The following is a 115,343-nucleotide window of genomic DNA, read 5'->3' on the forward strand; positions in this document are numbered from 1 at the left end:
TTTTCTCATGGCTGATAAAACTTTCGGGAATCGGAAGTCGTTTTCTATCGATTTTACCACTTGGCATCCTTGGCATTTCTTTCATCAGAACAATAGAAATAGGAACCATATAAGGAGCCAGGAATTTTGCCAGTTCCTTCCGCATTTCATTTTCATCAAAAGAAGATTCACTGTTCATTACAACATATCCTACAAGTTGTCCCTGTTCGTTGGAATCTTCCTTCACAGCCACAGCAGCTGAAGATACATCATGAAGCTGATTGAGCCTCGATTCTATTTCACCAAGCTCAATTCTGTAGCCGCGCAGCTTGATCTGATCATCTATTCTTCCTTGGAACTCAATGAATCCGTTTTCCCTGATGATGACCGCATCTCCGGTTTTGTAAATTTTGTCTCCGGGAAGATCTTCCGGAAAAGGATTAGGTAAAAATTTCTGTTCAGTAAGCTCGGGAAGATTGAAATACCCATTGCTTACTCCCGGGCCGGAAATAATCATTTCGCCACGCTCTCCCCGTGGAACAATATTCATGCTTTCATCCACTACGGCAACATGATAATTGGGAAGAGGAGGGCCAATGGTCAGTTCCTGTTGATTATTCAGTTGAGCCATATTGGATGAAACCGTAGTTTCTGTAGGGCCATAGCTGTTGATGAAAATTCTATACGGTTTTGCCCATTTTTCCTGTACCTGTTTTGTACATGCTTCACCTCCTGTATTGATCAGCCGGATGGCAGGAACTTCATCAATAATAGCCAATATACTTGGGACTGCGTGAAGTACTGTAATGTTATTTTTTGTTAAAACATCACTCAGTTCATCGATCGCTTTTACAGTCGTGGCATCAGCTATCCATATGGTGGCTCCCGAAAAGAGACTGATCCATACTTCTTCGCACCACATATCAAAAGATACAGAAAACCCCTGATAAACAATGTCTGTATCTTTTATACCAATAAAATCTTCTTCGGAACGGATCAGATGGCAGATATTCCGGTGGGAAATAGGAATCCCTTTTGGATTTCCTGTACTGCCGGAGGTAAATAATACATATGCCCAATTGTCAGGTGTAAAATCTACGGCAGGTAAAGAAACAGAATTCTTAGGCTGTTGAGCGATTTTTAGCGGTTGGCAGTGAATATGAGCATCCGTATCTGAAAAATACGTCTTGACATTGATATCTGTAAAAACCTTTTTAATCCTGTCTTCAGGCATTTCGCGGTCTAATGGAATGTACGCTGCACCGGCTTTCAAAATTCCGAGTATGGCTACGGGAAGTTCCAGACTTCTGGGATACCATATCCCTACACGGTCACCAGGCTGTACACCTTGATCCTGCAGTTGAAGGGCTATTGCATTGCTCCAGCTGTCCAGCTCAGCATAGGATATTTTTTTATCTTTAAATATAAAGGCTGTTTTATCTTTATATTTTTCAAAGGTGGGAACCAGTAATTCAGGCAGAGTTTCTTCTTTGATAAACTCCGGACTGATCTTTCCTAAAATCAGGCTTTTCATCATTAAAAAATTACAGTATAATATGTTGGGAATATTTTTATAAATATACTTTATTTCTCCGCAAGCCCGATCTTTCAATTCGTTTTTTAGTTGTAATTTTGCAGGAATTAATATCAATTAACTGAAATTAAAAAAAAATAAAATTTTCATGCTTACTATTTTATCGCAAAACTTTTCTCTTGTTAATGAATGGATCAACGAACTAAGAAACGTTGACATCCAGCATGACCGAATGAGATTCAGAAGAAATATGGAAAGAATCGGAGAGATTGCCGCTTTTGAAATCAGTAAAGGACTGGAGTACAGAGAAGTTGAAATTCAAACTCCTTTAGATACAATAAAAAGCAGAGAAATTGCTGTACAGCCTGTTATTACTACTATTCTGAGAGCAGGAGTTCCATTGTTTGAAGGAATTTTAAATTACCTTGACAGAGCAGACTGTGGTTTTGTGGCAGCTTACAGAAAACACGATGCCAACGATTATTTCTCAATTAAACAGGATTACCTGACTTGCCCAAGCATCGAAGGCAGACCACTGATTGTAGCAGATCCCATGCTGGCAACAGGTGCTTCCCTTATTGAAGCGATCAAAGATTTGTTAACCAACGGAAATCCAACCCAGCTCCATATTGTAGCAGCCATTGCATCAAAACAAGGCGTGGAAACCATTCAGAATGCTTATCCTGAAGCTCATATCTGGGTAGGAGCAATTGATGAACATTTAACTTCAAAAGGGTATATCACTCCCGGATTAGGAGATGCCGGAGATCTTAGCTACGGAGAAAAACTTCAGAGATAAATTAAGAAAGATTCCAGAAATCTTTTATTAAGTTCAATAATAAATCAGGTCGTACTTTGTCCATAGGGTGTTTTGTATCCGGAAGTACGGCCAATTTTGCATTTGGGAGACTTCTGTAAACCCTTATACTCTCTTCGATGGTAACCATATTATCTTTATCACCCACCATAATTTGAGTAGGAATATTGATCGAAGTGAAATTATTTTCCAGAGGAGGATTTTTGCCTAAATCAACCATTAAATCAGCAATAGCAGGAAGAAGCTGTTTCCATTTTGCTCCGTGCTGCGATTCTAAAACTTGGGCATACTGCGGAATTTTCTCAAGAATCACATCGGGATTAAGCATTTTACTTTCTTTCAAAGCCTGTTCCTCAGTCCAGTCGAACTTTGTTCCCAATGTTATAATAGAATTTACATTTTCAGGACTTTTCATGGCATAACAAAGTGCAGCATAGCCTCCCATGCTGTGTCCGAAAATGGATACATCCGTTAAGTTGTTCACTTTACAATATTCGGATAATTCCTGAGTATACTTTTCAATAGTGATGCCGTCTGCCGGAAGCTCCTGATTTCCATGTCCTGAAAACAAAGGAGTATGTACCGTAAAAGATTGGGACAGAGAGTTCAGATAGGGCTTGAATATGTCGCTGTGACCTAAAGCTCCGTGCAGTAAAAGTAAATTGGGCATAGTTGTTTAGTTTCCGGAAAATTAGGAAAAAGAATTGAATAGCGAAAATGGATTGGATAAGTATCTGTGAATGTTTGAGAGTTTTAGGGTCTGAGAGTTTGAGAATATTTTTGAATATGACACACGCACCATACAACCAAACTCACGCTTCACATCAAACATCCTCCGCCATTACCAAAACACTCACTTTATTATTCCCTGCATTTAAAATCTCCCATGCAACCGATGAAACTGTATTTCCTGTTGTGAAAACATCATCAATCAGAAGAATATGCTTTCCTGTTACAGGTTTGGTGACGGAAAAAGTGTTGATAGATTCCAGCCTGTGTTTTTTATCCTTTAGAGCCTGTGCTTTGGAATAATGATTTCTTTTGATTAACTGATGATCGAAAGGTATGTCATAAAATAAAGATAGAGTTTCTGTAAATAAATGAAGCTGATTGTATCCGCGTTCCTTCAGTTTTTTTGAGTGAAGAGGTACACTTACCAGTAAATCGGGTTTTTCGTTCTTGAAATCCAGCCGCTCTGCTGTCCAGCCCGCAATAATCTTTCCCACTTTTTCACGGCTTTTGTACTTCAGTTCATGAACAATCTTCCGGCTTAAACTTTCTTCTTCGAACTGTATTAAAGCAAAGGCATTTTCAACCGGAAAGAATAAACTGCATTTTTCCTTAATCGGATTATTTTCAAAATAATTGTAATGGGTAAAATGAATCTGGCTAAAGCAAAGATCACAAACCAAAAATTCAGGATCAGTGATTCTGTTGCAGTGAGTGCAGCGGTTCGGAAACAATAAATCTAATATCATAAGTGTGTTTTTACTAAGATATAAAAATAATTGTCAATTTTTGCTTTGCAGAATCAACAGGTAAGTCATAGATTAAAAAATAACTAATGGATTATTCACAACCCCGAATCACGCATCCCGAAACATGCACAAAATTCACAAGTGAAGCGTATTGACAATTCATCATTCACGTTTAAATACCTTCAAAACTCTTCCTGATCTTTTCCACGGAGTTCTTCATGCTCAGATTAAAATGTTCCTTCTCCAGCCTTACCGGTGGTGCCTGTCTCACTTCACAATCTGCAATACTGCAGGATTCACAGGTTACTCCCACATTAATCGTTTTTAAAGAAGGAGATTTGATAAAACTTATTTTTTTGATCGTTTGTGAATTCAGCAGAATACCGAGACAGTAACTTCTGTTGCTCCCATCGGAAAAAGGATTTTTCTGTGAGGTAGAAATTACCAGATAACTTATTCCCTGATCTTTATAATGGGAAATCTGAGCATCCGTCAGGGTTTCATTTTCTTTTAAATGGTCAAGATTTTTTACGGCAATCCATCTTCTGCAGTAGTGTTCGTTGGTTGCGTTGGCATGAGGTGCCTGCTGATGGTTCAGATGAAGCTCTTTTAAAATCTGAATTTTATCTGAATTTTTCTTTTTTACAAGGCACAGATAAAACAGGTCTTTGATTCCCATCTCAGCTGAAAGAATATTGGTAAGACGGTAATAAAACGTTTCAGGCGATCGGGTAAAGCTGTCGATGAGGTTCTCGAAACTTTTCGGTTCCCATTTATTTTGCTGGAAAAATTCTGAAGCCTTTTCAATGACTGATTTTTTTGAAATTAACAAAGCTCCTGCAAAATAAGATGCATAAAAGTTGTTCAGGATTTCCTCAAAACTTCCAAAGTCAAGCCATGAATAGGTATTGGGACGATTTTTTAACTCCAGAACGTTGAATCCTATTTCTTTTGCAAGAATGAAAGTTTTCTGGTCTTTTTCCAGTTTTTGGTTCAGCAGTAATAATTTTTTCTCAGGAATAAAAAGGGAACGAAGGTTATCCAGAGTCCCATATTTCTCAAAATTTTCAGATTGAATGGTATAACTGAATTTTTCCGCAAGAATTTTCTCCAGGATATCAGACTTCAAGTTTTTTCCTATTTGTAACTGATTTTCCTGAGTAAACAAATCTACTTTTTCCTCAATTTTCGGAAAATAATTATCATACAATTCCTGAAATGATCTCAATACCGCAAAATAAAATCTTTCCTTTCCAAGATTATAATTCTGAGAAATTTCGATTAAGGCATTGATGAAAGCAGTTACTTTTTTCGGAGCATCGCTGATAATACTGATGAGATTATTTTTATTGATCCCAAATAGTTCCAGCGGAACTTCTTTGAAGAAATCAGACTGAAGAATTTCGTTGAAAGGTGCCAGACTTTTATCCAGCTTGGTAGAAACCAGATCATCAAAAGTACAGTTCAGCGCTTCAGAAAGCTGGATGATTTTATCGTGCTTGGGATATTTTTTTCCGTTTTCAATTTCGTTGAGATAAGATTTTGATAATCCTGTCTTTACAGCAAGATCCTGCAGAGACCAGTTTTTCTTTTGCCTCTGCTGTTTCAGTTTTAGTCCGAAAACTGTTTTGATAAAGTCGCTTTCTGAATTCATTACTCAAATATAAATAATTAAATGCGATTATTCGCATAATAATTTTTAAATAAATTTAGCGAACGTTCGCTATTTGTGAAAATTTTTATTTATGTTTGTAACATCAAATCACAAAATCAATATGTTATGGAAACCAAGACTCAATTAGAAATAAAGTCACAGAAGCAGTTTGAGGAAATATTTACTCCTGATTTGGCCGATTTTCTGATTTCGCTTCATCAGAACTTCAATCATAAAAGACTTGATCTTTTAAAAGAAAGAAAAGAAACACAAAAGAATTTTGATAAAGGAAATCTTCCGGAATTTTTAAAAGAAACAGCTGGTATCCGGAATGGAAACTGGGTATGTGCTCCGCTTCCTGACGATTTGCTGGACAGAAGGGTAGAAATTACCGGGCCTGTTGACCGCAAGATGATTATCAATGCTCTGAATTCCGGTGCGTCTACTTTTATGGCTGATTTTGAAGACAGCAGCTCGCCGGTGTGGGAAAACTGTATTCAGGGACAGATTAATCTTTCTGATGCGATTAACCGGACTATTGATTTTGTCAACGAAAAAGGAAAAGCTTATACCCTTAATGAAAAAACGGCTGTTTTACAGGTGCGTCCACGCGGTCTTCATCTTCCTGAGAAGCATATTGAAATCAATGGAGAGAAAGCTTCCGGTTCGCTGACTGATTTTGGAATTTATTTTTTCAGAAATGCAAAACAACTTTTGGAAAAGGGGAGTGGTCCTTATTTTTATCTTCCAAAACTGGAACATTATAAAGAAGCCCGCTGGTGGAATGAAGTTTTTGTTTTTGCACAACACTATCTTGGGATTCCGGAAGGAACCATTAAAGCTACTGTTTTAATAGAAACTATTACTGCATCATTTCAGATTGATGAGATTTTATTTGAATTAAAAGAACACAGCGCAGGTCTGAACTGCGGAAGATGGGATTATATTTTCTCTTACATTAAAAAATTCAGAAACCTTCCTGAGTTTATTGTTCCGGACCGAGATCAGGTAACCATGACTTCTCCTTTTATGAGTGCGTATTCGAAAAGAGTGATCGAAATCTGTCATAAAAGAAATGTACATGCTATCGGTGGAATGGCAGCTCAGATTCCTGTAAAGGATGATGATGAAGCCAATACTACTGCTTTTGAAAAAGTGAGAAATGATAAAGAAAGGGAAGTGAAAAATGGTCATGACGGAACATGGGTAGCTCATCCTGCATTGGTAACAGTGGCAAAAGAAATTTTTGACCAACATATGCCTTCCAAAAATCAGATCGATAAAAAATTTGAATATCATATAACAGAAAATCAGCTGCTTGAAATCCCAAAAGGAGATATTACCGAAAAAGGGGTCCGAAAAAATATCAATGTAGGTATTCTTTACCTTGAAAGCTGGCTGATGGGAACCGGTGCTGCTGCCATTTATAACCTGATGGAAGATGCGGCTACTGCAGAAATTTCAAGAACACAGATCTGGCAATGGCTGAAAAATGAAGCTGTATTGAGTGACGACAGAACATTAACCCGAACTATGGTGCTGCAGTGGGAAAAAGAAGAAATGGATCGTATTGAAAAGTATGTAGGGGAAACCCGCTTCAAAAACGGAAAATTCAACCTTGCAAAAGAACTTTTCAATGAGTTGATTTTTTGTGAAAACTTTGAAGAATTTCTGACCCTTAAAGCATATCCTTTTATTTAGTGAAAATATTGGTTGCTGGTTGAAAACCAAATCATCAAATAACAAGCATCTAGCAACAAAATTATCTAATCAAACAAAATCCAAATATTATGAAAACAAGACAAGAACAAATCCAGGCTATAGAGCAGGACTGGCTGACAAATCCACGCTGGAAAGGTGTGAAGAGACCGTATACAGCGGAAGAAGTTTTAAAACTTCGCGGATCTTATACCATAGATTATACCATTGCTTCAGAAATGTCTAAAAAATTCTGGGATAAGCTGAATACTCAGGATTATGTGGCAGGACTTGGTGCACTGACTGGTAATCAGGCAGTGCAGGAAGTAGATGCCGGGCTGGAGGCTATTTACCTTTCAGGATGGCAGGTAGCAGCAGATGCTAACTTATCAGGAGAAATGTATCCGGACCAGTCATTGTACCCTGCCAATTCCGTGCCTTCTGTAGTGAAAAAAATAAATAATGCCTTATTGAGAGCAGATCAGGTACAGTCTGTGAGCGGAACTGGAAATAAAGAATATCTGGTACCTATCATTGCAGATGCAGAAGCTGGTTTCGGAGGAAATCTGAATGCTTTTGAACTGATGAAGCAGATGATCGAGGCGGGAGCAGCTGCCGTACATTTTGAGGATCAGCTTTCTTCTGCAAAAAAATGCGGACACTTAGGTGGAAAAGTATTAGTGCCTACTCAGGAAGCTGTGAATAAACTGATTGCTGCCCGTCTGGCTGCCGATGTACTGGGAGTTCCGAGTCTTATTATTGCAAGAACGGATGCGGATGCAGCAGATTTACTGACTTCTGATATTGATGACCGGGATAAAAAATTTGTGACGGGAGAAAGAACTTCTGAAGGATTTTATGTGGTAAGAAACGGAGTAGAACAGGGGATCGACAGGGGTTTATCTTATGCACCATATGCAGATCTGATCTGGATGGAAACCTCAAATCCTGATCTGGAGCAGGCGAGAAGATTTGCAGAAGGAATTCATGCGAAATTCCCTGGGAAAATGCTGGCTTATAACTGTTCTCCATCATTCAACTGGGCGGCAAGGCTGAGTGTAGAGGAAATGTCTACTTTCAGAGAAGAGCTGGCTAAAATGGGATATAAATTCCAGTTTATTACTTTGGCTGGTTTCCATGCTTTGAATACCGCTATGTTTGAACTGGCTTTAGCTTATAAAGAAAGAGGAATGGCTGGATATTCTGAACTGCAAGAGCGCGAATTTGCATTGCAGCAGAAAGGATTCCGGGCAGTGAAACATCAGTCTTTTGTAGGAACAGGGTATTTTGATGAAGTACAGAATGTTGTTACCAACGGCTCTTCAGCTACCGTAGCGATGAAGGATTCTACAGAAACTGCACAATTCCATTAGTCATTTTTTCCATATTTTTTTGATGTTAAACCTTCTCTTTTATGAGGAGGTTTTTCTTTGTTTAAAGCTGTTTTTAATTCATTTAAACTTCAAAATAATAAAGAATAAATATCACATCATAAGTAATTGAAATTTGAATTATATTTGGGGATTGAAAAAATATTATTAAAAATGAATTTAATTAAAGTACTTTTTATTACATTAGGATTAACACTTACTGCAAATATCGCAAATGCTCAACAGAAAGTTGGAAGTGTAAACACAGAGGAGGTTTTTGCAAGTTTATCTGAAGTAAAAACTATAGGAGCTACTATTGATAATCTGACTAAGAGCAAGCAGACTGAAATAGAGAAGCTGATTAATGATTATCAGACCAAGTTAAAAACTGCTCAGGATAAAGAAAAAACTTTAAGCGAAGCTAACAAAGAAGCTGTAACTAAAGAACTGATTGCAGCACAAACAGAATTACAGACATTAGGTAAGAAAATAGAGGAAACAAGAGCACAGGCTGCTAAAGATATCTCTGCTAAACAAAATGAATTGCTTAGCCCACTACAGAAGAAAGTAAGAGATGCTATTTATGCTGTGGCGAAAGAAAGAAGTCTGAACTTCGTATTTGATACAGCAACACAGGAATCTAATAACCTGCTTTATACTGATGGAAGTGAAGATATCACTGCTATTGTGAAAAGCAAATTAGGAGCTACAGCTACAACCGCTAAACCAGCTGGAAAATCTAAATAAGAATTTCAATATACCCAATATTATAGACGGAATCAGAGAACATCTGATTCCGTTTTTTTTATATCTGAACCAGATAAATTGTTTCCGCAGGACTAAGGTAGTTCTGTTTTAAAATGATAAATTTGAGTAAACTTTCAGGAGAATGAATTTAATGTACGAAAAACAGATCCAGGTAACGGAAGAACATATTGATCAGAACAATCATGTGAATAATGTACAATATGTACACTGGGTGGAAGAAGTGGCTGCAGAACACTGGGATCTTTTAAAGCATCAGACCGAATATGTAAATGATGCCTGGATGCTTCTGGATCACCACATTCGATATAAAAAACAGGTTTATCTGAATGATACCATCACAGTAAGAACCTATCCCATGACTCCTGAAGGAGCTAAACAACCTAGAAAAGTGGAATTTTACTGCAATGATGAGCTTGTAGTAGATTCAAGTACACTTTGGATCCTGTTTGATCCGGAAACCAAGAAGATCAAACGTCTTGAGAGTGACTGGTTGGAGAATTTTTTTTAAACAGGTAAATAATTAAAATCAGAGTATGGAATAGAGCTTTGGTTTTTATTTTAACTATACAATATTCAATTAAAAACTAAATAACATGAAACTCTTTTGTTCACTGGCTTTGCTGTTTATCAGTATGGCAGGCTATAGTCAGGAAAACCCTTATTGGTTTTCTGATGATATTAAAAAGAAGATGGAGGATCCTGCCCAAAGTCAATCTTGGAAAAGCCAGATGAGTGCTACCTACTATTCAATAAATGGACAATATAAATCGGCACTGGAAAGCTGGGATCTGACTTTCGGAAAAGTAAAAAAACTAAGTGAGGCAGATAGTTTGAAATTGACAAAATTAATCCCTGTCAATGCAAAAGATTATATTTTGGAAAAAGCCGGTAATGAGCAGGTTATCATTATTAATGAAGCCCATCACAACGCTAGTCACAGAGCCTTTGCCTCTTCATTGCTACAGGGATTATATGATAAAGGGTACAGATATCTTGGACTTGAAACATTAGCAAGTGATTCTTTAAATACAACAAAATTTGCTTCCCTCAACAGTGGATATTATTCTCAGGAACCGGAATTCGGTAACTTTATTTATAATGCGCTGAAAATAGGATTTAAACTTTTTCCATACGAAGCAGAAGGAAACAATAAAGAAAGAGAAATTGGCGAAGCAAAAAATATCTCCGATTATATGGAGAAAAATAAAGAAGGAAAATATATTATCTATTGCGGCTATCAACATGCTTACGAAGGAATTCATAAATCATGGGAAAAAACAATGGCTGGAAGACTTTCAGATTTAACAGGCATCAATCCATTTACTATTGATCAGACTCAGTTTTCAGAGAAAAGTAATCCTAAATATAATGAACCGCTTCTCAGAATCGTAAACAATACTTTTCCGGTTATTTTAAAAGATGAAAATCAGATGATCTATAATGGTGAAGATAAAATTCTGTATACAGATATTAAAATTGTTCATCCTGTTACAAAGTATCTCAAAGGAAGACCAGATTGGATGTTGACGAAAAGTAGAAAATTATATAAGATTCCGTCTTCTGAAATTCCTGTATATCCGGTTTTGGTGTTGGCTTATAGAAATGGAGAATTTGAGCAGAAAGGAATTCCTGCTGATATCATCGAATTGAATACTTCCAAAGACGACCGTTTCCTAATCCTGGATAAAGGAGAGTATGAGATTGTTATTAAAAATAAGGAGTATAAAGTCATTAGTAGATTTGAAAAAAAGATAAGATAGCAACTGATTGATAATGTAATGAAAAACAAATTAAGAAAGATAGTCATCGATAATAATGAATATCTGTATTCGGTTACGGATCAATTTCATTCTGAAACAGAAACCAATACTTTAACATTGAAAATTTTTCTAAGTGGCCAGAAATTGACTCCTTTGATTATTGAGTTTGTAACGGTTGAACATTATATTGTTGGACAGCCTTTAAAATCAGGAATTAAATTGATAAATAAAATAACAAATTCTGAAGATGAGGTTAATATGAATGAGCCGAAGTACATCAGACAATTTATTTTACTTGGATTAAAAAATGGATGGTCAGGAGTTAATCCAATAGCAGTTCAAGATGGACTGGACTATTTGAATCAATTAGGTTTTGAAACAGATCAATTAATTTTCAGGAAGTAATAGATATCACTTTTGAAAACCTGTGAAAAAAATATTTTAATATCGTTGTAATAGAAACAGTCTTTTCTCTATTAAGCGGTTTTGTCATATCTTTGTACTATGATACGTATTACAAAAATAAAATTTATATGATATTCTTTTTATAATGAAATATAGAATTAATGTTTGATTACTATCATTTTATAAAGATTTTTTCTAATTTCTAAATTGCATTTTATTTTATTAGATTTTATTTAAGTGTAAAAATATTGACACATATTTTGACACAATATATCAAATGAATATATTTGTTATTAAAAATAGCAAATATGGCTACTGTTAAATATTATCTTCGTTCCAAAACAAAAGACAGTATTATCCAAATACAACTTTCTGTGTCCAAAAGTCTAAAAATGCGAAATTCTACAGGGCTTATCATAAATTTTTCTGATTGGAGCGAAAAGACTTCTTTACCTAAACAAAATAATCCAGACAATAAAAATTTAGCGTCACAACTGAACGACTTAAAGAATTTTATTTTAAAACAATTTAATAATGACTTATCAACAGGAGTGATATTTGATTCATTCTGGCTGAAAAATAAAGTAAATATCTTCTTTGATAGAGTAGATATACAGGCAAATGATAATATTGTTATTAATTATATGACCCAATATAATGAGTTTAGAAAATTTGCTAAAACAAAAGTGGGTACAGATTATCAGTATATAGATTTAAAAAAAAAGTTTTCAGATTTTCAAAAGTCTCAAAAAAAGACATATACATTCTTGGAAGTAGACAAAAGGATAATGTTTGAGTTTAATAAGTGGCTCATTGAAAAAGGTAAACTTATGGAATCTACGGCACAAAGAACTTTAAGAAACCTTAAAACTATACTTTTGGATGCAAGGGATAATGGAAAGGTCATTCATCATCAGATAAATAGTTTTAGTATAGATAATATTCCAGCTATAAAGATCTTTTTAACTTTTCAGGAAATTGAACAAGTGAAAAATTTATTGATTATAGGAAAAGATTTGAGTTATGCAAGAGACTGGCTTATTATAGGATGTTATACAGGACAACGTGTTGTAGATCTGCTGGATATGAATAAATCAAAAATTTTTATCAAAACTGATTTAGACGGTAATAGTTTTAGATTTATAGAGTTAATTCAAATCAAAACTGAAAAACATGTAACCATTCCTATTCATGATGAGGTTGAGGAGATATTAAAGAAATATAATGATGATTTTCCTCCAATTTTTAGTAATAAAAATGCTAAGTCAAATACAGCTCTTTTTAACTACTACATGAAAAAGGTATGTAAATTAGCAAAAATTAATAATTTGGTTAAAGGGAAAGTATTTAATGAAGAATTAAAACGAAATGAAATTAAGGAAACTGAGAAATACAATCTGGTAAGTAGTCACATTTGCAGAAGAAGTTTTGCTACTAACTTTTATGGTGATAAAAGGTTTACTACTCCACAGATTATGGCAATTACGGGACATAGTACAGAAACAATGTTTTTATCTTATATAGGTAAGAATTCATCAGATCATGCGATGAATACGGCAAAAACCTTCAAGGAAATTAAAGATCTGGAGCAAAAAATATTGTAACTTTAATCTAAGTTCTGGCACATGATTTTGACATTGAGTAAAATAATTGACACAAGAAAGGAGTAATAAAAAATTACTCCTTTCTTCTTTAGCTGAGTCAAGGTGATAACCATTAACTATAAAGCAAATATATAAAAACACATTGTCTTATTGTAATTTTATTTATTGACAAAAAAAATCGACTTTCTAACCTTCCTTTTATGGCCTCCGAAAACTAAAATTTTATTATTCAATCTGAATAAAAATAATGCGACATACTTTGTCGCATTTGCTTTTTACATTAGCCTTCCAAAATCACAGGTTATGAAAACAATCATTTATGAAAATATAGAAGACTTCAAGGAAAATTACTTTATCGACTTTTCTATTCAGAGTGAATGTAATATGCTTCAATACCTTTCCATGCTTAAAAAAAGGTATAATAACCACATTGATGAGTGCAGAGCTTTACATGACAAAGACGATACGACAATTTTTAAAATTCTTACTCTAATTGATGATCTGGACGATTTATTACCTTATCAAAGCTATCATATTTTGAAAAATGATCTGCTGAACGACTTCAACCCTATGCAGTACAGTGATGATGATTTTATTCAGTTCCCTGAGATTTTAAATGAATGCATTGATCTGGGAAAACATTCATCGAAAGAAACCAAAATTTTATATGAAAAAATAAAAAGCCTATTCACCTTAAAAAAAGAATGGTCGGTTAAAGATGGGGCGTTTTACCAAAAGGCAGATAAATACTATGAAATTGTGAACTATCTGACCGAACAGATTGAAATTGAAAAAAATATTTTATTACGCTCACAGAATGATAATTTTTCAAAGCAAACTCAGCAACACAAAAGCATTGATATAGATATTCAGGATATTTTTAATTCAATCAGGTATTATGATGTGGGGTATTTTGAAAGAACCAAAATATTAAAAGATATTACGGATAACTATCATTCCGATTTATTACATTCTTTGCTTAAAGATTTGGAATTCTATATTTTTATCGAAAGAGAAGCCAAAGAAGCTGAATTTACCACCGATGAAGTTATACAGGCAATTCAAGAACGGCAAAATAAAAACCTCCCTATTCCCCGTATAGATATTGATCCGAAATTTCTCTTATTAACACAATCACCAAAAGAAGAAACTAAAACAATTAAAACTCATACAGAAGCTATTGAGCAGGCTGATGATGAGGTTAACACAAAGGCTGAATCTAAAAACAATAAAAAAGACATTATTTGTCCGGATCTTGAAAAACTCTTATTTCCTTATGAGTTCTTTCCACTCTATGAATTTCAGCGCATGATCGTTCAAAAGATCAAAGAAGTATCTCCGGATAAAATCTTTGAAAATGAAATTGATATTTCAGAGTTTAAAACAAGCAAAACAAAAAATATTGCTCTGCTTCATCATACGGGAATACTACAGTTTTTAAGAGATAAATTCCCACGGGTTACCGATAACCAGCTGGCAAGTTTTTTTGAACTTATCACCAAAGAACCCATTACTGCAAGAAATCAAAGCAATCAATTTACCAGTGATACAAAAGCACTGAAATTTCCTATCAAAAACAAGCAGGATAAGGAGGAACTGGATTTATTGCTCATTCGTTTCGGAATGAAAGAAGTTATTCTCAAAGTGAGTTCGGAAAAATAAATTTTTTCCGAATTTTTTCTGAACTCACTTTCGTTGCATAAAATTTTAACACCTATTTTATGACAACAATTCAATTCATCGGAACCACACCTTCCGAACTTATCCAAGACATTAAAAAGGAAATTATTCCTGAACTTAAGGCTGAACTTTGTAAAGAATTTCAGCCTAAAGAGCCTACAATCTACCTTACCCGCAATGAAGTATGTAAACTGCTTCATATTGACCTCAGCACCCTGCACCGTTGGAGAAAGGAAGGAATTTTAATTGCCTACGGATTGGGAAACCGTATCTATTTCAAAAGAAACGAAATCGAAGAATTTATTACCCAGAACAAACTTTAGCCCTAACCTCTTAAACAACAATTTCAGTAGTATTATTTGAATTATTAAAGATTATCATTATGGAAATCATCAAAATTTTAACCACAGAAAATGGTCTACAGACTGTTTCTGCAACAGACCTATATAAATTCTTGGAACCTAAAAGTCAGTTTAACCACTGGATCAAAAGGATGCTTAACTACGGATTTATCGAAGGGTTGGATTTTTGGTCATTTTTGACCGAAAACAAATTAACGTCAAAGATCACAGAAACTGACTGCAGTTCAAATTTGAATATCAAAAGAGAAAGGGGCAGGCTAAGCAAAGAATATGTTTTATCATTAGATTGTGCCAAATCTATTGCAATGGTTCAGCGATCTGAAAAAGGCAGGCAAATCAGAACCTATTTTATCGAAGCTGAAAAAGAATTTAGAGCTATTGCTACACCTCAGCAGATACAGGAGCTTTACAAACGACTGAGCATTTTAGAAAGTAAACAGATCAATTACATTGACGATTGGGCAATAGACCGATATTTAAGGGTTAATAATCTATTTTCAGAACTTTCAAAAACAGATCGTCAGCAACTCGGAAAACTCTGTACCAAAACTCACAAAGAGAAGTACAGTATGCCACCTAAAAAAGTACCTCATCCGTCTTATACCGATGGTCAGAATGTTTATCCCTACGAACTTATTAATGCTGTTTTTAAAGATTGGAAAGCAAAACAGTAAGCTTACCGCACTATCATATTTAATCAATACCTGTACTTCTAATTTAGCCTTATGCTTTTTCTCTGCAATGGTCGATTTCTTAAAATTCCGGACATTTAACCAGTTTATCTTAAACCGCCTTTTCATGAGGGCGGATTTTAAGCAGGTGCACAGAAAAGCACATTATATTTATTTTTTTGAACACCAATTATTTAGTAAACTCAAATTGGAATTCCGAAAATCGTCCAAAAATCTTGCAGAAAACGAGTTCACCTATCTAGATATATTTGTTTCCCCTCATTATCATTTCAACGATTACAAGCATAATGGAAATGATTTTTCACCTCAGCACTCAAAACAAGCCCTACAAGAAATCTTTTCTATTTTAGAGATTCAGGAAACAGAGTATCAGGAATTACAGTTAATTAATCTTGAATTCGGAGTGAACATAATTTCTCCAATAGATATAAAAAACCTCATCACAGGAATTTTATTCTATAACAGGAAAACTCAGTTTATCACATCTAAGGATTTTTCATACTATAAAATCACCGATGCCACCACTCATAAGCAGATAAAAGCTTATGCAAAGGGCTTACAATTTATAAATAATCCTGAATATAAGATCAGCCAAAATACATTCCGTTTTGAAGTCCGAAGCAAGGAAGCAAAGAATATCAGGAAATATGGTATTTACTCTGCAAAAGACTTATTTAGTGATGAGGTCTACGGAGTATTAGGGCAAAATCTATTGAAAGAATGGGAGCAATTGCTTATCGTTAACATAGAGCCTGATTTGGAGGGTTTAACTCTTGAAGAAAAGAAATACCTGCTTGAAGCAAAAGAAATTGAATTTTGGATAAGAAAAACGCAAAATGATTATCGAAATGCATATTCAAGAGAAGTGAAAAAATACTACAATAAATCACAAAACAGAAACAACCTGCACCATCAATTAAAAGTGCAGATTTTAGACAAAATTTTTAAACTTTTGAATGGTGCAGTTTCCACGAACAAAACTATGATGAATAGGGCGTTTTTAAAAACCGAGAAAATACCTCTACCCCGTTAAGTGTGGAAAGTGCACCTTTTTTTCTAATTAATTCTATAAATAATGATTGAAAAAGAAAGGATAACTCTAAAAGGATAAAGAAGAAAAAGATGTTGAAAATTGCAAAAAATCGGATTGCGATATTATTAATTAAAATATAGTTTTGTTTAAAGAATATTTAAATTCATTGGAGACTCATTTAAAGACTGTTTAAAATATATTTAAAGCCCATTTAAAAGGTCGTTTTGTAATTGCTTATTTGCTTTATTAAAAATTGATAACGCAATAGATGAGGTAAAAAAAAGGTTAATCGGTCAGAACTTATGTAGCTTCACTGCCTGAAAAGGGTTCCTTCCCAAATTTGAACACTAAAAATATATGTTAGTAATCGTTAGTGTCAGAACCTGTCAAAACCTGACATTGAAAAGGTTAAAAAACACTGAATATCAAAAATGACGGGCGAAAATATCTCTTATAGAATAACTGTTAAACAAGGTTTTTTAACAGTCTCTATGTGTATGAAAATAAAAGATATGTCTTTTATGGCGTATAGAGAAATTACTCACTCCAAGACCTGTTTTTTCCACTCAAACATGTTAAGTTTTGTTAAGTTTTAAATGCTGAAAATAAGAACCCAAAAACCTAAGAAAAAACCAGATTATCCCAGTACTTTTTCTATTTTCTTTTGCATGAAATCGGACGAATCGGACACGGTATAAGGAACCATTTTCCAGAACAAAACCGAACGAACCGAACACGCTAAAGGGAGCAGTTTTTTTTCAAAATACAACGTATGCAAAAAGAATCAAATTTGCATTGAGAAAGGTTGAAAAAGTTGACAGAATATCTATCTAAGCACACCTGTGTTTTTAGAGTCCATACTCACGCAGGAAAATAACAAAATGTGGCTCACTGTGAACCGCAAACTGAACCACAAAAAAAACTTCACAAGTGAAACTTTGATAAAGCTTCTGGAACTTTACTTGAAATTCGGTAAAGTTCAGTAAAATTAAAAACAGCCAAGTTTTCTTACTCAGAAAAAGTTATTTTTTCAAGATTGTTTTTCTTACACACAAAAAAACAGTCCTAATCACTGAGAATTTAAAATCATGTAGAGAAAACATTAAGAAAACAGTCGTTGTAAATCAATGGGAAAACTACGGGACACGACTTTATAAATGATCCATACCGATGAAAGAACCGCACAAGATTATCTTAGAACCTAAGAAAAAGCTTAAAATATCTCTAAATTTTGCGAATGGGGCGTTATTTTTGATTTAAAATATAAAAATCACCCAAACCCTTGTTTATAAAAAGAAAGTGGCTAGAATCGCGTTTAAAATAACTACTAGAAAACTACCATTTATTACAGTTTAACTACCGTTTTATGGCTGAAAAACTACTGGAATAAATATTTTAATTACCATACAATGATGATTTACCTTGCAAAAACTAAAGTTCTGTTTATCTTTGAAATGGATTTATTTCCAACTAACTTTAGTATGAATAATTACTGAGGACTCTATGGTCTTCGGTAATTTTTTTGTTCCAAAGTTCCTTAATAATTTAGGTTCACTATAAATCATAAAATAACCTAAAAATAATACCTCAACCGAATTTATCCCTATCTCTTCACGCATGTAGAAAATAAAAAATTAAGATCTTTTTATTCGTGTATTTTCACCTATGCCATATAATAAACTAAACAACCAAGATATATTGAAGTTTTAAACATTCTAAAAATTGTGTTATTTATAGAGCATAATTTTTTCTTTTTCACTATTTTTATTTTCCATCAATAAATGGTAATGTGTACTGATAAGAAATTTTCGATATATGAAACTGCCTCCAGAATTAGAAGACCTATATGTAAAAGAAGTTCTCTATAATTATTCCTTAGAAAACCTTCCTGAAGAACAATGGAAGCCGATTGAAGGTTTTGAGAATTATGAAATATCCAATTACGGAAGGGTAAAGAGTTTAAGTCGCCTTTCTCATATATCATTAGGAATAGAACATTGGGTTTCCGAAAGAATCCGTAAGTTGCTTTTTACCAGACAGTATAATAAATATCTTAAAGAGTATGTTTATAATGTTCACTGTGGGTTATCTTTGGAAGGAGTTAAATATACAAGATCTGTTGCTCGTTTGGTATATTATCATTTTGTTGAAAAGTTTGATACCGAGGATCGATCATTTATGATTTGTTATAAAGATAATAACGTATTTAATAAGCATAGCAGTAATTTAGAGAAAGTTTCAGTCACAGAGAAACGTCTTGCTACCTTTCGCAAAGATCGATCAAGAAACGTGCATGTTGATTACATGAAGCCTGTTAGTCAATATACTGTAGACGGGGAATTTATTGCTAGTTTTGAAAGTATGTATGCAGTGGAAAAAAAATTGGGTATTGCTTGCGAAAGTATTATGGACGTTATAAATAAAAACAACTTAACGTCAGGAACATTTCGATGGTTTTTGCGTGATAATCCGCCAAAAAAAGAGGATTTTTATATGGTCAAAACTTCAGATATCTCAAATGGTTTACTTAATAGATATCTTTGGGAGAAGCTTGGTAAGCCCAAAATTGATAAAAAGAATCCACCTCCTTGTTTTAATTTGTCAGTTAAAGATATTCTTGAGGAGTACTGGGTTCCAGTTCCAATTTCTGGTTTTGAATCTCGATTTGTCATATCTAATAAAGGTAGGGTAAAACGGTTAAGTGGTTGGATTTCAAAGGGACGAATTATGTTTTTACAGGAAAAAATATTATCCCAAAGACTTATTATTAACAGTGAAAAAACGTATTCTCTATCATGTACATTAAGTAATGAAGGAAAATATGTTCGGGTTGTAATGAGTAAACTGCTCTATTGTTGTTTTGTGGAAAAATTTGATTTATCAGACAGAAATTTGATGGTGGTCAATGAAAGTGATCCTTTATGGGATATTGATATTTCAAAATTATCATTGCATCCGGCTAATTATGTACTGAAGGAAAAATATAAAATTGAGGATTAAAATCTTCATTAATAATAATCTCAAAAAACTATATATGGAACTATGACAAACTCTGATAAACAACGAGAAGAAGAAGAATATATTTTTAAAAAATTTGCCGAGTCTTATAAGGATTTACCAGCAGGTAATGCTGACTTCAAGGACAAACCAGATGTAATTTATACTACAGAAAATGGAGAAATTATCGGTATAGAAATAACAGAAAGTATTTACAGTAGTAAACTTAAATCCCACTCAGTTTCCTTTGTGAATTTTAATAATGATGTTTTAAGAAGTATTGAAAATGAATTTAAATTTACTTTTATTTTAGATATTGAAATAGATAATAATTATCCAATAAAATTAAAATTTCGTCAATCTATTATCAATGAAATAAAACGAATATGTGTTGAAGAATTTTCTGATTTATTACCACTACAAGAGAAAAAAATTGAAAATTTTGGAAATGAAATAAGTAATTATGACAATGAAACACAAGAGTTAATAATTAAAATCGGGTTTCGAAATTTACCCAATAGTATTTCAAGTATTACAATGAAAAGAGTTGATAATATGAATAAATCGTATTGCTTTGAAATTAATATTGGGGAAGTGCCTGAATTTACTGATAAAATGTTAACAGACATTCTAGAGAAAAAACATAAAAGTCTTTTAGATTTTAAACAGTGTGATAAAAATTGGTTACTTATTTCTGAAGCAATGGATTTTTTTAGTTATTTCAGTGAGATAAATATTACTAATAATATTGAAACAAATTTTGATAAAATATTTATTTATAGAGGATTTAGTTCAGAAATAATTGTAATCAAATAGTTAATTATAAATTAAACCATTAAAAATCAATTAAATATAGGGCTTTGTGGGCATTTTGCCTCATTTTTGGTTTGAAGCCATTTTCTTTAAACGGTAGAAAATTCAGCAGATCCGTTGCTTAATGACAGAAGCCTTGTTATTAAATAATCTAAATGAGACTAAATGGAATATAGACATTTCAAAACTCTCATTTAATCCTATCTATCATTGGCTCATCTAAACAAAAAAGATTATTAAAGGGTATATAACCCGTTAAACATAGTTATATTTCAAAAAATAATTATTTATCTTTAAATGCATTTATAATCTCAACTAATCATTCATTTTCAATATTACCGTAATTCATTTTACGGTAATATTTTGTTTTTAAGTTGTTTAAAATTTTAGGTTTTCGAAAATTATTTAAAATGATCTAAAATTGATACCTCAACCAAGTTTATCCCTAACGCTTCGCACGTATAGGAAATAAAAATCATAATTGAATATTCCCCCATCTAATGCACACGCAAGAAATAGTAATAAACATTTATCATCCGAATTTTTATATTTCCTCAATTCTGAGCATTTTATATTTTCTGATATTTCCCCATTACAAATGTTTTTACGGGGTTTCTTCATGTCTCTACGTGCATGAGACATTTTATTGATCACAATACCATTTTACGGTTTCCCTCACTGATGGTTGAAAAAATATTTATATCTTAGTGGCAGATTTTAACGAAAAAAAATATAAAGCATTAGCTTTCTTGTCTTGGTAAAACTGGTAATTTTAAGAGAAACAAGAATAGGCAATGCTCACGTATGGCGTGGGTTTGTTTATTTGTTTCTCAGGTATACCAGTACCTCCAAGGCAATAGACATGGCTTCACGCCTTTTTCTATTGTATCAAGTTCTCTAATTCTCATATTTTTCTCTGTCCTTTATCAAATTTTAATAATATGTAATATAATACGACACGTTCTGTCGCTATGAAGTGGTAGCTTTGTTATTAGAAAGAAACCATTACAAAACCACCAATTTAAAATGAAAAAATATGAAACTACTTTTAGCATCGAGATGTAAAATACCGTGATTTTACGGATTGTTTAAAAAACAGACAGTAACTAAGTTCGCTGCCAGAAAAACAATAACAAATGAGAGAAAAGAAACTATGTCTTCCAACTTAATTTCTTGTATGCACTGTATAAGGAATTTTCCTTATTTCTTTTGTGTAGGGCTTTAAAGCCTAAGGTCTTTGTGACTAATTAAATCCTGATTTTTTTAATCAGGCTATATCACTATTTTTAAAAATAAGCCAATATGAAAGTATTCTATTTATCAGGATAACTCTGTTCTGTCGTACAAAATCGTATTAATAAATCCGGTATAGCCTTTACTGAGATTAAATTTATTTTAAACAAAAAACAAAATTTCAAAACAATGAAAAAAAATTACTTAAGTGCAATATTTTTATGCACTACGTTGAGTACACTCAGTGCTCAACAAACAGAAGTCTACTTCAAGTATGATGAAGCAGGCAGTCAACGCTATAGAGGTCCTGAAGATGATCCCAAGGAAAAAACAGAAGCCCTATCAAAAACTATTTCAAAAAAATCATCAATAGCACAGACTCCGGTCATGGATGAAGAAACATTCTGGAAACAGATTCGTGTGTATCCGGTTCCGGTTAATGATTACCTTACTATAGACTGGAGTGAGGAAACAGACAAGCTTATAGAGTCTGTTTCTCTGTATCAACACAGTACTGTACATTGGAAATTCCAGCAGCAAAACTTACCAGACCTCAACAGGCAACTAAAGATCAATATGACAGGTTATGACTGGGGTGTATACGTGCTGCGTTTTACTCTTAAAGACGGACGAGTTTTCAGTAAAAACATCACTAAAAGGTAATCGTTATGAAAAATTACAATCACAAAAAAATGCAATTATTTTCATCGCTCGTATTATCCTTTATCTCAATCTTGGGTTTCTCTCAAACAGTAACTCCACAGAAATTTCATGATACCAAAGGAAATATAGATGTTACAGGGGCAGGGCAGCTTCAATATACACTCACTATAGATCTTCCTCCGGGAATTAGAAATACAGCTCCTGCAATCAATCTTGTTTACGTAAGTGGTGCAGGGAACGGACTTGCCGGGTATGGCTGGAATATTTCAGGGATAAGCTCCATTTCAAGAGTAGGTAAAAATCTTGAAAAAGACGGTATTACCAAAGGCGTGCAGCTGGATTATTCAGATTTTTACAGTTTTAACGGGCAAAGGTTAATTTTAAAATCTGGGGAATATGGCAAGGATGGAGCAGAATATGTAACGGAGAAGTACTCCAACATAAGAATTAAATCAATAGGAAGCATTGTTGGGCAAAGCTGGCAGGGTCCGGAATATTGGGAAGTGACATCACCTGACGGTTCTCAGATATGGTATGGAGCCGCATTGTCTGGAAACAGCTCTGCAAGGACTCCCATTGACTATAATATTGTTAAGTCAAAAGATACTGACGGAAATTATATTACCTACAATTATATTTCAGAAGGTAATGTTTCTGTCATCAGTAGTATCCAGTGGGGAGGAAATGAAAGCAAAGGAACGCAGCATATGAATAAAATTGATTTTAATTTTATCACAAGACCTATGGTTGAGACGGCTTATATTAAGGGAACTCTGTTTTCTCAATCTAAGCTCCTTGAATCGGTTGTTATTTCTACTAATGGTAAGCAGTATAAAAAGTATACTATTTCCTATAAAAAAGACACTCAGGGAACTTTATACCGCTATCTGGATAAAATTACCACTGTAAATAGTAATAATGAGGAAGCCAACCCGGTTATTTTTACCTATGAAAAGTCGGGAGAAGCGAATTCTATACCCTCAACTGTAAGTACTGCATTAAAACCGAATAGTAATAATGATGTTGTAGGAGATTTTGATGGTGATGGTAACCTTGATTTATTAAGGTATCATTCTCAGGTTTCTTCCAGAATACCGCAACCGGGAGTATACCTTTACAAGAATTTTTATTCGATTACTTACAATACTGAGAATCCTGTTTTTATAAACAGTACTTTGCAAGGCTTGAAAGATTTTATACCTGTAAATTTTAAAAAGGTTAATCTAATCCACAATAAGCAAGGTATTGTCGGGTTTAAAAAAATCACAATTGCCGGTACCACAAAAAAAGACTTACAACTTTCATTTTACAGTTTTTCAGGTGATAATCTGGTTTTAGATTTTACAAAAACAATTCCGGGGGTAGATTATGATAACACAACAGGAAATTTCAATAATGGAATAGTGACTACTGTTATGGGAATTAATAGTGTTGATTTCAATGGAGATGGGCTCAATGAGCTTGTATTATTGCTCAGTGACAAGGAGTGTTATCCGGAAGTCACGACTCCCGAGTCAAGACCACCCCTTACTTGTACCACCTCTATGCGGTATTATGTTATTGACCCTGATGAGTCTATTCAGGGAAATGGATGGTATTATCCCTTGGAACTTTATCCTAATTATGATCAGATCGATAAAAATGTCTTTACGCTGTACAAAGGAGGTGATTTTGACGGAGATGGAGTGTTTGATTTTCTGAAATTAAGTCAGGATCAAAAACCTGTACTGATCACTTTTAAGAAAAATACACAGGGACAATACGAGTCTTTCATAGCTCCGTTTAATCCAGCTAATACTGAAATCTTACCGGGCATTTGGGAAAAAGCTGTTGTAGGTGACCTTAACGGGGACGGGCTGAGTGATATGATGATGCCCGAAACTACCACCTCGGAATATTGGAACAGGTATATTTCAAAAGGGAACGGCTTCATTAAGGAAAGAGTACTTTTTAAAAAGCCTACAGAAAGAGAGCTTGAGCAGCATGGTGCATATTTTAGAATTCATAATCCCCATACTTTTTTTGCTTATGATATTAACAATGATGGAAAAGCCGAAGTTTTGGCTCTTCAATCGATTAGGAATTATAGCTTATCCGATGTACAGGATAACAATAATGCAGCAAAGTATGTCACCTCTATTGAGATACAAACAGCCATTTATTCTACTAGTAGTGGTTACGGTACCATGGAAAGTCAACTTTCTCAGGGGGTTTATCTTTCTAATATCAATACATATACACTCTATCTTGATAGTAACGGTATTAATGCAGAAGTAGGCATTAATTCCAGAGACCTTATGGGTTTACCAGTTGATCAGTGGACTGGAGCGATGCTAAAGAAGGCTGCTATGGGTTCAGCTGTGGGCTATGGTAGTGACATTGGAGACTTGCAACACCTTGTATCCCATGAATATTATGATATCGCAAAAGCAGGCAGAATTAAAAGCATATCACAGGGAGGAATTATTACAGACATTACTTATAAGCAGCTGGACAAAGTTAAAAATCCGGGTTTATATGACGGCGTTTCAACGTTAAGCTATCCTTACGTTGAAATTAATCAGTCGACAGGAATGTATGTTGTTGCTCAATTGTCTCAAAGTACAAATTCGGATAAAAAGTTAAAACAGGATTTCAGATACAGAGGGCTAACATCTAATATCCTTGGAAAAGGACTTGTAGGATTCAGAAAAACAGCCCGCAGTTCATGGTATGCTGAAGGATTTGAAAACACAAAGATTTGGACAGGAGTAGAGACCGATCCTCTAAACGATGGAATTCCGGTTAAGGAATGGTCATTAAGAACTAATGTTGAAGATCAGATATTCCCCGCAGATGTTTCTGAAAATAACAATCAGTTATTAAGCTACAAGGCAACGACCTATCAGATAGACAAGCTGTTAAACGCTCAAGTAGTAACAAGTGTTGCCGATGCAGATAAAGCCAAAATGGTAACAGCTATTGTTCCTAGAACAAGCAAAGGAAAAGATTTTTTAACTGGTGTTACTGCTGAAAGTACTATTACTTATGGACAATATTATCTTCCGGCACAAAGTGTATCAAAGATCAATAATACCTTTGCCGAATCTACTAAAAAAATAACCTATACTCATAATCCTTCCGGACAGGGAAAAGATTATTTTATAGGACGTATTGCGGCTAATGTAGATGAGAAAAAAGCCTATTCGGATACCCAGAAAATGGCTGAATACTATACCTATGAAAATAACAGGCTAAAAACAACTACCACAATTCCGGGGATTGATATTGACAGGGCTATCGTAGATGAGTTCACCTATGATGGATTTGGAAATATTACTCAAAAACTTACCCGGTCAGCTTACGACATGACTAATCGTACTGATAAAAGCGAGTATGATACAACTGGGAGGTTTATGATTAAGAAAACAGACAACCTGGGGTTAGTAACTGGAATTATCTATAATGATTGGGGAGGGGTACTTTCCCAAACTGATCCGCTGGGAAATATCCTTACCTATACCTATGATACTTGGGGCAAGCTTCAGTCCTCAATATCCAATATAGGAGGTGAAACTACCTATAACTATGAAAAGGATAGTAATGGAAATGTAACGGTTACCAAAAATGATTCTGACGGAAATATATTAAAGTCTTTCACTAATAAGTTAGGACAAGAATATAAAACTACTACAAAGGCTTTTACGCAGGGACAGTATATCTCCAAAGAAACCCAGTATGATATTCTGGGAAGAAAGATTAAAGAGTCTGAACCTTACTTTGATGGGCAGGGAGCTAGTAAATGGAATACCATTATATATGATGATAATGTATTTCCTACTAAAGTAACCGCTACTTCATTTACAGGCAAACAGACTGAAACTTCTATTTCAGGGTTTACAACAACTGTAAAAGAAAGTAATACTGCGGATTACGGAAGAACAACCACCAAAACAACAGATGCTTTAGGGAATATTATTTCTTCCACTGATAAAGGGGGGACAATTCAATTTACCTATAATGCAACAGGAGAGCAAGTTCAGGCTAAATATGCTGAAAATATAGTGACTACAAAATATGATGTATGGGGAAGGAAATCTGAATTTAATGATCCTTCTAATGGAGTGTATAAATATGAATATGATGGATTAGGACTTTCTAAAAAAGTGACAAGCCCAAAAGGAACTAAAGAATACACTTATAATAATCTTGGACAGCTAGTTTCTCAAAAAGAGCTTTCCACAAATGACGGAGGAGCAGCCACCAATAAAGATATTTCTTTCAGTTATGATGGTAACGGGCTTATTATTAAAAAATCCGGTACTGTTAATGGTGGAGCTTTCAGTACTGAATATGTTTATGATCCTCAGGGAAGAATTACCTCATCTATAGAAAACAGTAATGGGAAGACTTTCGCACAGAAAGGGATCACGTATGATGAAAAAGGAAGATTGAGTTCTTATGTAAAACAATTATCCTCTTCAGGGCTTATCACTCAAGCACAGATAAAGAATGTATACAGTGATTGGAGCGGAGACCTTTATCAGATAAAAGATCAAAACTCAGACAAGGTTCTCTGGGATCTTTTGGAAACTAATGCAAGAGGACAAGTGCTTGAATCCAGATTAGGTTCTGCCAGTATTATTAATACTTATAATGATGCCACAGGTATGCTGTCAGAAATTAAGCATAGCTCCTCACAGCAGTCATCTATTCTGAATATTCAGTATGGCTTCAATGCTATCCGAAATGAATTGAAATCCCGAAAAACATTCGGAGATTTTAATATCATTGAATCCTTTAATTATGACGATAATAACAGGCTTTTGAACTGGGCAAATCCTGTAACGGGTCAGCTCTCTAAAAATGAGTATGATGAAAAAGGTAGAATCAAACAAAATGATGAGGTTGGAGAGATAAAATTTGATAATTCAGCAAAAGTTTATCAACCTACGGGAATGAGCCTTAATAATAACGGAGTACAGAATTATACAGGTGATCTTATCCAGACTGTTGTTTATAATGAGAATAATGATCCGGTAAAGATTCAAGGAGAAAAGGCTCATATTAATTTTGGGTATGGACTAGGCAGTATGAGACAAAGGGTTGATATTGCAGAACAGATCGGAAGTGGAGAAGAGCCTCAATGGCAGAATCGTTTCAGTAAGTTCTATAATGAAGATGGTAGCTTTGAAGTGGTAAAAGATCAAATGACCAATCAGGAAAAGCATATTCTGTACATCGAAGGTACTCCGTATGAGAGTAATATTGTATATTTGAAAAACTTTGATGAGAAAGACGGTGCTTATAGGTTTTTACACAAAGACTATTTAGGAAGTATTCTGGCAATTACGGATCAAGATGGTAAAAGACTGGAACAACGACACTATGATGCGTGGGGAAATCTTACTTATCTTAAGATAGGTGATGAGGCTATTCTAACTGATAAATCACTTATTTCAAGTGCTTCACTGCTTATTGACCGTGGTTATACAGGACATGAGCATTTTATGAAAGTGGGTGTTATCCACATGAACGGCAGATTATACGATCCGCTTTTAAGAAGGTTCTTAAATGCTGATGAAAATATACAAGATCCTACCAATACCCAAAATTATAACAAGTATGGGTATGTGATGAATAATCCACTGATGTATAATGACCCTGATGGTGAATTCTGGATGTGGTTTGCAGGGGCTTTAGTTGGAGGGTATTTAAATGGTGTAGCTGCCAATAATGGCAACTGGAATCCTGTAAAATGGGACTGGCAGAAATCTTGGAGTGCCGTATTAGGCGGAGCCATAGGCGGAGCGGCTATCTCAGGAACACTTGGGAATATTGCAAGTAACCCCGGAGCCATTAAGTTTGTACTGCCGGGTATTGTATCAGGAGGACTAAACTCTGCTTTTACAGGGGTTAATTTCTTGGGCGGTGCTGTTGCTGGGCTATCTTATACAGCTAACATAATGGGTAATAGTATAACGTCTACAGACGGAATTAGTAGTGGATACAGATATATTATTTCCCCAGAGGAAGTTTATAATAGTTGGGAGGAAGATGGACCTGGTGATCGAATTACGAAAATAAGAGGTAGAAGATATTATGCTGATAGAAGAAATATTCCCGCAGAGATTGGTAATAAGATTAATGCTTTACTGGGAGGAGATTCAGATTATTTTGTAGAACATCAAGCTTACAATCCTACTGAAGAACGTATGATGAACGAATATGTGAATACAGCAGCTGGTACATTAGCAGGTGGAGCTGTAGGAAAAGTTGTAAGTAGGGGAATAGGAACTTTAAGTGCTAGAGGGCAATATATTAATTTAGCAAGTTCAGGAAGAACTGCACATATTATAGCCGGAGATGCAACTGGTGGAGGACATGCTTGGTTTGGGAGCTTAAAAAGTTTTACTAATGGGATAACTCGTGCTAAAAGTATGTTCCCTGTTACATGGAGTAATTCTAAAATTATGCATGCAGTATCTAATGTTGCAATAAACAACCAATGGGTACAACAAACAGGTAGGGCTGGAGCTGCGCTTACAAGAAGTGGCCATCCAGTAAGGTTTGTTGTTGAAGGGATTTATGAAGGTACAAAAATTAGAGTAATAACGACACATACAGAAATTATAACAGCTTTTACAATAAGATAATAATATGAATAAACTTAATGACACTTTAAATAGGTTAATTGAAATTTCTAAAGTTTTAGGGTTAAATGATATAGATTTAAATAGTGCTAGAGAATATGTAGTGCATAATGAATATGGTTTAAGTTTTGATACTTTAATAACACAGTTGTATGAATATGACATTGAAATCAATATTGAATTTTATGAATTATTAGTGCAAATTGGGAAAATGTTAAACTTAGATGAGAATTCCTATTCTTTTATGAAAGAATTAATAAGAGATGAGAAAACTATTCCTAAGACTGTAAAAGATGAATTATCAATAATTATGGCAAGCTTAAAAAAATAGAATTATTCAGAATGATAATTTTGAAACAAGATTTGAAAATACCGAAATATTTATACTAGCTATTAGTAATTAATAATATACGTATGATGTTTACTTAAATAATCAAAGCAAAAGTAGGGAATTCCCTACTTTTGCTCTTTTAAAGAATGATACTCTTGGGAAGTAGGACTGGTAGAAGTCATGAAAATTTTACGGATTAAATACAACTTTTTACTCACTCCTTTTTAGTAGATAGTTTCTTTGAATAATGAAAGAATTTCATTTCTTCCTCTTTTTATCTTAAATTTGGCAATTGATTAGATACTTTTTTATTTTGTTGACACATATTTTGACACTTTTAAAATAGATTAAAATACAACTAAATGAAAATCAGTAATTTAAAATTAAATCATTTAATATGATACGTATTACAAAAATTTTTACATTCGAAACCGCTCACGTGCTTTACAACTACGATGGGAAATGTAAAAATATGCATGGACATTCCTATAAACTGTTTGTAACAGTGAAAGGAAAACCGATCAATGATATTGAAAATCCTAAAAATGGAATGGTGGTAGATTTCGGAGATATTAAAAGTATCGTAAAATCTGAAATTGTAGATGTATGGGACCATGCGGTTCTTGTAAATGCCTTGTCTCCGCACAAAGAATTGGGAGATGATCTTGAACAGAAAGGGCATAAAGTAATCTATTGCAGCTTCCAGCCTACCTGTGAAAACATGTTGTATGCCATTGCTGCTAAAGTAAAATCAAGACTTCCGGAAGGCATTTCTTTGGCTTATCTTAAACTTCATGAGACAGAAAACTCTTATGGAGAATGGTTTGCAGAAGATAATCAATAATTTTACCCCACAAAACTCAGAAGGTGTTAAAAACAACAATTAATTTAGAACCTGGGAAAAAAGTATATTTCGCTTCAGATCAGCATTTTGGCGCCCCTACACCCGGTGAAAGCAAAGTGCGCGAAGAGAAATTTATACGCTGGATGAATGAGATCAAAGAAGATGCCCAGGTTTTGTTTTTAATGGGAGATCTTTTTGACTTCTGGCATGAATGGAAGCATGTGGTTCCCAAAGGATACGTTCGGGTACTCGGAAAAATAGCAGAGCTTAAAGACAGGGGAATTCATATCTATTTCTTTGTAGGGAATCATGATCTTTGGATGAAAGATTATCTGGAAGAAGAGATAGGATGTACTGTTTTTTATCAGAAACAATATTTCGAAATGGGAGGGAAGCAGTTTTTGCTAGCCCATGGAGATGGTTTGGGGCCTGGTGATAAGGGATATAAAAGAATGAAAAAATTATTCACAAATCCTATTGCCCAATGGTTTTTCAAATGGCTTCACCCGGATATTGCAATGAAAGTTGCATTGTACCTTTCCCAAAAAAATAAAATGATCTCCGGAGAAGAAGACAAAGCTTTTCTGGGAGAAGATAAAGAATTCCTGATTATTTATTCCAAAGAAAAACTGAAGACTCAGAAGATAGACTATTTTATCTATGGGCACAGGCATCTGCCAATGGTGCTGGATCTGGAACAGAATGCAAAATATATCAACCTGGGAGACTGGATTTCCTATTTCACTTACGGGGTCTTTGAGAAGGATTTTGAACTGAAGACTTTTGAAAAATAAAGCAAAAAAAATTACCCCTAAAAAGAGGTAACCTTCGAACAGGCCGAAACCCACTCTTGTTTTTAATCCATATTCCATTTAGGTAATTGCAAGAAGTCTACCAAAATAGAATTTTCGGATTAAAAAATTATTAAATAATACTATTTTATCTCTATAATTGCCTTGTAGCGGGGAATTAAGAAATTCAAAAATTATGGAATTGAAAAATATATTCAACATACAGACTGAGCAGGATTTCCTGAATGCATCATTGAAAACATTTCGTTATCAATATGAGAATGTTGATATATACAGGAAATTTGTTGACTTTCTGAAAGTGAATCCTGATGAGGTAGACAGCTTGATGAAAATTCCCTTTCTGCCTATTGAAATGTTTAAAAATCATCAGATTCTGGATAAAAATGTGGCAGCAGATCTGTTTTTTCAAAGCTCAGGCACAACTCAGATGAATCTTTCAAAGCATTTCATTGCAGATCCAAAGCTGTACGAAGAAAGTATTTATAAAAGCTTTGAGCAGTTTATCGGAAAGCCGGAAGATTTTATTTTTCTGGGTTTGCTTCCAAGCTATCTGGAAAAGCAGAATTCATCACTGATCTACATGGTAGATTATCTGATGAAAAAATCTGCCAAGCCTGAAAACGGATATTTCCTTTACAACCATTCTGAACTTTTTGAATTATTGAATAAACTTCAGGGTAAAAAAGTGATTCTTTTCGGAGTTTCCTTTGCCTTATTAGATTTTCTGGATTACTGTCATGCTGAGCAAACCAAAGAATCCCTCAATTTTCCTGAAAATTTAATAGTAATCGAAACAGGAGGAATGAAAGGAAGAAAAGAAGAAATGACCAAAGATGAATTGCTTAAAATCTTACAGGAAGGTCTGAAAACAGAGAAAATCTATTCGGAATACTCTATGACAGAGCTTCTTTCACAGGCTTATTCTCTTGGAAATAATGAATACGAATGTCCCAACTGGATGAGAATCATGGTTCGTAATGCAGAAGATCCTTTAGCTTATGAAAAAGAAGGAAGAACAGGTGCTATTAATATCATTGACCTTGCCAATACCCACTCATGTTCATTTATTGCAACCCAGGATTTGGGGAAAATAGTTGGCGATAAATTTCAGGTGCTGGGTAGAATAGACCATTCCGATATTAGAGGATGCAGCCTGCTGGTAAGTTAGAGAGCTTAATTTGAAGGGTGAATTGTAAATAGGCAATTCGCTTCGCTTATTAATTTTGTATTCCGACGTTATCATAAATACATTTTACATTGTAGAATTATATTCATGCTCAAAATAGAAGAACTTATACATGCCTACATTCATTCACACTGCGATTTTGAAAAAGAAATCGTACTGACGAATTATTTTCAGGCAGATTGGGAGGCAGATATTCTGATCATTAATTCAGAAGGTGAAAGCCATGAAATTGAGATCAAATTTTCAAAAAGTGATTTTAAAAATGATTTCAAAAAATCTTACCTCAATAAAGATACAGGAGAGAAATTTCTGAAACACGATAAAATTTCCTGTGGAGATTACATTTGCAATTCTTTTAGTTTTTTGTTGCCAATGGGAATGGTAGATGCGGCACTTATTCCAGAACATTGTGGAATCATCGAATTTTATCATAATGCAGACACTTGGGAAACAGAATTTTATCTGATCCGTCCACCCCAAAAACTTCATGAAGATTCTTACTGGAAACTGAATGATAAAGATCTTTTTATCAGAAAAATGGCCCTCAACCTTCTTCAGCGCAAAATGGAAATCAAAGGAAAACATGAAGAACTCATCTTTAAAAATCCTTTTGAAATCAAAAAGATAAAGTAAAGAAGTTCTTTTTAACGCAAAGTTTAATTTCTTGTTTTATCGACTTTAAGGATGCAATGATAGAATCAATGAAATTGATTTTCACTAAACTAACGTATTATTAGCTTCATCCACGACGTAGTTGTAACCACTTTGCTCCCTTCAATAAAAACTCACCTTTATAAAAATTTTGCGTCTACGAAGAATTCCAAACAATTTATTCAAAAATCGAAAAATAAAAAATCCTGCCGCCTGACAGGATTTTATATTTGTATGCTATTCTAAAATTAATCTGCGATTTCTGCAGTATCTCTCTGAAGTAAGAACTTGTAGATTAATCCTCCTACAACTCCTCCTAAAATTGGAGCTACCCAGAACAGCCAAAGCTGTGACATTGCTGTTCCACCCACGAAAACCGCCTGAGAAAGTGATCTTGCAGGGTTTACAGAAGTGTTTGTGATAGGAATAGAGATCAGGTGGATTAACGTAAGAGCAAGACCAATAGCAAGACCTGCAAATTTACCGTTCGCCCATTTATCCGTTGCTCCCATGATTACGATAAGGAAGAAAGCTGTTAATAAAAACTCAGCAAGGAACGCTGCCCCCATACTGAATGCTTTTCCGTTATAGACGGCTTCTCCGTAAAAGTTCGTGGCAAAATCTCCGGGTTTTGAGAATTCTACCGCTCCCGCTCCGTTAAGGATCGTATACAGACATCCTGCTGCTACAATTGCTCCCAGACACTGAGCTACAATGTAAGGAATAAGGTCTTTTGCAGGAAATCTTCCCCCTGCTAAAAGTCCGAAAGAAACAGCGGGGTTAAAGTGACCTCCGGAAATGTGTCCTACAGCATAAGCCATAGTAAGAACAGTAAGACCGAAGGCTAAGGCAACTCCTAAAAGTCCGATGCCGATATCTGGAACACCAGCTGCGAAAACAGCGCTTCCACACCCTCCGAAAACAAGCCAAAATGTGCCGAAAAATTCAGCGAAAAGTTTTTTTATCATGTTGTTTATTATTTAAATGTATCTCAAATGTAAAATTTAAATCTTAAAGTAAAAAGTAAAAACTGAAAAAATATTTCGAAAAAGTGTGAACAATAATTGTAAAATCTATAATTTGGTGTAAAGTTTGTTTGGGATTTATTTATAGAGTATTATAGTCGGTTTTGAAAGATCTAACATAAATGTTTTATCTTTCATTTGTAATTTAAAAGGATGGTGAATGAGAAAGTATTTTTGTGTGGTCTTTGTACCTTTTATTTATAGTTTACATTATTCGCAGGCGGCAAAAAAATCTTTTCCCTGTTATGATCTTTCTACTGTATTGAAGGTTGAGGCTACACCGCTTTACAAACCTCACCTTGATGCTTCCAAAAGTTTCGGGATACAGCTGCTGAAAGATTCCAAAACCGTACAGAAGTATATCAGCAACGGGAAACTCCACAAAATTAAAAAATCAGGAAAAGGATATCAGGTTCAGAGGCTTGATTACAGCAGGGCCTATATGGTATCCAAGGCAAAAACAACCCTTGAGAAAATAGCTTCCAAATTCAGTAAAGATACAAAAGGGGGTACATTCACCGTTTCATCCATTACCCGTACCCTTGAAGACCAATGCAGGCTTAGGAGAGTAAATTCTAATGCATCATTAGGGATTAGCTCTCACAACTATGGTAATTCTTTTGATATTTCTTATGTAAGATTCAACAACGTCCTGAAGTATAATCCGAAGATGGAAATGGCGCTGGAGAAAGTTTTAAAGCATTATCAGAATGCTGGTAGAATATATTACATTAAAGAAAGACAACAGAGCTGTTATCATATTACAGTGAAAAATTATTAATTAAAAATCTTTCTTGCATAGCATGTTTAGTTTATATATTTTTATACAACTAAAAACTATGCTTATGTCAACATTAAACATTGTAGACTATATGCTGCCTGTAGAAGAATGCAGGACGGCATCAAGTGAATGGAAAGCTTACTGTTCCGACTTTTCAAAACTGCAAAAGCTGATTCCAACGAACTATGTTTTTAATATTTCCAGCGAACACCTTGAATGGATGAGAGGGTTTAAGGAATATAGAGACTTCTGTTCAGCGGTAGGAGTTTATAGAGATCGACTGATCCTTATTCTTTATCCTATGAATAATGAAGGAGTGAAGATAGATGTCAAAGAATATCCGTACAGCTTCCTTACTGAACTTGACAAAGATCTGAAACTTCAGGAAATCCAGGAGTATACGGTCGTTAAAAATGCAGTTCTTTCCAAAGATTTAGAAAAAACGGAGAAAGATTCCAATATGGCTTTCCCGGTTTCCAACACCCCAATTCTTGAGCAGGATGTAGCCGTAACAGCTATTGAACGTTGGAGAAATGAAGGTATGGACTGGTTTTACAAAGAGTGCGGAGAAGATAAAGGAGCCGGAATTTTCAGAAAATTCTATGTTCCTACAGCTGATCTTTGCCTAGATGATGCGGGTTTAACAGGTATTACCTGTTCTTTTGGACTTAAATACAATGATATTTACGGGAAAATGCTTGTAACCCTTATTTTTATCTCTTTCCGTGCTAACGCTAAGAATGCAGAAGTAGGCGCTGAGACCATTTCAAATACATACGACTGGGCAAAACCATGTCCTCCTATCTGCCGTATACCGGATGTAGACGTAGGATGTGAATTTTAAAAAAATATAAACTGAGGAATGGCTGGACTTTATAAGGCAATTTTATTCCTGAATTATGCACTGCTTCTATCTGTTATACTGCTGGGAGCAGCAAAATATCGCATATTAAACCATAAAGAAAGGCAGTATTTTCATTGTATTGCTTTTCTTTTTTTTATTGAACTGCTGAATCTGGCACTGCCGTACATCTTCAGGCTTAATGATACATCATTTCTCTATCCTTTGTATATCGCAGGAGAGTTTTTTTTGCTGACAGGTTTATTTATCAGAAAACTGGATTGGCCGAAATATGCTCTTGGTATTGTAGGTCTGCTGGCGGGAATTTTTATGATTTCAAAATATGGGTTTGATTATCCATCCAATGCTGATATTGCGAAAGTGGTTTCCAATATCATCATCATCTGTCTTTCCGGATTTACCCTCATCCGCGAGATTAAGAATACCTCTGCACAGAACCGTTTTCTTCTGGTAGATGCAAGTATCTTTTTCTATTATTCGGTTTCGGTATTTATTTTTATTATTCAGCATCAGATCGCAAATCTGTCGGAAAACGATTATTATATTATTCTCAGTGCCAATAATATTCTTTCAAGTATTTTGTACTGTTCATTTTTATACACATTTATCAGATTAAAGAAGTAACTTTAAATATCAATTTGCTGATCCTAATAATTGTTACCATAACAATTATAGTATCCTTTATCCTGTTGGCCTACAGGGCTTTTATCACCAGGATTATAAAGGAAAAGAATGTACAGCATGAGGCGGAAGTACTTCATCAGAAAAAATTAGTGCTGGAAAACATCAAAGCCCAGGAAGAAGAAAGGAAAAGAATTGCGGTAATGATTCATGACGACATAGGAAACCGTCTTAATATCCTTTCCTTATGGTTAAATAACCTGGATACCCAGGGTGATGATCTGATCAAAAAAAATATCTATGGCCAGATGTCTTCCCTGATTGATGCTGCCAGAAGTATTTCTCATTCATTGTACCCTGTAAACCTGGAATCGGTGGGATTGGTTTTATACGTTGAAGAATTAATAGCCAACCTTTCCCATAAAATTAATATCTCCTTGCAGGTAATGCCGGGATATGAAAAGAAAGATCTTTTTGTAGAAGTACAGTTGTACAGGATTATTCAGGAATTTACTACCAATGTGATTAAACATTCGGATGCAACGGATCTCTGGATTTATATAAAAGATTATCCTGATAATATGGCAGTGGTGATTTCGGATAACGGACAAGGTTTTGAATATGAAGAAGTAAAAAAAGGAATGGGAATCAAAAATATAGAATCCCGTATCAAATCTATGAACGCAACACACAAATGGAAAAAAACTTTTTCGAATAAAGGAAGTCGTTTAATTATAAAAATTCCAAAATATCATGAGTTCCCAAATCAAACTAGCACTGATTGATGATGAACAGCTGATCCTCGAAGGGGTAAAAATGTTGCTGTCTAATGAAAAAAATATATCGGTTTGTCTTACCGCTGATAACGGCCCCGATTTTATAGAAGACCTCGGAAAAATTTCAAAAGATGAATTTCCTGATATTGCCCTTGTAGATGTTCAGATGAAACCTATGAACGGTTTTGAACTGGTAGAAATCCTGAAGGAAAAATTTCCCGATCTTAAAATCATTATCCTGTCCTCCCATTATAAAACCTCAATCCTTGGATATATGGTCAAGCTGGGAGTGTCGGCATTTCTTCCTAAAAACTCGAACAAGAAAACATTCATTGATGCCATCACAATGGTTGATAAAAATGGAGTCTTTTTCACCGCTGAAGATCATCAGATGCTGTTTACCTACATGAACAGTACTGCCAAGAAAAATTCTCTTTTTGAAACCGAAGATGAATTGTCCGAAAGAGAAAAAGACGTAGTAAAACTGATCTGTCAGGAATTTACCAACAATGAAATAGGAGAAAAACTCTTTATCAGTCCAAGGACAGTGGAAAGCCACCGGCAGCGAATTCTTGAGAAAATTGGGGCCAAAAATACTGTGGGAATAGTCATTTATGCCATTGTGAACAATATTTACTCCCTTGAAAAAATATAATCTGATTCCGTAGAAATACGGAATTTTTTATTTGGTACTTTCCACTCTAGCGATCCTTGTTTTTCTTCTGTTATTTTGAAATGTCTCTTTTAGGGATGTTAGTTGAAAAAACACAAACAAGATCTGTAATAAAAAATTAAAGTAAAAACATGAATGGCAGCAGCGTGATTTCCGTCGGGATTTTCTTTGACGGTACAGGAAACAATGGGGTAAATATTCTTTCACCGGATAAACCGCTGAACAATAATGAAAGCTACTATGGTACTTTCACCAATATCTATAAATTATACAGTTTATTCATTGGAGATGAGAAAATATATATCGAAGGAATAGGAACCGTAACAGGCAGTGAAGATAGTAATTTTGCGATGGCAACATGTGCCAATCCACCCTATGGAAACGGATATTCTTCTGATGATAAACTTCAGAAAGTTTGGGATTTTATTCAGGACATTGCTCATGACGAAACCAAAGAATACAACTTCTATATCTATGGATTCGGGAGAGGAGGTATGCTGGCGAGAACTTTATGCAATCAGCTTTTGAACCATTTTTCTCCGGAAAACTGCAGAATAAAATTTTTGGGAGCTTTTGATACTGTAGAGTCTAAACCTTTTAATACCTATAATTTAAACATTCCTGTCCAGGTAGAGAATGCTTTTCATATCTGTGCAGTCAATGAAAGTAGATTCTTCTTCCCGCTTACCGGATTTTTTGAAAATTCAAAAGCTATGCAGGATCAGAAATCGGAAAATCAGTCATCTGTTTGGAAGGAAGTTTTCGTACCGGGCGATCATGCGGATATAGGAGGAGGATACCTGGAAGGGCCGCAATCTGTTTATATTTCTACAGATTTCATGAATATTGATGATCTGCATAACTATGTCTCAGATATAAGAAATGCAAAAACAAATGCCGAAGGAAATAAAATATGGGATGCCTTGCTGTCAGGATATGAAGTGGAGACAGCCAATGGGCTTTCACAGGCATATGTGCGCAGAGATAAAGTATACAATGATCTTTCAAAAGTATATGGAAAACTGATGATGGAAGAAACCAATGAAATATTATCCGTTTTTAGTACAGAAAACTATGCCTACTTTGGAACGGATTATAATAAACATGCTTTTCTCAATCGGTTTTATATCAAAATGAAAGAATATATAAAAGATCTTTCCGTAAGCAAAAAACCTATATACGATTTTGCGAAATTGGCAGACTATACCCATATTTCAGCCAACTTCGGATTGTATAGTCATAGTTTCAGGAATAGATCGCAGCAGGAAATTAATATTGAAATGATTAACAACGGGCTCAATGTTTCCAGCAGTACATCTGTTGATCAAACCAGCCAGACAAGACTTTCTGTGGAACTTCATCTGCCGGAAGACAGCTTTGTTGCAGATTTTCTTTATGGAACCAGTGTTCCTAATAATGATATCTGGGTCCGTTCAATTATAAAAACTCCAGCAGTTATTACTTCACATTAAATGAAATGAAGAACCAGTGCAACACTTCTCAGTTTTAAATTTAGGTTAGGGGACATCATTCAGGTGTCTCCTTTTCTTTATAAACACTTTATAGAGCAATGAGTACAATTACGGAATACTAAATTTGGTATTTTATACGGTATTTTTTAGATTTTAATTCTCGTTACTTTGAGTTGTTCATTTCGCGAAGCTTCAAAATAAAAACTGAACAAAGGTGTATTCTGAAAAGCCTAATCTCAAAAAGAGTAAGAACATTAAAGATTAAAACAATGGAAAAGACACTGATTCAAAGACCCGGAACTATGATATACTCAATTAATTTTGATTTTACATCCGCTGATCAAAGACGCATTTTACAATACCTGCAGGCAAACGGATACCAGCTTTTAGGGTATAAAGGAGCAACAGGTCCTAACCAAATCACTTCAGGAGTGCCAACTTGGTTTGCGATGAACTTTACAGAGATGTTCGGTATGGCGGAAATAGATTGTGAACCTCAATATAAAGTATATGTTTTCAATAAAGAAGTTATTCAGCCTAATACAACCATTCAGATGCAGGCATTATCACAGGAAATTTCTTTAGGTACATCCTTAATTTTCCATCCGGATGGCTCATTTACTACTAATGGAAACGCTCCTGAAGGAATAATTAATGTAAGAAATGAAAGACCCGCAGGCACCCCTGGTCTCACTATTGGCCTTGCAGGAAAAGTAAATGGAAGGTTTCAGCCTTTTTGTGCATTTACATGTAATGCAAAAGGAGAGGTGAATATGCAGCCTAATGAAAATATAGTTTTATTGGCGGCTCAGTCCAATACCTATTCAGGATCTGTTGCTGGTAATACTACAACATCAGGATGCCAATTTATGTTCAGTGCGAGAAATATAGAATATGATCTGGAAATTGTTGCGGGAACATATAGTATAACAAGCAGTCCAGGAGCAAGTCCTGTAGATCCTGTACCTGCAGGGCAATCTTTGATACAGCTTCTCAATAAATAGAAACATTTTACATCCAAATCACTAAAACAAAAAAAATTATGAAAGTTTCAGATTGGCTTAAAAAAGCAAACAAACTTTTAGACACTTGTGAATACCAAATCAGTATTAAAAATGGAAGTAAACCCATCACAATGTCTGAAGCGAAGACCTTAAACGAATTGCAGGTTGCAATAGGATCCAACCACGGGATCAAACAGGTGAAATATAAAGAAGCCGAAGCAACCCTTGTAGAAATGATTGCAATGGTACAGGCGGGACAGAAAACACCACCGCTTACACCGGGATAAACGCTCCAGAATCAGTTTATATGCAAAAGAAAAAGCTGTCCGTTCGGGCAGTTTTTTTTATTTCTGGGCTATTCATTTCTTTTTGCGTATTTTTGCACCCGAAAATTCATTATTCATTACTAATTATCAATTAAAATGCTTTCGGTTCAAAGTTTAGGATTACATCATTCAGGAAATTATTTATTTCAAAATGTCAGTTTTACCATCAAAAAAGATGATAAAGTTGGCCTCGTAGGAAAAAATGGAGCGGGTAAATCCACTTTATTAAAAATGCTGTCCGGAGAAATTAATTTCTACGAAGGAGAGGTGGTGACTGAAGGCAGTGTTACCATAGGTTTCCTAAAGCAGGATCTTGATTTCGTAAAAGGAAGAACCGTTTGGGCTGAAACTATGCAGGCTTTCGAGCAGATCAATGCCTGGAAGAATGAGCTTGAAGAGGTGAATCATCAGATGACTGTCCGAACAGACTACGAGAGTGATTCCTATACGGATTTGATTAATAAAATGACCGAGCTGAATGACCTTTTGATGAACCATGATGCCTACAATCTTGAAGGTGACATGGAGAAAGTTCTGTTTGGTTTAGGATTTAAAGCTGATGATTTCCAAAAAATCACCGATGAATTTTCCGGAGGATGGAGAATGAGAATCGAATTGGCAAAATTACTTCTTCAGAAGAATGATATTATGCTTCTCGATGAGCCTACCAACCACCTGGATATGGAATCCATTATCTGGCTGGAGAACTTCCTGAAAGACTATCCGGGAGCAATTGTTCTTGTAAGCCACGATAAACAGTTCATGACAGCGGTGTGTAACCGTACTTTTGATATCAACAATAGAAAAGTAGACGACTATAAAGCTAATTATTCTAAGTATTTGGTAATGAGAGAGGATCGCCGTGAAAAACTGATTCAGGCTAAAAAGAATCAGGATGCGGAGATCAAACAGATGGAAGACAATATTAATAAGTTTCGTGCAAGTGCTACAAAAGCATCTTTCGCACAGTCACTTATTAAGAAATTAGATAAAATACAACGTATCGAAGTTGATAATGAAGACGTTTCAAAATTCAACATCCGTTTCGTACAGTCTATGGTTCCTGGAAAGATCATCTTTGAAGCAGCTCATTTAGGAAAAGCTTACGGACAGAAACAGATTTTTGATGATGTAGACTTTATCGTTCAGAGAGGAGACAGAATTGCTCTTTTGGGACAGAACGGACAGGGTAAGACAACATTGGCTAAAATTTTAGCAGGAGATATTAAAGATTTTTCCGGTACTTGGAATCTTGGCCACAACGTCAACATCGGATACTTTGCTCAGAATCAGGAAGAGGTTTTAACACCTAATAAAACGGTTTTGGAAGAAGCAGAAGACGCTGCAACGGAAGAGACAAGACCAAGAGTAAGAGACTTATTAGGATCTTTCCTTTTCCAGGGAGACGCTGTTACCAAGAAAACAAAAGTACTTTCCGGAGGAGAAAGAAACCGTCTGGCTCTTTGTAAACTGTTGCTTCGTCCTTTCAATACACTAATCATGGACGAACCTACCAACCACCTTGATATCCAGTCTAAGGAAATTATCAAGCTGGCGCTGCAGAATTTTGAAGGAACTTTAATTGTAATCTCGCACGACAGGGAATTTCTTCAGGGACTTTGTGATAAAATCTACGAATTCCGTGATGGGAAAATGAAAGAATTCCTTGGAGATATCAACGAATATCTTGAATACAGACAGAAAGAAACCATCAGAGAGATTTCTGCAGAAAAAGCTAAACTTCACAGCGAAGTAAAGGTAGAACCTAAGAAAGTAGAAGAAAAGCTTGTTGTAAGCAGCAGCCCATCATCAAATATTGTAAGTAAGGAACAAAAAAATATTCAGAATAAAATCAAGAAAGTAGAAGAAAAAATTTCCGAGCTTGAAACAAAAGTGGAAGAAATGGAAGCCTCTTTTGCTAAAGAAAATCCTTCAGATGAAACCTTAGAGAAATACAATAAGGCTAAAGAAGAGCTGGATACAGCTTTGCAGGAATGGGAATATCTTGGAACCCAACTGGATTAAACTAACATATCAATGCTTCATAACTAAAAATTATGAAGCATTTTTTTGTAACAATATCTTTCTTATTTCTACATATTATCAATAATCATAGAGTAATTTAATGAAACTTTAAGGAAACAATTAAATTATTTTCATAATTTTGAACCATGATTTTTAAAGAAAGCAGAAACCTAAAGAGTTTTATCTCCAAGCTATTGTTTGGAGTATATTTTCTCGCGCTGCTTTCTCAGAGCTTTCACCACCATGATTCGGTAGATTATTTTAAGGCTTTCAATCTTAAAAAAGTCGAGAATACGGTGACGAAAGCAGTTACTAAAGAGAAAGCTGGCGACTGTCTGGCCTGCCACTTTTTGGTTACCGGACATACCTTAGCTCCTGAAGAATTCAGTTTTACTTTTGAGCATTACAGCCATGAAGTAAAACAAATCATCGCCATTCAGGAGAAAATTTGGTCACAGACCAAATTCACTTTTCAGCTTCGGGGGCCGCCCGCACTTTCTTAATTCACAGATTCTATAGGGTTTAAAGTTTTTTACTTTAAAGTTCAATGTTGAATGCTTCAAATTATTTGATGTTTAAAGGTTTAAAGTTGTTAGGAAAACAACTGATCGGTTGTAATTGATATTTAAATAATGTCCAATTGCTAGTTTCTAACCTCTAGCTTTTAGTTTCTCATCATTGATACATTGTACAATTAAACTAACCCTCCCACAAATTTTAACGAAAAATGTACCTTATTGAAAAGGGTACGCAATCAATCTATTTACAATGAAATTGATATATTGCCTGCTGCTGATCTTTTGTGGATCAGTATTTACAAGTGCACAAAAAACTTACACTGTAGAGGGAACCGTTCATGATTTTCATGATAAAACACTGCTGGAAAATGCAGTCATTAAAATCGGGAACTTTACAGCCAAAACAAACAAGAAAGGTCAATTTTCTTTTGACAAAATTCCTGCAGGAAAGTATACACTCATTGCTCAGCACCCTGATTGTGATGATTATACTGAAAATATAGGAGTTGATCAGGATGTTCATTTGGTGATCACGCTGGAACATCACGTCAAAGATATCGAAACAGTGACCGTTCACGGAAGCCATAAGAACAATGGAAGTATGGTGGTGAAAACCATTGATAAAGCAATGATTTCAAGAAATGTCACCGAAAACTTAGGAAATTTACTGACGAATATTTCCGGTGTTAACGTTCTTAAGACAGGAAATAATATTGCCAAACCTATTATCCACGGGCTTTATGGAAGCAGAGTTTCCATTCTTAATGATGGAGTGAAACTTGCCGAACAGGAATGGGGAGTAGAACATGCGCCCAATGTGGATGTTAATAATTTTGAACATATTGATGTCATCAAAGGAGCATCTGCTTTGAAATATGGAGCGGGAGCCGTGGGTGGAGTAGTTGTTTTGCAGCCTCAGGTTTTACCTAAGAAAGATACCATTATGGGGAATGTTTCTCTATCCGGAATTTCTAATGGAAGAGGAGCTGATCTTAATGTAAAGCTTGCAAAAACATGGGAGAATGGCTGGGCCATAAAAACCAATGGAAGCTATAAAAAACTGGGAGATCTTCAAGCTCCGGATTATGGCTTGATGAATACCGGGCTTGAGAGTTCAGGATTTAATTTCGGTGTACAGAAAATGACATTTGAAAAAGGTTTTTCATTTGATTATTATCTGACCAAAAGCACAGTTGGAATTCTCAGAAGCTCTCACGTAGGAAACTCCGAAGATCTGCGTACTGCTCTTACCTCACCAGAACCAATCTATCAGAGAGATTTTAGTTATGATATTGATAATCCTAAACAGGAAATTGAACATCATATTGCTAAAGTTTCGGCTTACAAAAGGTTTGAAAATTTTGGAAAAATCACGGCTACTTACAGTTTTCAGTACAATCATAGGAAAGAATATGATATCAGACGTACAGAAGCACTGAGCAAAAAACCGGCATTGGATCTTGAACTGATCACCAATGATCTGAATGTAAACCACCTGATAGAAAGAGGAAACTGGAATCTTGAAACAGGGATTAATGCAGGGTATCAAAACAATTATTCCAATACGCAGACCGAGGCGAGACGTCTTGTTCCGAACTACGACAGGTATTATGCAGGAATTTATTCTGTATTAAAATATAAAATTGCTCCCCAATTGGATCTTGAACTGGGAGGCAGATATGATTACGATCATTATGACGTAACAAAATGGTATGATCTGAGCGATTGGAATAAGACCTATGCCGCAGATTATTCAAATTTTGTAGTAAGAATAAACCAAAACAGAATTCTTACCAATCCATCATTAACATACAATAATATTTCAGTAAACGGAGGACTGGTTTACCATCCATCCGAATATTTTAACCTGAAATTTAATTATGCCAGAGTGTCAAGATCTCCAAATATTGCAGAGCTTTTTGCTGATGGACTTCACCATTCTGCAGCCATCATCGAAAGAGGAGATATGAGAATGAAAAGTGAAACAGGAAATCAGTTTAATCTGGTTGCAGATGTAAAAGCAAATGTTTTAAAAGGATTGAATATTTCAGTTAACCCATACTTTTTTTACACTCAGAATTTTATCAATCAGATTCCTACAGGATATCAGAATACCCAGTGGGGAGGGGCTTTTGTAGTATACAGTTATCAGCAGATCAATGCGAAAATGTATGGATTAGATATTGATGCACAGCTTAAGATCACAGATAATCTGACTTACAAAGGAAGCGGTTCCTATGTTTATGGGCAGGATACGACTAATAATGTACCTCTTATCCTAATGATGCCTCCAAATTTTAACAATTCATTGGAATTCAATAAAAAAGAATGGAAAAATTTCTATTTCAGCGTAAGTAACAATACGTATCTGAAACAGACAAGATTTCCTGTTTATAATGTTCCGATCAGATTATTCGATTCTGATGGAAATGCGTACAATGAAGATGTAGATATCTCTACACCTCCAAGCGGATATTCGCTTTGGAACCTTCAGACAGGGGTGAATCTGTCTAAAAATTTCGGAATTGATTTCTCAGTTCGAAATGTATTCAATAAATCTTACAGAGATTATCTGAACAGACTTCGCTTCTTTTCCAACGAAATGGGAAGAAACTTTATTTTAACTCTTAAATATCAATTTTAATTATTTAAAATCAAAAACATGAAAAATATTTTTAAAAATACTACTCTTATCTTAGGACTTTTCTTTGCTGTTTCTTTAAGCTTAACATCATGTAACAGAAGCGATGATGAAGCAGACGATCTTCCTCAGGAAGAACTTTCAGACGTTCTCTTAAGAGTAACAGACGTGGCTACAGGAACTCCTGTGGTATATGACTATCAGGTGAACAGCACAACGAATCCGAATGTTAAATTGATCAACGGGCATACTTATAACGTAGAAGTTATTTTCAAAAATGGAAATGAAGATGCAACTCAGGAAATTAAAGATGCAAAAGATGAACATTTCTTAGTTTACAATTTTCCTAACTCTGATATCACTTTAACCCGTACTGATGATGCCAGCTCTACAAGAGGAGACGGGAACAGAGTAGGATTGAAAACAAAATGGGTGGTAAACACTGCTGTGAAAAATGCTTCAGCACCTAGTCAGCTGGTTCTTACATTATTCCATCAGCCGGTAACGGTTTCTGAGACTTCTGCAGTAAGTGGAAACGGAGTGATCTACGGAACTCATACAGGAGGAGAAACAGATGCACAAGCCAACTACGATATTATTAATTAATATATCCTTTAATCTTGTTTGAACCACCGGAATTCTCCGGTGGTTTTTTATTTAACAGTATTTGGCGTTATAAGTTGATTTTAAATGGGTGATTTTCATAAAAAATTCATATTTTTGCAACCTAAAATTTTAATCAATAATGAAGGTTACCGCACAAAACCATGATGACGTAAGTGCATTGCTTACAGTAACATTGGAAAAATCTGACTACAAAGAAAAAGTAGAGAAGCAGTTGATTAATTATGCTAAAAATGCGCAAGTTCCTGGATTCAGAAAAGGGAAAGTGCCTTTGAGTATGGTTAAAAAACAATATGAAGCAGGTATTGCATTCGAAGAAATCAACAGACAAGTTTCTGATGCTTTAAACAACTATGTTAATGAAAACAAATTAAGATTAGTTGGTCAGCCTGTTCCTCAGCCAGTAAACGAATTAGATTACAATGCTGATCAATTAGAAGTTGCTTTCGAAGTAGGATATGAGCCTGAATTCACTATAGATTTAGCTAAATATGAAGCTCCTCACTATAAAGTAGAAGCTTCTGAAAAAGAAATCAGCAAGAGTATTGAAAACATGCAGAAGCGTTTCGCTGAGCAGGTTCCTCAAGATAAAATCACTAAAGATTCTTACATTGCTTTAGAAGTTTCTCAGGTTGTGGAAGAAGATGCTGAAGGAGAGCACCACCACCACCCAAAAAACCTTACCATTACAGCTGAAAACAAAGAAGCTTTCAAATTGGTAAAAGGTTTGAAAATGGAAGGTTCTGTAAAAGTAACGAAAGAAACTCTTGCGGGTGACGAAGAATTAGCTAAAGAATTAGGATTCAGCAAAGAAGAAGTTGAGCACCTACACCACAATGAATTAGAAGTAAAAGTAAAAGACTTCTATACATTAAATTTAGCTGAGCTTAACCAGGATCTTTTCGACAAAGTATACGGAGAAGGAAACATTAAGTCTGAGGATGAGCTTAAAGATAAAGTGAAGACTGAACTAGACGAGTATTTCCAGCAAAATGCTGATGTTCACTTTGTGAATAAAGTATTAGAACAGGTAACTGATAAAGAAGAAGTAAAACTTCCTGAAACGTTCCTTGTGAAGTGGTTATTATTCTCTAACCAGAATATCCAGTCTGAAGCACAGGCTCAGGAAATTCTTGAAGCTGAGAAAAACCAATTGAGATACCAGATCATCGAAGGTAAATTGATGACTGATAACGAAATCAACCTTGACTATGCTGATGTATTGGCTCAGGCTGAGCAGTTGGTGAAAAACCAATTGGCAATCTACGGAATCCACCACTTAGGTGATGAAGAAATCCAGAAATATGCTGTTGAAATGTTGAAAGACCAGGAGCAGGTAAGACAAATTTCTTCTGAAGTAGCTATGGCTAAATTGAAAGATGTAATTCTTGAAAAAGCCAGCAAAAAAGAAACTAAAATTTCTCACGACGAATTTTTAGAAGAGCTTAAGAAATAATTATATTCAGATATAAATATTTGAAAACCGTCAATTTTTTGGCGGTTTTTTTATGATGTATCATATCTAAAGTTTAATCAATCATCATCACCAATCATCTATCAATTATCATTCATCATTTATTAAATATTTTCCGCCTATCCTATATGTCCGCCAATATTCCTATATTTACCCAATAAACTTTATTATAAATATGAAAAAGATCATCATACCGTTTTTCTGTGCTGTACTATTCTCAGTACCGGCAGCAGCCCAGAAAAAAGGGACTGCAGCTGCTGCTAAAACAGAAGCTGTAAAATCAAAACTGACACCTAAAGAAGTTCTGGATAATTATTTCAAAGCATTAGGAGGAAAAGATAAACTGGATGCTGTAAAATCTACCATTACTGATAACACGGTTGCTGTGCAGGGAATGGAAATCAAAATGACAACTAAAAAATTAGGAAATAAATTCAAATCCGTACAATCCTTTATGGGGAAAGAAATGGTTCAGCTGTTTGACGGTGAGAAAGGATATTTTGATCAGATGGGAACGAAAACAGATATTCCTGCTGATAAAATTGGAGATCTGAAAAAAGGAAGACCTATCGATGCTTTAGCTTTTGATGCTTCTAATTTCCAGGCGGTATCTACGGAGAAATTGGATGGAAAAGACTATAATGTACTGTCTTCAGATAAAGGAAAATTCTATTTTGATGCAGGAACCGGACTTTTGTATAAAACAAATGCATCAGAAGGAAATGCAACAATTAAAAGTTATATGACTGTAGATGGATTACAGTTCCCTGCTGAAGTAGAAGCTGAGGGAGCAGGTCAGAAAATGACTGTTAAAACTACCAAAGTAGTAATCAATTCTGGAGTTACAGATGCTGATTTTAAATAAAAAATACTATTTTAAGAGATAAAAACCGGGAATTTCCCGGTTTTTTTGTTGATTAATAACTTTAACTCAAATTTAACTATAAAATAGATTTTATGATTTCTTCACCTTGTGAATAATTGGTAGTTTTAGGCTGTAAATAAAATCAAATACCATGAAAAAAGTATTCGCTTCATTTGCGGTCATCTTCCTGATGTCTGCAAATGCCTTTGGACAGAATATCCCTGTGGATCAGTCCGTAAGAATCGGTACCCTTTCCAACGGAATGAAGTACTACATCAAAAAAAACACCTTACCTGAGAAAAAAGTAGACTTCCGTCTGGCGATCAATGCCGGATCTATTCTTGAAGACGAAAATCAAAGAGGACTGGCTCACTTTATGGAGCATATGAACTTCAACGGAACCAAAAACTTTCCGGATAATAAATTAGTAGACTTTTTACAATCCATCGGAGTAAAGTTTGGGCAGCATCTTAATGCTTACACCAGCTTTGACGAAACCGTTTATATGCTTCCTGTTCCATTGGATAAACCAGGAAATCTGGATGCCGGATTGAAGGTAATGGAAGACTGGGCGTTTAATGCAACACTTTCCGATGAGCAGATCAATAAAGAAAGAGGAGTAGTACTGGAAGAGCTGAGACTTGGCCTTGGAGCAGATAAAAGGATGATGGATAAATACCTTCCGAAGTTTTTATACAAATCTCAATATGCAGAAAGACTTCCGATCGGTAAAAAAGAAGTATTGGAAAACTTCAAGCCTGATGTGATCAGAAAATTCCACCAGGATTGGTACAGACCGGATCTGATGGCGATTATCGTGGTTGGAGACATCAACGTAGATGAAATTGAGAAAAAGATCAAGGATAACTTCAGTAAATATAAAAATCCTTCAAAACCCAGAGAAAGAAAATCTTTTGATCTTCCGAATCATAAAGAAACACTTGTAGCCATTGAAACAGATCCTGATGCTACGAATTCTATGGTACAGTTTATCATGAAAGATACAGAGGCTTATACTCCTGATGTAACTATTCAGCAATACAATCAGAGTCTTATAGAAAATCTTTCAACCACGATGTTGAATAACAGATTGAGAGAATTGATCAACTCTACAAATCCGCCTTTTACTTTCGGATCTGTATACCACGGAGGAACTTATGCAAGAAGCAAAGAAGCTTTCCAAGGATTTGCCATGGTAAAAGAAGGAAATCAATTGAATGCACTGAAGGTTCTTTTGGAAGAAGTAGAAAGAGCCAAAAGATTCGGGTTTACGCAGTCTGAGCTGGACAGAGCGAAATCTCAGATCCTTTCAAACCTCGAAAGATCTTATAATAACAGAGATAAAACAGAAAGTGACATGCTGGTAGGTGAGTATGTAAGAAACTTCCTGGAGCAGGAACCCATCCCCGGAATTGCATGGGAATATGAAGATACCAAATCTTTCTTACCATCGGTTACTCTTGCACAAACCAATGACATCATCAAGAAAATGGTGAAAGATGACAGCAGAGTGATTGTAATTACAGGTCCTAAAAAAGATAATGTAACCATGCCTACAGAAGCAATGGTACTGAATACATTTGATGCAGTGAAGATGGCAGATCTTAAACCTTATGAAGAAAAGGCTACGATCAAAAACTTAATAAAACCTTTCAAATCTGAAGGAAAAATCGCTAAAACAGAAACAGATGCCAAGTTGGGAACAACAACCTGGACATTAAGCAACGGAGCGAAAGTAACTTTCAAGAAAACAGATTTCAAAGATGACGAAATTGTATTTACAGCAAGAAGTCTGGGTGGAAGCTCCCTTATTCCGGATGCTGATTACAACAAAACACAGTTTGCTTTCTCTGCACTCACAGAAGCTGGAGTAGGTGGATTCTCTAAAGCAGATCTTACCAACTATCTTGCCGGTAAACAAGTGGGAGTAAATCCTATGGTGACCAATCTTTTTGAAGGAATTTCCGGAAGAACTACTCAAAAAGATCTGGGAACAGCTATGGAATTGATATATGCTTATTTTACAAGCTTAAATTATAACCCGGCTTCCTTTAATGCGTACAAAGAAAAACAGTCAGCAATGCTGAATAACCTGTTGTCGAATCCTCAGGCTTATTTTTCTAATGAGCATGCAAAATTCATGAATCAGAAGAATCCTAGATTTATCGGGGTTTTCCCAATGGAAAAAGACTGGGCAAATACAGACTATAAAAAAGCATACGATATCTACAAAGAGAAATTTGCCAATGCCGGAAACTTCCAGTTTTATTTCGTAGGAAATATTGATGAGGCAAAGTTTAAAGATGAAGTACTGCAGTATATTGCAAGTCTGCCGTCATCAGGAAAAACCACCATGTTTAAAGATACAGGATACAGAACGATGACCGGAGAGTATACAAAAGTGTACAAAAAAGGAAAAGATCCAAAGAGTATGGTATCTATCTCATACAGTGGAGAAGCTCCTTACAATGAGAAAGAAGCTTTAGCATTATCTGCTCTTGGAGAAGTGGCTACCATCAAGGTGATCGAAAAACTGAGAGAAGATGAAAGCGGTATCTATGGTGGAGGTGCCAGAGGTAGCATGAACAGAATTCCTTATGGTACTTACAGTTTCGGGATCAACTTCCCTTGTGGGCCGGAAAATGCAGATAAACTGACGAAAAGTGCTATTACAGAGCTTCAGAAGCTTATTGATAATGGTCCTGAGCAAAAAGATCTGGATAAGTACAAAGAAGGAGAGTACAATGACAACAAAACAGAACTTAAAGATAATATGTTCTGGATGAATGCTATTGCTAAAAACCAGTTAGACGGAAGTGATAAATATGATATCCTTAATTATCAGGATAAAGTAAAAGCGCTTACTGTAAAAGACCTTCAGGATGTTGCCAAAAAATACCTTACAAAAGGAAGAATCGTGGCAACCTTAATGCCGGAAGATGGTTGGGAAAAGTCCAAAAAAGAAGAACCTAAAAAAGCAGAAGTCACAGCTGTAAAAGCAGGCGCTGCTAATTAATTTTTTTCTTAAAATAAAAAAAACCGTTGTATTTTACAGCGGTTTTTTTTGTTGAGTAAGAATAATATAATGATGATTAATGGCAATTTTTAGCTTAATGATGAAAATGAACTTATTTTTAATTAGTCTATTTAATATTATTTGTGGATATTTTAAACTAAAAATCGTTTTTATCAATATAAAAGCAATAATTTATTTTCATTTTGTAATATTTAAATTTTTTAACTTGAATTTAACCCTGTTGTAAAAGGCTAATTGTAGGGAGAAATGATATTTTTGAGTGTCAAAAAATAATGCAGATGAAAAAAATATTATCTTCGTTTTCAGTCATCTTTCTGATGTCAGTAAATGTCTATGGACAGAACATCCCTGTGGATCCTTCTGTAAAAATCGGTACTCTTTCCAATGGAATGAAGTACTACATCAAAAAAAATGCTCTGCCTGAGAAAAAAGTAGAATTCCGTCTGGCGATCAATGCCGGATCTATTCTTGAAGAAGAAAATCAAAGAGGACTGGCTCACTTTATGGAGCACATGAATTTCAACGGAACCAAGAACTTTCCGGATAATAAATTAGTAGACTTTTTACAGTCTATTGGGGTAAAGTTCGGACAGCATCTTAATGCCTCTACAGGTTTCGACGAAACAGTTTACATGCTTCCTGTTCCATTGGATAAACCCGGTAATCTCGATGCCGGCCTGAAAGTGATGGAAGACTGGGCATTTAATGCAACACTTTCTGACGAACAGATCAATAAAGAAAGAGGCGTAGTACTGGAAGAACTAAGATTAGGTCTTGGGCCGGATAAAAGGATGATGGATAAATACCTTCCGAAACTTTTATACAAATCTCAATATGCAGAAAGACTTCCGATTGGGAAAAAAGAAGTAATTGAAAACTTCAAACCTGATGTTATCAGAAAATTCCACCAGGACTGGTACAGACCGGATCTGATGGCAATTGTAGTGGTAGGAGATATCAATGTAGATGAAATCGAGAAAAAAATTAAGGATAATTTCAGCAAATATAAAAATCCTTCCCAACCTAAAGAAAGAAAATCTTTTGACCTTCCAAACCATAAAGAAGCACTCGTAGCTATTGAGACAGATCCTGATGCTACAGGTTCCGGAGTACAGTTTATCATCAAAGATTCTAAAGCTTATCAACCCGATGTAACTGTTCAGCAGTATGATCAAAGCCTTATAGAAGGTCTTGTGAATATTATGTTGAACAGCAGATTAGCCGAACTGGTTAATTCCACAAATCCTCCCTTTACTTATGGTGCTGTATACCACGGAGGAACTTATGCAAGAAGCAAAGAAGCATTTCAGGGATCGGCTGCCACAAAAGACGGTGATCAGCTGAATGCATTGAAAGTTCTTTTGGAAGAAGTGGAAAGGGCAAAAAGATTCGGATTTACCCAATCTGAATTAGACAGAGCAAAAGAACAGATGCTTTCTTCTTATGAATGGGCTTACAATAACAAGGACAAAAACCAAAGTGGTGATCTGATTGATGGATATGTAAGCAATTTCCTAAGACAGGAACCCATTCCTGGAATTACCTGGGGATATGACCATATTAAAAAAGTCCTTCCAACCGTAGCACTGGAACAAACCAATGGAATTATTGAAAAGCTGGTAAAGGATGACAGCAGAGTGATCGTGATTACAGGACCGGAAAAAGATAATATTAAAATGCCAACAGAGGCTATGGTTCTGAATACTTTTGACGCGGTGAAAATGGCCGATCTTAAACCTTATGAAGGAAAAGCTAAAGCTGAAAGCTTAATAAAACCTTTCAAATCTGAGGGGAAAATTATTAAAACAGAAGCAGATGCAAAATTAGGAACAACCACCTGGACATTAAATAACGGAGCTAAAGTTACTTTCAAAAAAACAGATTTTAAAGATGATGAAATTGTTTTTACAGCGATAAGTTTAGGTGGAGCATCAGTCATTCCGGACGCCGGTTATATTAAAACACAGTTCGCTTTCGATGCTTTACTGGAAGCCGGATTAGCAGGGCTTTCCAAAACAGATCTTACGAATTATCTTGCGGGAAAACAGGTTAGTGTAAGCTCTTATGTCGGTGGATCTGCAGAAGGTGTTTCCGGAACGAGCTCGAAAAAAGATTTAAAAACAGCTATGGAGCTAATCTATGCTTGTTTTACAGATTTAAATTACAACCCTGATGCATTCAACGCCTATAAAGCAAAGAAATCTGCAATGCTGGCCAATGTGGATTCAGATCCAGGATATTATTTTTCTAATGAATATTCAAAATTTATCAATCAGAAAAATCCAAGATTTACCGGGCTGGAACCAACAGAAAAAGATTGGGCGAATACAGATTATAAAATGGCGTATGATATCTATAAACAGAAATTTGCCAATGCGGGCAATTTTCACTTCTATTTTGTAGGAAACATAGATGAAGCACAGCTTAAAAATGAAGTAGTGCAGTATATTGCATCACTTCCTGCAACAGGAAAATCATCTACATTTAAAGATACGGGGTACAGACCTGTGAAAGGAGGATATACAAAAGTTTATAAAAAAGGAAAAGAGCCGAAGAGCCTTGTTACAATTTCCTATAGTGGAGAAGCTCCTTATAATGAGAAGGAAGCATTTGCCCTTTCAGCTCTTGGTGAAGTAGCTACCATTAAAATTCTTGAAAAACTCAGAGAAGACGAAAGTGGCATTTATGGAGGCGGAGCAAATGGAAGTTTCATGAAAATTCCATACAGTGCCTACGATTTTAGTGTTAATTTCCCTTGTGGCCCTGAAAATGCAGATAAGCTTACAAAAAGTGCAATTGCTGAACTGCAGAAATTGATAGACAAAGGCCCTGAGCAAAAAGACCTTGATAAATACAAAGAAGGAGAATACAACGAATATAATACAAGCCTTAAAAACAACGGATTCTGGTTACAGGGAATTTCTCAAAATCAGGTAGACGGCAGTGATAAATATGCTATTCTGAATTATCCGGATAAAGTAAAAGCACTTACTGTAAAAGATCTTCAGGCTGTTGCTAAAAAATACCTTACAAAAGAAAAAAATATAGCAACGCTAATGCCGGAAGATGGGTGGGAAAAAACTAAAAAAGAAGAAACAAAAAAAGCAGGAACATCTAATTAATCCGTTTTTTAAAACTTTAAGAAATAAGAAAACCGCAGATTTGTCTGCGGTTTTTGTTATTTAATTCAAATCCTGACCGGTTAAGAACCATATTCTTTTTTCCATTCTTCAGCAGCTTCGCTCAGAACAGTATAAAATTCTTCACCGTATTTTCTCGTCAGTGGAGTCTTTAAAAACTTATAGACAGGAACCTGAAGCTCTTTTCCAAGGGTACAGGCATCACTGCATACATTCCACTCATGATAATTCAATGCGGTAAATGCAGAATATTCTGTAACACGGATCGGATAAAGATGGCAGGAAATAGGTTTCTGCCAGTCTACAGCACCATCTTCATATGCTTTTTCAATACCACACTTGGTAATTCCTTTTTCATCAAACGTTACATAAGCACATTCGCGGTTCTCCACCATAGGAGTAACATACATTCCGTCGTGCGGATCAGTAGTCCATGTTCCCTGTTCTTCAAGGGCTTTGATTCCTTCCTGAGTAAGGTAAGGCTTTATCTTATCGAAAATACTGTCCAATATCTCAAGCTCGTTTTTGTCCAACGGAGCTCCTACATCTCCTTCCACACAACATGCACCCTTGCATTTCGTAAGGTTGCAAACAAATTCTTCGGAAAAAATTTCCTCAGAAATCAATTTATCGTCTATCTGAATCATAATTTTTTAAAATAAATCAAAAACTGTACCTGCTTTAAAGGTCAGTAAACTAATAATAATAAGCCATACACCGGCTTCACGCATCCAGTATTTGGGTAAAAATCTCATCATTCTGCTTAGAATAATACTTGAAGGAAATGCCAGAAGAAGCAGATATTCATAGCTCTTATTCATATACAGGATGATGGAAATAAGCTGTGCTACAGAAAAGACCAGCAGAAAGGTATACTTGTATCTGCTTATCGGACTTTTCTTATTATAGTTTTTAAAATGGTCATATACTGCATAAATAAGCATCAGAACCACAGGTATCAATGGCAGAAGTTCCGTATAATCTGTTACAGGTTTCATTTTTCCAAAAGGAAAATAATCTATATTCCAGGAAGTGAACTGAACGAAATACATCACAGAAAAATAACTGAATGTAATGAGGACGGTTCCCAGCAAAAATCTGAAAATATTCAGTGTTATTTTAGCGGAAGTAGCAATCACGTGGATGATTACAAAAACAGCCATCGGCCAGGTAGTAGGAAGGAAAATAAAGTTCAGTGCTACAATGGCTCCTACCAGTACATATGACTTCTTCCTGGTATCTTCATCCGCACTGGTCAGAAGAAGAATAAGAAAGGAATTGGTAAGCAGTGAAACAGCAATTCCTATATCCAGATTTCCGGGATACAGCCCAAAAATAAAAAAAGTATATAAGAATAATGGCAGATGGGTCTGGTAATTAAGAGCAATACTGTGAAAACAAAAATATCCCAAAGCAATTCCCAGAAAAGTTATTCCGGCAACTATAGCTTCATAAGTGTTGAAATTCAGTATGTTAAATATTACGACTACTAAAAGAAGAAAACCAATATAAACAGGAATTGAAAAAATATTGCTTTCTTTTGAAAGTAATTTAAACATTTTTTATAAATTTGTACAAAGTTAATTTAAAAAAGGAAAATAATGACGTCTTTCTTTCTATTCTTAAGCAAAGTTTTCAAATGGACTTTCGGTTTCTTTGATGCGTTTGGAAATGTTTTAAACTGGATTCTATTTATAGTTTGCTGTGTACTATTTACTTATTGGTGCTACGTGCTGGTGGTTACACTAGGTGGAGACAAAGATAAAGACTATTATTCTCCAACGGAAGGTAAGAATCCTTACTACGATCCGAATATCTACAAAAAAGAAGGTTAATTAATTGGTTATATAGTAAAAAACCGATCAAACATTATGCTTTGATCGGTTTTTTTATTACTAACGATTAAAATTTTCTTTTTTTAGTCGTGAATTGGAAGTACCAGAACAGGAATACTTGAACTTTTTGTAATTCCTTTTGTTAAGCTTCCTACAAACACATCATAAATTCCGCTTCTGCCATGTGATCCCATCACAATATAGTCTGCATTTTTTGCCTTTGCATGTTCCAGAATAATATCTTTGGCAAGCCCCTGTTTTAAAAGATGCTCACAATCAATATCATGGGCAATGATTCTTTGCTCAATCTTATTAAGCTGTACCAGCTCTTCTCTTATTTCGTTGGCTTCCACTTCCGGAAAATATTGAAATCCCATATCTCCAATAGCAAAGCCGATATCTGATGGCGCTACATGGATCAGGTAAATTCTGCCGTTAAGCTGTTTTGCAAATTTTATGGCACCGTCTACCAGCTGGTCTGTCTTGTCCCCAAAATCTACGGGTAATACAATATTTATCATAACCTCTAATTTTGTTACCTAAAGATAAGAAAAATTTGTCAAAGTTGATGTTAAATAACTCATAATATTAATTTCTGAGTACCATCAATACTAAGATTACCGTTTTTTTATCCTTTCCCGGAATCTTCAATTTTCTCAATAAAATATAAGATAACTATTTAGATTTCTTAATTGACCTAATCTGAAAATAAGCTGATTAAGCATAGAATTATATAACCATACGGTTGTTTATAAATTACACTATATTCCTGTATTTGTAGTTTTTTTTTAATATTTCAACAATAATATTTTGACCTTTTATTGATCATTTATGAAGCTGTATTTCATTTGATTTTTGATAAAAACAAATTCATTTTTGAACAATTTTAGAAATAATGATCTCAAAAAGGATATTACATAAATATTATATTAGCCTTTTTCAGTTTTATTTTGAAAGTTTAAAATGGTTCTATGAAAAAAATCTAGATTTTTTAATTTATTGATTTTTAAGTTTTTGTAAAATGTTTTTAAGCGTCAAATGGGTTGTTATATCTAAGTAAGGGTTCTTATTTTGTCTTCCAGATATGATTGGTTTAAAATTGCATCAACACTTTAAAAATTATTTATAGAATAATCTTCGCGATTATAATTAAAAGATGAAAAAATGAAAAAAATGAAATTATTTTTACCATTCAGTTTTTTTTCAATAGCTGTATTTGGCCAAGTCGGAATTAATACGACAAACCCTCAAGGTATTTTGAATGTAGACGGTGCAAAAGATAATGCAGTAAGTGGAGTTCCTACAATAGCACAACAAGCCAATGACTTTGTCGTAACTTCTACGGGAAGTGTTGGAGTTGGTACGGTAGTCCCTAATGCTTCAGCCATTTTGGATGTGACTTCTACAAACAAAGGAATATTAGCCCCCCGAATTTCCTTATCTTCAGCTACAGATGTAACTACGATTCCTAATCCTGCAGTTGGATTATTGGTATTTAATCTTGGAACTCAGCCTTCCCTTAATTATAAAGGATATGTTTTCTGGAACGGGACAGAATGGAGAGCTCTTGACAACTCTTTTCTTATTGCCGGAACTTTAGGTGCCATTGACTGTGATGGAGCATCACTTTCTCCTGCTACTTATACAGCGGGTGTTCCCTATACTGGTGCAATGAGTATTTCTTATACCGGAGGAAATGGAGGCACCTTTGGTGCACAGACGATAGGACCTGTTAATGGACTTACAGCTACATTATCATCAGGTAATTTTAACAATGGAGCAGGGACTCTGAATTATACTGTTTCAGGAACCCCTACAGTATCCAGCCCGGTAACTACCACTTTTCCCATTAATATCGGCGGCCAGAGCTGTAGTGCAGCAGTGGGAGCCGGAAACGCAATTTCTCTTGGTGAGGAGATCTACTGGTCTGGGCAAGCCCCTGGCAATATAGGAAGTGGAGGTACAAACGCAACAACATCTGTTACGACGAATTATCTAAGCAATTATGCTGCAAACATACCAGTAGTGGATGGGATGAAATTTGATTTTTATTTTATTGCTGCTGTTGGAGGTGCAGGAACTGTTTCTGGGATCCCTCGTGTGGTTAATGTTTCAGGAGGTAATATAAAGGTGAATTTTGCTGCAGCCTCAAGTGTTCAGAATTATGGAACGAATAACATCTTATTAGGACCTGGTGATTTCATTAACCTTGATGATGGTATTTATAACGGATTTGGAGTAAATATGACTACCAGCAGTACACCTGGAAGTTATACCAGCCCTGTAACTGGCCATACAGAAATAGAAACGGTAAACCTTTGGGTAAATAATCACTGGTACCAAGCAACTTATTATCCATTCATAGATAATAATAATACAACTGCTGCAGCTGATGATATCAGAAAAATAGCAATTTCTGTAAAGAGACTTAAATAACATAATAACATGTTCATAAGATCTTTGCTTTACCCGTAAAGGTTTTATGGAATTAATTTGCTAAATCATTATAAGTTAAGAATTACTTTCATTTGACTTCATAACAAAATCATAATCTCTTTTTTACAATTTTAATATCTACTACAAATGAAAGACTGAAGCCATATGCAAATATGGCTTCATTGTTTTTTAAACAGAATCTAAAATTCTAAGGTTGTATGGTATAACCCGATATGAAATCTTTGTAATGGATTACATTACTCGAATGTCAAGAATTTTTTCCTCTTCAAGGTAAGCTTCCAGAATATCATTTTCTTCTACTTTTCCAACTCCTTTTGGAGTTCCTGTGAAGATAAGATCACCCACTCTTAATGTAAAATACTGAGAAGCGAAGGCAATAATATCATCAAAATTGAACATCATATCTTTGGTGTTGCCATCCTGTACCTTGTCTTTATTTTTTAATAACGAAAATTGAAGGTTATCAAGGCTGAAATTCTCTTTTTTGAAGAAACTGCTTACTACAGCAGAGCCGTCAAAACCTTTGGCAAGTTCCCACGGCAGCCCCTTTGATTTTAGTTCACTCTGAAGATCTCTGGCTGTAAAATCGATTCCCAGACCTATCTCTTCATAATGTTTATTGGCAGATTCTTTCTGGATATATTTTCCACCTTTGGAAATTTTTAATACCACTTCCAGTTCGTAGTGAATATCATTTGAAAATTCAGGGATGTAAAAATCATTTCCCTTAAGAACTGCTGTATCCGGTTTCATAAAGATAACAGGATTCTCAGGAATTTCGTTTCCTAATTCTTTGGCATGCTCGCTGTAGTTTCTTCCTATGCAGATGATTTTCATAACTCTTTTTATTTTTTTTACTTCGTCATTGCAAAGAACGAAGCCATCTTTTATTAGATGATTGGTTAATTTTTATTGGTCACGGGTGAACTCATTCCCGCAATAATAGCATTTGAATTTGTGGCTCGTCAGAAAAGAAATCCCAAAGAAGCTGGTGGCACTGTCATCTCTGTAAATATGATTGGAACCACACTTCGGGCAGACAAAATCAAACTCAGGGTCTTCAATAGTATGTTCTACTTCCAGAGAATATTGCTCATTGTCTTTATAATCCTGTAGTGTCTGCTGGGCTTTTTCCAGATCTTCTTCAAAAACCTGCAGTTGTATACCGCCTACAGCCTGTGACAGAAGCCAATCCGACTGGATAAGCTGTTCATTGGCAATAAAGCTGTTGATGTCATTTTCAGCCAATATCTGTTTGTCCCTGTTAGCTTCAAGGGCAGTCTCATAAAATTTAAAACGAACAAGTTCTGACATTTTTAAAATCTGCTTGATAGTTGAATTTTTGTAAAAACCTTCTTTGTATACAACGGAAAATCAGCATTCTGAAGCCATCCGAAATATCCTAAATCCTTTTGGAATACCGCTTTCACACCCTGGCCTTTATATTTTCCAAAGTTGAAAACTTCTTCCATTTTTTCATTATATCCGATAAATCCGGCAAGATCCGCATTCTTATTATGGAATGTAAACTCACTTAGCGGTGCTATTTCGTTCGGGATATCGTCATATTTTCCTACCTGGGCATCCAGTACCTCAAAAGTAGCCATTACATCAGCTTCTGCAGAGTGGGCATTTTCCAATGTTTTTCCACAGTAGAACTGATAAGCTGCGCCTAAATTTCTAGGTTCCTTCTTATGGAAAATTGTTTGGGCATCTACCAGTCTGAATTTACTCAGATCAAAATCCATTCCTACTCTTAAAAGTTCTTCTGCCAAAAGCGGAACATCAAATCTGTTGGAATTAAATCCTCCCAAATCACTTCCGGTAATCATTTCCATTACTTTAGAAGCAATATCCCTGAAGGTAGGGGCATCTTTTACATCTTCATCATAGATCCCGTGGATCTCACTGCTTTCTTTAGGAATAAGCATTTCCGGGTTTACACGCCATGTTTTGCTTTCTCTGGAGGCATCAGGGTTTACTTTTAAGATACAAATCTCAACGATTCTGTCTTTTCCGATATTGGTTCCTGTCGTTTCCAGGTCAAAAATACAAAGCGGTTTATGGAGTTTTAAATTCATGTTGATCATTAATAATTTGAAATGTATTTTACTTAAAATAAATTATTTTAACTGTCCCTGAAAAATAAGAGACACGAATATATAATAAATAACGAGCATAGGGATTCCTACAATCTGAAATAGGGAAAGTATAGCAATTCCTCCTACCAATAATACCACTTTTGGGTAATTATCTTTTAATTGCTTGGATTTGAATTTCATTGCCATCATCTTAATCGGGCTGATCAGAAGCCATGAGGTAAGTAGAGTCAACAGAACCAATAGCAGTTCATTATCAAATAAAAAGCTGAAAGCTCCTGTTTCTTTAAATGCATAATAAAGACCAAACAGTAAAACGGTATTAGTAGGCGTATTCAATCCTTTGAAATAATAGCGCTGTTCCTCATCAAGATTGAAGATAGCAAGCCTCAGGCATGAAAATAAAGTGACAATTAATCCCAGATACTTGATCTCAAACGGAAAATGAATGCCAAGAAGCTCAGCACCAAATGGCTCAAGTGCTTTATACATAGTAAGTCCGGGGATTAATCCAAAGCTCACCATATCTGCAAGAGAGTCCAGCTGGAGTCCCAGATTGGAGCTTGATTTTACAGCTCTGGCTACAAAGCCATCAAAGAAATCGAAAATAGAAGAGAGAACAAGACAGATCGCTGTAGTCTGATAATCTCCTAGAATTAGATGTATTGCACCTATACAGCCTGCAAATAAGTTAGCCAGGGTTAAGGCATTGGCCAGATTATTCTTTATAAAATTCATAGACACAAAATTACAGTTTTTAGAAATTCTAACTCAAAATAATCTGAACTAAAAAATGCATTAAAGTGATTTTGATGTAAATTTGCTCCATGAAATTTTTAAAAGGATTGAGAAAACAGGAAGTTCTGGCACTCGTTTACAGGATTTTTCTGGCCTATGTTTTTTATCAGATAGCCAGACTTTTATTCTGGTATTTTAATAAAGATCTGATTAAAGTTGATTCTGTTTCAGAATATATAAAGCTGGCTTTTCATGGTACGGCTTTCGATACCACGGCAATTTTGTATGTCAATGCCTTATTTATACTTCTTAGTTTATTGCCATTGGTAATCAATACGAAGAAAGTTTTTCAACAAATTCTTTTCTGGCTTTATTTCATTACCAACGGGATTGCTTATGCTATGAATTTCGGAGATTTCATATACTATAAATTTGCGCAGGCAAGGCTTACTTCAGCAGTATTTCAGGTAGCAGAACACGAATCTAATGTTTCCAAAACATTGATGATCTCTGTGGGAGAACACCCTTTTGTACTGATCTGGTATATAGTTTTGATGATCCTTTGGGTCTTCCTTTACAAAAGAGTAAAAGTAGAGGATGTGAAGCCTTCAAAGCTGATTCCTTATTTTCTGACTTCCATTATTACTCTATGTATTACAGCAGTGTTGGTTGTGGGTGGGATCAGAGGAGATTTTAAGCACAGTACAAGACCTATCAATATGGTGGATGCTACCCGTTTTGTAGAAAATCCGCTGCAGGGAAATATGGTGCTGAATAGTACATTCTCCTTTTTCAGAACTTTAAATACCAACAACTTTAAGGAAGTTCATTTCGTAGATGAAAAATATATTGAAGAAAATGTGCACCCTTATAAAGTATACGACAGAAAAGTAGAGAACCGTCCCAATATCGTTATTTTTATTGTAGAATCTTTCGGGAGAGAATATTCCGGTGCTTTTAATAAAGATAAAAACATTAAAGACTATGTCTCTTACACTCCGTTTATGGATAGTCTGGCTGGTCAAAGTCTTATATTTCCCAATACTTTTGCGAACGGAAGACAGTCTATTCACGGGATGAGCAGTGTATTGGCAGGAATTCCGAGTCTTACTGATGCATTTACAGGATCTCCGTATTCCAACCAGAAAATTCAGTCCATAGTTTCCGTATGTAATGATCTGGGTTACGATACTTCTTTTTATCATGGGGCACCGAATGGTTCTATGGGATTCCTTGGATTTGGAAATATTTTAGGATTTAAACATTATTTCGGAAAAACAGAATATAACCACGATGAAGACTTTGACGGCATGTGGGCAATCTGGGATGAGCCTTTCTTACAGTATTTTGCTAAAAATGTAGGGAAGAAACAACCTTTTATGACTACTGTATTTACCGCTTCATCACATCACCCTTTTAAAATCCCTGAAAAATATAACGGGAAATTTAAAAAAGGGAAAATACAAATGCATGAGCCGATACAGTATACGGATTACGCTATCAAAAAATATTTTGAAACCGCTAAAAAGCAGCCTTGGTACAATAATACGATCTTCGTTTTCACGGGAGACCATACCAATCAGGTATATTATCCTGAATATGAAAGAGCAATGAACCATTATGCTGTTCCATTGGTTTTCTATTCTCCCAATCCTGAATATCAGCTGAAAGGAGTGAGTCAGGAAATAGCACAGCAGGCCGATATCTATCCTACACTGGCAGATCTTATCGGATATAACAAACCAATAAGAAGCTGGGGGAGAAGCTTGGTAAGCGATAAAAAATATCCTTTTCTTGTTGTCAATTCCGATGGAAGTACAGATCAGTTCATGATCGGGAACTATATTTACCGCTTTGATGGCAAAGAAATCATTGGAGTTTATGATAAATCTGATCTGAGCCTTGAAAAAAATTTGATAAATGAAGTTAAGAATCCTGAAGTGGAAGCCGGAAAGAAAACAGCTAAAGCGTGGTATCAGGATTATATGGATAGGGTAATTAACAGGAAGCTTTATTAAGACTGAAAAGGTAAGCTCTGAATTGGTTTTATTATCTTTCTTTACCTCTTTATGCTTTGTATAACAAAAGTTTTTGTTTGTTTAAAATTAATTTATATTTTTATCAATGTGTAAATAACAATGTAGTATAAAATTAAAACTATAAGAAATATGAAAAAATTATTGTTAACATTCGTACTTTGCTTGTTCAGCGTAATTACATTTGCGCAGATAGAAGGCAAATGGAAAACGATAGATGATAAAACAAAACAGCCGAGGTCTATTGTCGAGATATTTAAAAAGACAGACGGAAAATATTATGGGAAAATTTCCCAATTATTGGCAAAAGCAAATAATCCTAACTGTGTAGCTTGTAAAGATGACAGAAAAGGAAAACCAATTATTGGGTTGGAAATTATCAGAGGATTATCAAAAGATGGAGACGAATTCACCGGAGGAACAATTACAGATCCGGAAAGTGGAAAAAGTTATAAATGCACCATTACAAGAAGCGGTGATAAGCTAAACGTAAGAGGATACCTAGGATTATCATTATTAGGAAGAACCCAGGTTTGGGAAAAAGCTAATTAATTTAAGTTTAAATAGAATTTTAAATGGCATTTCAGAAATGAGATGCCATTTTTATATGTAAATGAATCCTGGGAAAGTTTTTTTTCACGGCCTTGAAAAAACAACAATGAACAGTGTAGGGATGCAGAAAATACTTTTTAAATAAAATTAATATTATCACTTCATCATTCAAATGTGAAGGCTTTTTATGATGTGTATAATAAAAAAACACTATTTTTGTAGTCTAAATTTTTCGAATAAATATGGCAGAATATACTTTTCGTGAGGTAATTGCACAGGCAATGAGCGAGGAAATGCGTAAAGACGAATCTATCTTTTTAATGGGGGAAGAAGTTGCAGAATACAATGGTGCATACAAAGCTTCAAAAGGAATGTTGGATGAGTTTGGTCCTAAAAGAGTAATCGATACCCCAATTGCAGAGCTTGGTTTTACAGGAATTGCTGTTGGTGCTGCGATGAATGGTAACAGACCAATTGTAGAGTATATGACATTCAATTTCTCATTGGTAGGAATTGATCAGATTATCAATAATGCTGCAAAAATCCGTCAGATGAGTGGTGGACAGTGGAATTGTCCAATCGTTTTCCGTGGTCCTACAGCTTCTGCAGGTCAATTAGGAGCTACCCATTCTCAGGCTTTTGAAAACTGGTTTGCAAACATTCCCGGCCTTAAAGTAGTGGTTCCTTCAAATCCTTACGATGCGAAAGGGTTGTTGAAAACTGCAATTCAGGATAATGATCCGGTTATTTTCATGGAATCTGAGCAGATGTATGGAGATAAAATGGAAATTCCTGAAGAAGAATACTACTTGCCATTAGGAAAAGCAGATATCAAAAGACAAGGTACAGATGTTACTTTAGTTTCTTTCGGTAAAATCATGAAGCTTGCTTTACAGGCTGCTGAAGATATGGCTAAAGAAGGAATCTCTGTAGAAGTTATCGACCTTAGAACAGTTCGTCCTCTGGATTTTGATACTATTTTAGAATCCGTGAAAAAAACAAACAGATTGGTTATTTTAGAAGAAGCTTGGCCATTTGCTTCTATATCTTCTGAAATTACTTATATGGTACAGCAAAAAGCATTTGATTATTTAGATGCTCCAATCAAGAGAATTACTACTCCTGATGCACCTGCACCTTACTCTGCAGCATTGTTTGCAGAATGGTTCCCTAAACTTGAAAAAGTGAAAGAGGAAATCAAAAAAGCGATGTACGTAAAATAGTTATAGAGAAAAACTTCCGAAAGGAAGTTTTTTCATTTATTATATTCATGAAGAAAAATTCTTGACGTCATAAAATTAGTATAAATTTGCGCCTTTAAAATAATTAAGCTGATATGGCAGAAGTTACAGAAGATGGCTACCACTTCGACATAAAGAAACTTTCCTTTATGGGAGTTTTAGTGTCTCTAGGAATTGTTTTTGGAGATATTGGTACCTCTCCGCTTTACGTAATGAAAGCAATTGTGAATGCAAGATCTCAAGGGAGTAATATGCCATTCAATGAATACATAGAGGGTGCGCTCTCCTGTATTATTTGGACCCTTACTCTCCAGACTACAATCAAATATGTGATCATTGCTTTGAGAGCAGATAACAAAGGCGAAGGAGGAATTCTTGCTTTGTTTTCATTAGTAAGAAACCTCAAAAAAGGATGGTTGTATCTCATTGCCATTATTGGTGCCGCAGCACTTATTGCGGACGGAGTAATTACCCCATCACTGACGGTAATGTCAGCTATTGAAGGTCTTGAAATTTATAACCCGCACACTCCCGTTGTTCCCATCACAATCGGAATCCTGATTGCCATTTTTGTGGTACAGCAGTTCGGAACAAGCTTCATTGGGAAGTTCTTTGGTCCGGTAATGGTTGTTTGGTTCCTGGTATTAGGAGGTTTGGGAGTTATGCATTTGAGCGAGAATTTTGAGATTTTAAGATCTTTCAATCCTTATTACGCTTATAAGCTTATTGTCAACTCACCGAGTGCAATTGTTATTTTAGGAGCTGTTTTCCTTTGTACAACAGGAGCAGAAGCATTGTATTCAGATTTAGGACACTGTGGTGCTAAAAATATCAGAATAAGCTGGGCATTCGTTAAGATCATGCTTATTCTCAACTATCTTGGACAGGGAGCATGGCTTTTGACCAATTACAACAAACCTGGATTCTCCGTAGTAAACCCGTTCTTTGGAATTATGGTAGAATGGATGATCATCCCGGGAGTAATTTTAGCAACAGCCGCTGCAATTATTGCCAGCCAGGCATTGATTACAGGTTCTTTCACTATATTCTCAGAAGCAATGTCTCTTAACCTTTGGCCGAATCAAAAAATTGATTACCCTTCCGGAGTTAAAGGACAGATGTATATCCCAAGAATCAACTGGGGACTTCTTATTCTGTGTATCATTGTAGTTCTTCACTTCAGGGAATCCGGAAAGATGGAAGCTGCATACGGACTTTCCATTACAGTGACGATGTTGATGACAACCGTCCTGCTGGTATTCTGGTTGCTGAAACACAGAGTAAGTAAAATATTAATTTTGTTTTTCGCATTAGTATACATGGCGATCGAGCTAGGTTTCTTCAGTGCGAATATTATCAAATTCATGGAAGGAGGATGGATCACTGTTGTTTTAGCTGGCTCTATTGGACTTTCTATGTATGCATGGTATAACGGACGATTGATCAAAACAAGATTTATCCAGTTTGTAAAAATTGAAAAATATGTGTCTATCCTTAAAGACATGAAGCTGGATGAAACAATCCCGAAATATGCTACAAACCTTGCATACCTGAGCAGAGCAAAAAGAAATGATGAAGTAGAATCAAAAATTATCTATTCCATCATCAAAAAACAGCCGAAAAGAGCAGACCATTACTTTATCCTGAGCATCGTAAACCAGGAAGATCCATATACTTTCAGATATACGGTAGACGAAATTCTTCCCGGGACAGTATATAAAATCAACTTCCTTTTAGGATTCAAAGTAGACCGAAGAATCAACGATTATTTCAATATGGTCCTTAAAGATTTAATGGCAGACGGAACCATTCCTTCAAGAAGCAGCCACCCATCTTTAAGAGCTCACGAAATACCGCCGGATCTTAAATATGTGATCATAGATAATACTTATATCAACGATATACTTTTAACTGTTAAACAAAAGATTATTCTTAACATTTATAACTTTGTGAAGTATATCGGAAGTGATGACTTTAAGGCTTGGGGAGTATCTTCTCACAACGTTGAAGTAGAATCTGCACCGATTACAGAATTAACAGTTTACGATAATAAGATCGAGCAGTCCGGATATTTCCGTCACAACTCTTAACCCACTAGCATTAACCATACTATCTATTTAAATAAAATTCAATAAATTTGTAGATAATTTTTTTAATGGATACAATACAAAAAGAAAAAAATATAGCTTTGATCAAGGATGTTTTAAGAAACTACTTATTAGAAAAAGGGTTCAGAAACACACCTGAAAGATATACGATATTGGAAGAGATTTATAATATGGATCATCACTTTAATGTTGATGATCTGTATCTTCTGATGATGCAGAAAAAATACCATGTTTCCAAAGCTACCATTTACAACACTATTGAAATTTTCCTTGATGCAGGCCTGATCCGTAAGCATCAGTTCGGAGAAAAGACATTGACCTCTTCATCTTATGAGAAGTCTTATTTTGACAAACAGCATGACCACCTGGTGATCTACAAAAAAGACTCTGACAAAGAGATTGAAGAAATTATTGAATTCTGCGACCCAAGAATCCAAGGAATCAAAGAAGCCATCGAAGAAGCGTTTGGCGTAAGAATTGATTCTCATTCGCTATATTTTTATGGCACTAAGAATGACTAATTAATGAGAATAATCCTTTTTCTGTTAATCTTTATTTCTACGCTGAGTTTGGCGCAGGATAAAACTCCTGTGAAAAGAGATCCGTATTTACAGAATCCTGTCCAGCCTAAACAGGCGCAGGTAAGACCTGAAGATAAAGTAAAGATCATCCACGCAGACGAAATCAAGAAAAACCCTGAAAAATATGAGGGGAATCAATATTTTACCGGACATGTTCAGATAGAACATCAGGGCTCCATTCTTACTGCGGATGAAGTAGTTTTGTACAATGAAGAGAACTTTGTAAAAGCTATAGGCAATACAAGACTTCAAAATACAGACGGCTCTGTAATAACAGCGGGAGAAATGGAATATGATGCCAATACCCAAAAAGGTGTTGCCAGAAAAGACGTTGTCTTAACTGACCCCAAACAAACCATAAAAACAGATATTCTGTATTATGACAGGCTGGCTAATCAGGCTTATTTTAATACAGGGGGAACAATCTCTGACGGTCAGAATGTAACCTACGCCAAAGTAGGAACCTATTTCCTGAATACCAGAGTAGTAGATCTTACTGGAAACGTTAAAATTGAAACCCCTCAATATACCATAGAAGGTCCGAATATCAAACAGAATCAAAATACGAAGATTGCTGATTTCTTAGGATCTACAACCATTACCAGTAAAACCAATCCAAGAAACAGGATCTATACGGAAAAAGGGACTTATAAAATGGATTCCAAGGAGGCTTTTCTAACCAAGAACTCCAGGATATTTTATAATGAGAAAATCCTTACTGGTGATGATATGTACTACAATCAGATTACAGGATTCGGTAAAGCAACAGGAAATGTAACCCTTGATGATCCCAAAGAAAGAAGATATATAAAAGGCGGTTACGGAGAAATCTTTGAGAAAAAAGACTCCGCAATGATGACGAAAAACCCTTATGCAGTGAAAGTGATGGAAAAAGATTCCATTTATTTTGCATCAGAAAAAATTATCTCTTATCAAAGACCGGATTCGCTGGATATAAAAGTTAAGAAAAGCTACTTAAGAGCCTTTAAAAAAGCCCGTATTTATAAGTCCAATGCACAGGGAAGAGCAGATTCTATTGCCTTCAATGAAACAGACGGCGTTATGCATATGTATACCAACCCTATTCTTTGGAGCGGTGAAAAACAGGTAACCGGAGATAAAGTAGAAGCTTACTTTAATACCAAAACGGAAGATATAGACTCATTAAAAGTAATCGGAAATGCATTTGCGATCAGTAAAGTAGATTCTCTGACCCTGAAAGATGAATTCAATCAGGTGAAAGGAAAATTTATGACGGTTTACTATGAGAAAAATGCCATTAAAGAAGCAAGAGTAGTTGGAAATGCCCAGTCTATCGTATATGTGGATGATACTGATCAGGAAACCAAAAAACCGGAAAGAATAGGAATTACCCTTTCTACCTGTGGAATTATCGGAGCATTGTTTGAAGAAAGAGCATTGCAGATTATTTCATGTAGTATTGGTGCCAATTCAGATACTTATCCGATGAGTAAGATTGAACCTTCAAAAAGGAAATTTCCGGATTTTAACTGGAATACCAAAGACCGGATCCGAAAGTGGCAGGATATTCTTGTAGATACCCCGAACAATGAGGAAATACATTATACAGCTGACAGTGAACTCTTCGACAAAGCGCAGAAAGCGATAGACGATGAAAAAGCAAAAGAAGAAGCTAAAAAGCCTAAACGAACAAGAAAATAATACAAAAGACCAGTACTCACTGGTCTTTTTTGTGGATTAATTTCAGCGTTTAATGAATCTTTTATAGCTTTGCTGAAATTTTTGGAGACAATGGAAATGCATAAAGATTTTTTTATATATCAGGCTCAGACTACAAAATTTGCTGCAGGTTTTGAAGTAGAGAAAGCAGTAGGGAGCTATATTTACGGTACAGACGGAAAAAAATACCTTGACTTTGTAGCAGGAGTTTCTGCCAACACACTGGGGCATTCACATCCTAAAATTGTGAATGCGATTAAAGAGCAGACGGATAAATATCTTCATGTCATGGTTTACGGAGAATATGCGCAGGAAAAACCTATCGCATTATGCAGACTGCTTGCAGAAGCCACTCCGGGTCCTTTAGAAGTTACTTACCTTGTGAATAGCGGGGCTGAAGCCATTGACGGAAGTTTGAAACTGGCAAAACGATATACCGGAAGAGAAGAAATTGTTTCCTTTAAAAATTCCTACCATGGAAATACTCATGGTGCTTTAAGTGTTTCAGGAAACGAAACCCACAAAAGAGAGTTCCGCCCTTTACTGCCGATGGTTTCTTTCATTGAATTTAATAATGAAGAAGATTTCGATAAAATCACAGAAAAGACCGCTTGTGTTATTCTTGAAACGATTCAGGGAGCAGCTGGCTTTCTGGTTCCAAATAACGATTATCTGATCAAACTGAAGATAAGATGTGAGGAAGTAGGAGCTCTTCTGATTTTGGATGAAATACAGCCGGGATTTGGGCGTACAGGAAAGTTATTCTCTTTCGAACACTTTGGAATCGTTCCGGATATTTTGGTAATGGGTAAAGGAATGGGAGGAGGAGTTCCTGTAGGAGCTTTTATGAGCTCAAGAGAAATTATGGAAACCCTTTCACATTCACCTAAACTTGGCCACATTACCACTTTTGGAGGAAATCCACTCATTGCAGCAGCAAGTTATGCTACTTTAAAAGAAGTACTGGAAAGCGGTTTGATGAATGAAGTGGAAGAGAAAGAGCAGTTGTTCAGAGAACTTCTGGTTCATCCAAAAATTAAAAATATCAACGGTAAAGGGTTAATGCTTGCTGTAAATCTCGGAACACCGGAATATACTCTTGAAGTAGCCAAAAAATGTATGGAAAGAGGCTTGGTGGTTTTCTGGCAGCTGTACAGAAATGAATACCTGAGAATCTCTCCGCCGCTTACATTATCGAAGGACGAAATCAGGGAAGGATGTCAGATTATTCTTGATATTCTGAACGAAAATTAAAGATAAAATCTCTCTGAAATGGAGAGATTTTTTTATGCTTTACATGGCATCATTAGGCGTTAAAACTTAATATAATAAAGATTTAAATCCAGTGATAAATATCATACAGATTCTATAAAAAAGTAATTGTTTTTTTGCGTAATAAAAAAATTAATTTATATATTGCGGGACGATAAAACAAAGATTATATGGCGAAACATAAAGTCCATTACGAATTTCCAATGCACTGTTTATCAGAGATTTTATATGAATATCTGGCAACTGCGGAGGGATTGTCTGAATGGTTTGCGGATGAGGTAACAGAGAAAGGCGATGATTTCTTTTTTAGCTGGGGCGGAGGACCTGCTGAGAAGGCCACTTTGATCAGATATAAGCCAGAAGGTTTCGTACGTTTCAGATGGGAAGAAGATGAAGGAACAAAAAATTTCTTTGAAATGACAATCACAATTGATGATATTACAGAAGATCTTGCTTTGAATATTACAGATTTCTGTGAAGAAGGTGATGAAGAGGAAAATGCAATGTATTGGGAAAATCTTATTGAGAACCTAAGAATAAAACTAGGTGCGGCGTAATACCGGGCTGTATTAAATGATAAAACTGATGAACGATTTATCGTTCATTATTTTTTTGTAAATAAATCACATCAAAAATTGGAAAATCAATATTTTACATCAGACGAGTTAAATGTAAATAACAGAGCCTTTCTTTGGGGAGATTCAGTGAAGGTTTCTTTCTTTGTAAGAAATGGTGGATTGATCATGGACGAAGAATGCTATTTTTTTCTGATGGCTTCCATGAGAAAGATGAGAATGAATATTCCTCTGACTTACACACTGGAGTTTTTCCAGATCCTTTTTCAAAAAGAAATTATTGAAGGTAAAGGAATCAAGAACGGAATTATCAATTTCCAGGTATTCAGAAATAATGATGGAGTGACATTGGCAAAGTCTTCTGTTTCCTATTTTTACGAAGTTTCAGAAATGACAGATGTGCTGGCAGTTCATGAAAGACCTTTGGAATTGGATTTGATTAAAGAAATTAACGTTAATAATAACCTTCTTAGCAATATCAGGGTTCACTGTCCGGAAAATATCTACGGAGCAATTTATGCGCAGGAAAACGACCTTGATGACGTGATTCTGTTGAACCCTAATAAGAGAATTGCACGTACCACTGTGGGAAATCTTCTTTTTTTGGAAGGTAACGTTATTAAAGTACCAAAGCAGACTGAAGGAGCCTACATTTCTCCTTTGATGGAAAATTTTGTTACTTTTTTACATAAAAATAACCTTGCCGATATCCAGGAACACGAGATTATCGCGTTTGAATCTCAGAAAGCTGAAGAAATTTTAATGATTTCTGACGAGAAAGGGATATTCTCTGTAGGTAAGATAAGAAATAAGACTTTTGAATACTCCCGTTTCTCAGAATTGGTGGAAAGCTGGAAGAAAAGTTTTAATCAATAAAAAATTGACAAACCCGGTAAACAACAAAGTTCCAGAAGTCCTTTACCGGGTTTTATTCTGATTGAATCAGAATTTGTATTTTATTTAGTATTCGTTGATGATTTCAACAAATTTCTGTGCAATTTCTTTTTGCCCCTCCGCACTGGTAAGATATTCTCGGTCCTGTGTATTATTGATAAATCCTAGTTCTACCAGAACAGCAGGAGCTTTCGTTTCTCTTAAAATGTGAAGATTGCGCCCTTCTATTTTGCGGGCATTGAATTTTTTAGAAATCTTTTCAGCCAACTGTTTTGAGCTCTCAGAATTCTGAACAAAAATTTCAAATCCATGCTCAGGAGTTTCTTTTTTGAGATCTTTGTTAACGTGAAGTGAAATGACTATTTCCGGATTCAGTTTATTGATTTGATCTGTTCTTTCAAAAAGAGTAGGGAATTTGTCAGAATCTCTTGTCAGAATGATTTCATATTTGTTTTGAGATTCATTAATCTTCTGAATTTCTTTAGCAACATTTAATGTGATATTTTTTTCTGAAAATTCACCATAAGTAGCCCCGGAATCATTTCCGCCATGACTGGCATCTATGACAATATATTTTTTGTTAATAGGAGTAAATGATAAAAATGCAGTAGAAAATATTGATAAAGCAAGTAATGTAATACCTTTCATATCAGTGATTTTAGTTTTCCAAAGAACGGAAAAAGTTTCTTTAAAATTGGTTAAAGGAATCTTAAACTTTGTTAATTGTTTAATTGATATGAAATTGATTATTAATTCAGTGAAATATCTTCAGGTGAATTGGCCCAAAGAAGAAATTCTCCTCCAAGATTCTGCATAATAGACTTCCAAAGCGTCTGATCATTAGGAAGTGTATAATCTAAGTTGTAAACATCCACTACGGTCCACATCTTCCTTTGAACTTCAGCATCCAGCTGGCCGGGAGACCATCCGGAATATCCTGAAAATACTTTAATGTGCTCAATATCCAGTTCGCTGCTCAAAACCGCATTAATGATACGTTCAATATCTTCAGTAAGGTAGTATTCATCGGAAATGTCTGTGTATACTTCTGTAACTCTTTTGCCTTTTACGATGAAAAACACCTTATCATTCTCTACAGGGCCTCCATCATATACCTCAATTTTAAAGTCAAAAAAATCTTTGAACTTACTACTCATCTGGCTGTTCTTTTTATTCAATATCAAACCAAATGCACCACTTTCATTATGTTCAATAACCAATACCACCGATCGTGAAAAAATATCGCCGGAAATGTCAGGTGTCGAGATTAATATTTTACCTTTGTATGAGTGATTCATACTCAAATTTAATAAAAAATATTTATGGAAAACCTGCACGACAAAAGAAAAGTGTATGATAAATCCCAACTTATTGAAAGTGAGATAAAACAAAATCCAATTGAGCAGTTTAGAGACTGGTTTTTGGAGGCAAGTGAAAGCCCGATGATCTCAGAAGCCAATGCTATGGCTGTTTCTACAGTAGAGGAAGATGGGTGTCCGAGAACAAGAATGGTACTTTTGAAAGCGTATACCCACGAAGGGTTTATTTTTTATACCAATTACAGCAGCAAGAAAGGAAAAGCAATAGAAAATAATCATAAAGCATGTCTGCATTTCTTCTGGCCTAATCTTGAAAGACAGATTATCATCAAAGCAGATCTTGAAAAAGTAGCCGAAAACCTAAGTGATGGTTATTTTCATTCTAGACCAAAAGGAAGCCAGCTGGGAGCTGTAGTTTCTCCGCAGAGTCAGGTGATCCCGAACAAAGAGTTTTTGGAAGAGAAGCTAAAAGAACTGGAGAAGGAATATGAAAATACTGAAGTTCCAAGACCAGCCAATTGGGGTGGATACCTTGCAAGACCCTATGAAATTGAATTCTGGCAGGGAAGACCAAACCGTCTTCACGACAGGATTATTTATGAGCTTGAAGATCTGGATTGGAAGATTTCAAGATTGGCACCATAATGAGAAATTAGAAGCTAGAAATTAGATGTTAGTGATTTGTTTTTTTAAAATATAATACCGGCATTCTGAAAATATAAATTGTATAATATCAATAGAAGCGGGTTTTAACCCGCTTATTTTATTGTGTGCAATGATAGAAAAAGGCGTTAGCCCCAACTTAATAATTCTTAACAGCTTAAAAACTTCTTAATGGTTTAATTTTTTATCACTATTGGAAATAAAAAAGAGCTGTTTCTAAGAAACAGCTCTTGAATTTTTGTAATCTGAATGATTATTTTTTCTTAGCACCTGAAACTGCATTTGATAAATCAGCTCCAGCCTTAAATTTAGCAACTTTTTTAGCAGCAATTTTGATCGGTTTTTTAGTTGCAGGGTTAATACCTTGTCTAGCCGCTCTCTCAGCTACTGAGAAAGTACCGAAACCTACTAAAGAAACTTTTCCATCTTTTTTCTTTAATGTAGTAGTTACGTTACCAATGAAAGATTCTAAAGCAGCCTTTGCTGCAACTTTAGTGATACCTGCATCTTTTGCGATTGCGTCGATTAATTCAGACTTGTTCATAATTTTTAATATTAAAGTTAGTTCGTAATTATAGCAAATATAATACTATTTTCTAATTGTGCAATTTTTTTATTAAAACTTGTAAAATTTTTTTGCTTTTGAGCTAAATCAGTTAAAATATGATAATTCCACTTTTCACAGAAAATCTACGTTACAGGTTACTAAAATCATGCCAAATGCTTATGTGTATTGACTTTAGCAAAAAGTTAATATTATTTTTCGTATTTATTAAATCCTAAATTCTGTATAAACAATTAATTTTTTTGACCATATGATTATTAAATCTATAAGTAATTTTCAGAATCCTTGTGTTTTATAAAATTAAACCCCTGTGTTTGTGGGAGTTTTAAAATGATACTAAAGACCTGTTTTATTAATTTTTATTAATAAATTTGCATCATGTTAATAGAAGTTTTCAAGTCTAAGATTCATAGGGTGAGAGTAACAGCCTCTGACCTTAATTATATAGGGAGTATAACAATAGATGAAGATCTTATAGAAGCTGCCGGTCTGGTAGTAGGAGAAAGGGTCTATATTGTGAATGTAAACAACGGAGAGCGTTTTGATACCTACGTGATCAAAGGGAAGAGAAAATCCGGAGAAGTATGTCTGAACGGGCCTGCAGCAAGAAAAGTACAGAGAGATGATATCATCATCATTATTGCTTATGCACAGATGACCCCGGAGGAAGCAAAAGACTTCCAGCCGAAGATCGTTTTCCCGGATGAAAAAACAAACCTTCTTACGTAGTCCATGGAGAAAACATCAAAAAGCCCGGTAAAATCAATACTTACAATCGTAATATCGCTTGCTTTTGCAGGCTTTTTTTTATGGCTTGCCTTAAGAGGCCTGGATTTTAAAGTGATTCAGAAGTCTCTGGCAAAAGCAAATTATCTTTGGGTCTTGTTTGCATCCGTATTTGGTCTTCTTGCCTATTGGTTTAGAGCGATCCGCTGGAATCTGATGCTGGAGCCAATGGGACACAGAATTTCAAATTCCAATGCGCTTTGGTCTATATCATTTGGATATCTGATGAACCTTACCATCCCCAGAAGTGGAGAAGTGGCAAGAGCGACGGCTTTATATGGAGTAGAAAAAGTACCTGTAGATAAATCTTTCGGAACGATCATTTTAGAAAGAGTAGTAGATCTTATTTGTATGATGGGGTTTTTAGGATTGACTTTATTGTTTAAATATGATGCAATTCTGTCATTTTATAAAAATTCTGGAGTCAATATCAATCCTGCTAAAATAATATTAGTCCTTTCAATTCTGATTGTAGGAACAGTCTTATTTTTTGTATTTAGAAAGAAACTTTCTGAAGTTCCATTTTTAGGAAAAGTGGTCAGCTTTATTGATGGTATTTTTCAAGGGATAACTTCCATCTTTAAATTAAAAGAAAAAGGAAAATTCATCCTTTATACATTAGGAATCTGGATTTGCTATTATTTAGCTGCTTACCTGGTGTGCTTTGCCCTTCCTGAAACCTCAGCATTTACCTTTGCAGACGGTTTCTTCATTATTGTAGTAGGAACATTGGGAATGATTATTCCTGCCAGTGGAGGAATTGGAGCATATAATCTTGCGATGAAGTATGGTTTCATGGCACTCTTTATCTCTGTAGGAAAAAGTGCAGACTTCGGAGGTGAAATGGGACTTACCTATTCCTTTATTTCTTTACCGCTGCAGATTGTGATTATGCTGGTAATGGGACTGATTTCCATTCCTATGCTGGCAAAGGCAAGAAATAAAGCAGTAGCCGATAAAGAATTCGAAAATTAATTCAATACATTTTTAAATATACAAGGTTCAATTTTTTCATTGAACCTTTTTTTGTGGCCATTTTGTGACTTAAATAGTTTTAAATTAAGCGGTATCGAACATTTTTTCATCAATAAATTTGGTCAATTCGTAAATCACTTCTATCTTAATGCAAAAAATAATCATAATATAAAACACTATGGCAATTAATCTACAGAAAGGGCAAAAAATCGAGATAGGCTTGACTAAAATGACGATTGGATTAGGCTGGGATCCGAATGAAGGAACCGGCTACGATTTTGACCTGGATGCTTCTGCAATCATGATTGATTCTGACAGAAAATTAGTAAGTGAAGAATATTTTGTTTTTTACAATAACCTGAATTCTCCGGACGGAGCTCTTACCCATACAGGGGATGATCCCAGTGGTAAAAACAGTGATGGCGACGATGATGAAGCCATTATTATTGATCTTGATAAAGTAGATTCAAGAGTGGAAGAGATTCTTTTCGTGGTAACCATCGAAGATTTTGAAAGAAGAAGACAGAATTTCGGACAGGTGAGAAACTCTTATATCAGAGTGGTAGATAATCATTCCAATCAGGAAATTGCAAAATATGAACTGGATGAAGATTTTTCTATTGAAACAGGAGTGGAGTTTGGAAGGCTGTATAAAAGAAATGGAAGCTGGAAGTTTGAAGCTTCGGGAATAGGATACAGAGCAGATCTTGGTTTCTTCCTCGAAAAATATTACAAGGGACAAATCATCAAATAAAATCATCAAATACACAAAAACGATAACTATGGCAATCAATTTACAGAAAGGACAAACGATAGATTTAAGAAAGAATGACCGCGGGGAAAGCGTTTATGATCTTTCAAAAGTAACCATCGGATTAGGATGGGACGTAAGAAAACAAGGCAGTGGATTCTTTGGAAAACTCTTTAGTAAAGAAGCCGAATATGACCTTGATGCAGTAGCATTTCTTTTAGACGGCAACGGGAAAGTAGCCAATCTTGGAAGAACGGTACAGACCAATGACGGAAGACAGATGGGGCTTTATCAGGGAGATGTGGTGTTCTTCAATTCTATGCAGCACCCAAGCGGGAATGTATGGCTTACGGGAGACAACAGAACCGGAGCAGGTGATGGTGATGATGAGCAGATTATTGTGAAACTGGATCAGCTGGATCAGAGCTATCAGAAAATTGTGTTCATTGTTACCATTTATCAGGGAAGAACCAATAACCAGCACTTCGGAATGATCGAAAATGCATTTATCCGTGCGGTAGATGCTTCAGGAAAAGAAATTACAAAATACAGCCTCTCTGGCGATTCAAGTATGAATGGTAAATGTGCAATGGTTTTTGCAGAAGCATACCGTCATAACGGAGACTGGAAATTCCGTGCTGTGGGAGAGCCGCACAATACAGATAACTTTATCGATATTCTGAGACAGCAGTACGCTTATTCCAACTAGATTTTTAAATTTTTTCAACTCACATAAAAGCCGGCTTGGAAGTCTCCGACTCCCTCCGCCGGCTTCAGAATTAATACTTGTCTATAATGAGCAGGAGATTATTAGCTTATTTTTTACTTGATACTTCGGGGTCTATGAACGGAGAACCTATTCAGGCTTTGAACAATGGTTTCAACGGTCTTATCAGTATGCTGCGTGCAGATCCGCAGGCGATGGACAGCTTGCATTTAAGCGTCATTACTTTCGATAGAGAGGTTAAGAATATTATACCCTTAACTGATCTGGCGAGTTTTTATCCTATGGAGATTACTTGTCCGGATAGTGGACCAACCCATACAGGAGCGGCTTTGGAAATGGTTTCCGAACTGGTTCAGAAAGAAATTGTAAAAGAATCGGCCGATGCAAAAGGAGACTGGCAGCCATTACTGTTTATTTTTACGGATGGAAAGCCTTCGGATATTCAGAAATACAGACAGATGATCCCTGTGATCAGAGGACTGGAATTTGGTGCTATCGTAGGGTGTGCTGCAGGTCCGAAAGCTGATGAACAGTTTCTGAAAGAACTGACGGATCATGTCGTAAAGCTTGATACTACAGACGCTATTACTCTTTCTTCCTTTTTCAAATGGGTGAGCTCTTCCATTACACAGGGAGGACAATCACAGAATACGGGAGAAAATATCACATTACCTCCGCCACCATCGGAGCTTACTATTATTATTTAAAAAATTGTCTTTACATCATGAGAAGACTGCCTATTTATTTTTTAGTAGACATCTCCGAATCTATGGTAGGAGAGCCTATTGAGCAGGTACAGGAAGGTATCGCCAATATCATCAGGGAATTAAAAAAAGATCCCTATTCACTGGAAACCGTTTATATTTCTGTGATAGGTTTTGCAGGAGAAGCGGAAGTGATTACCCCGATGCAGGATATTATCAGCTTTTATCCGCCAAAAATTCCGATTGGAAGCGGAACATCACTTTCTCAGGGATTAATCAAAGTAATGGATTGTATCGACAGGGATATCGTAAAAACAACCTACGAAAGAAAAGGTGACTGGAAACCTATTGTCTTCCTTTTTACAGACGGTGTTCCCACTGATGATGCTACCAAAGCCATTGAAAGATGGACTCATAAATACAACGGGAAATCCAATACGATTGCCGTATCTATTGGGGAAAATACCAATTATAAACTGCTTGGTTCTCTGGCAGACAATGTTTTGCTATTCAATAATTCCGATGAGAATTCTTACAAAGAGTTTTTCAAATGGGTAACGGATTCTATTAAAACGACCAGCCAGAGCGTTACAGAAGCCAAAATGGAAGGAATTAATTTGTCTAAAATCGATTCCATGATTCTTGAAAAAGTAGATCCTGAAATGGAACAGAGATTCCCGGATAATAATTTTGTAGTACTGAACGGTAAATGTCAGGAAACGGAAAGGCTTTATCTGATGAAATTTAAAAAAGCATTTGCAGAATCGAGCATACCGGGAATGGCTACAAGATATTACAGATTGGATGGAGCTTATAAAATTGATGAAAAATCCTACTACAGACTTTCCTCAAATCAGAAAACTCAACTTAAAATCAATATTGAAGAGTTGGACGGAGGAACATCATGTCCTCACTGTGCAAATCCTATCGCTCTCGCTACCTGCTCATGTGGAGGAATTCACTGTCTGAGAGGAGAAGGATACAGCAAATGTCCATGGTGTGGAACTTCCGATTATTATGGATTTTCCGGTGGAGGATTTGATATTAACAGAACTCTGGGCTAATGATGGGTAAATTTTTCAGGAAATCAGCTGCTGAATCCAAACCGAAAACTATGGAGCAGACTCTTATCTATAAAGAAAAAGAGGAATTCAAAGACGTTCATTGGATGTTGAAAAATGCCAATGCCAAACAGTTTTATGAGTTCAGTTTCGATATGGAAGACTTTCCAAACATCAAGATTCAGAATATTGGAAACTTGGAAGAAACAGGACTCACTTTTGAAAATAATACAATTTCAGGAACTCCCGTGACGAATAATATGTATCATCTGGATGTTCAGTTTTATCACGTTCATGATCAAAATCAGATGGAGACCAAAAAAATACAGTTGTTTGTCAACGCAGATCCGAAAGATTTGTGGAAAAATATTCCAAGCGATAAAAATGCTGCTTTTTATAAATCGGATGAAGATGCATTCAAAGGTTCTTTTTCAGATAAAAAAATTGTTGTGGCTTCCAAAAGAGGCCGCTCCCACGCTCATGAAGGGAAGTTTCGTGAAGATGATTTTGCTGTAAATATTCTTTCCAATGGCTGGAATATTGTTTCTGTCTCAGACGGAGCAGGCTCAGCTAATGCTGCAAGAGAAGGTTCGAGAGTGACAACAACAACGATCAATCAGTTTTTCAGTTCGCATGAGATTTTAAACCAGATTGAAAACAATATCAATGTTCTGTATACCGTCCAATCTTCCGGTGAAGAACAATCGGAAGCTCAACAGAATATCATCCATATTTTATCGGAAAGTGTCTTAAATGTTTATCACACGTTAGAAAAAACCGCGGCAGAAAATACCCTTTCAGTAAATGATCTGCACGCTACACTTATTTTTACGTTGCTTAAAAAGTTCAGTTTCGGATATGTTATTCTGAGCTTCGGAGTAGGAGACTGCCCGATCAATCTGATTAATTCAGATTTTTCTGAAGTCAGACTGTTAAACCAGATGGATGTAGGAGAATTTGGCGGAGGTACCCGTTTTATCACCATGAAAGAAATTTTTAATGATAAAATAGCTTCCCGTTTTAGAATTACGTGTGTGGAAGATTTTTCTTATCTGGTATTGATGACGGATGGTATTTATGATCCTAAATTTACTACAGAAAATAAACTGGAAGACATAGAAAGCTGGAAACTGCTTTTTGAAGACCTTGCCGGAAATAACGATGACCGTACGAAAGTGGATTTTATCAACGATAAAAAAATTGATGAAGAACTTTTAATCTGGTGCGATTTCTGGAGCAGAGGAAATCATGATGACCGTACATTGGCCATAATCTATTAATACCATGAAAAAAACCATTAAGGTTGTCTCTGTTCTGGACACAGCCAAAACCTATGAATATGTAGATGAAAACCCTATCCGGGGCGGAGTGAAAGATGTTTACTTTTCGCCTGATAAAGACTATGTAGTGGCTTTCTACCGGAATCCGCTGGATGAAGGGCAAAAAGAGAGAATCATGAGAATTGTTTCCACTTATCTGCAGAGTATACAGAATGGAAATACTTCAGACTACTTTCTGAACGAAATTTTCAGATGGCCTTACGATATCGTAGAAAGAAATAAGCTCACAGGAATTGTGGTTCCTGTTTATCACCATAAATTTTATTTTGCCAAAGGATATATTGGTTCAGATAATATCCAGGGACAGGATAAAGTGGGGAAGTGGTTTACTGCTCCCATGTTCAGAAATCAACAATATCCTTTAAGACTGGATCAGTCAGAACTGGGGGATTGGCTGAGCTATTTTCAGATTGCAGTCAATATCAGCAGAGGGGTGAAAAAACTGCATCAGATGGGGCTGGCACATTCCGATTTATCATATAATAATATTCTGGTAGATCCAGTGACAAAATCTGCCTGTATTATCGATATTGACGGCCTTGTTGTTCCCAAACTCTTTCCGCCGGAAGTGATAGGAACTGCCGATTTTATTGCTCCTGAAGTGTTGAAAACAAAACATCTGAATCTGCAGGATCCGAACAGACATTTACCCAATCAAAAAACAGATCTGCATGCTCTTGCTGTTTTGATTTATATGTATCTGCTGAGAAGACATCCGCTTCGTGGAGGGAAAATCTGGGATCTGGATTCCGAGCAGGATGAAATTTTATCCATGGGAGAAAAAGCGATGTTTGTAGAACATCCGGAGAATAATTCCAATCAGGTAAAAGCAGATCATTTAAGAAAATGGGATGCATTCTGGGGAGATCCTCAGAAAATTCCGTATACCGTTACAGGTCCTTATATTTCAGAATTGTTCCGGAAAACATTTATAGAAGGATTACATGATCCCATCAGACGTCCCACGGCCAATGAATGGGAAACTGCTTTACTGAAAACAGTAGATCTGATTCAGCCTTGTCAGAATTCCAATTGTACCGAAAAATGGTATGTCTTTGATAATACCAGCAATCCAAAATGTCCGTTCTGCGGAACATCCCACCAGGGAACATTACCGGTTTTAGACTTATATTTTAAATTTGATGATGAAGTATGGAAGCCAGAAAATCACAGGCTGATGGTCTATCATAACCAGTATCTATTCAAATGGCATGTTTCCAGAAAGGTCATAAGAAATGAAAACCTGACCATGCAGGATAAAATGCCCGTAGGATATTTTACATTCCATCAGGGAAAATGGGTATTGGTAAATCAAGGGTTATCCGGAATGAAAGATGTTACAGAGCAAAAAGAAATCCCGCCAGGTTCTATGGTAGAACTCACCGATGGTAAAAAGATACTTTTGTCTTCAGAAGAAGGCGGAAGACTGATCTATGTAACCTTGGCAAATAAATAAGCAGTCATTGCGAATGCAGTGAAGCAATCTCAACTTTTTCAGATCTCACAGATTACCGTGGCTATTTGTGCTCGTTTATTTGTGAGATTGGTGTTTGATCAAGAATAATAAATGCTAAAATTGATTTTAGCATTGTCCATATTCAATAGAAATGGGCTTTAGCCCGTTTAAAAAATAGATTTAGATTCCAATGGATTTAGCCAAAACTTAATTTTCCATTACTCTCTTTCCGTTTCCATAAAATAAGAATACTGATCTTCATCCACGGTTCTGAAACCAAGACTTTTATAAAGATGCTGAGCTTTATTGGTTTTTAAGACACTTAATGATACCGTTTTTCCAGCTAATGAAGCTTCCTCCAGAATATCCTCTAAAATCTTTTTTCCAAGACCTTTGCCTTGCTGGCTGGGATCAATCTGAAGCTGCAGCACCTCAATGTTGGTAAACGTTCTATCTACTTTTAACAGTCCGATGGGTTGATAATCTAAAAGAATAATACTGGCTTTTTCAAACTGATACAGAACTCTTTGCATTGTCGTTTCTCTGTCCGTAGAAAGCCCTGAAGTTTCATAATGAGGATTCATGGTTTTCATTCTGAGATTGAGAAGAAAATCAATATCAGTTTCATCAGCTTGTTTATAACGCAGGTCAAGATTCATTTTCAAAAAAATTAGAGTTCTTACTTCAATGCAATTTTTAGTCCCATTTCTTCTTTCATGTGCAGCAAAACCTCTGCATTTCCTCTGGCATCATCTACAGGATTGTGGGTGTGTTCTGTCTTGCGGAGATGTTTCCATTGGGCAAAAGTATCTTTTTCCAGCCCGCAGTAAAGATCAGAAAGTCTTCTGGAAGAAAAACCAAAAGGATTTCTTCCGATAAAATGATGAAAATACCAGCAGATAAACATCCAGTCGAAACCATTATTATCACTGATGAAAATAGGCCTGCCTTTGGAATGGGTTTTAATCCAGTCTTCAAAAGCCAGCATTACAGTCTCAGGATCATCAAAGCTCATTGTTTCTTCCCTGCTGAAGCCAGAAACTGCTAAAGCACCAGGATTAAATTTCTCAGAAACAGGTTTCAGTTTCCCATAAAAAGTAGTATCCAGTTCCTCATTTACAAGTACTGCCCCGAAACAGACCATTGAAAAATCTCCGGGAATCGGGCCATCCGACTCTATGTCAACCATAATGTAGCTCATTGGAAATAGTTTTTAGCAGGACGAAGATATTGAAATAAGTTGAAGGAGGGAAGCGAAGCGGGAAGAAGGAAGCTTGAGGATGGAGGAGCGAAGCAGGAAGTTATTTTTGTGTTGTAAAGAACTTCTGTATTTTTTTAATTAATAAATAGTTTCAAAAGTATTTCAATCAAAAACCTTCATAAATTCATCGTGTGACAAAAACCTCCTTCTCCCAGCAGCCATCCTCCATCCTTATGTCAATTCAAAGAAGCCTCTTTTTCCGATTTTTATTTTAGTTTGAGGGATCAGTTCCATTTCTTGATCAGAGTCCGTTATTTTAATCGTATTGATCTGAATTCCTCCATTCTCAATTAATCTCCGGATGGCTGATTTGCTAAGATCATTTTTAAGCTGATGACAAAGTTCAACTAGAGAAATTTTATTTTCGATGCTTTTCAATGAATCAATAAGAACCGGTTCATACACTTTCTCTTCAAAGTTTTTATTCTGAAACTGATTGATAAAAAACTGTTCTGCATTTTCAGCCGAAGCAGAATCATGGTACTGGCTGATGATATTTTTTGCAATCAGTTTTTTAATATTCATAGGATTTTCACCCTCTTTTATTCTGAAAAGAAGTCCTATTTTTTCTTCCATAGAAAAATCTGTGGTCAGGTTGATAAATTCTTCAATTAAATCATCGGAAATCGACATGGTTTTTCCAAACATTTCATTGGGCTCATCTGTCAGTCCGATAATGTTGTTCAGAGATTTACTCATCTTTTCCTTTCCGTCAAGACCTCTCAGCAATGGCATACACATCACAATCTGAGCTGGCATTTGGTGCACTTCCTGAAGCTGTCTTCCCATTGTACAGTTGAAAAGTTGATCCGTACCACCCATTTCAATATCACATTCTATTTTTACAGAATCAAAACCCTGAAGAATAGTATATACCAGTTCATGCATGGCAATAGGCGTATTTTCTGTAAACCTTTTATTAAAATCATTACGGTGCATCAATTGAGCAACGGTCACTTTTGAAAGCAGCTGAATCACCTCCGAAAAATTCAGAGCGTCCAGCCAGTCAGAGTTGAAAACAATCTTCGTCTTCTGTACATCAATTACCTTGGAAAGCTGATTGATATAAGTCTGTGCGTTATGCTGCACATCTTCAGCACTCAAAGGTTTTCTTGCTTTATTTTTTCCGGTGGGATCACCAATTCTCGCCGTAAAACTTCCTACGACGATAACAATCTGATGTCCCAATTCCTGAAACTGTTTCAGCTTTTTTAAGACCACAGCATGTCCCAGATGCAGATCCGGAGCGGTAGGATCAAATCCCAGTTTGATAGTGAGTTTTCTGTTTTCTTTGTTGGCTTGAGCTAGTTTTTCTTCCAAGCCGTTTTGAGGCAGAATAATAGCTGCATTTTCTTGTAATGAATCAATCATGTTGAATAGTTTTAAAATGAAAAAAGCCCGGACAAGTACTGTCCGGGCTCTATATATACGTTAGATTATTTTATTGGATTACAGATATAGAAAGTCTTCCCGAACGATAGCTCGGAGTGTAATATTCTGTGAAGAATGGAAGACGTAATATGCTGTTAAGATGTTTCATTGCGATCAATATACAGGAATTTCCTGAGGAGCCAATATCTAAACCATTAAGATACATTGCAGGGTTATAACAAGATTTGTTTTTAAGAAAAAACTTAACCATCCATCAATCTTAATGGCTTAAAATAATGGTTCAAAACAATTTTACTTGCGGTTTTTGAAGCTAATTTCATGCCATAAATCCCCTAAAAGCAAAATACAGCAGAAAGATATATAAACCGTATTTTATTATTTTCTTGGTCACTTGATAAGAAGTCAATAAAACCGGGTGGAAGCTTTGTTTTTCAATAGGTGTTTTCATAGAAAAAAATTAATAATTTAAGGTAATTATATACAATTTTACACTAATCATGATATGTAATTATTATGACTCTGTCATTCTGAATGTAATGAAGTGAAATGAAGAATCTAAGCTTTACATGAGATTCTTCCTTCGTCAGAATGACAACAGTATAAAATTGTATATGTATATAGCCACCTAATTTAATACATAATCAGAGTATAGATTTCTAATCTGATCTTTCCAGATTTCCAGATTTTCGGGAGATGCTTTATCTGCTTTGTCAAAAAATAAATGTCTGATGATTTCCAAGCCGGAATAAATGAAAATACCATTATCAGATGTTAGTGTCAAAGCTTTATCCATTCCCATTTTTTCATATTCTTCATGAGATTTTCCATGGGTATTGATGATAACGGTTTTTTTACCTTTCAGAAGACCTTTCTGTATGCCCTGATCATAACGATAGGCAAACCCATAACTGAATACACGGTCTATATATCCTTTCATTATTGCAGGAAGCCCGGTCCACCAAATAGGATAAATAAAAGTAATTTGTTCTGCCCACGAAATATGCTCCTGTTCAGTTTTTACATCATCAGATAATTGCCCCTGGAATTGCCCCTGCATATCCTCCAAAGAAAATACTGGATCAAAACCGATTTTATAAAGATCTCTCACAATAATTTCCTCGTTATGGGATTGGAGTGTTTCAACAACAGTGTTTAAAAGATGATGGTTTAAACTGTTTTCATTAGGGTGTGCGTAAATGATTAAATGTCTCATTGTTTTGATTGTTAAGATTAATGAGACAAATGTAGGACAGCATACTTTTCAAAAATTGTAAGAAAACGAAACGGTCTATTGGGATTTAGGGTTACAGATTTCCTGCTGGAATTTTAAATACTGAGCTGGTGAAATGTTGATAAAGTGCTTGAAATCATGAATGAGCTGGCTTTGGTCATAGTAACCGCATTCATCAATGATGGTAAACCATTTGACGTGATTTTGCTTTTCGGTTTCCTTTTCAATGAGTTGGATAGCTTTTAAAAAACGGTTGTAGCGGGTAAGCTCCTTTAAAGAATATCCAAACTGTTCTTTCTGCTTTCTCTGAATGTTTCTTTCCGTTTGCTGTGTCTGTTCTGCAATGACTTTAACAGGATTTAAAAGATCATTCTCAAAACTGCTCAAAAGCTGGCTGGTAGAATCCTGATGCTGAAGATAAGGTCTGCAGAATTCAAGAATATGATTCACCTGCTCTGTGGTTGAATCTAATTGTGTAAGCTGATGCCAAAGATCTGTAAAACAATTTTCTTCCAACAGCTCATCCGGATGTTTTACCGACTGTTCTATGGATATCTTCCCAAAAAACCTGAAGAATGCATCATCTTTGAAATTGGCAACCAAAATAGAGCATCCTGCGGGAAGCGTATATTCAAAAGCTTGTCTCACTGGTCCGAAGACCATACATTTATCCACACTTATAATAGTGTTTTCACGGGTAGACATGGTAGCACTTTCCCCAAAACAAAATAACAGAATCGTCTGATAAGTGGGTAAAAGGGTTTTGGTTATGGATGTTTCAGAGATATTTTCAGCGAAGTAAAAATGAGTAAATACATTTTCAAATTCCTGTGGAACTGAAATTCTATATTCATTATATTCCGGATGTAATTCCATAGGCCTGAAATTAGGAGATGAGGTATTTGACCATTTTATAATTGATCATAGAAGTTCCTTTCACATTGACAGTTTGTTCCTGAATAACCTGAAAACCTGCTTTTTCAAAAAATAATCTGGCTGTTTTGCTTACATCAGCAGTAATTTCTTTCTGTTGCTGCTGAAGAGCTTCTTTTTCAATCTGATGATAAAGCAGAGATGCGATTCCTTTATGCTGATGATCTTTGTGCACAAAAAGCAGATCAATATAATTCCCCTGATCGAGCGTACAGAAACCCACTATTTTATTTTCGATGACAGCAATCAAAACATATTGATCTCTGATCACGTTCATCCATCTTTCCTCATTCTCTGTACCGGATTTCCAGGCTTCGAGCTGTTGAAGATCATAGTCTTTTTTACATATCTCATCTATCGTTACTGTAAAAAGCTGCAGCATTTCCGGAAGATCAGCACTAACTCCTTTTCTGGTCGTGATATGATTATCTGATGTATTGTTGTTCATAAAGCTTTTGCTGTTCTTTATTTAGATGTGGATAAAAGAGATTCATCTGCAGCAGCGTATAGTGTTGAATCGCTTCTTTCGGATTGAGTTTCAAAATAAGTCTGTTGTGAGTAAGCCAGTTGTCAGCAATGATAAAAATCTGTTCAACAAGACCGTCAATTATAAAATGAGGAATATCTTTCTGAAATATATTGTTTTTCTGAAGATCTGAAAAAATCTGTTGGAATTCTTCTTTTCTGCTAAAATTAATCCCTTCATATTTAGATTTGATGTCAGAATTCTGATTCAGAATATCTATAAAATTGATGAATATAAAGCGGTAAGAATGAAAAATTTCGGAAGTAGAATATGTGAATTGATAAAGATCTTCCAGCGTTTTATTTTCCCTTTTTTTCATCTGGTTCAGCAGCTCATCCATTTTCAAAGTAAGTTCTGAGAAAAGGATTTTAATGATATCTTCAGAGTGTCTGAAATGATAGTGCAGATTTCCTGCACTGATACTAAGTTCAGCCGCAATACGCCTTGTGGTAATATTGTTATACCCTTTGTCATTAAATAATTCCAGTGCTTTAGACAGAATTTTATCCTTGGTCTTCATAACCCAAAGATAAGAATATCAGAATGGATATAAATCATATTTTTAAAATTAGAACAATTGTTCTAATTTAATATATTTGCTGTATTAAATCTTATGACGATGGAAGGTAAACAGAAATTCAATTATGATTCAGCAGAAAGTATTGATAAAGAAAATAAAACAGAGCCTCAGGAAGTAATATCAAAAATATTACAGGTAATTCTCGGGATAATAATGGCCGTATTGCATATGTGATGAAAAAGAGAATTTCATATTGGTTTCTGCTGGGGCTGACAGTCTGGGGTGTAATTATTCTGCTGAGGCGAAACGGAACTGTTATTCCCATTATCAATGATTATTTTACGGATTGTATTTCAGTTCCAATGTATTGCTATCTGATAGAATATATCATGAATGGGATTCTTGGCTATCAATGGAAACCTGATTTGAAGTTTGTATTGACCTCAGTGCTGTATCTTTCTTTTTTGTTTGAAGTACTCTGCCCGAAACTATCTGCTCATTTTACCGGAGATTTTCTTGATGTGCTGGCTTATTTTGCAGGAGGAATGATGTATTATTTTCTTACTGTAAGGCGTTCGTTGGTAAAATATAAAAAGGCCGGCAGTTCCACATCGTAAAAGAAGACTGCCGGCTGTGTTATAGTTTTTATCCTGATTCAATACTTATTCTTACTGCATTTTGAGCAGCAGTTTTCTTTCGGTTATATGTACAAGACAATTATTGAATGCAAGATGTTACATTGGAGGACAATATTTTTTTGCACTCATCAATATTGAAATTTCTTTTGGTATTTTTGTATAAGATTAAAACAGGTTTATTTCAATGCACGACAAGCTTTTACAATATATGCATTCCGGTCATGGTTTCACTCAGGAAGAAACAGAGGCGGTCAGAAAATATTTTGAGCCTGTAGCATTTTCTAAAAATACAATAATAGAAGAGGCCGGAAGAGTGCCTCAATACCTTTACTATATTGTTTCAGGTTATCTCAGGCTTTTTTATACGGAAGAGAACGGTAACGAAGTGACAACACATATCAATTGTCCGCCGGGGTTTTTTACGTCTTATTCCGATTTTATCAACAGTACTGTTTCTGAAAATACGATAGAATCTGTCACCGATTCTGAGCTTTTGAGAATTTCTAAAGAAAATCTCGATCATTTGACCAGCCAAAGTCAGGCCATGAAAGATTTTAGTATTTCAGTTTTTCAACAGTCGATATCCTATAATGAAAAACGTTCCAGAGAATTATCTGTTTTGAATGCCGAACAGCGCTATCTGAAACTGATGAATGATTATCCTGAAATTATTCAAAATGTTCCTATCCAGTATATCGCTTCATTTTTAGGGATGAAGCCAGAAAGTCTGAGCAGAATCCGGAGAAAAATAATTAACTAACAAAAGTCAAGTGCTTCCGGTTCCGGGAAGATGAACTTTGCAGCATTAAAATTAAATGCAATGACAAAAAGTAATCTAAGCCTTGTCTCAGGAGCTAATGGACATCTGGGAAATAATTTAGTAAGATTTTTATTAAAACAGGGACTTCCGGTACGGGCAGCCGTAAGAAATACAAAGAACAGAAAGCCTTTTGAAGGATTGGATTGTGAACTGGTACAGGCCGATATTACTGACAAGGCCTCTTTTGTAAAAGCCCTTCAGGGAGTGGAAACATTTTACGCTGTAGGGGCTTCTTTTAAATTATGGGCTAAAGATCCCAGAAAAGAAATCTATGACGTAAATATCAATGGTACCCGAAATACTATCGAAGCAGCTGCAGAAGCAGGGGTAAAGAAAATAGTGTATGTAAGTTCTATTGCTGCACTCGATTATACAAAGTTACCAGCCAGAGAAAACAACGGTTATAATCCGGATCGCAGAGATATGTATTATAATTCTAAGAATGATGGAGAGAAGCTTGCTTTTGATCTGGCGGCAAAACAGGGCATAGAGCTGGTTTCGGTGATGCCTTCCGCTATGATTGGCAGTAAAGCATTTTTACCGTTAAATGTTTCCTATGGAGTTCTCAAATTAATTTTGAATAGAAAAATCCCTGTAGATACTAAAATTACCCTGAACTGGATTGATGTGAAAGATGTTGCAGAAGGATGCTTTCTGGCAGCTGAAAAAGGACGTTCCGGTGAACGTTATATTCTTGCCAATGAAAAATGCATGACCATCACGGATACCACCATTCTTGCCAATAGCCTTTATCCTGAGCTGAAACTGAATATTCCACGTGCTGTTCCCAAAGGTATTTTGTTTACAATTGCTGGTATCATGGAATTGACTGCAAAGCTAAGCGGAAAACCACCCGTACTCACCCGAAAAGATATTGCCATGTTTTCAGGGTTACAGCAGGATTTTGATATTTCTAAAGCCAGAACTGAATTGGGATTCAATCCAAAAAGTCCTGAGGAAGCTGTGAAAGAAGCATTAGATTATCTCATGAGAAACCCTGAAATGTTGATAGAGGCCTGAAAAGCCTATTTTCTATTGATTCTCAAGCTTGATAATAGAACCTTTGTAAAACTTGGTCAGATCATACAGATCTGTAAAATAATGCTGAAGATCCGGAATCAGTTTATGGTCAAAATCTTTCAAACCGCATTGGTTTTCTGCCAGAAGATATAAAGATTGGTTATCCGGCTTCAGATATTCACAAAGGATATTGTCCGGATGCTGTTCCCTGTTGATAATCTCTGTCAGAAATATTCCGTAGATCAGAAATTGGTTGAAATTTTTGGAATCAACAATATAATTCATGTCCTGCTTCTGGAGTTTTTCATAATCCGACAGAATCTGAAGAAAGTTCTCAGCATGAAGGGTAGTCGGAATTTCATAAAAAAGGTCAATACCATTGATGAAAAGCTGTGTTTTGGTTTCCTCATGATCTGAAGAATACACTTGATGAAACCACTGGAAAATAAGCAGAAGTTCTTCCTGCGTGAGTTCTTCAACGGAATCTTTTACTTTTTCTTTAATGGTTTCAAGTGTTTTTTGCGCTTCAGGCTGAAGAAATTTCAGAATATTTTCTTCTTCACGGCTGAGCTTATTGTACAAATTAATTTTGGCAACAGTTGGATTGGTCTTGATGAAATAAAGTTCTTCCGCCATAGTTATTTACCAAATCAGATTTCAAATGGTTATTTAAATATACAAAATATGCGTCAACCGCATTAAAAAATTTAATATGCATTGAATGGTATGGCTACTTTACCGTTTCATGAAGTGCAATTCTGTTTCCTTCTGAGTCTTCAAATTCTGCTACAGCAAAACCGTACTTTTCGTCTGTTCTTTTAGGATAAAGAACAGAACCTCCATATTGAACAGCTTTTTCCAATGTTTGGTCAATATTTTCAGTTTTAAAATAAATAATGACACCGTTTTTGGATGGTTTATAAACCTCTCCTTTGGCCAATGCTCCTGTGATACCACTGTTTTTTTCTTCAAAAGGAAACAAAGCCATCTCGTAGCCGTCTATGATTTCTTTATCAAAACAAAAGCTGAAAACAGCAGAATAAAACTTTTCAGCACGTTCCAAATCATTCACAGGAATTTCAAAATAGACAACAGGATTGGTAGAACTCATATTTTTTGCAGGATTAGGTTTTTCTGACTGACTGCAAGATACGCCTATTAGTAATAAAAATATGAAAAAGCAGGGCAGTGGTTTCATGATCAGGTTATTTCTTTCTCAATCTAAAATAAAGTTTTTATCTCAATTTTAAAAAATAGATAGACTTATCTATTTTTTATTTACATTTGTAAAAATTTTTATGATGAAAAAAGAAAAAGTACGCGAAAGAATTATCAGGGTTGCTTCAGATCTGTTTTACAAACAGGGATATAATTCTACGGGAATCAATCAGATTATTGCTGAAGCTGATATTGCTATTGGTTCTTTGTACAATCACTTTTCATCTAAAAATGATCTTCTTCAGGCCTATCTTGTTAAAGAAGAATTCGATTGGTTTGATGGGTTTGAAAACAGTACTTCTAAAATTTCAGACCCGAGAGAAAAGCTTCTGACACTTATTGATTACAGAAAAAAATTGCAGCAGACTTCAAAGTTTGCAGGATGCCACTTCATTAAAATTGTCTCCGAAATAGGAGAGGGTAATCCCTCCGTTTCCGGTTTTGCCAAACAGCATAAAGAAAAACAAAAAAATCTGATCAAGACACTTGTCAATGAATATACAGAACAAACACAGATAACTGATTCTGATTTAATAGCAGAAAATATTTTCCTTTTGATAGAAGGAGCCGTGGTTACCTCTACCATCAACAGGCAAAATGATTCTTTTGACCAGGTAAAAAAAATAGTACAGGGTTTACTGCCTTAATTTTTTTAATTATTTAAAAATAGATATATCTATATAAAAATGAAATGTAAGTATTTGAAATTATTGGTAATATTGTTTGGGCAATTATTGACGATTATGGATATTTTTATCATCAATGTGTCTATACCATCTATACAACGTGACCTTCATGCTTCCAATGGGGAAATGCAGTTTATGATTGCAGCTTATCTTATCGGTTTTGCTTCTTTACTGATTACAGGAGGGCGATTGGGTGATCTGTACGGGAGAAAAAAGATCTATATGATTGGATTGATTGCTTTTATGATAAGCTCCATTGCCTGCGGGCTTTCTGCAGGTGCAGGACAGCTGGTTATTTCAAGGTTTGTGCAGGGGATAAGTGCTGCGATGATGGCACCTCAGGTACTTTCCATGATACAGATTCTGTTTTCTGATCATCAGGAACGAACCAAAGCAATGGGCTGGTACGGAATTACGATCGGAATAGGAACGGTTTTAGGGCAGTTTCTAGGCGGCTATTTTTCGTCTTTGACGATGATGAATGAGCCATGGAGATTAATTTTTCTGATGAACATTCCCATTTGTTTACCGGCAGTTTTTCTTACGCTGAAACTATTGGATGAATCTAAAATTTCTGTGAAACAATCTTTTGATGCAGTTGGAGTTTTAATTCTTTCTGCAGGACTGTTCTGCGCTACTTATGCATTGACGATGTCTGAGCATGATGGTCTCCACTTCAAAAATGTTTCATTAATGATTGTTTCTGGTGGAATTTTATTCACATTTATAAAAAATCAGAAGAAAAGAATCCAAAATGAACGTTCTTATCTGATTGATTTTGAATTGTTCCGTTATAAAAACTTTAATCTCGGAATCATCGCGGTTTCTTTCTTTTTTATCATGCTGGATTCCTATTTCTATATTCTGTCGTTGTTTTTTCAGGATGGACTAAAGATCAGTCCGCTTGAAGCAGGAGAAATTATTGTTTTTCAGGGACTGGGTTTTATATTGGCGTCTTTTATTTCCGTAAAATTCATTTTAAGATATGGAAAAAAAGCCCTGATGGCAGGACTTATCTTTATAATTGTTGTTCTTATTCTTCAACTGTTTTTATTCAGAATGCAGACGGGATTTCCTGTTTTTTGTCTGTTGTTGTTTTTGCATGGGCTGGGAATAGGTTCTATTATTCCTTCACTGGCTAATATAGCGTTGTCGGGAATGTCTGACAAATTGATTGGAAATGCCTCCGGTGTTTATAATACTTTACAGCAGATTGCTGCCATTATCGGAATTGTTGCTGTAGGAAATGTTTTCTATTATTTTCTGGGATCAAAACCTGCTATACATAATTATCGCAATGCTTTCTCAGTTGCTTTACTGATCAATATTTTCTGTCTGATTTTTGTAATGATCTACATTTTTAAAGTTCCGGATCATGTTCTTCCTGAAATGAGGCGCAGAAAATAAAAGATGCTGTTTTTAAGGTTACTTTGATGAGGTTTTCATTTCATTTAAAGTTGCTTTCGCAATATTTCTGGTCACTTCAGTAGGAGAGTGGCAGTCACAGTTGCTGAACCCGATCATATAAATGTCTTCACTTGGAATGTAAATACCCATGCTTTTAAATCCAAATATACTTCCTCCATGTTCGCGGTCAGGAATTCCATTGATTTCTTTCAGATGCCATCCGTAGCCGTAGGTAAATTCTTCACCGTTATTCAGTTTATATTTCTGAAAAGCCTTTTGCGTTTCTTTTAAATTCAGTAATAGATTTTGATTCAAAGCCTGCTGCCATTTTAGCATATCATCTGCGGTAGACATCAGTGAACCGGACGAAAATGGAATGCTGAAACTGATGACGGTTTTATTCACGAATCCCTGTTCTTTTTTGTGATATCCGTAAGCTCTTTGAGGGATAACTTTTCTGTCAGAAGCGTAATAGGAATGACTCATTCCTATTTTGTCAAAGATGTTTTTCTTGATAAAATCTTCATATGAGGTTCCGGAAACCAGTTCGATGATATATCCCAACACCACATAGCCGGAATTGTTGTAATCAAATTTTTCTCCCGGAGCGAAATCCACAGGTTCGTTTTTGAAAAAATTGACCATTTCTTCAGGTTTCATGTCTTTTTGAGCGATAGAGGACAATGATTTTATTTTCGTAAAATCTTTTATTCCGGAAGTATGGGTTAGAAGATGATGAATCGTGATTTTATCTCCGTTAGGATACTCTTTGATGTATTGGGAAACAGGATCATTAACATTGAGTTTTCCTTCCTGCTCCAGCATCAGAATGGCTATGGCAGTAAACTGTTTGGTCATTGATCCGATTTGAAAAACGTTATCCGGTGTCATATTTACGTTGAGTTCAAGATTGGCTTTCCCAAATGCTTTCCGGTACAGATTTTTTCCATTTTGAGTGATCAGAAAAACACCACCAGGTTCATTTTTATTCCCGAATTCAGTCTGAATAATACTGTCAATTTTCTTTTCATATCCTTTTGACTGTACCTGAGCATCCATTGTATTGTTTAAAAATGGAAGCAGAACAAGAGTGGCTGTCAGTTTTTTTATAATCATATCGATGTAATTTGTTATACAAAGATATAAATTATTTTTATTACTATGTTATGCAATATAGCTGTTTGTTTTTTAATTTATAATGTTGATATTCAATAAAATTATTTGGAAACAGAAATAAGTAACATCATGGGTCTGCGGAGTTCTTCTTTCATCTCCGGAATTTCTTTCAACATGTCCTGACTTGGCTCTGGCTCAATGACTTCTTTGATTTTGAAGCCATGTTTTAATAAGGTATTTAAATAAGATGTTAATGTACGATGATATTTGATGACATTTTCACCTAAAAATGTGGTGTTTCTTTTTCCTTCAATAAAATACCGATCTACCGGCCAGCAGACTTTTTCACCATTTTTATCATATACCCAGTCCTGATCACCTTCTGCAGTAAAAACAGGATGTTCTACCGAGAAAACAAATAATCCTCCGGGAGTAAGCCATTGGTTAATATTACGCACCAGAGTATCGAATGATTCAACATAATGCAGGGTAAGTGAACTTAGTATTACATCAAATTTTTCAGCAGGATAATGCACTTCTTCCAATGCTTTTCTTTCATAGTGAATACCTTCCATATTATTGATCTCTTTAGCTTTTGCCAGCATTTTTTCTGAAAGATCAATTCCGATCACAGATTTTGCTCCATTTTCCATGGCATAACGACAGTGCCATCCGAAGCCACAGCCGAGATCAAGAACATTTTTTCCTTGAAAATCTGGCAGCATATTTTTCAGCGTGTGCCATTCTCCGGCTCCTTCCAATCCAATCTGAGAACGGAGCATTTTTTCGTACTGGTCAAAAAATGATGGATTGTCGTATTTATTTTCTTTCATAGCTTCAAAAAAATAAGGTTCTTTAAACTCAGATATTTCAGACTTTGAAAAGTAAATTTACAACATTATTGGAGTTCAGTGGTTCTGATCACTGAAAAAGTAAAAGCTGAATGTAAAACATCCAGCTTTATATCAATCCTCATTGGAAAAATTTTTAATTCGATTCCGTATACTTTTTGAAATTATCGAGAATTGCCTGCCAGCCTCCTTTCTGCATTTCTTTAGGATTCTGATTTTCCGGGTCGAAGGCTACGTCTACATGAGTTTGACCTTCCTTTTCTTTAAAATCAACTTGTACCTGTCTTCCGTCCGGCATAGTATACTTAAAGTTTTCACCATCCTTTATTTCATCATAGACCGCTTCAAAGTCGAAACCGAAACTTCCATCTTTGGCTTCCATTCTTGCAGCATATTTTCCTCCTACTTTCATATCGTTGGAAGCAGAAGGGCATTGCCATGAAGGATCAGCAAAGTTCCATTGGGTGATGTGTTCAGGATGGGTATAGTAATTCCATACTTTTTTTGCATCTGCATTGATGGTAGCAGAAACTGTGATTTTTTGGCTCATTTTTTATGATTTTAATGTTAATAATAATTCGTCAAGTTTTTCAAGAGTTGCCTTCATTCCTTGTTCCATACCCATCTCAATAATAGTTTCCAGATCAGCTAAGGATTGATAGGAGACAATAGTTTCTACAAGGGTGTTTTCATTTTTATCTGTGAAAGTAACTACCCATTCTGCCTGAGGTAAATCTGTATTGATTTCTCCTTTTTCATTACAAAATGCATCGCTGGAAGTATAAGAATCAATTGGGCTGATCTTGTGGTAACCGATCCATCCCCAATATTCTGTTCCATTGGGTTCTACCATAGCATAATGCCAGTGTCCGCCTTCATGAAATTCCATTGATTTTGTTTTTGTAGTCAGTGGTTTCGGAGCAAACCAGCGGTCAAGAAGTTCACTCTTTGTGTAACAGTCCCAAACCATTTGTCGGTTGGCCATAAACTCACGTCTGATCGTGAGTGTGTTCTTTTCCTTGTCTGCCAAGAAATCGAACTGAAGATGATTTTTCATACTATTATTTTATAATTTGTTTTGGTTAGATTAATTTTAATCTCTATTTCTGCTGGCTTTTCAATGTTGCCAGTAAAGTATCCAGCTGGTCAAAACGACTTTCCCATATCTTTCTGAACTGTTCCAGCCAACGATCAATTTCTTTCATTTTATCAATTTCTAAAAAGTAATAAATTTCTCTTCCCTGGTGATTTTGGGTAACCAATTCGCACTCAGTCAGGATTTTCAGATGTTTTGAAACGGCCTGTCTGGTGGTGTCGAAATGCTCTGCTATAGCATTCGGAGTCATTGCCTGTACTGCTATCAATGCAATAATAGCTCTGCGAGTGGGATCTGCTATAGCCTGAAAAATATCTCTTCTCATGGATGATGATTTTTTAATGAAACCATATGGTTGCAAATATATGTGCAACTTTTTGGTTTCGCAAATTTTTTTAATAAAATTTATAAATCAAAAATTTGAAAAATAATAGATAGTGTTTATTGATTGGTTTTCAATCAGTTATTTATGGTTGATTGGGTAAACTTTATCTTTTGTTTTCCCGCATGGCTTTGATCAATCTGTCATTTCTTTTGTCAGCTCTTGCATTATTTAAAGAAAGTACAGCCCAAATGGCAGCGGGAAGCCATCCGATCAGGGTAATCTGCAAAATCAGACAGATAATTCCGGTAAGAACTTTTCCACGGACCATGAAAGATAAGAAGGGAAGTAATATGGCTAATAACATGATTATAAGTTTTAACTGATTGGTTTTTAACGGGATTGAGGATCGAAATAGGCTTTGAAAGTAAGAGGATCTTCTGTTTTATCCTCAGCTTCTTCAAGATACTCCAAATACTCTTCCTGATGTTTTTCCATATAAACAAGCACAATGGCAAGATTTACAAAGAGATTTTTGTCTTTGGAATCTAAATTCAATGCCTTTTTTAAATACTCCAGAGCCATTTCATTTTCTCCCATATCAGAATAAATAGCACCAATATTAATGAGAGCCGAAGTATTTTCAGGTTCAATAAGTAAAATTTCCTCTAATTCTTTTACTAAAAGATCGTTCAAAGTGTCCCAATGGTCTTCATTTTCCCATCTTTTAGCCTGAAGTTTTTTTACGTTTTCTAATCTTAATGTTATACTACTCATTATTTAAAATTACAGAATGAATGCTTACTTACAATGTGCAAATTTAGGTTTTTACTCTTTAATTCCATCCAGTATTGCAGCTTTCAGTATTTCAATATTGATATCTTTTAAAGCTTTGAATTTAATACAATATCCCGTGACGCTGGCTTTACCTATTTTTTCTCCGTAGGTTTGGGCTAAGTAAGTTTTATCACTGATATTCATAATGTAGATGGAAATCCCTGTTGTATTGGCACTCATCCCAATCTGGTAAAAGTCTCTGGTTTTTCCACCAGTGTATTCTATCGTATACAATCCATATCCGATATTGGGATTGGAAACCGTTTTATTTTCACTGTTTTTACCATCGAGAAACCACAGCTGGCATTCCGGCATAAGCTTCAGAATGATGTGGTGGAGTTCCTGCATATCGTTACGTTTCAGTTCCGGCTGGCTGTTGATATAGTCTTGGATTTGTTCTTGAATGGTCATGTATCAGAAATTGATTGAGGTTATCGGATGACTAATTTAAAACAAAAAAGAACAGCAATCGCTGTTCTTTTTATATTGTATTTTCCTGATCTCTTCAATCAATTTTTATCGCTTATCCAAATGCTCTTTTCAGTAAGCTTTCCACCTTTGGTTCGCTGCCTCTGAAATTTTTGTAAAGTTCCATTGGATCTTTAGTTCCGCCTGAAGAAAGCAATACTTTATATTTGGCTGCAATCTCAGGATTGAAGATTCCGTTTTCTTTGAAATACTGGAACGCATCAGCATCCAGAACTTCCGCCCATTTGTAAGAATAATATCCTGCAGAATAACCTCCCTGAAAAATGTGTGAGAAACTTGGGCTCATTGCCGTTTCAGCATTGGAAGGATAAAGAGTGGTTGCTTTGGTATATTTATCTTCAAATTCTTTCACACTTTCGTTCTCCAGTTCTGCTACTTTTGTATGATAGTTCATATCCAGAAGTCCGAAACCTAGTTGTCTTAAAGTTTGATAACCTTCCATAAAATTTTTAGACTGTTCAATCTTTTCAATTTTTTCGTCAGGAAGTACTTCTCCGGTTTTGTAATGCTTTGCAAACGTTTTTAAGAATTCCGGCTCGTAGCAGAAGTTTTCCAGAAACTGTGATGGAAGTTCCACAAAATCCCATTTTACAGAAGTTCCGGAAAGGGTAGGATACTGAGTATCCGCCATCATTCCGTGAAGAGCGTGTCCGAATTCGTGGAATAAAGTAGTCACCTCCTGGAACGTCAGTAAGCTAGGAGTATCTTTTGTCGGTTTGCTGAAGTTGCAGACAATTGAAATATGCGGACGGGAATTTTCACCGTTCTGCTTGTATTGATTTTTGTAGCTGGTCATCCATGCTCCGGCTCTTTTCCCTTTTCTTGGAAAATAATCAACGTATAAAAGAGATTTATAAGTCCCGTTCTCTTTTACTTCGTATACTTTTACATCTTCATGATATTTTGGAATGTCATTTCTTTCCTCAAAAGTCAGTCCGAAAAGTTTTCCAGCCAGCCCGAATACAGCATCCTGTACCTGGTTTAGTGGAAAATAAGGTTTCAATTCCTCATCATTAAGGTCAAATTTAGCTTTACGAAGTTTTTCAGCATAGAATGCGTGGTCGTAACTTTGCATTTCATCAATTCCATCGGCTTTTGCTAAAGCTTTTAATTCTTCAATTTCTTTATCAGCATAAGGTTTTGCTTTCGTTAAAAGTTCGTTTAAAAAATCTAAAACTTTTACCGGAGATTTAGCCATTCTCTCTTCCAGTACAAAATCTGCATAGTTTTTATAGCCGATAAGTTCAGCTTTCTGCTGTTTTAAATTCAAAAGTTCTTTGATCAGATTTTGGTTGTCAAATTCTCCTCCGTCGAATGACTTTTTACCATTAGCTAAAGCCAATTCCTTTCTCAGTTCACGGTTTTCAGCATAGGTCATGAACGGAATATAGCTTGGATACTGTAACGTTACTACCCAGCCTTCAAGATTTCTTTCTTTTGCTTCTTCAGCAAATTGATCGATGATGGCTTCAGGAATTCCTGCAAGATCTTCTTTATTGGTGATATGTTTAAAATAAGCATTCGTAGAAGCCAGTACATTTTGTCCGAACTGTAAAGATTTTAAAGAAAGATCCATGCTGATTTTCTTTAATTTTTCTTTGTCTTCTTCATTCAATAAAGCGCCGCTTCTTACAAAACCTTTATAGGTTTCATTCAAAAGCATTTCCTGCTCTTCATTAAGATTATATTTTTCCTTTTCATCATATACTTTCTTGATTTTGTTGAAAAGGGCTTCATTTTGAGAAATTTTTGAAGAATATTCCGTTAAGATCGGAGAAACTTCCTGTGCAATCTGCTGGATTTCATCACTGGTCTCTGCAGAGTTTAAATTGAAAAAAATATTGGAAACCACATCCAGCTGCTCTCCGGAATACGCCAAAGCTTCAATTACATTTTCAAAAGTAGGAGCATCAAGATTGTTGACAATAGCATCAATTTCTGCTTCAGATTTCTGAATCAATTCTTTAAATGCCGGAAGATAATTTTCATTTTTAATGCCGTCGAACGGTGCTGAATGATATGGAGTGTTAAATTTTTCTGTTAAAATATTCATTTTTGGATCTTTTTGTATAAGGTAAATTTAATGATTCATTGGGAATCATAGCTGAAATCCTCAAAAATAATGCCTCGCCGGCAAGTTGTGACAAAAATACCTTATCTTTAATTAATCTTGTCATATGGAAAGAGGGAGTGATGTGGGAATATTTAATTTTGAAACAGATTTAAAAGTAATCATTAAAATAAATAACCTTAAATATATAGACTATGAAAACACTCTTAAAAATTATTGGTACCATCATCGTACTGATTCTCATCTATGCTGTAATTGCGATACTTGCTTTCAGTAAAGATTATCACTATGAAAAATCTATTGTCATCAATGCACCACAGGAAAAAGTATGGGCTTACACGGGGAACTTAAAAGGATACAACCAGTGGGATCCTTTTTCCAAAGCTGATAAAAATATTGTAATTACCTATTCAGGAGAAGGAGATAAGTTAGGAGATTCTTATCATTGGAAGGGAGATAAAAATGTAGGAGAAGGTGAGCAGTCTATTACTGAACTGGTGCCGAATCAAAAAATGGGTACAAAACTTCACTTTGTAGAGCCTTTTGAAGGAAATATGAAAGCTAATTTCATTTTGACTCCCGAAGGAAGCGGAACTAAAGTAACATGGATGATAGATAATGAGCTGACTCCCATGATGAAGATTATGAAGCCGTTAATGAACGGAAATATGGATAAAATGTTCAGTCAGGGGCTGGGCGATCTGAAGAAACTTGCTGAAAAATAAAATAAAAGCCTTGTAAATTTTACAAGGCTTTTTTATTAGAATTCTTTCTTACCAATCTCGTTGATCGAGTTATAGTTTCCTTCACCTTTAGGATTAGGACCATATTCATTAGGACCATGATCGCTGTCTGCGAATAACATCCATAAACTGTAGAAAGGAATTAATTGATACCAACCGGAATTTCCCCTGTCGTGACATCTTTTTGCCCCTTGTGCAAGAAGAAACCAAAGAAAAGGGATTAATAAGAGGAAAAATACTATCGTAACACCTGCAGACGGCTCGTTACTTTGAAAAAAGATATTGAAAGGTACGGAAAATACCAGATATAGAAGATAGGACAATCCGTATTCTGTCCTTCTGATTCTTCCATCAAATGAAAATGGTGCTTTAAACATGGTTTTAGTTTTAAAAAAGGCAAAGCTAAAAATAATTTTTAAAAATGACGGGCTATTTTGCAATCGTTTTTTTATGTTAAGTCAAAGAAATATTATTCTAAAAATATTATCTTTATATTAAAGAATAGATTCTATGGAGAAGATTGTATTTGAAAAAAGTGATATCAGAGACTTTGTAAAAACTACTATCGCAGAGAAAATTGAAAAGCTTAAAAACTTTATCGAATTTACTCTGGAAGCCAGCCGTGACATCAAAAAAACTCCGAAATATGATAGCATGAGAGAAGAAATGCAGGAGGAAATTTATCAGATGCAGCGACAGCTGGGGGCTTTGAATGATCTTAAAATAAATATGGCAAAAGTTCTGAATACGGCAACAGAAAGGGTACAGCTTGGTTCTCTGGTAATTACCAATAAGGCCAGGTTTTATATATCAGTGTCATTAGGGGAGTTCTTTTTTGAAGGAGACCGGTTCTATGCCATCTCTCCCGAAAGTCCCATGGCTAAAAAAATGATGGGTATGAAAGGCGGTGATGAATTTACCCTAAATAAAATCCATCAAAAGATTATAGAGGTTCTGTAAAAGTAAAAAGTAAAAAGTAAAAAGTAATTTTGATAAGCTTCCAGGATCTCTATTACCCAGCTAAATAGTAAACTTCCTACATTCCGCTTCCTGCATCCATCTTTTTTGTAATTTTGTTACATGAATAATGCATCCATCTTAAAAGAAATCATAGAGAAAAGAAGAAGTATTTTCCCAAAAGATTATACTGATACGGAAATATCTCAGGAAATTCTGGAAGAGATTTTACACTCTGCCACATTTGCTCCTAACCATAAACGTACTAAACCCTGGCGTTTCAAAATATTTAAAGGGGAAGAAAAAGCACAGCTGGCATCAGAAATGCAGGCAATCTATAAAGCAACTACACCCGAACAGCTTTTCTTAGAGAAAAAATACAACGATATTGGTTTTAAAATCAATAAAGCTAATGCTGTCGTTTCTATTGTAGTCAACTTCAGTGGAATGGTTCCTGAATGGGAAGAAATAGCGGCTACTTCAATGGCCGTTCAGAATATGTATCTTACCTGCACAGCAAATAATACCGGATGCTACTGGAGTTCTCCTAAAATCGTAGATGAACTGAAAGAATCTCTTACAATTGAAGAAAATCAGAAATGTCTGGGATTGTTTTACATGGGTAATTTGGAATAAATAGCCCTGATCGAGCGATTTGTTTGAGCTCTTTTTCTTTGCAAAAGAAAAAAGCGAGTAGTGAGAGCAGGTTCCCGGCTTCTGAAAAAAATGAATTTTATAAAACTTTTTACCCGGAGCTTTTTACTTCAAACTTTTTTACTATCTTTGCACTCTTAAATATTTAACTGGGACGAGTTCCCGTAAAATTCAAACATTATGTCAGTAAAAATCAGATTACAAAGACACGGTAAAAAAGGAAAACCTTTTTTCCACATCGTGGTTGCAGATTCTAGAGCTAGAAGAGATGGTAGATTCATCGAAAAACTAGGAACTTACAACCCAATTACTAACCCAGCAACTATCGAATTGAACGTTGATTCTGCTGTACAGTGGTTAAACAACGGTGCTCAGCCTACTGATACTGCTAGAGCTATTCTATCTTACAAAGGTGCTCTTTACAAAAAACACTTACAAGGTGGTGTAGCTAAAGGTGCTTTTGACGAAGCTGAAGCTGAAAAAAGATTCAATGCTTGGGTAGAGGCTAAAGATTCTAAAGTACAAGGTAAAGTAGAAGGTTTAGCAACTGCTAAAGCTGATGCTAAGAAAGCTGCTTTAGAAGCTGAAGTAAAAGTAAACGAAGCTAGAGTTGCTGCTGCTGCACAAGCTGAAGCTGATGCTAAAGCTGCTGAAGAAGCTGCAAACGCACCTGCTGAAGAAGTTGTTGCTGAAGCTACAGAAGGAGAAGCTCCTGCTGCTGAAACTGAAGAAAACACTGAAGCTTAAGAACAAACCCTGTTATGCGTAAAGAAGATTGCTATTTTTTAGGTAAAATCACACGCAGACACGGACTTGCGGGTAACGTAATCCTTAAATTGGATACCGATCAACCCGAGCTTTACAATAAATTGGAATCAATATTCGTTGAAATCAACGGATTATTGGTTCCATTTTTTATTGAAAAATCATCATGGAGCAAACTTGATGCTCTGAATCTTGCATTCAAAAACTCTTCTGAGGCTATGATAGATCAGGTGCTGGGTAAAAGTGTTTACCTTCCGCTTGCTTCACTGCCTAAACTTTCAGGAAAACAATTCTATTACCACGAAATCATCGGATTTGAAATTTTTGATCAAAATGATAACAACTGTGGAGTGATCAGATCCGTAAACGATCAGACGGCACAGGTGTATTTCATTACCAATCTGGATGGAAAAGAAGTGGTTATTCCTATGATAAAAGACTGGATTCTAGAAGTCGACAGGGAAGAAAGAACAATCAAAATGGAACTTCCTGAAGGTCTTATTGATGTATTCCTTATTCCATCCAAGAAAGACGAATAGTTATTGCATAAGCAATAAGTTATTCTTTCTCACTTTTCCATATTACTTTACTTACTACATTACTGATTTTCATTACTCATTTTTAAGGCGGGTAAAAGATAATCCTGTACTATTTTTTCAGATTGCTGGTGTGCATAAGGTTTATTGTAAGCTTGTGCAGTAATCACTATGACAACTGGTATTTCGGTGAAAATAATGATTTTGTTTCCCCCATTTCCACTGGATTGAAAAGCTTCATAACTTTTGTTTCCCACCGTGTAAACCTTTCTCCAGAATAAATATCCATATCCTTCAAAATCAGGATTATCAGTGAAATAATTGGTGAAAGATTTTTTAATCCAGTCCTTACTCAATATTGTTTTTCCATTCCACACTCCGTTATTTTTATACAACTGTCCGAATCTTGCGAAATCAAGTGCTTTCATACGTAGTCCTCCCGCCAGTGAAGGCTTTTGCTGTGGTGTAAACTGCCATTTATAATTAGTGATTCCAAGAGGTTGAAATAACTTCTTATCAGCATATTTTTCCAAACCTTGTGGAACTTTTTTATCTAAAATATCTCCTGTTAATACAACTCCGGCAGTGAAATAACTCCAGTTTTTCCCTATTATATTCTCTGTCATGGGCAGATCTAATATAAACTTGATCCAGTTTTCAGTCGGATACATATTTTCTTCATTTCCGGGAGATTCATAATTTTCATCGTTTCCGTCGAATCCTGAGCTCATTGTCAGTAAGCTTTTTATGGTGACATTATCTTTTTGTGAAGCATAATTTTTAAAGGGTTTCAGGTCATAAAATTCCTTCAGATTTTGGTTTTCACTTTTTAAGTATCCGTCTTTGATTGCAATACCCGTTAAAGCTGAAGAAAAAGATTTTCCTACTGATCGTGTGTCTTGTAAAGAATCTCTTCCGGATCCGTTGAAATATTCTTCAAGAAGTAATTTTCCTTCCTTTATAATGACTATTCCGGTTATATTTTTGAACCTGTTTTCTGCAATTTTCTTATTCAGATTTCTGATGGTTTCTGTATTGATTTTTTCCTGAGAAACCTTCCATCCGCTATTAGATTGAATGGGTTGAAGTGCAATTTGCTGCGCCGGAATGTTTTGAGAAGGAACAGTAAGGTTGATTTGCCCTTCTGCGACAACAGATCCTGTTTTGATCGTGGAAGTATTGAGATAAGGCTTGATTTCAATTTTTAAAATGTGATTTCCTGCTGTCAGTGCATCAATTCCGTTATGAGCCATATAAAAGCGCATCCATAAATATCTTCCCCATGAATCTTCATTTTTACTGCTGAGAAGAGGAATCCGTAATGTCGTTTTGAATTTTTTTTGGTCCGAAGCGCCTGCTCCCGTATTAAGATTTTCTTTATAGATCAGCTTTCCGTCTACATAAAATGAGAATTGATAATTTCCTTTTTTAAGCAATTCATCAATAGTCCAGCTGGGTTCAAGCTGATGAAGATAGTTGACAAGAGAATTATCAAAGAAAGCATGAATCCCAAGATCTCCATTTTCCTGAAATACCAATGAGCTGAGAAAGTCTGAATCTTTCAAATTTTCCAGCGCTGTATTTTGGGTAAGAAAAACGATTTTCCCAGAGTATTTTTTCTGAATTGGATTCTCAATCTTCTCGGCATCGATTATATTTTTACTTTGCCCCTGATAAAAATAAAATGAGAAAATAAAGATCAATAATAGGATAGGTTTCATTTTAAAAAGTATTTAAGCAAAAATAATGAACTTCCTTATGGCAAAATAGAATGAAATTAACATTTCTAATGCATTATTGATCTCTCCGGAATTTAATTAAATAACTTTCTGAATTCTCCCGGAGACTGATTGGTTTTCTGTTTAAAGAGCTTGCTGAAAGACTGCGGATGTTCAAATCCCAGTTCATAAGCGATTTCACTTACGGAAAGACTTGTGGTGCTCAAACGTTCTTTGGCGCAATCAATTAATTTATTCTGAATATGCTGCTGCGTATTTTGCTGGGTATGAAGCCGTAAAAGTGTTCCCAGATAATTGGGAGAAATATTCATCTGTTCGGCGATAGTTTTTACCGATGGAATGCCGTTTTCAAGAAGATTTCCACTTTCAAAATATTGGGAAAGGATGTCCTCAAATTTATACAGCAATTCATGACTAGACTTCTTTCTGGTAAAAAACTGACGTTCATAAAAACGGTCAGAGTAAACCAGTAATAGTTCAATCTGGGCAATGATCAGCTCCTGCGTGAATCTATCGGTGTTGGTCTGATATTCCCGTTCAATATTTTTAAAAATATCAACAAGAATTTTCTCTTCTTTATCAGAAAGGAAAAGTGCCTCTTTAACCTGATAACTGAAAAAATCATAGGATTTTATCTTTCGTGTTAATGAAGTATTCCACAGAAAATCAGGGTGAATCAGCAATAAAAATCCGGTAGGCTCTACTTCAACATCAGGATTGATTTCGAGACTTAAATATTGCTGTGGTGAAACAAAGCATAGTACTCCTGAATCAAAATCATACTGCTGCTGCCCGTAATTGAACTTTGGAGTGACATTCTTTTTCAAACCAATTGAATAAAAATTCTGAATCCATTTCAGTTCCTCATTGTCTACAACATAACGGACTTTACTGTAGTCTATCACGCTGATCAACGGATGTTCAGGATTAGGAAGACCACAAAAAGCATGAAAATCTGAAATAGAATTAAAATGAACAGGCTGTTTCATAAGAGCTAAGTTAGTTGTTTTTACAAAAAGGATAACACATTGATTCAAAAAGTCTTCGACTCTGATCAGGCAGACTGCTCTAAAATTTTACGTTCAAATGATTCAAACAAATGGTTTAGTGCCAACCTGAGCGGAGTCGAAGGATAGTATCAAATTAAATTGCAGTAGAAACAGTAAGACTTTCCCATTTCTCAGCGTCTTTTTGTAAAATATCAATTTTGTTATTCAGAAATTCCAGGGTTCCTACACCCAATAACAAATGCACTGGAGGATTTTTCTCTTTACTGATCTGAATCAGCACATCAGCTGCTTTTTCAGGATCATTAGGCTGATTTCCATTAATTTCATTAAGGTGGGCCTGTTCTGAATTTCTTGCTGCTTCATATGCCTGAATAGGATTAGCAGGTGTTTTCACCGAATCTTTAGTTAAGAAATCTGTACGGAAATATCCCGGATAAACAACAGTAGCATGTACTCCGAAATCTTTTACTTCTTCAGCCAGTGCTTCTGTAAATCCGGCAACAGCAAATTTTGTAGAACAGTAGATTCCCCAGCCCGGAAAATTAGCAGAATATCCGCCCACAGAAGAAATATTGAAGATGTTTCCTGATCTTTGTTCACGAAGATAAGGCATGGCATTTCTGATCACATTTAAGGTTCCGAAAACGTTCACAGCATAATTTTCTCTTGCTTCTTCATCGGTAAGTTCTTCCAGCGTTCCGATTTGCCCATAACCTGCATTGTTGACCACCACATCAATTCGTCCAAAATGATTAACTGTTTTTGCGATGGCAGATTTAATGTCATTATTATCTGTAATATTAACGCTGAGTGGAAGGAAGTTTTCTGAAGTTTCTCCGATGGTGGAGATCAGGGATTCAACGGTACGGCTTGTAGCAGCAACCTGAAACCCTTCGGACAGTAATTTTTTTACCAACTCGAATCCTAAGCCTTTTGAAGCTCCTGTCACGAACCATACTTTTTTTGTTTCCATTTTTAAATATTTTTTTGTTTAAATGATGGTACAAAGATGGAAACTTACGAAAAGGGAAATGTATCCAAATCGGGGAATGATGTATCCAAATCGTGAATGGCGATAGTATTCGAAAAAGGTTAATGATTTTTCAGGAGGTTTCTGTATTTCAGAGGCGTAATTCCTATGTTTTCTTTGAAACAACGGATAAAATGACTCTGATCTGAAAAACCGCATTCCAAAGCGATATCCGTTAAAGAATTGGATAAAGTGAGCAGTTCAAGAGATTTGTTGAGTTTTAATTTTCTGAGGTATTCGCCCAGATTGCAATGGAAATACTTATGGAAATCCCTGCTGAGATGAATAGGGTGGATGTTCAGTGTTTTGGAAAGTTCCGTAAGACTGAGACTTTCTGTAAAACTTTCATGTAAAATTTCATTGATCTGACCTACCCACAAAGGTTTTCTTTCCATATTTTCCTTTTGATGGGTTAATTGGCTGAAAAGATGTAATAACAACTGATTGACGGCCAGTTCAAACGAAATGTCATGGTTTTTGGTTTCCTTAAACATCTGATAAACCAGAAGTTTCAGGGCAGGATCTTTTATATTAAAACTTCCTTCCACTTTATTTTTCTGAATATCAAACCGGTCAAACCAGCTTTGAGTGAGCTCGATATGAAAGCCTCTTGTAAAAATATCAGGTTTAATATTGTAATGTGGATCTTCCCAATGATGATACAATAATGTTCCAGCAGAGCAGCCATAGACTTCTTTTTTGTTTCCTTCCGTCATATTGCCCTGAAGAAGAAAAGTGAAATATGCATTTTCATGATAATGCCAGTCTACGTAAGGATGCGTATACTCCGTATCAGTGATCGTCAATCCTTCAAGATTGACTATTTGATTGGTGTCTCCAAAATATTCGCCGTTACGAAGAGTATTCATGATAAATTTTGTTTTAATCGGTCAATCTGTTCATACATTTTATTAAAAAACATTTTCCTTTCCCGGTTTCCGGATTCATTCAGTGATCTGGAGTTCTTGATCTGATGTTCAAAATAGCTCAGAGAATCTTCACACGTTATTTTATCATTCGTCATCATATATCCGAACATGCTGAAAGGTACAAAAAAGGAACACTGTTCTTCATTTTTAAATAAAATAGCGTTGTTTAAAATTACCAAATCATTCACATAGATCTGAAAATTAGTTTTTTCCAGTGTTTTGACCTCGAGTCCTTCCAATAATTTTCTCAGGTCTTCCAGAATAAGATCCACATCATTTTTCTTTAATAATCCCATTTCATAATAGAATGAGATTTGTCTCAAAGCACTCATAATCGTAGTGTCATTCCATATTTCCGTTACGTTTTGTTTATCGTAAAGATCTTTAAGCAGATCATTCTTTACAGAATGGTATTCCATATTAAATTCATGAAACGGACTTAAGAATTTATCCTGATTCAGTAAATTCATCCAGACATAAAACTTGAAACGGGACAGAATGGAATCTGAAATGGTATAAAAAAACGGGATGTCTTTTGCAGAATAAAATACTTTGGAATTGGTAATATTCTGAAAAACATTCAAAATCTTTAAAGAGTTTTCGAAATAGTTCAAAAGATCTTCGGTGGTTCTTACAGGCTGTGTTCTCTTTACAACCAACTGATTTTCTGTTCCCAGAAACTGATCCAGTGAGATCTGATAATATTTGGCGAGCTCCAAAGCCTCTTCAAAACTGAATTTGGCTTTCATGGAAGTTCTTCTGTGAGCCGCATCATAGCTGATGTTAAGAATGTTGGCGATCTCATCATTTAAAGATTTTTCACCGATTTTTCTTCGGATTTCCTTGAGCAGAGCTTCCTGGTGCATAGTTTTGTGATTTTCACAAATGTAGTATTTTTTTTAATTTTTTTTCACATTCGGAACTGAAGCTTCTGCGGATAATTTTGAACTGTAATTTTAAAATAACGAATTATGAAAACACGAATTTTATTAATAGCAGTTCTTTTATTCAATAGTCTGGTGTATGCATCAGACAGTATAAAAGTAGATTCTTTGAAACCGAGATTGATTGCCGCTTCTCCCTCAAAGAATGTCAGAAACGTCAATGGAGTTTTATTTAAATATTATGATGAGGAAGATCAATTTAAGCCTAAAAAAGTAAATGGATTGGGAATGGGATTCAATTTTCTGGGTATTTTTCTTCCGCCGTTGATGCTTTTCAACTTACAATTACCAGGCAATTATGATTATGTAATGGTTCCCCGAGAAAAGATGAATACGATCAACGGACTTCAATTGTCGCTGATCAATATGGAACCTACAGTTACCAATGGCCTTGAGATCAATGTTTCTAGTAATGTCAATACTTATGCTGTGACCAACGGAATGGCTGTCTCTCTATTTTTTAACCTGCACCATGAGATGAAAGGTATTTCTGTAGCGCCATTGGCTAATATTGGAAAGAAATGCAGAGGAATACAGATCGGTTTGTACAATAAATGTGATGATTTCAGAGGAATACAGATTGGCGGATGGAATGAGAACGGAAAGAGAAAACTGCCTTTGATTAACTGGAATTTTAAGAAACAAAAAGTAAAATAAGAAGTTATGAAAAAGTTTGTTGCAATCACCGCACTATTTCTTTGTGGCTTTCTGAAAGCTCAATTTGAAGAAATTAAAGAGAAAAAATGGCTGGTTCTTCTTCTCAGCACCAGAATTGAAGGAACTTCATTGGATAATAAAGCATTCCTGTCCATAGGAACAAAACTGACTGATGGTGATAAAAATTATTACAGCTTAAGAGGCCATTTTAACTGGTGGGACGAAAGAAGGCTGCTGGTCATTCCGGAGTTTGACTATTTCAGAAAAGTGGTTTCGTTTCGGGATGGCGCAGAGGTATCATCTCTATATGCCGGAGCAGGAGTTTCGCCCTATACGGTTTCACCCAAAGCAGGAATCAACTTTTACCATTTCTTTTGTGCAGAATTCGGGTACAACTTCGAATATAATACGTATAAACCTTTTCCAATTAAAGGATTCCGCTTTGGTTTAGGAATTAACCTTGTTTTTTAAATGATTTTAAACCCTTAAATAATTCAATCATGAAAAATTATAAACTGATATTATTTTTATTACTGTTTTCGGTACGTATTTTTTCACAAAATACAACCAATGATACAGTGAATACCCAAACAGAAGAATCTTTTGACTATAAAAAATATTATGACTGTGATTTTGGAGAAGGAAATGTTTTGATCGTCATCAAGAAAGGAAAAGAATTTACAGACCTTAAAGAGTTAAGAAAATCAGGAAAAGGTTTTGCCATTAAAATGGAAGCCATCTACAGTATGGAATTTGCAGATGGACAAAGATATGAATCAAGTGTGGTAAAGAATATTACAAACGACAGCCTTTCGATCACCAATTTTTTCAATGAAAATGCTGCAAAACTGGCAGGACAGCCCTTTAAATTGATTACATATCCTCTTTCTTCTTTGAAATATGTACGTTTTGTTGATGACCGGATGCTGTCTCTTTACAGCAGGAAAAATATTCAGAAGAATTTTAATCTGATGGTGAAGAAGCTGGATCGTGCTAAAATGTGTCCGGCGGTTATTCAATTCAAAGAAAAAAATGACGAAATGAAAGTCTGTCATTTTTATCTGACCTCTCAGGGATATGATCTTCTTTATGAAGATAAAGGAAGGGTGTATTATATGGAAGGAAAAGTAGAATGGAAATGATTGTTGAAGAGAGTGCAGTCTTCATATTGTACTCTCTTTTTTGTTTTTCAGCATGTATTTTAATAAAATTATTCCCCATTCACGGAAAAAAGTATAAGGAGTGGTGTGTCTACTGAAGAAAAATAATATTTTTGTAATATAGCTAGGATGAATGATGAAAATAAAATGTCTATTACTGTTTTTGATTATGGGGTTGGTGTTTTGTCATGCACAGACCAATAATGAAGAAAAAAATACTCCGGAAAAACGCACTTATGAGGAATTGGAAAAAGAATTCTATAGCAGCCGTGTGGGAGAGGGCAACAGTAAAAGTATTGCAGATTATTATCTTAAAAAGGCAAAATCTGAAAAAGATGCGATTCATACTGCTGAAGGATATGTCATGCGTCATTTCGAAGAAAATTTATCTGATGCATTAAAGGATCTTGACAGCCTGCAACATATCACTCAAAATTCTAAACAAAATACCTATCCGGCCAGAATTTATCTGTTAAGAGGGAATCTTTATTTTAGAAATGATAATCTCCAGTCTGCATTGAACAATTATATTTTAGGACTGAAGTATGCCAAAGAAAAAGGAAATAAGAGGCAGATTGCCATGGCCCATATCAGCATTGCTTATCTGAATAATTATATCGGAAAACACGCAGAAACAGCTAAAGTACTAAGGCACTACACTTATGATGCTGATTATATGAATGAGGATGAGAAAAAAACTCTTAAACTGAATCTGGCTGATGCTTACATAGAAATCAATAAGATGGATTCTGCCTATATCCTGATACAGGATGGCTTACAAGAGTCCAGGAAAAATAAAGATATTTACCGTTATTATGAGAACCTTGGGCTTTTGGGGTATTATAATCTGCATTCAAAAGAATACCAGAAAGCCATTGACAGCCTATTAGAATGTGAGAAATATTTTTTTACGAACAAGAATAGTGATAAAAGAAGCCAGCATTATACTCTTTTATATTTGGGAAAATCCTATGCTGGGCTTCAACAAAAAGACAAAGCCGTTGACTTTTTCCGGAAGATAGATTCCATGGTTCTTAAAACAAACTATATCTATCCAGAGCTGAGAGATGTATACACCTATCTGATTGATTATTATAAAGAAAACAGTGATACCGAGAAGCAGCTGTATTATGTAGAGCGGTTTTTAAAGGTGGATAATGTTCTGGATACCCAGTTCAGATATATTTCCAGAGAGCTTCCCAGAAGGTATGATACTCCTGAACTTCAGCAGGAGAAGGAAAGTATTACCAATGAGCTTACAAAGAGAAAAAGCCTCTTTTATATTGTCTTAAGTCTTTTGCTGATATCACACCTTTTATTCATCAATGTTTATTTTAAATATAAAAAATCTGAAAAGAATTATAAAAAGATTGCTCAGGATCTGATTCTTTCGGTTAATGAAAGAAGGTTTGATAGAGACTATAAATCTGAAATAGAAAAAGAATCCTTCTCTGAACCTATTCCGATAGAAAATACAGGAAATTCAGAAGACAAAACTACCAGAACAATTTCGGAAGACATTGCGCAAACCATTTTAGGAGAACTTGAGATATTTGAAAGCAAAGACCAGTTTTTGAATAAAGGAATCACACTGGGAAGTCTTGCCAAAAAAATAAAAACAAACTCGAAATATCTGTCAGAAATTATCAATACCTACAAAGGGAAAAACTTTGCTACCTATCTTAATGATCTGCGTATTGACTATGCCATCAGCCGACTGGCCAATGACAGAAAATTCAGATCCTATAAAATCCCTTTTATTGCCGAAGAATTAGGGTATAATAATGAGCAGGCTTTCACTTTAGCATTCAAAAAACGAACAGGAACTCCTCTTTCTATCTATCTGAAAGAAATTGAAAACATGACTGGGAAATAAATATAACTTTCTGATTTTCATTTTATTTATGTTTATAAATTCATGATTTTAGGTATATAAATTTATGAATCTATGAACCATACACTTGTATCATTATTTTCCTTACTGCATCTTTGCTTCAGGTAAAAACACAGCCATTTATTTTGTATGTGCACAATACAGGATATCAATTCCAAACTGTTGATTAATTAAAATATTAAATCAGGAATTGTATCATAAAAATTAATAATAAAGAGGATAAAAACTTGAAATAACCAGAAAATTAAAATGCAAATAATGAGATAATTGTTCAGAAATTTAGAAGTATAAAAGTATAGTGATTATTTAAAAATCATAAGCAGTTAAAAACAAAATCCGGTGGTGAATCCGCCACAAAGTTTAAAAGTATAGTATAGTGTAAAAATGGATGTATGACCGGGAATGTACCACGGAGTTATCACTTAAAAACTAATAACCATTTCAGTAAAACTAATTCCATGAAAGCTCAGAGTAAAATAAAATTTTATTCTTTTTAAAAGTGATAGTGTAAAGTGTTCATTCCGGATCAATACGGATTTTATTGAAGTTCAGGACAATATTGAGTGGAAATGTAACCTGAAAATGCAGAAGAGAG

General features: G+C 35.4%; 110 protein-coding genes (1 of these 110 cut by a window edge). 71 read left to right on the forward strand and 39 right to left on the reverse strand.

Annotated elements, in window-relative coordinates; genetic code table 11:
• Nucleotides 1–1,513, reverse strand: the start of a protein-coding gene (locus LKL37_RS12310; protein ID WP_431610868.1) for a Pls/PosA family non-ribosomal peptide synthetase. The gene continues 2,408 nt to the left of window position 1, outside the view; 1,513 of the gene's 3,921 nt are visible here — the first part of the coding sequence; it begins with the start codon at nt 1,511–1,513; its stop codon lies beyond the left edge, outside the window.
• Between the two features lie 148 nt (nt 1,514–1,661).
• Here LKL37_RS12310 and upp point away from each other — a divergent pair, with 148 nt between their 5' ends.
• A complete protein-coding gene (upp, locus tag LKL37_RS12315) occupies nt 1,662–2,312 on the forward strand; it encodes a uracil phosphoribosyltransferase (RefSeq protein WP_431610869.1) in 651 nt (216 codons plus the stop codon).
• Nucleotide 2,313: 1 nt separating this feature from the next.
• On the opposite strand, the gene LKL37_RS12320 is transcribed toward upp, so the two are convergent.
• From LKL37_RS12320 to LKL37_RS12330, 3 genes are all read right to left on the reverse strand, one after another.
• Nucleotides 2,314–3,000, reverse strand: a complete 687-nt coding sequence (locus tag LKL37_RS12320; RefSeq protein ID WP_431610870.1) for an alpha/beta fold hydrolase — start codon at nt 2,998–3,000, stop codon at nt 2,314–2,316.
• Nucleotides 3,001–3,154: 154 nt separating this feature from the next.
• Nucleotides 3,155–3,808: a ComF family protein gene (locus tag LKL37_RS12325; RefSeq protein ID WP_431610871.1), complete on the reverse strand. Its 654-nt coding sequence runs from the start codon at nt 3,806–3,808 to the stop codon at nt 3,155–3,157.
• Nucleotides 3,809–3,980: 172 nt separating this feature from the next.
• Nucleotides 3,981–5,462, reverse strand: a complete 1,482-nt coding sequence (locus LKL37_RS12330; RefSeq protein ID WP_431610872.1) for a helix-turn-helix domain-containing protein — start codon at nt 5,460–5,462, stop codon at nt 3,981–3,983.
• A 126-nt stretch (nt 5,463–5,588) separates the two neighbouring features.
• Between LKL37_RS12330 and aceB the strand changes: the two genes are divergently transcribed.
• The 20 genes from aceB to LKL37_RS12430 all read left to right on the forward strand — a co-directional run bounded on the left by aceB (nt 5,589) and on the right by LKL37_RS12430 (nt 32,978).
• On the forward strand, nt 5,589–7,163 hold the full coding sequence (aceB, locus tag LKL37_RS12335) for a malate synthase A (RefSeq protein ID WP_431610873.1): 1,575 nt from the start codon (nt 5,589–5,591) through the stop codon (nt 7,161–7,163).
• An 89-nt stretch (nt 7,164–7,252) separates the two neighbouring features.
• Nucleotides 7,253–8,533, forward strand: coding sequence for an isocitrate lyase (aceA, locus tag LKL37_RS12340; RefSeq protein ID WP_431610874.1), 1,281 nt, complete (start codon nt 7,253–7,255; stop codon nt 8,531–8,533).
• 171 nt (nt 8,534–8,704) lie between these two features.
• Complete coding sequence (locus LKL37_RS12345; protein ID WP_431610875.1) at nt 8,705–9,277, forward strand: OmpH family outer membrane protein; 573 nt, start codon at nt 8,705–8,707, stop codon at nt 9,275–9,277.
• Between the two features lie 142 nt (nt 9,278–9,419).
• Nucleotides 9,420–9,806: an acyl-CoA thioesterase gene (locus LKL37_RS12350; RefSeq protein ID WP_431610876.1), complete on the forward strand. Its 387-nt coding sequence runs from the start codon at nt 9,420–9,422 to the stop codon at nt 9,804–9,806.
• 85 nt (nt 9,807–9,891) lie between these two features.
• Nucleotides 9,892–11,058, forward strand: a complete 1,167-nt coding sequence (locus LKL37_RS12355; RefSeq protein WP_431610877.1) for a hypothetical protein — start codon at nt 9,892–9,894, stop codon at nt 11,056–11,058.
• Nucleotides 11,059–11,076: 18 nt separating this feature from the next.
• Nucleotides 11,077–11,463 (forward strand): hypothetical protein, encoded by a 387-nt coding sequence (locus LKL37_RS12360; protein WP_431610878.1) that lies wholly within the window; start codon nt 11,077–11,079, stop codon nt 11,461–11,463.
• 308 nt (nt 11,464–11,771) lie between these two features.
• A complete protein-coding gene (locus LKL37_RS12365) occupies nt 11,772–13,067 on the forward strand; it encodes a tyrosine-type recombinase/integrase (RefSeq protein ID WP_431610879.1) in 1,296 nt (431 codons plus the stop codon).
• A 303-nt stretch (nt 13,068–13,370) separates the two neighbouring features.
• Nucleotides 13,371–14,729 carry a hypothetical protein gene (locus LKL37_RS12370; RefSeq protein ID WP_431610880.1) on the forward strand — a complete coding sequence of 453 codons (1,359 nt, stop codon included), beginning with the start codon at nt 13,371–13,373 and terminating at the stop codon, nt 14,727–14,729.
• A 59-nt stretch (nt 14,730–14,788) separates the two neighbouring features.
• Nucleotides 14,789–15,070, forward strand: coding sequence for a helix-turn-helix domain-containing protein (locus tag LKL37_RS12375; RefSeq protein WP_431610881.1), 282 nt, complete (start codon nt 14,789–14,791; stop codon nt 15,068–15,070).
• Nucleotides 15,071–15,129: 59 nt separating this feature from the next.
• Nucleotides 15,130–15,783, forward strand: a complete 654-nt coding sequence (locus LKL37_RS12380; protein ID WP_431610882.1) for an antA/AntB antirepressor family protein — start codon at nt 15,130–15,132, stop codon at nt 15,781–15,783.
• Nucleotides 15,784–15,988: 205 nt separating this feature from the next.
• Complete coding sequence (locus LKL37_RS12385; RefSeq protein ID WP_431610883.1) at nt 15,989–16,834, forward strand: hypothetical protein; 846 nt, start codon at nt 15,989–15,991, stop codon at nt 16,832–16,834.
• A gap of 1,815 nt (nt 16,835–18,649) precedes the next feature.
• A complete protein-coding gene (locus LKL37_RS12390) occupies nt 18,650–19,834 on the forward strand; it encodes an NUMOD4 domain-containing protein (RefSeq protein WP_431610884.1) in 1,185 nt (394 codons plus the stop codon).
• A gap of 42 nt (nt 19,835–19,876) precedes the next feature.
• The gene (locus LKL37_RS12395) at nt 19,877–20,647 is read left to right on the forward strand and encodes a hypothetical protein (protein ID WP_431610885.1); all 771 of its coding nucleotides are present in this window, start codon (nt 19,877–19,879) and stop codon (nt 20,645–20,647) included.
• 1,419 nt (nt 20,648–22,066) lie between these two features.
• Nucleotides 22,067–22,540: a hypothetical protein gene (locus LKL37_RS12400; RefSeq protein ID WP_431610886.1), complete on the forward strand. Its 474-nt coding sequence runs from the start codon at nt 22,067–22,069 to the stop codon at nt 22,538–22,540.
• Between the two features lie 29 nt (nt 22,541–22,569).
• Nucleotides 22,570–29,175: an RHS repeat-associated core domain-containing protein gene (locus LKL37_RS12405; RefSeq protein WP_431610887.1), complete on the forward strand. Its 6,606-nt coding sequence runs from the start codon at nt 22,570–22,572 to the stop codon at nt 29,173–29,175.
• 4 nt (nt 29,176–29,179) lie between these two features.
• Nucleotides 29,180–29,503 carry a MafI family immunity protein gene (locus tag LKL37_RS12410; protein ID WP_431610888.1) on the forward strand — a complete coding sequence of 108 codons (324 nt, stop codon included), beginning with the start codon at nt 29,180–29,182 and terminating at the stop codon, nt 29,501–29,503.
• A 397-nt stretch (nt 29,504–29,900) separates the two neighbouring features.
• Complete coding sequence (locus LKL37_RS12415; protein ID WP_034696824.1) at nt 29,901–30,347, forward strand: 6-pyruvoyl trahydropterin synthase family protein; 447 nt, start codon at nt 29,901–29,903, stop codon at nt 30,345–30,347.
• A gap of 23 nt (nt 30,348–30,370) precedes the next feature.
• On the forward strand, nt 30,371–31,141 hold the full coding sequence (locus LKL37_RS12420) for a UDP-2,3-diacylglucosamine diphosphatase (RefSeq protein WP_431610889.1): 771 nt from the start codon (nt 30,371–30,373) through the stop codon (nt 31,139–31,141).
• A 193-nt stretch (nt 31,142–31,334) separates the two neighbouring features.
• Nucleotides 31,335–32,327 carry an acyl transferase gene (locus LKL37_RS12425; protein ID WP_431610890.1) on the forward strand — a complete coding sequence of 331 codons (993 nt, stop codon included), beginning with the start codon at nt 31,335–31,337 and terminating at the stop codon, nt 32,325–32,327.
• Between the two features lie 105 nt (nt 32,328–32,432).
• Nucleotides 32,433–32,978, forward strand: a complete 546-nt coding sequence (locus LKL37_RS12430) for a hypothetical protein (RefSeq protein ID WP_431610891.1) — start codon at nt 32,433–32,435, stop codon at nt 32,976–32,978.
• A gap of 266 nt (nt 32,979–33,244) precedes the next feature.
• Here the strand turns inward: LKL37_RS12430 and aqpZ are convergent, their stop codons facing one another.
• Entirely contained in the window at nt 33,245–33,961 is a 717-nt protein-coding gene (gene aqpZ, locus LKL37_RS12435; RefSeq protein WP_089690627.1) for an aquaporin Z, read from the reverse strand.
• A 220-nt stretch (nt 33,962–34,181) separates the two neighbouring features.
• Here aqpZ and LKL37_RS12440 point away from each other — a divergent pair, with 220 nt between their 5' ends.
• From LKL37_RS12440 to LKL37_RS12515, 16 genes are all read left to right on the forward strand, one after another.
• Nucleotides 34,182–34,802, forward strand: coding sequence for a DUF5715 family protein (locus LKL37_RS12440; RefSeq protein ID WP_431610892.1), 621 nt, complete (start codon nt 34,182–34,184; stop codon nt 34,800–34,802).
• 64 nt (nt 34,803–34,866) lie between these two features.
• A complete protein-coding gene (locus LKL37_RS12445; protein ID WP_431610893.1) occupies nt 34,867–35,646 on the forward strand; it encodes a hypothetical protein in 780 nt (259 codons plus the stop codon).
• A gap of 18 nt (nt 35,647–35,664) precedes the next feature.
• Nucleotides 35,665–36,288: a hypothetical protein gene (locus tag LKL37_RS12450; protein WP_431610894.1), complete on the forward strand. Its 624-nt coding sequence runs from the start codon at nt 35,665–35,667 to the stop codon at nt 36,286–36,288.
• Between the two features lie 14 nt (nt 36,289–36,302).
• Nucleotides 36,303–37,070 (forward strand): sensor histidine kinase, encoded by a 768-nt coding sequence (locus tag LKL37_RS12455; RefSeq protein ID WP_431610895.1) that lies wholly within the window; start codon nt 36,303–36,305, stop codon nt 37,068–37,070.
• Nucleotides 37,039–37,716, forward strand: coding sequence for a response regulator transcription factor (locus tag LKL37_RS12460; protein ID WP_431610896.1), 678 nt, complete (start codon nt 37,039–37,041; stop codon nt 37,714–37,716). The genes LKL37_RS12455 and LKL37_RS12460 overlap by 32 nt, the downstream gene beginning before the upstream one ends.
• Before the next feature lie 149 nt (nt 37,717–37,865).
• Nucleotides 37,866–39,206: a T6SS phospholipase effector Tle1-like catalytic domain-containing protein gene (locus LKL37_RS12465; protein ID WP_431610897.1), complete on the forward strand. Its 1,341-nt coding sequence runs from the start codon at nt 37,866–37,868 to the stop codon at nt 39,204–39,206.
• Nucleotides 39,207–39,475: 269 nt separating this feature from the next.
• Nucleotides 39,476–40,210: a hypothetical protein gene (locus tag LKL37_RS12470; protein ID WP_431610898.1), complete on the forward strand. Its 735-nt coding sequence runs from the start codon at nt 39,476–39,478 to the stop codon at nt 40,208–40,210.
• 38 nt (nt 40,211–40,248) lie between these two features.
• Nucleotides 40,249–40,497 (forward strand): hypothetical protein, encoded by a 249-nt coding sequence (locus tag LKL37_RS12475; protein ID WP_431610899.1) that lies wholly within the window; start codon nt 40,249–40,251, stop codon nt 40,495–40,497.
• A gap of 135 nt (nt 40,498–40,632) precedes the next feature.
• Nucleotides 40,633–42,561: an ABC-F family ATP-binding cassette domain-containing protein gene (locus LKL37_RS12480; RefSeq protein WP_431610900.1), complete on the forward strand. Its 1,929-nt coding sequence runs from the start codon at nt 40,633–40,635 to the stop codon at nt 42,559–42,561.
• 146 nt (nt 42,562–42,707) lie between these two features.
• Nucleotides 42,708–43,064, forward strand: a complete 357-nt coding sequence (locus tag LKL37_RS12485; protein ID WP_167498839.1) for a hypothetical protein — start codon at nt 42,708–42,710, stop codon at nt 43,062–43,064.
• Between the two features lie 265 nt (nt 43,065–43,329).
• Entirely contained in the window at nt 43,330–45,723 is a 2,394-nt protein-coding gene (locus LKL37_RS12490) for a TonB-dependent receptor (RefSeq protein WP_431610901.1), read from the forward strand.
• An 18-nt stretch (nt 45,724–45,741) separates the two neighbouring features.
• Nucleotides 45,742–46,326: a hypothetical protein gene (locus tag LKL37_RS12495; protein WP_431610902.1), complete on the forward strand. Its 585-nt coding sequence runs from the start codon at nt 45,742–45,744 to the stop codon at nt 46,324–46,326.
• Between the two features lie 139 nt (nt 46,327–46,465).
• Nucleotides 46,466–47,800 (forward strand): trigger factor, encoded by a 1,335-nt coding sequence (locus tag LKL37_RS12500; RefSeq protein WP_431610903.1) that lies wholly within the window; start codon nt 46,466–46,468, stop codon nt 47,798–47,800.
• 193 nt (nt 47,801–47,993) lie between these two features.
• Nucleotides 47,994–48,683 carry a hypothetical protein gene (locus LKL37_RS12505; RefSeq protein ID WP_431610904.1) on the forward strand — a complete coding sequence of 230 codons (690 nt, stop codon included), beginning with the start codon at nt 47,994–47,996 and terminating at the stop codon, nt 48,681–48,683.
• A gap of 151 nt (nt 48,684–48,834) precedes the next feature.
• On the forward strand, nt 48,835–51,699 hold the full coding sequence (locus LKL37_RS12510) for a M16 family metallopeptidase (RefSeq protein WP_431610905.1): 2,865 nt from the start codon (nt 48,835–48,837) through the stop codon (nt 51,697–51,699).
• 299 nt (nt 51,700–51,998) lie between these two features.
• Complete coding sequence (locus LKL37_RS12515; protein ID WP_431610906.1) at nt 51,999–54,842, forward strand: M16 family metallopeptidase; 2,844 nt, start codon at nt 51,999–52,001, stop codon at nt 54,840–54,842.
• Nucleotides 54,843–54,922: 80 nt separating this feature from the next.
• Here LKL37_RS12515 and LKL37_RS12520 read toward each other — a convergent pair whose 3' ends face one another.
• Together LKL37_RS12520 and LKL37_RS12525 are read right to left on the reverse strand one after the other, a co-directional pair.
• Nucleotides 54,923–55,507 (reverse strand): DUF3109 family protein, encoded by a 585-nt coding sequence (locus LKL37_RS12520; protein WP_034696856.1) that lies wholly within the window; start codon nt 55,505–55,507, stop codon nt 54,923–54,925.
• 6 nt (nt 55,508–55,513) lie between these two features.
• Entirely contained in the window at nt 55,514–56,419 is a 906-nt protein-coding gene (locus tag LKL37_RS12525) for a DUF6427 family protein (protein ID WP_431610907.1), read from the reverse strand.
• A gap of 42 nt (nt 56,420–56,461) precedes the next feature.
• On the opposite strand from LKL37_RS12525, the gene LKL37_RS12530 reads away from it, so the two are divergent.
• Nucleotides 56,462–56,695 (forward strand): DUF6341 family protein, encoded by a 234-nt coding sequence (locus LKL37_RS12530; RefSeq protein WP_034696859.1) that lies wholly within the window; start codon nt 56,462–56,464, stop codon nt 56,693–56,695.
• Between the two features lie 83 nt (nt 56,696–56,778).
• Here the strand turns inward: LKL37_RS12530 and LKL37_RS12535 are convergent, their stop codons facing one another.
• Nucleotides 56,779–57,216: a universal stress protein gene (locus LKL37_RS12535; protein ID WP_431610908.1), complete on the reverse strand. Its 438-nt coding sequence runs from the start codon at nt 57,214–57,216 to the stop codon at nt 56,779–56,781.
• A gap of 652 nt (nt 57,217–57,868) precedes the next feature.
• On the opposite strand from LKL37_RS12535, the gene LKL37_RS12540 reads away from it, so the two are divergent.
• Nucleotides 57,869–59,131, forward strand: a complete 1,263-nt coding sequence (locus LKL37_RS12540) for a hypothetical protein (protein WP_431610909.1) — start codon at nt 57,869–57,871, stop codon at nt 59,129–59,131.
• Nucleotides 59,132–59,383: 252 nt separating this feature from the next.
• Here the strand turns inward: LKL37_RS12540 and LKL37_RS12545 are convergent, their stop codons facing one another.
• The 4 genes from LKL37_RS12545 to LKL37_RS12560 all read right to left on the reverse strand — a co-directional run bounded on the left by LKL37_RS12545 (nt 59,384) and on the right by LKL37_RS12560 (nt 61,989).
• Nucleotides 59,384–59,989: a fumarylacetoacetate hydrolase family protein gene (locus tag LKL37_RS12545; RefSeq protein WP_431610910.1), complete on the reverse strand. Its 606-nt coding sequence runs from the start codon at nt 59,987–59,989 to the stop codon at nt 59,384–59,386.
• Between the two features lie 72 nt (nt 59,990–60,061).
• Entirely contained in the window at nt 60,062–60,466 is a 405-nt protein-coding gene (locus LKL37_RS12550) for a DUF2007 domain-containing protein (RefSeq protein ID WP_431610911.1), read from the reverse strand.
• Between the two features lie 2 nt (nt 60,467–60,468).
• Nucleotides 60,469–61,233, reverse strand: coding sequence for a 3'-5' exonuclease (locus tag LKL37_RS12555; protein ID WP_413929062.1), 765 nt, complete (start codon nt 61,231–61,233; stop codon nt 60,469–60,471).
• 42 nt (nt 61,234–61,275) lie between these two features.
• Nucleotides 61,276–61,989 (reverse strand): CDP-alcohol phosphatidyltransferase family protein, encoded by a 714-nt coding sequence (locus LKL37_RS12560; RefSeq protein ID WP_431610912.1) that lies wholly within the window; start codon nt 61,987–61,989, stop codon nt 61,276–61,278.
• 89 nt (nt 61,990–62,078) lie between these two features.
• Between LKL37_RS12560 and LKL37_RS12565 the strand changes: the two genes are divergently transcribed.
• From LKL37_RS12565 to LKL37_RS12605, 9 genes are all read left to right on the forward strand, one after another.
• Entirely contained in the window at nt 62,079–64,007 is a 1,929-nt protein-coding gene (locus LKL37_RS12565; protein ID WP_431610913.1) for an LTA synthase family protein, read from the forward strand.
• Between the two features lie 150 nt (nt 64,008–64,157).
• Nucleotides 64,158–64,577 (forward strand): DUF2147 domain-containing protein, encoded by a 420-nt coding sequence (locus LKL37_RS12570; protein WP_431610914.1) that lies wholly within the window; start codon nt 64,158–64,160, stop codon nt 64,575–64,577.
• 242 nt (nt 64,578–64,819) lie between these two features.
• Entirely contained in the window at nt 64,820–65,800 is a 981-nt protein-coding gene (locus LKL37_RS12575) for a pyruvate dehydrogenase complex E1 component subunit beta (protein WP_089689880.1), read from the forward strand.
• 113 nt (nt 65,801–65,913) lie between these two features.
• A complete protein-coding gene (locus tag LKL37_RS12580) occupies nt 65,914–67,908 on the forward strand; it encodes a KUP/HAK/KT family potassium transporter (protein ID WP_431610915.1) in 1,995 nt (664 codons plus the stop codon).
• A 65-nt stretch (nt 67,909–67,973) separates the two neighbouring features.
• Complete coding sequence (locus LKL37_RS12585; RefSeq protein WP_089689882.1) at nt 67,974–68,447, forward strand: Fur family transcriptional regulator; 474 nt, start codon at nt 67,974–67,976, stop codon at nt 68,445–68,447.
• A 3-nt stretch (nt 68,448–68,450) separates the two neighbouring features.
• A complete protein-coding gene (locus tag LKL37_RS12590; protein ID WP_431610916.1) occupies nt 68,451–70,190 on the forward strand; it encodes an OstA-like protein in 1,740 nt (579 codons plus the stop codon).
• Nucleotides 70,191–70,286: 96 nt separating this feature from the next.
• A complete protein-coding gene (locus LKL37_RS12595) occupies nt 70,287–71,462 on the forward strand; it encodes an aspartate aminotransferase family protein (protein WP_431611212.1) in 1,176 nt (391 codons plus the stop codon).
• Between the two features lie 188 nt (nt 71,463–71,650).
• Nucleotides 71,651–72,037: an START-like domain-containing protein gene (locus tag LKL37_RS12600; RefSeq protein ID WP_034696870.1), complete on the forward strand. Its 387-nt coding sequence runs from the start codon at nt 71,651–71,653 to the stop codon at nt 72,035–72,037.
• Nucleotides 72,038–72,115: 78 nt separating this feature from the next.
• Nucleotides 72,116–72,931, forward strand: a complete 816-nt coding sequence (locus LKL37_RS12605; protein WP_431610917.1) for an aminotransferase class IV — start codon at nt 72,116–72,118, stop codon at nt 72,929–72,931.
• An 84-nt stretch (nt 72,932–73,015) separates the two neighbouring features.
• Here the strand turns inward: LKL37_RS12605 and LKL37_RS12610 are convergent, their stop codons facing one another.
• Nucleotides 73,016–73,597, reverse strand: a complete 582-nt coding sequence (locus tag LKL37_RS12610; protein ID WP_431610918.1) for an N-acetylmuramoyl-L-alanine amidase family protein — start codon at nt 73,595–73,597, stop codon at nt 73,016–73,018.
• 101 nt (nt 73,598–73,698) lie between these two features.
• Nucleotides 73,699–74,247 (reverse strand): YqgE/AlgH family protein, encoded by a 549-nt coding sequence (locus LKL37_RS12615; RefSeq protein ID WP_431610919.1) that lies wholly within the window; start codon nt 74,245–74,247, stop codon nt 73,699–73,701.
• Nucleotides 74,248–74,271: 24 nt separating this feature from the next.
• Between LKL37_RS12615 and pdxH the strand changes: the two genes are divergently transcribed.
• Nucleotides 74,272–74,913, forward strand: coding sequence for a pyridoxamine 5'-phosphate oxidase (gene pdxH / locus LKL37_RS12620; RefSeq protein WP_431610920.1), 642 nt, complete (start codon nt 74,272–74,274; stop codon nt 74,911–74,913).
• A 271-nt stretch (nt 74,914–75,184) separates the two neighbouring features.
• Here the strand turns inward: pdxH and LKL37_RS12625 are convergent, their stop codons facing one another.
• The gene (locus LKL37_RS12625) at nt 75,185–75,475 is read right to left on the reverse strand and encodes an HU family DNA-binding protein (RefSeq protein ID WP_002976900.1); all 291 of its coding nucleotides are present in this window, start codon (nt 75,473–75,475) and stop codon (nt 75,185–75,187) included.
• 399 nt (nt 75,476–75,874) lie between these two features.
• Between LKL37_RS12625 and panD the strand changes: the two genes are divergently transcribed.
• The 8 genes from panD to LKL37_RS12665 all read left to right on the forward strand — a co-directional run bounded on the left by panD (nt 75,875) and on the right by LKL37_RS12665 (nt 83,296).
• Nucleotides 75,875–76,225, forward strand: a complete 351-nt coding sequence (gene panD, locus LKL37_RS12630) for an aspartate 1-decarboxylase (protein ID WP_029294648.1) — start codon at nt 75,875–75,877, stop codon at nt 76,223–76,225.
• A gap of 3 nt (nt 76,226–76,228) precedes the next feature.
• Nucleotides 76,229–77,257, forward strand: a complete 1,029-nt coding sequence (locus LKL37_RS12635) for a lysylphosphatidylglycerol synthase transmembrane domain-containing protein (protein WP_431610921.1) — start codon at nt 76,229–76,231, stop codon at nt 77,255–77,257.
• A 178-nt stretch (nt 77,258–77,435) separates the two neighbouring features.
• On the forward strand, nt 77,436–78,011 hold the full coding sequence (locus LKL37_RS12640; RefSeq protein WP_034698933.1) for a TerD family protein: 576 nt from the start codon (nt 77,436–77,438) through the stop codon (nt 78,009–78,011).
• A 28-nt stretch (nt 78,012–78,039) separates the two neighbouring features.
• The gene (locus LKL37_RS12645; protein WP_105701141.1) at nt 78,040–78,717 is read left to right on the forward strand and encodes a TerD family protein; all 678 of its coding nucleotides are present in this window, start codon (nt 78,040–78,042) and stop codon (nt 78,715–78,717) included.
• 86 nt (nt 78,718–78,803) lie between these two features.
• A complete protein-coding gene (locus LKL37_RS12650) occupies nt 78,804–79,442 on the forward strand; it encodes a vWA domain-containing protein (RefSeq protein ID WP_431610922.1) in 639 nt (212 codons plus the stop codon).
• Nucleotides 79,443–79,459: 17 nt separating this feature from the next.
• The gene (locus tag LKL37_RS12655) at nt 79,460–80,503 is read left to right on the forward strand and encodes a TerY-C metal binding domain-containing protein (RefSeq protein WP_431610923.1); all 1,044 of its coding nucleotides are present in this window, start codon (nt 79,460–79,462) and stop codon (nt 80,501–80,503) included.
• Nucleotides 80,503–81,780: a PP2C family serine/threonine-protein phosphatase gene (locus tag LKL37_RS12660; RefSeq protein WP_431610924.1), complete on the forward strand. Its 1,278-nt coding sequence runs from the start codon at nt 80,503–80,505 to the stop codon at nt 81,778–81,780. Before LKL37_RS12655 ends, LKL37_RS12660 begins: the two co-directional genes overlap by 1 nt.
• A 4-nt stretch (nt 81,781–81,784) precedes the next feature.
• Nucleotides 81,785–83,296, forward strand: a complete 1,512-nt coding sequence (locus LKL37_RS12665; RefSeq protein WP_431610925.1) for a helix-hairpin-helix domain-containing protein — start codon at nt 81,785–81,787, stop codon at nt 83,294–83,296.
• Between the two features lie 218 nt (nt 83,297–83,514).
• Here the strand turns inward: LKL37_RS12665 and LKL37_RS12670 are convergent, their stop codons facing one another.
• The 7 genes from LKL37_RS12670 to LKL37_RS12700 all read right to left on the reverse strand — a co-directional run bounded on the left by LKL37_RS12670 (nt 83,515) and on the right by LKL37_RS12700 (nt 89,159).
• A complete protein-coding gene (locus tag LKL37_RS12670) occupies nt 83,515–83,955 on the reverse strand; it encodes a GNAT family N-acetyltransferase (protein ID WP_431610926.1) in 441 nt (146 codons plus the stop codon).
• Nucleotides 83,956–83,975: 20 nt separating this feature from the next.
• Nucleotides 83,976–84,497 (reverse strand): 3'-5' exoribonuclease domain-containing protein, encoded by a 522-nt coding sequence (locus LKL37_RS12675; protein ID WP_431610927.1) that lies wholly within the window; start codon nt 84,495–84,497, stop codon nt 83,976–83,978.
• A gap of 231 nt (nt 84,498–84,728) precedes the next feature.
• Nucleotides 84,729–85,928, reverse strand: a complete 1,200-nt coding sequence (gene tyrS, locus LKL37_RS12680) for a tyrosine--tRNA ligase (RefSeq protein WP_431610928.1) — start codon at nt 85,926–85,928, stop codon at nt 84,729–84,731.
• A gap of 646 nt (nt 85,929–86,574) precedes the next feature.
• Entirely contained in the window at nt 86,575–87,162 is a 588-nt protein-coding gene (locus LKL37_RS12685) for an NAD(P)H-dependent oxidoreductase (RefSeq protein WP_431610929.1), read from the reverse strand.
• A 75-nt stretch (nt 87,163–87,237) separates the two neighbouring features.
• A complete protein-coding gene (locus tag LKL37_RS12690) occupies nt 87,238–88,056 on the reverse strand; it encodes a helix-turn-helix domain-containing protein (protein WP_431610930.1) in 819 nt (272 codons plus the stop codon).
• Nucleotides 88,057–88,066: 10 nt separating this feature from the next.
• Nucleotides 88,067–88,561 carry a GNAT family N-acetyltransferase gene (locus tag LKL37_RS12695; protein WP_431610931.1) on the reverse strand — a complete coding sequence of 165 codons (495 nt, stop codon included), beginning with the start codon at nt 88,559–88,561 and terminating at the stop codon, nt 88,067–88,069.
• A complete protein-coding gene (locus LKL37_RS12700; protein ID WP_431610932.1) occupies nt 88,539–89,159 on the reverse strand; it encodes a TetR/AcrR family transcriptional regulator in 621 nt (206 codons plus the stop codon). Before LKL37_RS12700 ends, LKL37_RS12695 begins: the two co-directional genes overlap by 23 nt.
• A gap of 233 nt (nt 89,160–89,392) precedes the next feature.
• On the opposite strand from LKL37_RS12700, the gene LKL37_RS12705 reads away from it, so the two are divergent.
• The 3 genes from LKL37_RS12705 to LKL37_RS12715 all read left to right on the forward strand — a co-directional run bounded on the left by LKL37_RS12705 (nt 89,393) and on the right by LKL37_RS12715 (nt 91,637).
• A complete protein-coding gene (locus tag LKL37_RS12705; protein WP_431610933.1) occupies nt 89,393–89,776 on the forward strand; it encodes a hypothetical protein in 384 nt (127 codons plus the stop codon).
• A 205-nt stretch (nt 89,777–89,981) separates the two neighbouring features.
• The gene (locus LKL37_RS12710) at nt 89,982–90,557 is read left to right on the forward strand and encodes a Crp/Fnr family transcriptional regulator (RefSeq protein WP_431610934.1); all 576 of its coding nucleotides are present in this window, start codon (nt 89,982–89,984) and stop codon (nt 90,555–90,557) included.
• Between the two features lie 60 nt (nt 90,558–90,617).
• On the forward strand, nt 90,618–91,637 hold the full coding sequence (locus tag LKL37_RS12715) for an NAD-dependent epimerase/dehydratase family protein (protein ID WP_431610935.1): 1,020 nt from the start codon (nt 90,618–90,620) through the stop codon (nt 91,635–91,637).
• A 12-nt stretch (nt 91,638–91,649) separates the two neighbouring features.
• On the opposite strand, the gene LKL37_RS12720 is transcribed toward LKL37_RS12715, so the two are convergent.
• Both LKL37_RS12720 and LKL37_RS12725 read right to left on the reverse strand, forming a co-directional pair.
• Nucleotides 91,650–92,273 (reverse strand): hypothetical protein, encoded by a 624-nt coding sequence (locus LKL37_RS12720; protein WP_431610936.1) that lies wholly within the window; start codon nt 92,271–92,273, stop codon nt 91,650–91,652.
• Nucleotides 92,274–92,367: 94 nt separating this feature from the next.
• Nucleotides 92,368–92,835 (reverse strand): VOC family protein, encoded by a 468-nt coding sequence (locus tag LKL37_RS12725; RefSeq protein WP_431610937.1) that lies wholly within the window; start codon nt 92,833–92,835, stop codon nt 92,368–92,370.
• Nucleotides 92,836–92,938: 103 nt separating this feature from the next.
• Here LKL37_RS12725 and LKL37_RS12730 point away from each other — a divergent pair, with 103 nt between their 5' ends.
• Both LKL37_RS12730 and LKL37_RS12735 read left to right on the forward strand, forming a co-directional pair.
• Nucleotides 92,939–93,502, forward strand: a complete 564-nt coding sequence (locus LKL37_RS12730; protein WP_431610938.1) for a TetR/AcrR family transcriptional regulator — start codon at nt 92,939–92,941, stop codon at nt 93,500–93,502.
• Nucleotides 93,503–93,541: 39 nt separating this feature from the next.
• On the forward strand, nt 93,542–94,948 hold the full coding sequence (locus LKL37_RS12735) for an MFS transporter (protein ID WP_431610939.1): 1,407 nt from the start codon (nt 93,542–93,544) through the stop codon (nt 94,946–94,948).
• A gap of 18 nt (nt 94,949–94,966) precedes the next feature.
• Here LKL37_RS12735 and LKL37_RS12740 read toward each other — a convergent pair whose 3' ends face one another.
• The 9 genes from LKL37_RS12740 to LKL37_RS12780 form a co-directional block, all read right to left on the reverse strand.
• Nucleotides 94,967–96,064 carry a serine hydrolase domain-containing protein gene (locus LKL37_RS12740; RefSeq protein ID WP_431610940.1) on the reverse strand — a complete coding sequence of 366 codons (1,098 nt, stop codon included), beginning with the start codon at nt 96,062–96,064 and terminating at the stop codon, nt 94,967–94,969.
• A gap of 101 nt (nt 96,065–96,165) precedes the next feature.
• Nucleotides 96,166–96,897: a methyltransferase domain-containing protein gene (locus LKL37_RS12745; protein ID WP_431610941.1), complete on the reverse strand. Its 732-nt coding sequence runs from the start codon at nt 96,895–96,897 to the stop codon at nt 96,166–96,168.
• Between the two features lie 154 nt (nt 96,898–97,051).
• The gene (locus tag LKL37_RS12750) at nt 97,052–97,465 is read right to left on the reverse strand and encodes an SRPBCC family protein (RefSeq protein ID WP_431610942.1); all 414 of its coding nucleotides are present in this window, start codon (nt 97,463–97,465) and stop codon (nt 97,052–97,054) included.
• A gap of 3 nt (nt 97,466–97,468) precedes the next feature.
• Nucleotides 97,469–97,972: an SRPBCC family protein gene (locus LKL37_RS12755; RefSeq protein WP_431610943.1), complete on the reverse strand. Its 504-nt coding sequence runs from the start codon at nt 97,970–97,972 to the stop codon at nt 97,469–97,471.
• 43 nt (nt 97,973–98,015) lie between these two features.
• Nucleotides 98,016–98,336, reverse strand: coding sequence for an ArsR/SmtB family transcription factor (locus LKL37_RS12760; protein WP_431610944.1), 321 nt, complete (start codon nt 98,334–98,336; stop codon nt 98,016–98,018).
• 163 nt (nt 98,337–98,499) lie between these two features.
• Nucleotides 98,500–98,700, reverse strand: coding sequence for a YqaE/Pmp3 family membrane protein (locus LKL37_RS12765; protein WP_414844471.1), 201 nt, complete (start codon nt 98,698–98,700; stop codon nt 98,500–98,502).
• A 26-nt stretch (nt 98,701–98,726) separates the two neighbouring features.
• Entirely contained in the window at nt 98,727–99,110 is a 384-nt protein-coding gene (locus LKL37_RS12770) for a tetratricopeptide repeat protein (RefSeq protein WP_431610945.1), read from the reverse strand.
• A 51-nt stretch (nt 99,111–99,161) separates the two neighbouring features.
• Nucleotides 99,162–99,581 (reverse strand): DUF1801 domain-containing protein, encoded by a 420-nt coding sequence (locus LKL37_RS12775; protein WP_431610946.1) that lies wholly within the window; start codon nt 99,579–99,581, stop codon nt 99,162–99,164.
• A 112-nt stretch (nt 99,582–99,693) separates the two neighbouring features.
• Nucleotides 99,694–101,712: a M3 family metallopeptidase gene (locus LKL37_RS12780; protein ID WP_431610947.1), complete on the reverse strand. Its 2,019-nt coding sequence runs from the start codon at nt 101,710–101,712 to the stop codon at nt 99,694–99,696.
• A 212-nt stretch (nt 101,713–101,924) separates the two neighbouring features.
• Here LKL37_RS12780 and LKL37_RS12785 point away from each other — a divergent pair, with 212 nt between their 5' ends.
• The gene (locus LKL37_RS12785; RefSeq protein WP_431610948.1) at nt 101,925–102,455 is read left to right on the forward strand and encodes an SRPBCC family protein; all 531 of its coding nucleotides are present in this window, start codon (nt 101,925–101,927) and stop codon (nt 102,453–102,455) included.
• A 35-nt stretch (nt 102,456–102,490) separates the two neighbouring features.
• Here LKL37_RS12785 and LKL37_RS12790 read toward each other — a convergent pair whose 3' ends face one another.
• Complete coding sequence (locus tag LKL37_RS12790; RefSeq protein ID WP_431610949.1) at nt 102,491–102,850, reverse strand: DUF805 domain-containing protein; 360 nt, start codon at nt 102,848–102,850, stop codon at nt 102,491–102,493.
• Between the two features lie 133 nt (nt 102,851–102,983).
• On the opposite strand from LKL37_RS12790, the gene LKL37_RS12795 reads away from it, so the two are divergent.
• The 4 genes from LKL37_RS12795 (at nt 102,984) to rimM (ending at nt 105,388) form a co-directional block, all read left to right on the forward strand.
• A complete protein-coding gene (locus LKL37_RS12795; RefSeq protein WP_431610950.1) occupies nt 102,984–103,433 on the forward strand; it encodes a hypothetical protein in 450 nt (149 codons plus the stop codon).
• A gap of 120 nt (nt 103,434–103,553) precedes the next feature.
• Nucleotides 103,554–104,066: a nitroreductase family protein gene (locus LKL37_RS12800; RefSeq protein WP_431610951.1), complete on the forward strand. Its 513-nt coding sequence runs from the start codon at nt 103,554–103,556 to the stop codon at nt 104,064–104,066.
• Between the two features lie 198 nt (nt 104,067–104,264).
• Nucleotides 104,265–104,831 (forward strand): 30S ribosomal protein S16, encoded by a 567-nt coding sequence (locus LKL37_RS12805; protein ID WP_034698991.1) that lies wholly within the window; start codon nt 104,265–104,267, stop codon nt 104,829–104,831.
• A gap of 14 nt (nt 104,832–104,845) precedes the next feature.
• Nucleotides 104,846–105,388 carry a ribosome maturation factor RimM gene (gene rimM / locus LKL37_RS12810; RefSeq protein WP_431610952.1) on the forward strand — a complete coding sequence of 181 codons (543 nt, stop codon included), beginning with the start codon at nt 104,846–104,848 and terminating at the stop codon, nt 105,386–105,388.
• Between the two features lie 59 nt (nt 105,389–105,447).
• On the opposite strand, the gene LKL37_RS12815 is transcribed toward rimM, so the two are convergent.
• The 5 genes from LKL37_RS12815 to LKL37_RS12835 form a co-directional block, all read right to left on the reverse strand.
• Complete coding sequence (locus tag LKL37_RS12815; protein ID WP_431610953.1) at nt 105,448–107,106, reverse strand: serine hydrolase domain-containing protein; 1,659 nt, start codon at nt 107,104–107,106, stop codon at nt 105,448–105,450.
• A gap of 92 nt (nt 107,107–107,198) precedes the next feature.
• Nucleotides 107,199–108,113, reverse strand: coding sequence for a helix-turn-helix domain-containing protein (locus tag LKL37_RS12820; RefSeq protein WP_431610954.1), 915 nt, complete (start codon nt 108,111–108,113; stop codon nt 107,199–107,201).
• Nucleotides 108,114–108,267: 154 nt separating this feature from the next.
• Entirely contained in the window at nt 108,268–109,107 is an 840-nt protein-coding gene (locus LKL37_RS12825; RefSeq protein WP_431610955.1) for an SDR family NAD(P)-dependent oxidoreductase, read from the reverse strand.
• A 119-nt stretch (nt 109,108–109,226) separates the two neighbouring features.
• Complete coding sequence (locus tag LKL37_RS12830) at nt 109,227–110,033, reverse strand: helix-turn-helix transcriptional regulator (protein ID WP_431610956.1); 807 nt, start codon at nt 110,031–110,033, stop codon at nt 109,227–109,229.
• Nucleotides 110,030–110,959, reverse strand: a complete 930-nt coding sequence (locus tag LKL37_RS12835) for a helix-turn-helix domain-containing protein (protein ID WP_431610957.1) — start codon at nt 110,957–110,959, stop codon at nt 110,030–110,032. Before LKL37_RS12835 ends, LKL37_RS12830 begins: the two co-directional genes overlap by 4 nt.
• Before the next feature lie 105 nt (nt 110,960–111,064).
• On the opposite strand from LKL37_RS12835, the gene LKL37_RS12840 reads away from it, so the two are divergent.
• The 4 genes from LKL37_RS12840 to LKL37_RS12855 all read left to right on the forward strand — a co-directional run bounded on the left by LKL37_RS12840 (nt 111,065) and on the right by LKL37_RS12855 (nt 114,730).
• Nucleotides 111,065–111,694, forward strand: coding sequence for an LA_2272 family surface repeat-containing protein (locus LKL37_RS12840; protein WP_431610958.1), 630 nt, complete (start codon nt 111,065–111,067; stop codon nt 111,692–111,694).
• Between the two features lie 6 nt (nt 111,695–111,700).
• Nucleotides 111,701–112,165: a hypothetical protein gene (locus LKL37_RS12845; RefSeq protein WP_431610959.1), complete on the forward strand. Its 465-nt coding sequence runs from the start codon at nt 111,701–111,703 to the stop codon at nt 112,163–112,165.
• A 29-nt stretch (nt 112,166–112,194) separates the two neighbouring features.
• Nucleotides 112,195–112,836: a hypothetical protein gene (locus tag LKL37_RS12850; RefSeq protein WP_431610960.1), complete on the forward strand. Its 642-nt coding sequence runs from the start codon at nt 112,195–112,197 to the stop codon at nt 112,834–112,836.
• Between the two features lie 151 nt (nt 112,837–112,987).
• Nucleotides 112,988–114,730 (forward strand): helix-turn-helix domain-containing protein, encoded by a 1,743-nt coding sequence (locus LKL37_RS12855; RefSeq protein WP_431610961.1) that lies wholly within the window; start codon nt 112,988–112,990, stop codon nt 114,728–114,730.
• Nucleotides 114,731–115,343: the final 613 nt, after the last annotated feature.

This window comes from Chryseobacterium sp. 'Rf worker isolate 10' (assembly GCF_050753305.1).
Classification (GTDB): Bacteria; Bacteroidota; Bacteroidia; order Flavobacteriales; family Weeksellaceae; genus Chryseobacterium.

What these genes read in the sequence shown, in the direction of transcription:
- LKL37_RS12650 (WP_431610922.1), top strand. Translation starts at nt 78,804, where the DNA reads ATGAGCAGGAGATTATTAGCTTATTTTTTACTTGATACTTCGGGGTCT.
- LKL37_RS12730 (WP_431610938.1), top strand. Translation starts at nt 92,939, where the DNA reads ATGAAAAAAGAAAAAGTACGCGAAAGAATTATCAGGGTTGCTTCAGAT.
- LKL37_RS12720 (WP_431610936.1), bottom strand. Translation starts at nt 92,273, where the DNA reads ATGGCGGAAGAACTTTATTTCATCAAGACCAATCCAACTGTTGCCAAA.
- panD (WP_029294648.1), top strand. Translation starts at nt 75,875, where the DNA reads ATGTTAATAGAAGTTTTCAAGTCTAAGATTCATAGGGTGAGAGTAACA.
- LKL37_RS12560 (WP_431610912.1), bottom strand. Translation starts at nt 61,989, where the DNA reads ATGAATTTTATAAAGAATAATCTGGCCAATGCCTTAACCCTGGCTAAC.
- LKL37_RS12460 (WP_431610896.1), top strand. Translation starts at nt 37,039, where the DNA reads ATGAGTTCCCAAATCAAACTAGCACTGATTGATGATGAACAGCTGATC.
- LKL37_RS12510 (WP_431610905.1), top strand. Translation starts at nt 48,835, where the DNA reads ATGAAAAAAGTATTCGCTTCATTTGCGGTCATCTTCCTGATGTCTGCA.
- LKL37_RS12785 (WP_431610948.1), top strand. Translation starts at nt 101,925, where the DNA reads ATGAAAACACTCTTAAAAATTATTGGTACCATCATCGTACTGATTCTC.
- LKL37_RS12825 (WP_431610955.1), bottom strand. Translation starts at nt 109,107, where the DNA reads ATGGAAACAAAAAAAGTATGGTTCGTGACAGGAGCTTCAAAAGGCTTA.
- LKL37_RS12660 (WP_431610924.1), top strand. Translation starts at nt 80,503, where the DNA reads ATGATGGGTAAATTTTTCAGGAAATCAGCTGCTGAATCCAAACCGAAA.
- pdxH (WP_431610920.1), top strand. Translation starts at nt 74,272, where the DNA reads ATGGAAAACCTGCACGACAAAAGAAAAGTGTATGATAAATCCCAACTT.
- LKL37_RS12755 (WP_431610943.1), bottom strand. Translation starts at nt 97,972, where the DNA reads ATGAAAAATCATCTTCAGTTCGATTTCTTGGCAGACAAGGAAAAGAAC.
- LKL37_RS12695 (WP_431610931.1), bottom strand. Translation starts at nt 88,561, where the DNA reads ATGAACAACAATACATCAGATAATCATATCACGACCAGAAAAGGAGTT.
- LKL37_RS12820 (WP_431610954.1), bottom strand. Translation starts at nt 108,113, where the DNA reads ATGAAACAGCCTGTTCATTTTAATTCTATTTCAGATTTTCATGCTTTT.
- LKL37_RS12595 (WP_431611212.1), top strand. Translation starts at nt 70,287, where the DNA reads ATGCATAAAGATTTTTTTATATATCAGGCTCAGACTACAAAATTTGCT.
- LKL37_RS12830 (WP_431610956.1), bottom strand. Translation starts at nt 110,033, where the DNA reads ATGAATACTCTTCGTAACGGCGAATATTTTGGAGACACCAATCAAATA.
- LKL37_RS12425 (WP_431610890.1), top strand. Translation starts at nt 31,335, where the DNA reads ATGGAATTGAAAAATATATTCAACATACAGACTGAGCAGGATTTCCTG.
- LKL37_RS12450 (WP_431610894.1), top strand. Translation starts at nt 35,665, where the DNA reads ATGGCTGGACTTTATAAGGCAATTTTATTCCTGAATTATGCACTGCTT.
- LKL37_RS12625 (WP_002976900.1), bottom strand. Translation starts at nt 75,475, where the DNA reads ATGAACAAGTCTGAATTAATCGACGCAATCGCAAAAGATGCAGGTATC.
- LKL37_RS12490 (WP_431610901.1), top strand. Translation starts at nt 43,330, where the DNA reads ATGAAATTGATATATTGCCTGCTGCTGATCTTTTGTGGATCAGTATTT.
- LKL37_RS12500 (WP_431610903.1), top strand. Translation starts at nt 46,466, where the DNA reads ATGAAGGTTACCGCACAAAACCATGATGACGTAAGTGCATTGCTTACA.
- LKL37_RS12465 (WP_431610897.1), top strand. Translation starts at nt 37,866, where the DNA reads ATGAATGGCAGCAGCGTGATTTCCGTCGGGATTTTCTTTGACGGTACA.
- rimM (WP_431610952.1), top strand. Translation starts at nt 104,846, where the DNA reads ATGCGTAAAGAAGATTGCTATTTTTTAGGTAAAATCACACGCAGACAC.
- LKL37_RS12505 (WP_431610904.1), top strand. Translation starts at nt 47,994, where the DNA reads ATGAAAAAGATCATCATACCGTTTTTCTGTGCTGTACTATTCTCAGTA.
- LKL37_RS12380 (WP_431610882.1), top strand. Translation starts at nt 15,130, where the DNA reads ATGGAAATCATCAAAATTTTAACCACAGAAAATGGTCTACAGACTGTT.
- LKL37_RS12705 (WP_431610933.1), top strand. Translation starts at nt 89,393, where the DNA reads ATGAAAAAGAGAATTTCATATTGGTTTCTGCTGGGGCTGACAGTCTGG.
- LKL37_RS12795 (WP_431610950.1), top strand. Translation starts at nt 102,984, where the DNA reads ATGGAGAAGATTGTATTTGAAAAAAGTGATATCAGAGACTTTGTAAAA.
- LKL37_RS12775 (WP_431610946.1), bottom strand. Translation starts at nt 99,581, where the DNA reads ATGACCATTCAAGAACAAATCCAAGACTATATCAACAGCCAGCCGGAA.
- LKL37_RS12645 (WP_105701141.1), top strand. Translation starts at nt 78,040, where the DNA reads ATGGCAATCAATTTACAGAAAGGACAAACGATAGATTTAAGAAAGAAT.
- LKL37_RS12850 (WP_431610960.1), top strand. Translation starts at nt 112,195, where the DNA reads ATGAAAAATTATAAACTGATATTATTTTTATTACTGTTTTCGGTACGT.
- LKL37_RS12345 (WP_431610875.1), top strand. Translation starts at nt 8,705, where the DNA reads ATGAATTTAATTAAAGTACTTTTTATTACATTAGGATTAACACTTACT.
- LKL37_RS12815 (WP_431610953.1), bottom strand. Translation starts at nt 107,106, where the DNA reads ATGAAACCTATCCTATTATTGATCTTTATTTTCTCATTTTATTTTTAT.
- LKL37_RS12845 (WP_431610959.1), top strand. Translation starts at nt 111,701, where the DNA reads ATGAAAAAGTTTGTTGCAATCACCGCACTATTTCTTTGTGGCTTTCTG.
- aceA (WP_431610874.1), top strand. Translation starts at nt 7,253, where the DNA reads ATGAAAACAAGACAAGAACAAATCCAGGCTATAGAGCAGGACTGGCTG.
- aceB (WP_431610873.1), top strand. Translation starts at nt 5,589, where the DNA reads ATGGAAACCAAGACTCAATTAGAAATAAAGTCACAGAAGCAGTTTGAG.
- LKL37_RS12550 (WP_431610911.1), bottom strand. Translation starts at nt 60,466, where the DNA reads ATGTCAGAACTTGTTCGTTTTAAATTTTATGAGACTGCCCTTGAAGCT.
- LKL37_RS12415 (WP_034696824.1), top strand. Translation starts at nt 29,901, where the DNA reads ATGATACGTATTACAAAAATTTTTACATTCGAAACCGCTCACGTGCTT.
- LKL37_RS12545 (WP_431610910.1), bottom strand. Translation starts at nt 59,989, where the DNA reads ATGAAAATCATCTGCATAGGAAGAAACTACAGCGAGCATGCCAAAGAA.
- LKL37_RS12375 (WP_431610881.1), top strand. Translation starts at nt 14,789, where the DNA reads ATGACAACAATTCAATTCATCGGAACCACACCTTCCGAACTTATCCAA.
- LKL37_RS12640 (WP_034698933.1), top strand. Translation starts at nt 77,436, where the DNA reads ATGGCAATTAATCTACAGAAAGGGCAAAAAATCGAGATAGGCTTGACT.
- LKL37_RS12485 (WP_167498839.1), top strand. Translation starts at nt 42,708, where the DNA reads ATGATTTTTAAAGAAAGCAGAAACCTAAAGAGTTTTATCTCCAAGCTA.
- LKL37_RS12690 (WP_431610930.1), bottom strand. Translation starts at nt 88,056, where the DNA reads ATGGAATTACATCCGGAATATAATGAATATAGAATTTCAGTTCCACAG.
- LKL37_RS12430 (WP_431610891.1), top strand. Translation starts at nt 32,433, where the DNA reads ATGCTCAAAATAGAAGAACTTATACATGCCTACATTCATTCACACTGC.
- LKL37_RS12715 (WP_431610935.1), top strand. Translation starts at nt 90,618, where the DNA reads ATGACAAAAAGTAATCTAAGCCTTGTCTCAGGAGCTAATGGACATCTG.
- LKL37_RS12600 (WP_034696870.1), top strand. Translation starts at nt 71,651, where the DNA reads ATGGCGAAACATAAAGTCCATTACGAATTTCCAATGCACTGTTTATCA.
- LKL37_RS12675 (WP_431610927.1), bottom strand. Translation starts at nt 84,497, where the DNA reads ATGAGCTACATTATGGTTGACATAGAGTCGGATGGCCCGATTCCCGGA.
- LKL37_RS12410 (WP_431610888.1), top strand. Translation starts at nt 29,180, where the DNA reads ATGAATAAACTTAATGACACTTTAAATAGGTTAATTGAAATTTCTAAA.
- LKL37_RS12330 (WP_431610872.1), bottom strand. Translation starts at nt 5,462, where the DNA reads ATGAATTCAGAAAGCGACTTTATCAAAACAGTTTTCGGACTAAAACTG.
- LKL37_RS12390 (WP_431610884.1), top strand. Translation starts at nt 18,650, where the DNA reads ATGAAACTGCCTCCAGAATTAGAAGACCTATATGTAAAAGAAGTTCTC.
- LKL37_RS12835 (WP_431610957.1), bottom strand. Translation starts at nt 110,959, where the DNA reads ATGCACCAGGAAGCTCTGCTCAAGGAAATCCGAAGAAAAATCGGTGAA.
- LKL37_RS12480 (WP_431610900.1), top strand. Translation starts at nt 40,633, where the DNA reads ATGCTTTCGGTTCAAAGTTTAGGATTACATCATTCAGGAAATTATTTA.
- LKL37_RS12670 (WP_431610926.1), bottom strand. Translation starts at nt 83,955, where the DNA reads ATGAATCTTGACCTGCGTTATAAACAAGCTGATGAAACTGATATTGAT.
- LKL37_RS12770 (WP_431610945.1), bottom strand. Translation starts at nt 99,110, where the DNA reads ATGAGTAGTATAACATTAAGATTAGAAAACGTAAAAAAACTTCAGGCT.
- LKL37_RS12655 (WP_431610923.1), top strand. Translation starts at nt 79,460, where the DNA reads ATGAGAAGACTGCCTATTTATTTTTTAGTAGACATCTCCGAATCTATG.
- LKL37_RS12365 (WP_431610879.1), top strand. Translation starts at nt 11,772, where the DNA reads ATGGCTACTGTTAAATATTATCTTCGTTCCAAAACAAAAGACAGTATT.
- LKL37_RS12355 (WP_431610877.1), top strand. Translation starts at nt 9,892, where the DNA reads ATGAAACTCTTTTGTTCACTGGCTTTGCTGTTTATCAGTATGGCAGGC.
- LKL37_RS12515 (WP_431610906.1), top strand. Translation starts at nt 51,999, where the DNA reads ATGAAAAAAATATTATCTTCGTTTTCAGTCATCTTTCTGATGTCAGTA.
- LKL37_RS12710 (WP_431610934.1), top strand. Translation starts at nt 89,982, where the DNA reads ATGCACGACAAGCTTTTACAATATATGCATTCCGGTCATGGTTTCACT.
- LKL37_RS12805 (WP_034698991.1), top strand. Translation starts at nt 104,265, where the DNA reads ATGTCAGTAAAAATCAGATTACAAAGACACGGTAAAAAAGGAAAACCT.
- LKL37_RS12520 (WP_034696856.1), bottom strand. Translation starts at nt 55,507, where the DNA reads ATGATTCAGATAGACGATAAATTGATTTCTGAGGAAATTTTTTCCGAA.
- LKL37_RS12760 (WP_431610944.1), bottom strand. Translation starts at nt 98,336, where the DNA reads ATGAGAAGAGATATTTTTCAGGCTATAGCAGATCCCACTCGCAGAGCT.
- LKL37_RS12800 (WP_431610951.1), top strand. Translation starts at nt 103,554, where the DNA reads ATGAATAATGCATCCATCTTAAAAGAAATCATAGAGAAAAGAAGAAGT.
- upp (WP_431610869.1), top strand. Translation starts at nt 1,662, where the DNA reads ATGCTTACTATTTTATCGCAAAACTTTTCTCTTGTTAATGAATGGATC.
- LKL37_RS12320 (WP_431610870.1), bottom strand. Translation starts at nt 3,000, where the DNA reads ATGCCCAATTTACTTTTACTGCACGGAGCTTTAGGTCACAGCGACATA.
- LKL37_RS12370 (WP_431610880.1), top strand. Translation starts at nt 13,371, where the DNA reads ATGAAAACAATCATTTATGAAAATATAGAAGACTTCAAGGAAAATTAC.
- LKL37_RS12540 (WP_431610909.1), top strand. Translation starts at nt 57,869, where the DNA reads ATGAAATTATTTTTACCATTCAGTTTTTTTTCAATAGCTGTATTTGGC.
- LKL37_RS12495 (WP_431610902.1), top strand. Translation starts at nt 45,742, where the DNA reads ATGAAAAATATTTTTAAAAATACTACTCTTATCTTAGGACTTTTCTTT.
- LKL37_RS12665 (WP_431610925.1), top strand. Translation starts at nt 81,785, where the DNA reads ATGAAAAAAACCATTAAGGTTGTCTCTGTTCTGGACACAGCCAAAACC.
- LKL37_RS12750 (WP_431610942.1), bottom strand. Translation starts at nt 97,465, where the DNA reads ATGAGCCAAAAAATCACAGTTTCTGCTACCATCAATGCAGATGCAAAA.
- LKL37_RS12700 (WP_431610932.1), bottom strand. Translation starts at nt 89,159, where the DNA reads ATGAAGACCAAGGATAAAATTCTGTCTAAAGCACTGGAATTATTTAAT.
- LKL37_RS12395 (WP_431610885.1), top strand. Translation starts at nt 19,877, where the DNA reads ATGACAAACTCTGATAAACAACGAGAAGAAGAAGAATATATTTTTAAA.
- LKL37_RS12475 (WP_431610899.1), top strand. Translation starts at nt 40,249, where the DNA reads ATGAAAGTTTCAGATTGGCTTAAAAAAGCAAACAAACTTTTAGACACT.
- LKL37_RS12360 (WP_431610878.1), top strand. Translation starts at nt 11,077, where the DNA reads ATGAAAAACAAATTAAGAAAGATAGTCATCGATAATAATGAATATCTG.
- LKL37_RS12530 (WP_034696859.1), top strand. Translation starts at nt 56,462, where the DNA reads ATGACGTCTTTCTTTCTATTCTTAAGCAAAGTTTTCAAATGGACTTTC.
- LKL37_RS12745 (WP_431610941.1), bottom strand. Translation starts at nt 96,897, where the DNA reads ATGAAAGAAAATAAATACGACAATCCATCATTTTTTGACCAGTACGAA.
- LKL37_RS12535 (WP_431610908.1), bottom strand. Translation starts at nt 57,216, where the DNA reads ATGATAAATATTGTATTACCCGTAGATTTTGGGGACAAGACAGACCAG.
- LKL37_RS12525 (WP_431610907.1), bottom strand. Translation starts at nt 56,419, where the DNA reads ATGTTTAAATTACTTTCAAAAGAAAGCAATATTTTTTCAATTCCTGTT.
- LKL37_RS12610 (WP_431610918.1), bottom strand. Translation starts at nt 73,597, where the DNA reads ATGAAAGGTATTACATTACTTGCTTTATCAATATTTTCTACTGCATTT.
- LKL37_RS12590 (WP_431610916.1), top strand. Translation starts at nt 68,451, where the DNA reads ATGAGAATAATCCTTTTTCTGTTAATCTTTATTTCTACGCTGAGTTTG.
- LKL37_RS12470 (WP_431610898.1), top strand. Translation starts at nt 39,476, where the DNA reads ATGGAAAAGACACTGATTCAAAGACCCGGAACTATGATATACTCAATT.
- LKL37_RS12740 (WP_431610940.1), bottom strand. Translation starts at nt 96,064, where the DNA reads ATGATTATAAAAAAACTGACAGCCACTCTTGTTCTGCTTCCATTTTTA.
- LKL37_RS12780 (WP_431610947.1), bottom strand. Translation starts at nt 101,712, where the DNA reads ATGAATATTTTAACAGAAAAATTTAACACTCCATATCATTCAGCACCG.
- LKL37_RS12555 (WP_413929062.1), bottom strand. Translation starts at nt 61,233, where the DNA reads ATGAATTTAAAACTCCATAAACCGCTTTGTATTTTTGACCTGGAAACG.
- LKL37_RS12725 (WP_431610937.1), bottom strand. Translation starts at nt 92,835, where the DNA reads ATGAAACCACTGCCCTGCTTTTTCATATTTTTATTACTAATAGGCGTA.
- LKL37_RS12840 (WP_431610958.1), top strand. Translation starts at nt 111,065, where the DNA reads ATGAAAACACGAATTTTATTAATAGCAGTTCTTTTATTCAATAGTCTG.
- LKL37_RS12765 (WP_414844471.1), bottom strand. Translation starts at nt 98,700, where the DNA reads ATGTTATTAGCCATATTACTTCCCTTCTTATCTTTCATGGTCCGTGGA.
- LKL37_RS12350 (WP_431610876.1), top strand. Translation starts at nt 9,420, where the DNA reads ATGAATTTAATGTACGAAAAACAGATCCAGGTAACGGAAGAACATATT.
- LKL37_RS12565 (WP_431610913.1), top strand. Translation starts at nt 62,079, where the DNA reads ATGAAATTTTTAAAAGGATTGAGAAAACAGGAAGTTCTGGCACTCGTT.
- LKL37_RS12400 (WP_431610886.1), top strand. Translation starts at nt 22,067, where the DNA reads ATGAAAAAAAATTACTTAAGTGCAATATTTTTATGCACTACGTTGAGT.
- LKL37_RS12405 (WP_431610887.1), top strand. Translation starts at nt 22,570, where the DNA reads ATGCAATTATTTTCATCGCTCGTATTATCCTTTATCTCAATCTTGGGT.
- LKL37_RS12575 (WP_089689880.1), top strand. Translation starts at nt 64,820, where the DNA reads ATGGCAGAATATACTTTTCGTGAGGTAATTGCACAGGCAATGAGCGAG.
- LKL37_RS12685 (WP_431610929.1), bottom strand. Translation starts at nt 87,162, where the DNA reads ATGAGACATTTAATCATTTACGCACACCCTAATGAAAACAGTTTAAAC.
- LKL37_RS12580 (WP_431610915.1), top strand. Translation starts at nt 65,914, where the DNA reads ATGGCAGAAGTTACAGAAGATGGCTACCACTTCGACATAAAGAAACTT.
- LKL37_RS12635 (WP_431610921.1), top strand. Translation starts at nt 76,229, where the DNA reads ATGGAGAAAACATCAAAAAGCCCGGTAAAATCAATACTTACAATCGTA.
- LKL37_RS12585 (WP_089689882.1), top strand. Translation starts at nt 67,974, where the DNA reads ATGGATACAATACAAAAAGAAAAAAATATAGCTTTGATCAAGGATGTT.
- LKL37_RS12570 (WP_431610914.1), top strand. Translation starts at nt 64,158, where the DNA reads ATGAAAAAATTATTGTTAACATTCGTACTTTGCTTGTTCAGCGTAATT.
- LKL37_RS12790 (WP_431610949.1), bottom strand. Translation starts at nt 102,850, where the DNA reads ATGTTTAAAGCACCATTTTCATTTGATGGAAGAATCAGAAGGACAGAA.
- LKL37_RS12615 (WP_431610919.1), bottom strand. Translation starts at nt 74,247, where the DNA reads ATGAATCACTCATACAAAGGTAAAATATTAATCTCGACACCTGACATT.
- LKL37_RS12855 (WP_431610961.1), top strand. Translation starts at nt 112,988, where the DNA reads ATGATGAAAATAAAATGTCTATTACTGTTTTTGATTATGGGGTTGGTG.
- tyrS (WP_431610928.1), bottom strand. Translation starts at nt 85,928, where the DNA reads ATGATTGATTCATTACAAGAAAATGCAGCTATTATTCTGCCTCAAAAC.
- LKL37_RS12445 (WP_431610893.1), top strand. Translation starts at nt 34,867, where the DNA reads ATGTCAACATTAAACATTGTAGACTATATGCTGCCTGTAGAAGAATGC.
- LKL37_RS12440 (WP_431610892.1), top strand. Translation starts at nt 34,182, where the DNA reads ATGAGAAAGTATTTTTGTGTGGTCTTTGTACCTTTTATTTATAGTTTA.
- LKL37_RS12325 (WP_431610871.1), bottom strand. Translation starts at nt 3,808, where the DNA reads ATGATATTAGATTTATTGTTTCCGAACCGCTGCACTCACTGCAACAGA.
- LKL37_RS12735 (WP_431610939.1), top strand. Translation starts at nt 93,542, where the DNA reads ATGAAATGTAAGTATTTGAAATTATTGGTAATATTGTTTGGGCAATTA.